The 115343-nt window shown below is 44.6% G+C and carries 96 protein-coding genes (2 of these 96 running past the window's edge); 56 read left to right on the top strand and 40 right to left on the bottom strand.

Annotation, left to right across the window (positions count from 1 at the left end; all coding sequences use genetic code 11):
- The 10 genes from QEP08_RS00925 to QEP08_RS00970 form a co-directional block, all read right to left on the bottom strand.
- Positions 1-472, bottom strand: partial view of a DinB family protein gene (locus QEP08_RS00925; protein WP_285054689.1) — the 5' portion only. It extends 5 nt beyond the left edge of the window; 472 of the gene's 477 nt are visible here — the first part of the coding sequence; the start codon lies at positions 470-472; its stop codon lies off the left edge, out of view.
- 52 nt (positions 473-524) lie between these two features.
- Positions 525-1013: an anthrone oxygenase family protein gene (locus tag QEP08_RS00930; RefSeq protein ID WP_285054692.1), complete on the bottom strand. Its 489-nt coding sequence runs from the start codon at positions 1011-1013 to the stop codon at positions 525-527.
- A gap of 84 nt (positions 1014-1097) precedes the next feature.
- A complete protein-coding gene (locus QEP08_RS00935) occupies positions 1098-1553 on the bottom strand; it encodes an RrF2 family transcriptional regulator (protein ID WP_285054694.1) in 456 nt (151 codons plus the stop codon).
- 11 nt (positions 1554-1564) lie between these two features.
- Positions 1565-1879, bottom strand: coding sequence for an iron-sulfur cluster assembly protein (locus tag QEP08_RS00940; RefSeq protein ID WP_285054697.1), 315 nt, complete (start codon positions 1877-1879; stop codon positions 1565-1567).
- Positions 1880-1890: 11 nt separating this feature from the next.
- The gene (locus QEP08_RS00945) at positions 1891-2340 is read right to left on the bottom strand and encodes a SufE family protein (RefSeq protein ID WP_285054699.1); all 450 of its coding nucleotides are present in this window, start codon (positions 2338-2340) and stop codon (positions 1891-1893) included.
- Positions 2340-3554, bottom strand: coding sequence for a cysteine desulfurase (locus tag QEP08_RS00950; RefSeq protein WP_285054700.1), 1215 nt, complete (start codon positions 3552-3554; stop codon positions 2340-2342). The genes QEP08_RS00945 and QEP08_RS00950 overlap by 1 nt, the downstream gene beginning before the upstream one ends.
- 1 nt (position 3555) lies before the next feature.
- On the bottom strand, positions 3556-4857 hold the full coding sequence (gene sufD / locus QEP08_RS00955; protein WP_285054702.1) for a Fe-S cluster assembly protein SufD: 1302 nt from the start codon (positions 4855-4857) through the stop codon (positions 3556-3558).
- Between the two features lie 23 nt (positions 4858-4880).
- Positions 4881-5645 carry a Fe-S cluster assembly ATPase SufC gene (gene sufC / locus QEP08_RS00960; RefSeq protein WP_285054705.1) on the bottom strand — a complete coding sequence of 255 codons (765 nt, stop codon included), beginning with the start codon at positions 5643-5645 and terminating at the stop codon, positions 4881-4883.
- A gap of 17 nt (positions 5646-5662) precedes the next feature.
- Positions 5663-7108 (bottom strand): Fe-S cluster assembly protein SufB, encoded by a 1446-nt coding sequence (gene sufB, locus QEP08_RS00965; RefSeq protein WP_285054707.1) that lies wholly within the window; start codon positions 7106-7108, stop codon positions 5663-5665.
- A 139-nt stretch (positions 7109-7247) separates the two neighbouring features.
- Positions 7248-7547: a CBS domain-containing protein gene (locus QEP08_RS00970; RefSeq protein WP_285054709.1), complete on the bottom strand. Its 300-nt coding sequence runs from the start codon at positions 7545-7547 to the stop codon at positions 7248-7250.
- Positions 7548-7835: 288 nt separating this feature from the next.
- Between QEP08_RS00970 and aqpZ the strand changes: the two genes are divergently transcribed.
- Positions 7836-8528, top strand: coding sequence for an aquaporin Z (aqpZ, locus tag QEP08_RS00975; protein WP_285054711.1), 693 nt, complete (start codon positions 7836-7838; stop codon positions 8526-8528).
- Between the two features lie 78 nt (positions 8529-8606).
- Here aqpZ and QEP08_RS00980 read toward each other — a convergent pair whose 3' ends face one another.
- Complete coding sequence (locus QEP08_RS00980) at positions 8607-11306, bottom strand: family 78 glycoside hydrolase catalytic domain (RefSeq protein WP_285054713.1); 2700 nt, start codon at positions 11304-11306, stop codon at positions 8607-8609.
- Between the two features lie 23 nt (positions 11307-11329).
- Entirely contained in the window at positions 11330-11680 is a 351-nt protein-coding gene (locus QEP08_RS00985; RefSeq protein ID WP_285054714.1) for a bleomycin resistance protein, read from the bottom strand.
- A 107-nt stretch (positions 11681-11787) separates the two neighbouring features.
- Here QEP08_RS00985 and QEP08_RS00990 point away from each other — a divergent pair, with 107 nt between their 5' ends.
- Positions 11788-13467 carry a S41 family peptidase gene (locus tag QEP08_RS00990; RefSeq protein WP_285054717.1) on the top strand — a complete coding sequence of 560 codons (1680 nt, stop codon included), beginning with the start codon at positions 11788-11790 and terminating at the stop codon, positions 13465-13467.
- Between the two features lie 25 nt (positions 13468-13492).
- On the opposite strand, the gene QEP08_RS00995 is transcribed toward QEP08_RS00990, so the two are convergent.
- Both QEP08_RS00995 and QEP08_RS01000 read right to left on the bottom strand, forming a co-directional pair.
- Positions 13493-14362 carry a YitT family protein gene (locus QEP08_RS00995; RefSeq protein WP_285054720.1) on the bottom strand — a complete coding sequence of 290 codons (870 nt, stop codon included), beginning with the start codon at positions 14360-14362 and terminating at the stop codon, positions 13493-13495.
- Positions 14359-14949, bottom strand: coding sequence for an HD domain-containing protein (locus QEP08_RS01000; RefSeq protein WP_285054721.1), 591 nt, complete (start codon positions 14947-14949; stop codon positions 14359-14361). The genes QEP08_RS00995 and QEP08_RS01000 overlap by 4 nt, the downstream gene beginning before the upstream one ends.
- A gap of 78 nt (positions 14950-15027) precedes the next feature.
- Between QEP08_RS01000 and QEP08_RS01005 the strand changes: the two genes are divergently transcribed.
- From QEP08_RS01005 to QEP08_RS01015, 3 genes are read left to right on the top strand one after another with little or no spacing between them, the layout of a single operon-like run.
- Complete coding sequence (locus tag QEP08_RS01005; RefSeq protein ID WP_285054723.1) at positions 15028-16338, top strand: sensor histidine kinase; 1311 nt, start codon at positions 15028-15030, stop codon at positions 16336-16338.
- Between the two features lie 19 nt (positions 16339-16357).
- Complete coding sequence (locus QEP08_RS01010) at positions 16358-16735, top strand: response regulator (protein WP_285054725.1); 378 nt, start codon at positions 16358-16360, stop codon at positions 16733-16735.
- Position 16736: 1 nt separating this feature from the next.
- Entirely contained in the window at positions 16737-17780 is a 1044-nt protein-coding gene (locus QEP08_RS01015; RefSeq protein ID WP_285054727.1) for an adenylate/guanylate cyclase domain-containing protein, read from the top strand.
- 30 nt (positions 17781-17810) lie between these two features.
- On the opposite strand, the gene QEP08_RS01020 is transcribed toward QEP08_RS01015, so the two are convergent.
- Positions 17811-20183 carry an ABC transporter permease gene (locus QEP08_RS01020; RefSeq protein ID WP_285054730.1) on the bottom strand — a complete coding sequence of 791 codons (2373 nt, stop codon included), beginning with the start codon at positions 20181-20183 and terminating at the stop codon, positions 17811-17813.
- Positions 20184-20349: 166 nt separating this feature from the next.
- Positions 20350-20733, bottom strand: a complete 384-nt coding sequence (locus QEP08_RS01025; RefSeq protein WP_285054733.1) for a hypothetical protein — start codon at positions 20731-20733, stop codon at positions 20350-20352.
- 169 nt (positions 20734-20902) lie between these two features.
- Between QEP08_RS01025 and QEP08_RS01030 the strand changes: the two genes are divergently transcribed.
- Both QEP08_RS01030 and QEP08_RS01035 read left to right on the top strand, forming a co-directional pair.
- Positions 20903-21931, top strand: a complete 1029-nt coding sequence (locus QEP08_RS01030) for an LLM class flavin-dependent oxidoreductase (RefSeq protein WP_285054735.1) — start codon at positions 20903-20905, stop codon at positions 21929-21931.
- A 97-nt stretch (positions 21932-22028) separates the two neighbouring features.
- Positions 22029-24680, top strand: a complete 2652-nt coding sequence (locus QEP08_RS01035) for a DUF7133 domain-containing protein (RefSeq protein WP_285054737.1) — start codon at positions 22029-22031, stop codon at positions 24678-24680.
- Positions 24681-24797: 117 nt separating this feature from the next.
- On the opposite strand, the gene QEP08_RS01040 is transcribed toward QEP08_RS01035, so the two are convergent.
- The 3 genes from QEP08_RS01040 to QEP08_RS01050 form a co-directional block, all read right to left on the bottom strand.
- Positions 24798-25526 (bottom strand): MIP/aquaporin family protein, encoded by a 729-nt coding sequence (locus QEP08_RS01040; protein ID WP_285054739.1) that lies wholly within the window; start codon positions 25524-25526, stop codon positions 24798-24800.
- A gap of 26 nt (positions 25527-25552) precedes the next feature.
- Entirely contained in the window at positions 25553-27043 is a 1491-nt protein-coding gene (gene glpK, locus QEP08_RS01045; protein ID WP_285054741.1) for a glycerol kinase GlpK, read from the bottom strand.
- A gap of 126 nt (positions 27044-27169) precedes the next feature.
- On the bottom strand, positions 27170-29011 hold the full coding sequence (locus tag QEP08_RS01050) for an ABC transporter ATP-binding protein (RefSeq protein ID WP_285054743.1): 1842 nt from the start codon (positions 29009-29011) through the stop codon (positions 27170-27172).
- A 233-nt stretch (positions 29012-29244) separates the two neighbouring features.
- Between QEP08_RS01050 and QEP08_RS01055 the strand changes: the two genes are divergently transcribed.
- The 3 genes from QEP08_RS01055 to QEP08_RS01065 all read left to right on the top strand — a co-directional run bounded on the left by QEP08_RS01055 (position 29245) and on the right by QEP08_RS01065 (position 31276).
- Positions 29245-29841 carry an RNA polymerase sigma factor gene (locus tag QEP08_RS01055; RefSeq protein WP_285054746.1) on the top strand — a complete coding sequence of 199 codons (597 nt, stop codon included), beginning with the start codon at positions 29245-29247 and terminating at the stop codon, positions 29839-29841.
- Between the two features lie 318 nt (positions 29842-30159).
- The gene (locus QEP08_RS01060; RefSeq protein ID WP_285054748.1) at positions 30160-30600 is read left to right on the top strand and encodes an SRPBCC family protein; all 441 of its coding nucleotides are present in this window, start codon (positions 30160-30162) and stop codon (positions 30598-30600) included.
- 37 nt (positions 30601-30637) lie between these two features.
- Positions 30638-31276, top strand: a complete 639-nt coding sequence (locus tag QEP08_RS01065) for a peptidylprolyl isomerase (protein ID WP_285054751.1) — start codon at positions 30638-30640, stop codon at positions 31274-31276.
- Between the two features lie 3 nt (positions 31277-31279).
- Here the strand turns inward: QEP08_RS01065 and QEP08_RS01070 are convergent, their stop codons facing one another.
- Positions 31280-32143, bottom strand: a complete 864-nt coding sequence (locus tag QEP08_RS01070) for an AraC family transcriptional regulator (RefSeq protein WP_285054753.1) — start codon at positions 32141-32143, stop codon at positions 31280-31282.
- Between the two features lie 147 nt (positions 32144-32290).
- Between QEP08_RS01070 and QEP08_RS01075 the strand changes: the two genes are divergently transcribed.
- The 3 genes from QEP08_RS01075 (at position 32291) to obgE (ending at position 34827) form a co-directional block, all read left to right on the top strand.
- Positions 32291-33106: a phytanoyl-CoA dioxygenase family protein gene (locus QEP08_RS01075; RefSeq protein ID WP_285054755.1), complete on the top strand. Its 816-nt coding sequence runs from the start codon at positions 32291-32293 to the stop codon at positions 33104-33106.
- 139 nt (positions 33107-33245) lie between these two features.
- Positions 33246-33815, top strand: coding sequence for an adenylate kinase (locus QEP08_RS01080; RefSeq protein ID WP_285054756.1), 570 nt, complete (start codon positions 33246-33248; stop codon positions 33813-33815).
- 7 nt (positions 33816-33822) lie between these two features.
- Positions 33823-34827: a GTPase ObgE gene (gene obgE / locus QEP08_RS01085; protein ID WP_285054759.1), complete on the top strand. Its 1005-nt coding sequence runs from the start codon at positions 33823-33825 to the stop codon at positions 34825-34827.
- 18 nt (positions 34828-34845) lie between these two features.
- On the opposite strand, the gene QEP08_RS01090 is transcribed toward obgE, so the two are convergent.
- The 10 genes from QEP08_RS01090 to QEP08_RS01135 all read right to left on the bottom strand — a co-directional run bounded on the left by QEP08_RS01090 (position 34846) and on the right by QEP08_RS01135 (position 46849).
- On the bottom strand, positions 34846-36069 hold the full coding sequence (locus QEP08_RS01090; RefSeq protein ID WP_285054761.1) for a TCR/Tet family MFS transporter: 1224 nt from the start codon (positions 36067-36069) through the stop codon (positions 34846-34848).
- Between the two features lie 59 nt (positions 36070-36128).
- Positions 36129-36674 carry a WcaF family extracellular polysaccharide biosynthesis acetyltransferase gene (locus tag QEP08_RS01095; protein ID WP_285054762.1) on the bottom strand — a complete coding sequence of 182 codons (546 nt, stop codon included), beginning with the start codon at positions 36672-36674 and terminating at the stop codon, positions 36129-36131.
- On the bottom strand, positions 36643-38043 hold the full coding sequence (gene xrtY, locus QEP08_RS01100; RefSeq protein ID WP_285054765.1) for an exosortase Y: 1401 nt from the start codon (positions 38041-38043) through the stop codon (positions 36643-36645). Before xrtY ends, QEP08_RS01095 begins: the two co-directional genes overlap by 32 nt.
- Positions 38040-39197, bottom strand: a complete 1158-nt coding sequence (locus QEP08_RS01105) for an XrtY-associated glycosyltransferase XYAG1 (RefSeq protein ID WP_285054768.1) — start codon at positions 39195-39197, stop codon at positions 38040-38042. Before QEP08_RS01105 ends, xrtY begins: the two co-directional genes overlap by 4 nt.
- On the bottom strand, positions 39197-40615 hold the full coding sequence (locus QEP08_RS01110; RefSeq protein ID WP_285054771.1) for an exosortase Y-associated Wzy-like protein: 1419 nt from the start codon (positions 40613-40615) through the stop codon (positions 39197-39199). The genes QEP08_RS01105 and QEP08_RS01110 overlap by 1 nt, the downstream gene beginning before the upstream one ends.
- The gene (locus QEP08_RS01115) at positions 40599-41729 is read right to left on the bottom strand and encodes a glycosyltransferase family 4 protein (RefSeq protein ID WP_285054773.1); all 1131 of its coding nucleotides are present in this window, start codon (positions 41727-41729) and stop codon (positions 40599-40601) included. The genes QEP08_RS01110 and QEP08_RS01115 overlap by 17 nt, the downstream gene beginning before the upstream one ends.
- Complete coding sequence (locus QEP08_RS01120; protein ID WP_285054776.1) at positions 41720-42472, bottom strand: ABC transporter ATP-binding protein; 753 nt, start codon at positions 42470-42472, stop codon at positions 41720-41722. The genes QEP08_RS01115 and QEP08_RS01120 overlap by 10 nt, the downstream gene beginning before the upstream one ends.
- Positions 42473-42476: 4 nt before the next feature.
- Positions 42477-43325 (bottom strand): ABC transporter permease, encoded by an 849-nt coding sequence (locus tag QEP08_RS01125; protein WP_285054779.1) that lies wholly within the window; start codon positions 43323-43325, stop codon positions 42477-42479.
- 63 nt (positions 43326-43388) lie between these two features.
- Positions 43389-44495 (bottom strand): glycosyltransferase family 4 protein, encoded by a 1107-nt coding sequence (locus tag QEP08_RS01130; RefSeq protein WP_285054781.1) that lies wholly within the window; start codon positions 44493-44495, stop codon positions 43389-43391.
- Positions 44492-46849, bottom strand: a complete 2358-nt coding sequence (locus QEP08_RS01135; RefSeq protein WP_285054783.1) for a GumC family protein — start codon at positions 46847-46849, stop codon at positions 44492-44494. Before QEP08_RS01135 ends, QEP08_RS01130 begins: the two co-directional genes overlap by 4 nt.
- A gap of 165 nt (positions 46850-47014) precedes the next feature.
- On the opposite strand from QEP08_RS01135, the gene QEP08_RS01140 reads away from it, so the two are divergent.
- From QEP08_RS01140 to QEP08_RS01225, 18 genes are all read left to right on the top strand, one after another.
- Positions 47015-47773: a glycosyltransferase family 2 protein gene (locus QEP08_RS01140; RefSeq protein ID WP_285054787.1), complete on the top strand. Its 759-nt coding sequence runs from the start codon at positions 47015-47017 to the stop codon at positions 47771-47773.
- A 311-nt stretch (positions 47774-48084) separates the two neighbouring features.
- Entirely contained in the window at positions 48085-49080 is a 996-nt protein-coding gene (gene gap, locus QEP08_RS01145) for a type I glyceraldehyde-3-phosphate dehydrogenase (RefSeq protein WP_285054788.1), read from the top strand.
- A gap of 116 nt (positions 49081-49196) precedes the next feature.
- The gene (locus QEP08_RS01150; protein WP_285054791.1) at positions 49197-50390 is read left to right on the top strand and encodes a phosphoglycerate kinase; all 1194 of its coding nucleotides are present in this window, start codon (positions 49197-49199) and stop codon (positions 50388-50390) included.
- Between the two features lie 213 nt (positions 50391-50603).
- Complete coding sequence (mraZ, locus tag QEP08_RS01155; protein ID WP_285054793.1) at positions 50604-51077, top strand: division/cell wall cluster transcriptional repressor MraZ; 474 nt, start codon at positions 50604-50606, stop codon at positions 51075-51077.
- Positions 51067-51972, top strand: coding sequence for a 16S rRNA (cytosine(1402)-N(4))-methyltransferase RsmH (rsmH, locus tag QEP08_RS01160; RefSeq protein WP_285054795.1), 906 nt, complete (start codon positions 51067-51069; stop codon positions 51970-51972). Before mraZ ends, rsmH begins: the two co-directional genes overlap by 11 nt.
- Entirely contained in the window at positions 51969-52376 is a 408-nt protein-coding gene (locus tag QEP08_RS01165; RefSeq protein ID WP_285054798.1) for an FtsL-like putative cell division protein, read from the top strand. The genes rsmH and QEP08_RS01165 overlap by 4 nt, the downstream gene beginning before the upstream one ends.
- The gene (locus QEP08_RS01170) at positions 52376-54469 is read left to right on the top strand and encodes a penicillin-binding protein (RefSeq protein ID WP_285054801.1); all 2094 of its coding nucleotides are present in this window, start codon (positions 52376-52378) and stop codon (positions 54467-54469) included. The genes QEP08_RS01165 and QEP08_RS01170 overlap by 1 nt, the downstream gene beginning before the upstream one ends.
- A gap of 1 nt (position 54470) precedes the next feature.
- Positions 54471-55928: a UDP-N-acetylmuramoyl-L-alanyl-D-glutamate--2,6-diaminopimelate ligase gene (locus tag QEP08_RS01175; RefSeq protein ID WP_285054803.1), complete on the top strand. Its 1458-nt coding sequence runs from the start codon at positions 54471-54473 to the stop codon at positions 55926-55928.
- Positions 55928-57175 carry a phospho-N-acetylmuramoyl-pentapeptide-transferase gene (gene mraY / locus QEP08_RS01180; protein ID WP_285054805.1) on the top strand — a complete coding sequence of 416 codons (1248 nt, stop codon included), beginning with the start codon at positions 55928-55930 and terminating at the stop codon, positions 57173-57175. Before QEP08_RS01175 ends, mraY begins: the two co-directional genes overlap by 1 nt.
- Positions 57175-58518, top strand: coding sequence for a UDP-N-acetylmuramoyl-L-alanine--D-glutamate ligase (gene murD / locus QEP08_RS01185; protein ID WP_285054808.1), 1344 nt, complete (start codon positions 57175-57177; stop codon positions 58516-58518). Before mraY ends, murD begins: the two co-directional genes overlap by 1 nt.
- A gap of 3 nt (positions 58519-58521) precedes the next feature.
- Positions 58522-59691, top strand: coding sequence for an FtsW/RodA/SpoVE family cell cycle protein (locus QEP08_RS01190; RefSeq protein WP_285054810.1), 1170 nt, complete (start codon positions 58522-58524; stop codon positions 59689-59691).
- An 11-nt stretch (positions 59692-59702) separates the two neighbouring features.
- On the top strand, positions 59703-60815 hold the full coding sequence (gene murG, locus QEP08_RS01195) for an undecaprenyldiphospho-muramoylpentapeptide beta-N-acetylglucosaminyltransferase (protein WP_285054813.1): 1113 nt from the start codon (positions 59703-59705) through the stop codon (positions 60813-60815).
- Between the two features lie 2 nt (positions 60816-60817).
- Entirely contained in the window at positions 60818-62170 is a 1353-nt protein-coding gene (gene murC / locus QEP08_RS01200) for a UDP-N-acetylmuramate--L-alanine ligase (protein ID WP_285054815.1), read from the top strand.
- Complete coding sequence (locus QEP08_RS01205; RefSeq protein ID WP_285054818.1) at positions 62163-63077, top strand: cell division protein FtsQ/DivIB; 915 nt, start codon at positions 62163-62165, stop codon at positions 63075-63077. The genes murC and QEP08_RS01205 overlap by 8 nt, the downstream gene beginning before the upstream one ends.
- Positions 63078-63079: 2 nt before the next feature.
- Positions 63080-64438 carry a cell division protein FtsA gene (gene ftsA / locus QEP08_RS01210; RefSeq protein WP_285054820.1) on the top strand — a complete coding sequence of 453 codons (1359 nt, stop codon included), beginning with the start codon at positions 63080-63082 and terminating at the stop codon, positions 64436-64438.
- A gap of 128 nt (positions 64439-64566) precedes the next feature.
- Positions 64567-66198 (top strand): cell division protein FtsZ, encoded by a 1632-nt coding sequence (gene ftsZ, locus QEP08_RS01215; protein ID WP_285054823.1) that lies wholly within the window; start codon positions 64567-64569, stop codon positions 66196-66198.
- Positions 66199-66362: 164 nt separating this feature from the next.
- A complete protein-coding gene (locus QEP08_RS01220) occupies positions 66363-67604 on the top strand; it encodes an aminotransferase class I/II-fold pyridoxal phosphate-dependent enzyme (protein ID WP_285054825.1) in 1242 nt (413 codons plus the stop codon).
- Positions 67605-67860: 256 nt separating this feature from the next.
- Positions 67861-68037, top strand: coding sequence for a histone H1 (locus QEP08_RS01225; RefSeq protein WP_285054827.1), 177 nt, complete (start codon positions 67861-67863; stop codon positions 68035-68037).
- Positions 68038-68094: 57 nt separating this feature from the next.
- On the opposite strand, the gene dapA is transcribed toward QEP08_RS01225, so the two are convergent.
- The 3 genes from dapA to QEP08_RS01240 are packed head-to-tail and all read right to left on the bottom strand — an operon-like array spanning position 68095 to position 71735.
- A complete protein-coding gene (gene dapA / locus QEP08_RS01230; RefSeq protein WP_285054831.1) occupies positions 68095-68976 on the bottom strand; it encodes a 4-hydroxy-tetrahydrodipicolinate synthase in 882 nt (293 codons plus the stop codon).
- 9 nt (positions 68977-68985) lie between these two features.
- Positions 68986-70998 (bottom strand): NAD-dependent DNA ligase LigA, encoded by a 2013-nt coding sequence (ligA, locus tag QEP08_RS01235; RefSeq protein ID WP_285054833.1) that lies wholly within the window; start codon positions 70996-70998, stop codon positions 68986-68988.
- A 20-nt stretch (positions 70999-71018) separates the two neighbouring features.
- Complete coding sequence (locus tag QEP08_RS01240) at positions 71019-71735, bottom strand: ACP phosphodiesterase (protein WP_285054835.1); 717 nt, start codon at positions 71733-71735, stop codon at positions 71019-71021.
- Positions 71736-71821: 86 nt separating this feature from the next.
- Here QEP08_RS01240 and tyrS point away from each other — a divergent pair, with 86 nt between their 5' ends.
- On the top strand, positions 71822-73108 hold the full coding sequence (tyrS, locus tag QEP08_RS01245; RefSeq protein WP_285054836.1) for a tyrosine--tRNA ligase: 1287 nt from the start codon (positions 71822-71824) through the stop codon (positions 73106-73108).
- A 48-nt stretch (positions 73109-73156) separates the two neighbouring features.
- On the opposite strand, the gene QEP08_RS01250 is transcribed toward tyrS, so the two are convergent.
- Genes QEP08_RS01250 through QEP08_RS01260 form a run of 3 tightly spaced genes read right to left on the bottom strand, consistent with a single transcriptional unit; the run spans position 73157 to position 76961 of the window.
- Positions 73157-74140 (bottom strand): long-chain-fatty-acid--protein ligase, encoded by a 984-nt coding sequence (locus tag QEP08_RS01250; protein WP_285054839.1) that lies wholly within the window; start codon positions 74138-74140, stop codon positions 73157-73159.
- 28 nt (positions 74141-74168) lie between these two features.
- Positions 74169-74519 (bottom strand): hypothetical protein, encoded by a 351-nt coding sequence (locus tag QEP08_RS01255; protein WP_285054841.1) that lies wholly within the window; start codon positions 74517-74519, stop codon positions 74169-74171.
- Between the two features lie 3 nt (positions 74520-74522).
- A complete protein-coding gene (locus tag QEP08_RS01260; protein WP_349019016.1) occupies positions 74523-76961 on the bottom strand; it encodes a penicillin acylase family protein in 2439 nt (812 codons plus the stop codon).
- 190 nt (positions 76962-77151) lie between these two features.
- On the opposite strand from QEP08_RS01260, the gene QEP08_RS01265 reads away from it, so the two are divergent.
- The 5 genes from QEP08_RS01265 (at position 77152) to QEP08_RS01285 (ending at position 86335) form a co-directional block, all read left to right on the top strand.
- On the top strand, positions 77152-80058 hold the full coding sequence (locus QEP08_RS01265) for a TonB-dependent receptor (protein ID WP_285054843.1): 2907 nt from the start codon (positions 77152-77154) through the stop codon (positions 80056-80058).
- 180 nt (positions 80059-80238) lie between these two features.
- On the top strand, positions 80239-82704 hold the full coding sequence (locus tag QEP08_RS01270; protein WP_285054844.1) for a glycoside hydrolase family 31 protein: 2466 nt from the start codon (positions 80239-80241) through the stop codon (positions 82702-82704).
- Complete coding sequence (glgB, locus tag QEP08_RS01275; protein WP_285054847.1) at positions 82704-84611, top strand: 1,4-alpha-glucan branching protein GlgB; 1908 nt, start codon at positions 82704-82706, stop codon at positions 84609-84611. The genes QEP08_RS01270 and glgB overlap by 1 nt, the downstream gene beginning before the upstream one ends.
- A 54-nt stretch (positions 84612-84665) precedes the next feature.
- Complete coding sequence (locus QEP08_RS01280) at positions 84666-85157, top strand: tetratricopeptide repeat protein (RefSeq protein ID WP_285054850.1); 492 nt, start codon at positions 84666-84668, stop codon at positions 85155-85157.
- A gap of 176 nt (positions 85158-85333) precedes the next feature.
- Positions 85334-86335, top strand: coding sequence for an LLM class flavin-dependent oxidoreductase (locus QEP08_RS01285; protein ID WP_285054852.1), 1002 nt, complete (start codon positions 85334-85336; stop codon positions 86333-86335).
- A 22-nt stretch (positions 86336-86357) separates the two neighbouring features.
- Here QEP08_RS01285 and QEP08_RS01290 read toward each other — a convergent pair whose 3' ends face one another.
- Positions 86358-87011 carry a DUF6266 family protein gene (locus QEP08_RS01290; RefSeq protein WP_285054854.1) on the bottom strand — a complete coding sequence of 218 codons (654 nt, stop codon included), beginning with the start codon at positions 87009-87011 and terminating at the stop codon, positions 86358-86360.
- A 373-nt stretch (positions 87012-87384) separates the two neighbouring features.
- On the opposite strand from QEP08_RS01290, the gene QEP08_RS01295 reads away from it, so the two are divergent.
- The 5 genes from QEP08_RS01295 (at position 87385) to QEP08_RS01315 (ending at position 91904) form a co-directional block, all read left to right on the top strand.
- Positions 87385-88587, top strand: coding sequence for an ATP-binding protein (locus QEP08_RS01295; RefSeq protein ID WP_285054856.1), 1203 nt, complete (start codon positions 87385-87387; stop codon positions 88585-88587).
- A 276-nt stretch (positions 88588-88863) separates the two neighbouring features.
- Positions 88864-89469, top strand: a complete 606-nt coding sequence (locus QEP08_RS01300; RefSeq protein WP_285054859.1) for a hypothetical protein — start codon at positions 88864-88866, stop codon at positions 89467-89469.
- Between the two features lie 100 nt (positions 89470-89569).
- Positions 89570-90196, top strand: coding sequence for a Crp/Fnr family transcriptional regulator (locus tag QEP08_RS01305; protein ID WP_285054861.1), 627 nt, complete (start codon positions 89570-89572; stop codon positions 90194-90196).
- Between the two features lie 46 nt (positions 90197-90242).
- The gene (locus tag QEP08_RS01310; RefSeq protein ID WP_285054864.1) at positions 90243-91118 is read left to right on the top strand and encodes a hypothetical protein; all 876 of its coding nucleotides are present in this window, start codon (positions 90243-90245) and stop codon (positions 91116-91118) included.
- 144 nt (positions 91119-91262) lie between these two features.
- Positions 91263-91904 (top strand): DUF6266 family protein, encoded by a 642-nt coding sequence (locus tag QEP08_RS01315; protein WP_285054867.1) that lies wholly within the window; start codon positions 91263-91265, stop codon positions 91902-91904.
- A 39-nt stretch (positions 91905-91943) separates the two neighbouring features.
- On the opposite strand, the gene QEP08_RS01320 is transcribed toward QEP08_RS01315, so the two are convergent.
- Together QEP08_RS01320 and QEP08_RS01325 are read right to left on the bottom strand one after the other, a co-directional pair.
- Positions 91944-93500, bottom strand: a complete 1557-nt coding sequence (locus QEP08_RS01320) for a sulfatase family protein (protein ID WP_285054870.1) — start codon at positions 93498-93500, stop codon at positions 91944-91946.
- Positions 93501-93608: 108 nt separating this feature from the next.
- Positions 93609-94217, bottom strand: a complete 609-nt coding sequence (locus tag QEP08_RS01325) for a YdeI/OmpD-associated family protein (protein WP_285054871.1) — start codon at positions 94215-94217, stop codon at positions 93609-93611.
- Between the two features lie 159 nt (positions 94218-94376).
- Here QEP08_RS01325 and QEP08_RS01330 point away from each other — a divergent pair, with 159 nt between their 5' ends.
- On the top strand, positions 94377-94586 hold the full coding sequence (locus QEP08_RS01330) for a hypothetical protein (protein ID WP_285054874.1): 210 nt from the start codon (positions 94377-94379) through the stop codon (positions 94584-94586).
- A 140-nt stretch (positions 94587-94726) separates the two neighbouring features.
- Here QEP08_RS01330 and QEP08_RS01335 read toward each other — a convergent pair whose 3' ends face one another.
- A complete protein-coding gene (locus tag QEP08_RS01335) occupies positions 94727-95656 on the bottom strand; it encodes a DMT family transporter (RefSeq protein ID WP_285054875.1) in 930 nt (309 codons plus the stop codon).
- Between the two features lie 95 nt (positions 95657-95751).
- Between QEP08_RS01335 and QEP08_RS01340 the strand changes: the two genes are divergently transcribed.
- From QEP08_RS01340 to QEP08_RS01400, 13 genes are all read left to right on the top strand, one after another.
- Positions 95752-97188 (top strand): aminotransferase-like domain-containing protein, encoded by a 1437-nt coding sequence (locus QEP08_RS01340; protein WP_285054876.1) that lies wholly within the window; start codon positions 95752-95754, stop codon positions 97186-97188.
- 105 nt (positions 97189-97293) lie between these two features.
- Positions 97294-97824 (top strand): hypothetical protein, encoded by a 531-nt coding sequence (locus tag QEP08_RS01345; protein ID WP_285054879.1) that lies wholly within the window; start codon positions 97294-97296, stop codon positions 97822-97824.
- Between the two features lie 76 nt (positions 97825-97900).
- Positions 97901-98530 (top strand): class I SAM-dependent methyltransferase, encoded by a 630-nt coding sequence (locus QEP08_RS01350; RefSeq protein WP_285054881.1) that lies wholly within the window; start codon positions 97901-97903, stop codon positions 98528-98530.
- Positions 98531-98567: 37 nt separating this feature from the next.
- Positions 98568-99065: a VOC family protein gene (locus QEP08_RS01355; RefSeq protein ID WP_285054883.1), complete on the top strand. Its 498-nt coding sequence runs from the start codon at positions 98568-98570 to the stop codon at positions 99063-99065.
- A gap of 29 nt (positions 99066-99094) precedes the next feature.
- On the top strand, positions 99095-99424 hold the full coding sequence (locus QEP08_RS01360; RefSeq protein ID WP_285054885.1) for a DUF6660 family protein: 330 nt from the start codon (positions 99095-99097) through the stop codon (positions 99422-99424).
- A 253-nt stretch (positions 99425-99677) separates the two neighbouring features.
- Positions 99678-104045, top strand: a complete 4368-nt coding sequence (locus tag QEP08_RS01365; protein WP_285054886.1) for a CusA/CzcA family heavy metal efflux RND transporter — start codon at positions 99678-99680, stop codon at positions 104043-104045.
- Between the two features lie 10 nt (positions 104046-104055).
- Entirely contained in the window at positions 104056-105231 is a 1176-nt protein-coding gene (locus tag QEP08_RS01370; protein WP_285054888.1) for an efflux RND transporter periplasmic adaptor subunit, read from the top strand.
- Positions 105232-105257: 26 nt separating this feature from the next.
- Positions 105258-107219: a heavy metal translocating P-type ATPase gene (locus QEP08_RS01375; protein ID WP_285054890.1), complete on the top strand. Its 1962-nt coding sequence runs from the start codon at positions 105258-105260 to the stop codon at positions 107217-107219.
- A gap of 205 nt (positions 107220-107424) precedes the next feature.
- Positions 107425-110160: a DUF1553 domain-containing protein gene (locus QEP08_RS01380; protein ID WP_285054891.1), complete on the top strand. Its 2736-nt coding sequence runs from the start codon at positions 107425-107427 to the stop codon at positions 110158-110160.
- 6 nt (positions 110161-110166) lie between these two features.
- Positions 110167-111675: a DUF1501 domain-containing protein gene (locus tag QEP08_RS01385; protein WP_285054893.1), complete on the top strand. Its 1509-nt coding sequence runs from the start codon at positions 110167-110169 to the stop codon at positions 111673-111675.
- Positions 111676-111711: 36 nt separating this feature from the next.
- On the top strand, positions 111712-112647 hold the full coding sequence (locus tag QEP08_RS01390) for a sugar phosphate isomerase/epimerase family protein (protein ID WP_285054896.1): 936 nt from the start codon (positions 111712-111714) through the stop codon (positions 112645-112647).
- Between the two features lie 3 nt (positions 112648-112650).
- Positions 112651-114060: a c-type cytochrome domain-containing protein gene (locus tag QEP08_RS01395; protein ID WP_285054898.1), complete on the top strand. Its 1410-nt coding sequence runs from the start codon at positions 112651-112653 to the stop codon at positions 114058-114060.
- Positions 114061-114067: 7 nt separating this feature from the next.
- Positions 114068-115343 carry the start of a sensor histidine kinase gene (locus QEP08_RS01400; protein ID WP_285054899.1) on the top strand. The gene runs 1712 nt beyond the window's last position, so 1276 of the gene's 2988 nt are visible here — the first part of the coding sequence; its start codon is at positions 114068-114070; its stop codon lies off the right edge, out of view.

Consider the following 115343-nt stretch of genomic DNA (forward strand, 5'->3'; position numbering starts at 1 on the left):
ACCGCATCACATCAGTATCCGGAGGTATGTGGCCGAGCAGCCTGGCCATGGTCATTGCCTGGCCCTTATGATGAAACTCGTGGGTAATAAGGTGAGTAAAAATGCTGTAAGCATCGGTTTCAATGTATTTTTCCGGCCATTTATAACCTTTGACAAGCTTCATTGGATCTGCTGCAAAATGAGCTATAAAACGACCCATGATCTCATCAATTTGGGCAAACAGGTTTTGGAGCTGTGTCAGATTCAGAGGCTCATCCTGGTCCAGGTAACCATCAGCACCTTTCAGGGCAAAATTGCCCGCCCAGGCGATATAAGTGTTGGCAATATGGACAAACATATAAGAAATGGTTTTATCGCTGAAGACAGAAACAGGCTTTGAAATATCGCCGGCGACCAGTGTTTCCAGAAACTGAAAAACTACCTGTCTGGTATCTCTAACCAATGCATATTGTGTGTAAAGCAGGTTTGACATACCGATCAATTTACAAAAATTAATAGATAATAGGTATACAGTCCATTTGAAACTATAGTGTTTTCTTACCCCGGCCTTCGCTATGAAAAATAATGGTTATTGCAAAAGATGCAAAACTCATCAGCGAGGTACCGGTTCGCAGACTGTGAAAAAGCTGCCATTTAGCACGAATTGCCTCCCAATCAGAAGGTGTCGTCGAGGCTGTCCATAATTTTATCTGGTTGTCAATCGGAACTTCTATCAATACAGTAATCAGCAAGGTAATGATGATCAGCAGGAGAGAGGCAAGTCCCCAATAAAACCCGGCCGAATTTCGGGAAGGATACCACCATACCGATAAAAGAACAGAGAGTATGCATAAGGGAAGGATGATCCGCATAGGAAAGGCTACATTTTTTATGATGATTTTGCCGATATGGATAAATTCGGCCGCTGAGAAATTCTCAATCGACCGGCTCAGGGAAAACCAGGTTCCCCAGAATAATCCTGTTACCAGCAACAATAACAGCAATGCGATGAATTGAATAAATTTTATTTTCATAATATGAATAGGGAAAAATCTCAACCTCCACATCAACAATTTAAAAAACAGAAAGTTTGTATGATCTTCAAGAGAACTTTCAAATCAAATTCCAATCATCTTGTTCAGCAACTGCCCTGTTGTTTCCTCAGAACTCATCAGGTCCTGCAAAGTAACTTTATCCAGTAACTGGTCAACCGTAAATTGAATCATTTGCCAAAGCGACCTAACGGAGCAGTCTACAGAATTGGTGCAAAGTTTTAAAGTACCCGGGTAATTCTCACAAAATTTTTTGCTGTAAAGAGAGCCGCCCAGTATCTTCATTACCTGGTTAATATTAATCTCTGCAGCAGGCCTGGCTAATATATATCCCCCTTTATTGCCTGGCGTACTTTTAAGGTATCCTGCAAGGCGAAGTGTCCGCGTAAGTTTTGCCACATACGCCGCAGAAAGACCCTCGGCCTCACTGATAATAGGGATAGTCGCATCCTCTTTATTTTCACGTCTGGCAATGTGCAGCAATATCCTTAAGCCGTATTCTTCCTGAGCAGTTATCTTCATCCTCTTCTATATTACATCATCCCTAATTCAAACCGTGCTGTTTCCGACATCATATCTCTGTTCCAGGCAGGCTCCCAGGTCACAATTACAGTAACCTCATTGACACCTTCGATCTGTTTTACTTTTTCCTCCACTTCCAATGGTATGGATTGCGCGGCAGGACACCCGGGAGCCGTAAGGGTCATTACAATCTGTATATTGTTTAAAGGAGGCAGTATTTCAGTTTCATAAATTAATCCCAGTTCATAAATACTAACCGGAATTTCCGGATCGTATATGGTCTGTAAACAATCTATAACTTTCTGTTTTAATTCTTCTTTATCCATGACCTTTTAATTTATTTATGATCAATTTGTTGATTGTCAATCGCCTGAAAGGCGATGGCATAATTCTTCATTTGCTTTATCATCGACAGCAAACCATTAGAACGTATCTGCGCCAAATGGGTCATCATTCCAATCTCTCCAATAAAATCCAGGCGGGCCTCAATAATCTCGGCGGGGGTATGGCCGGACAATACCCTGATCAGCATACTTATCAAGCCCTTCACAATAACGGCATCGCTGTCGGCCTTAAAAAATATGCGCCCATCTTCATAGGATGCCACCAGCCATACCGTACTCTGGCATCCCTTTATTTTGTTTTCATCAAGCTTATGTTCGTCTTCAAGAACAGCCAGCTTTTTACCCATGTCGATAATGTACTCGTATTTATCTTCCCAGGAATCAAACAGCCCGAAGTCTTCAATAATATCTTTTTCTATATCATTTATCGGCTTAATATCCATTACAAAAGCATTTTTATGGTTTTATGTAAGCTGGTAACCAATGCATCTATCTCTTCTTTTTGGTTATACAGGGCAAACGATGCTCTTATTGTACCCGGGATTCCAAAACGTGCCATTAAAGGTTGTGTACAATGATGCCCGGTTCTAACGGCAATACCCTGATTGTCGAGTAAAACACCAACATCCTGGGGATGTATGTCTTTAATGATGAAAGATACCAGGCTTACCTTTTCTTTGGCATTGCCGATAATGGTAAGGCCGGGGATGGCTTGCAATTGAGCTGTAGCATAAGCAAGCAATTCATTTTCGTGATCTCTGATCTGTTGTTTGCCAGTTTCGCTAATAAAATCGAGGGCTGCTTTTAAAGCTATAGTATCCGCTATGTTTGGTGTACCGGCTTCATATTTGTAAGGCAGGTCGTTATAAATTGTCTTTTCAAATGTAACTTCTTTGATCATCTCTCCGCCACCTTGAAATACCGGCATACTTTCCAGCAGTTCCTTTTTGCCATAGAGCACGCCTACACCTGTAGGGCCATATACTTTGTGGCCGGAAAAAGCGAAAAAATCACAATTTATGGCCTGTACATCTATGTCCATATGTACGGCCGATTGTGCCCCGTCAAGAAGTACTCTGGCACCGGCCCGGTGCGCGGCATCAATAATCTCTTTAACCGGATTTACTGTGCCTAATGAATTAGATACATGCACAACTGAGACCAGTTTGGTCTTATTGCTAAGCAGCGATCTGTAGACATCCATCGCCAGCTCACCATTATCATTAACGGGAATGACTTTTAAAATAGCGCCTTTTTCTTCGCAAAGTATTTGCCAGGGAACGATATTGGAATGATGTTCCATACCTGATATAATGATTTCATCACCAGCTCCGACGTTCTGCCTGCCCCAGGTATAAGCAACCAGGTTAATGCCCTCAGTAGTACCTCTTGTAAAAATGATCTCTTCTGGTGCAGCTGCACCAATGAATTCCTGTGCTGTATGTCTGGCGGCTTCATAAGCAGCAGTAGCTTCTTCTGCAAGCGTATGAATACCCCTATGGATATTGGCATTGTAATGTGTATAATAATGGGTGAGCGCATCAATAACCCGCTGTGGTTTTTGGGCCGTGGCAGCATTGTCAAAATACACCAGGGGTTTGCCCTTAACCATGCGGTTAAGAATAGGGAACTGTTGTCTGAGATCTAATGTGGCCATATTATTGAATTGCTAAATGTTCGTAAATCAGTTTAGCTACGTAAGAACGTAAAACCTCAGGTTTAATCTGCTCAACAATGTCCGCGGCAAAAGCCTCCAGCAATAGCACCTCGGCACTTTCTTTGGGAATGCCCCTTGCCCTTAAATAGAACAAAGCTTCCTCATCAAGTTGTCCTACGGTACACCCATGCGAACACTTAACATCATCTGCAAAGATCTCAAGCTGCGGTTTGGTGTTTATAGTGGCATTGTCTGACAATAAGATGTTCTTATTGCTCTGATAAGCATTGGTTTTTTGGGCATCTGGCTGAACCATGATGCGGCCATTGAATACCGCCGTCGAGGCATCATCTGCAATGCCTTTGTAAAGCTGATTACTAAAGCAATTTGGTTTTAAATTATCGATCAGCGTATGGTTATCAGCGTGGCTCTTTCCTTTTAACAGGTACAGACCGTAAAGATGAGTTTCGTTGCCATTCGCGTCAAGCACCAGATTCATATTGTTGCGTACTATGGCCCCGTTTAAAGTAAGTGTAACGGTGTGTACATAGCTTCGTCCGATCTGCCTGATATGTGTAGTATTTACCTGACTGGCGTTTGCGGTATCGTTCTGGATCTTGTAATATTCAACAAAAGCATTTTCTTTAACCACTATTTCCATCACCTGGTTGTTAAAACTGTCCGACGGACCAAGAGTTGCGTAGGTTTCTGTTAATTGCAGCCGGCTGCTTTCATCAACCAGGACCAGGCTCCTTGGCTGTGCAAGGGAAGGATGCTGTCTTGTGTCTAAGATATGGTAGAAATAAACCGGATGTTTAGGTTCCTTTCCTTTAAGTACATGGATAAAAACTCCGCCGCAGATGAAAGAAGTATTCAAAGCATGGATCCCATCACTCAGGTAATTGCTGCTGTGATCAAGCTGGGCCGCGACCAGGTCCTTATAAGCGCCAGTGGCGGCCACCTCAAGAGGCAATACTATAAGATCTGAAATGCCTGAACGAATATTGGAAAGCCCGGCTACGAAACGGCCATTTACAAAAACCAGCTCATTTGCCAGTTCGCTGCCTGGTAACCTTACGGCGTCAACATCTGCTAAAGTAACCCCGGACAGCCCTGCTATAGGGTATTCTTTGTCAAACAGACTGCTCACATTTGTATATTTCCAATCTTCGTCATGAAACGTGGGAACACCTGCTTTGGAAAAAGAATCAAAACCACTTTGTCTTAAGCCGGCAATAGTACCTTTGGGATCTGCTTCCTGCAGCTGCTCAAACTGATCCTTAAAATAAGCTATATCGTTCATTGTAAATTCTTTTAAATGCGCTGTTATTGATCAGCAGTTAAATCAACCTCATCAGTAATGAAGTCATATCCTTTTTCTTCCAGTTCAAGCGCCAGTTCTTTAGTGCCCGATTTAACAATTCGGCCGTTGTACAGGACATGAACATAATCTGGCTGAATATAATCGAGCAGACGCTGGTAGTGGGTTATAAGCAGTACTGCACGGTCAGGATTTCGTAGTTTATTGATGCCTTTGGCAACGATACGGAGCGCATCAATGTCCAGGCCTGAGTCGGTCTCGTCCATAATCGCAAGCTTGGGTTCAAGCATGGCCATTTGGAAAACCTCATTACGTTTTTTCTCTCCACCTGAAAAACCTTCATTGATAGAACGGCTCAATAAACGCTGGTCTATTTCAACCAGAGCCATCTTCTCCTTCATCATTTTTAAAAATGAGACGGCATCAAGGGGTTCCTGACCCAGATATTTGCGCTTTTCATTTACAGCAGCCTTAATAAAGTTGGTCGTGCTTACGCCGGGTATTTCTACCGGATACTGGAAGGCAAGGAACAAACCTTCACGGGCCCTGTCTTCTGTCGATAGTCCCAACAGGTCCTTTCCTAAAAAAGAAACATTGCCTTCGGTAACCTCATATTCATCTCTGCCGGCAAGTACAGATGCGAGTGTACTTTTACCAGAACCATTTGGCCCCATAATCGCATGAACTTCCCCTGGCTTTATATCGAGGTTAATGCCCTTTAAGATCTCTCTTCCGTCTATATTTGCGTGTATATTTTTTACTGATAACATATTCTTATAAATTTTATTTAACCTACACTGCCTTCCATGCTAACGGCAAGTAGTTTTTGTGCTTCTACGGCAAATTCCATGGGCAATTGGTTCATTACTTCTTTGGCAAAGCCATTTACAATAAGGGCTACCGCTGTTTCTGCATCAATGCCTCTTTGCCTGCAATAAAAGAGTTGATCTTCTCCGATTTTTGAAGTGGTTGCTTCGTGTTCTACAATTGCAGTTTTATTTTTAACTTCTATATAGGGAAAGGTATGCGCGCCACATTTATCGCCTAGCAATAAAGAGTCGCATTGTGAGTAATTACGCGCATTGGTTGCCTGTTTGCCGGCCCTGACTAAACCACGGTAACTGTTTTGGCTATGGCCGGCCGAGATTCCTTTTGAGACGATCCTGCTTCTTGTATTTTTACCAAGGTGGATCATTTTTGTACCTGTATCCGCCTGCTGATAATTATTGGTAAAAGCAACAGAGTAGAACTCGCCGATAGAATGATCACCTTTTAAAATCACACTGGGGTATTTCCAGGTAATTGCAGATCCTGTTTCTACCTGTGTCCAGGAGATTTTTGAATGATCACCTTTACACATACCTCGTTTGGTCACAAAGTTGTAGATACCACCGAGGCCATTTTTGTCACCCGGATACCAGTTTTGTACGGTTGAATATTTAATCTCAGCTTTAGTATGCGCAACAAGTTCTACTACGGCCGCGTGTAATTGATTTTCATCCCGCAGAGGTGCTGTACAACCTTCCAGATAACTTACATAACTTTCCTCTTCTGCAATGATCAGTGTACGCTCAAACTGGCCTGCATTCTCTGTATTGATGCGGAAGTAGGTAGAAAGTTCCATTGGGCAGCGTACTCCTTTGGGAATAAAGCAGAAAGAACCATCAGTAAATACAGCTGAATTTAATGCAGCAAAATAATTATCGGTCATTGGAACTACCGAGCCAAGGTATTTCTTTACCAATTCGGGATGTTCCTGTATTGCCTCGCTGATTGAACAAAAAATAACCCCGATTTCTGAAAGCTGCTTTTTAAAGGAAGTTGCGATAGATACACTGTCCATCACCACATCTACAGCTACTCCTGTAAGCCGCCTTTGTTCATTAAGTGAGATTCCCAATTTGTCAAAAGTGGCCAGCAATTCGGGATCAGCTTCGTCAAGGCTATTTAATTGTTTTTTGGGCTTAGGAGCGGCATAGTAAATAATATCCTGATAATTGATAGGCGGGTATTTTACATTAGGCCATTTTGGTTCTACAAGCTTTAGCCAATGGTTGTAAGCCTTAAGCCGCCAGTCCAGCATCCATTCCGGTTCGTTCTTTTTATTTGAAATAAGGCGGATGGTGTCTTCGCTAAGGCCTTTGGCAATTACATCTGTATCTATGTCTGTTACAAATCCGTATTTGTATTCATTTAATACGGCTTGTTCCAGTGTACCTGATTTTTCTTTCATGACTTCCAGTTTTTGTTAAGTGGAATCAGCAATAACATACTGTAAAGATAAGGCAGTAGCTTTTTTATACAAAAAAGTATAAACAATATGACAATGGTATAACCACAAGCCGGCGGAGTCAATCCCCGCATTCCGGTTCTTAATCCTGATCGGGATATAACTTTCTTTGAATAACGGCAACTGCACTCCGCAAATCAAAATTGAATTTATGAAACAGCAAGTTGTAGTTTTTATTGTCACAAGTTAGAAACCAGAGGAGTTCCTTTAAGTAAACAACCCCAACACAAACATCATTTTCATGGACAGTCAGGGCCTCCACATCATGTTCCAGCATGGTCTCAATAGCCTCAAGTACCAGTTGATCAGGGTGTAAACATAATGGGCCCTTCAGCTCTGTAGGATAGGGTTCACCATCGGTGATGAATGATATGGCTTTCATGAGAACGTATAAATTAAATACTGAAAGATATTAAATATTGAAAGATACGAAAAAATCGACGCTGGATTGTGCTATCCGGCATATTTTTAAGAGATGCGGTATATAACTGCGCGCTGTTAACGTGATTCTATGTTAAAATTTTTACACAATTCTTTATTTATCTGATCACGTTTATACACTGAATGGCTATTTCTGCGGGCTGTTCAATTTATTCTTATTAGGAATAATTCGATTATTCTGTTTAAATTTCTTTAACAAAAATATTAATCATCACTAAAACAAATTAAAATGAAAAAATTAGTAGCAGAGTTTATTGGTACCTTTTGGCTTGTGCTCGGCGGCTGCGGTAGTGCCGTCTTAGCGTGTAATTATCCTGATGCCGGCATTGGCTTTCTGGGCGTATCCCTGGCTTTCGGATTAACGGTAGTCACTATTGCTTATTCATTGGGCCACATCTCAGGAGCACATTTAAATCCCGCAGTGTCTGTTGGTTTGTGGATTGGCGGGCGCTTTAGCAGCAAAGAACTGATCCCTTACATCGTCTCCCAGGTGTTGGGCGGGATCGTAGCAGCCGGTTTACTTTGCGTGATTGTTACCGGAAACGGCAGTTCCATTGGCAGTTTTGCCAGTAACGGGTATGGAGAGCTATCACCTGGAAAATACAATATGACCGCCGCTCTCGTGACGGAAATCGTGATGACCTTTATTTTTCTGCTCGTAATTTTAGGCGCAACTGATGACCGTGCACCCAAAGGGTTTGCTGGACTGGCCATAGGTTTAAGTTTAACATTGATCCACCTGATCAGCATACCGGTGACCAATACTTCCGTTAATCCGGCAAGAAGTACCAGTCAGACCATTTTTGCCGGTGGTGAGGCTTTAGGTCAGCTTTGGCTATTTTGGGTGGCACCAATAGCAGGTGCAATTTTAGCAGGGTTGGTGTATAAGATGGTTTTTGCTGCAAAATCAGAAACCGAATAAGCGGGTTCCGGACTTGTTAAAATTCCTGACCCCAATACGGAAACGAGGGCTGGCAAAAAGCTATTCCCTCGTTTCTTTTTACTGATATAAGACTTCAAACCGATATACACCGGATTTAAATTCAATCTGATATTTATCATTAATTTTTCTTGCCAAAATATGACGGCCAGAATCATCCACTACTTTCATCTTATTATAGGGTAAGACAAACGTTGCTGAAGTATTTTCAGGGACTTCAATCAGTACCTCCAGATTTTTTTCTTTATCTTTTTTCCACTCTGAGCGTATTTTTCCAAATAAACTATTATAGGACGATTTGCAATAATTTAAATCCTCAAGAGGTTGCGGCTCAATGATAAAATGCTTCATGCCGGCACTTGCAGGATCAGCTTTTATACCGGCAATACCAGAATAGAACCATTCCACAACACTACCGAACATAGGATGGCAATGCGAGCCGTCTCCATTCCATGATTCCCATAGTGTACTGTTTTTGTCATCCAGTAAATAGCCGAAACCCGGAAAATCTTTTTGATTCATTATTTGATAGGCAATATCATCCCTGCCGTTTTGGGAGAGCACTTTTAATAACAGGGGAGTTCCCAGGATACCGGTGTCAAAATGGTAATTGATTTCTTTCAGATGGTCTAATAAGGAATTGAAAACCGGCAGATAGTTTTCCTTTTGCACAAGGCCAAAAGCCAAAGCAAATACATTAGCCCCCTGTCTTCCTTCCCAGTAAGTTTGCTTTGCAGTATTATAATAGGCTTTATTAAAATTTGTTTTTATCGCTTTAGCCAGATTTGTGAACCTTAAGCAATCATCATTTTTACCCAATGTCCTTGCAGCATTGGTCAATATGTCAGTAACATAGTAGAAATAGGCGGTATTTACCAAAGGCTCCGGAATTTGAACCTGCGTGGGGGTGCACCATTCTCCCAAACACCAGCCTTTAGGCTCTTCCCTGGACACTAATCCATTTTTATCGGTTCTGGTTTCCAGGTATTCAATCCATTGTTTCATGCCGGAATAATGCTGGGCTAATATTGCGGTGTCGCCATAATAAGAAAAGTAAGACCAAGGCATAATCACATATGCAGATCCCCAGGCCGGACCACCGCCTCCACCACCGAACGGTGCTGTATGCGTCACAAAACCGGTTTTTTTATTCCTGGCATCGTCCATATCATTAAACCATTTTCGATAAAACTGAAGCATATCATAGGAGTATATCGAACTTCCCACAATTGCCTGCCCGTCACCGGTATAACCCAGCCTTTCCCTGTGCGGGCAATCGCTGCTCACACTTCCATGAAAATTTGCGTTCTGTGTTTTCAGGTAGGCTGCATTTATTTTATTCAGAAATGGGTTTGAACATTCAAAACTCCCATTTGATGCCACATCCGTATGTACATCTTTTATCAGTAAACTTTCCGGGCCAAGGATGACATCTGAAGAAGTGACCTCGATTTTTCTGAATGCATGCCAGGTAAACTTTGGCTCCCAGTTTTCCACACCAGAACCCTTTAAAATATAACTGTCAATCTGACCATAATCTTCACCCTCCTCACTGATATACCTTATTTTAAGGCGGCTGCCTGCTTTCCCTTTAACACTTATGGACGCCCAGCCTGAGACGGTTTCCTCTAAATGATAAGAATAAACAGAATCCTTTATTTTGCCATCAAAATGTGGCTTTAAGGTCCGGGTAACTTTATCAAAAGGCGCAGTTTGCGGACGTAAGATACCGGCAGGCGGACGAACAAGTATTGCCCTAACCCATTTGTTATCATTGTACCCGGTTTTATCCCATGCACCTAATTCCAGTCGTGCATCATATTTTTCGCCTGTAAAAATGCCATCCTTTAACAATGGGCCGGTTGTTGTTTTCCAGGTACTGTCAGAGCCAGTGATGCTGCGGGTTCCATCAGTATATTCTATTTCAAGCTGGAAAATCAATTTTGGAATATCATACCACATGTCACCTTCAACCCTTCGGTCCCGTTGATTGTACCAGCCATTACCAAGCAGAATTCCAATCGCATTGCTTTCCCGGATGATACTACCGGTGACATCAAAAGTATTATAAAGCACTCTTTGGCTGGATTGATCATCATAAGGATAAAGCAGCTTTTTAAGCGGTCTTACATCATAATTGGTCACTGCCGGGGCCAGTACCTGGTCACCAATTTTTCTGCCATTTAGAAACAATTCATAAAAACCCAGGCCGCTGATATAAACGGTTGCTTTTTTTATGGGTTTTTTTATGGTAATTTCTTTACGAAAAAAAGGCGCAGGGTAAGTTATCGCCGAATCCGGATTTGGATTTTCGAAAGACCCGATCCATTTCGCCGCCCAATCGCCGGGCTGCAGCAGACCCATAGACCAGGAAGCGGTCTGGCTCCAATTAGAAGGATTATTTCTTTCATCCCAGATCATCACTTTCCAATACACCTTCTTTCTGGATGTTAATGCTTTACCCAGATAGATAATTTGGTTAGAATTAGCGGAATATATTTTGCCGCTATCCCAATAATCTCCATTATTTTGCGCTAATAAAGCGCTGCTGCTAGCGGCTATAATGCGATAAGCCGTTTGACTTTTGGCTTTTTGGGCAAATGCCAGCTGCCAGCTCAGCACAGGATGTTGATTTTCGATCGCTGCAGGATCTAAAAGGTGCTCGCATTTGAGAGATTCAATCGTGACCGCGGGTTGTTTACAAAAAACAATACCTGGGGTTAATAACAGTAAGACTATACAGGCAAAGCTTATTCTCATCTGGAAATATTTAATGCATAAGTTTAAAACAAACTCTGCCCGAAAGTAAGCAAATTGTTGTCAGGGTCAAGAACTGAAAATTCACTTTGCATCCAGGGTTTATGCTCCAATTTTGTACAGTTGACATTTTGGCTTTTGATAAAGTGAAACAATCCTTGTATATCATCTGTGCGGATGTATACCTGCCCATAATTTTCTTTTGGATCCAGTTCTTTAAATTCAAAAAAATGAATTTGAATGCGGTCTTTTTCTACCATAAGATAGCCATCGTAATCGGCAGTTCCAAATTCCTGAAAACCCAGTTTGTTTAGGTAAAAATCCCTGGTGAGTGCCTTGTCACGCATTGGTAATTTTGGATGAATAGCTGTGAGCATACGGATTGAATTTAACTTGCATTTATGAAATCAAATGCAAGTTAATAATTTAAGCGTCTTGCAGGCTTTAAAATTAAGCCGTATTTTCCCGTCATAAACATACTGGTATGAAACGCTTTTTCTACGCTCCTTTAACGCTGATGCTCCTGTTTTTATGCTTTCCCGGCCAGACCGGCGCTCAGACCCCTGTTCAAAAAATTGAGATTTTCATCAGACTCTGGGGTTTCCTGAAATACCACCATCCGGACGTAGCCGCCGGAAAGTCCGACTGGGATTCCGTTTTTATGGCCAACATAGAAGACATCCGTAAAACGAGCAGCAAAGAAAAGTTCGGCCAGCAGTTGCTTTCAATAATCGGAGCTGCTAAGTCCGATGATAAGCGGGTGGCCGCAATACCCGCAGACGAGCTGTTTAGCAAGAATTTTAATGCTGGATGGATGCAGTCTCCATTCCTCAACTCGGCACTAAAGGTCAGGCTGCAGGAAATTTATGACCATCGCAACCAGGGGCCAAACCGTTACATTAAACTGCAGAACATGACCGCAGATTATAGTGGCGAAAAGACATATGAAAACATTGGATTTCCTGATATACGGTACCGTTTGTTATTCCTTGCGCGTTTTTACAATGCGATCAACTACTTCGCACCTTATAAATACCTGATCGGAAAGGAATGGGACAGCATGCTAAGCAGGTTTATACCTGAAATGATCGCGGCAAATGATACAGCAGGTTATTATAAAACACTGCTAAAACTGGCGGTTACACTGAATGACGGACATTCCCAGGTATCTTCATCCAGGAATTATAGCATCATCAAAGACAACATCTTTGGAAGATATACTGCACCCTTCTATACAACGATCGCAGATGGAAATGTAGTCGTCACCAAACTGGCCAATGACAGCTTGTGCCGCAAAGCCAATATCAGAATAGGGGATATCGTAACAACCGTAGGTAAAGAACCGGTATCCGTACGCATAAAACGACTGAGACCTTATGTTTCAGCATCAAATGAAAACTCCAGAAACCATTATCTGAACTGGGTGCTTTTTGATACGCCAGACCAAAACCAGCAGCTGACACTCAAAAGAGCAGGGCAGCTGCTCAAAACCAATGCCGCCTGTATTTTATCAACAGAGAAGAAGTGGCAGGACATTACAGGTTATACAGGAAATGAGACAGGTTACAAAACCATTGGAAACTCCATTGCTTATGTCTACGCATCACAGATCTGGAAGGGTAACCTGGAACAAATCAAAACACTGGTTAAGAGCAAACAGGCGGTAATTTTTGATGTGAGAAATTATCCCAATAATGACGAATTCTACAATATTTTTGACATGTTCCTGCCTGACGGCCGGCCGATCAACTATTCGCTGGTCTTTGATCCGGAAAATCCAGGATATTTTAAATGGGAGTTATCGCCCAGGCTGGGCAATACCAATAAAAATATTTATCCGGGCAAAGTGCTGATCCTTGCGGATGAGCGCAGTCAGAGTCAGGGCGAATATTCTGTCATGGCCCTCCAAACTATACCCGGGGCTGTAACCATAGGCAGGCAAACCGCTGGTGCCGATGGTATAGTTACCCAGATCCCGATGGGAGCAAGCCTCAGCATTTCGTATTCCGGATACGGTATCTATTATCCGGACCGCTCCGGTACCCAGCAGACCGGTGTGAAAATCGATATACCGGTCAGACAAACGCTCGGAGCAGTCCTCCAAAATAAAGATGTCATCCTGGAAAAGGCATTACAATATTTAAGCAGCAAGGGCATCAACTGACACTTTAGAGGTCTTAAACATTGAACTAATGTCTCGCCCGCTTCTTTAGTACACCTCCGGCGGCTTCTTTGATCGTACTGGTGAAAATGAAAGCTTTAGGATCTATCTTATAGACCAGGTTGCGCAGGCGCCTGACTTCAAGCCGGGTGATTACCGTAAAGACAATATCTACCGGCTGGCTGACATCAAAGCTCTCGCGAAGAAAGCCGCGTTCGCCCTTATAGACCGTTATGCCACGGCCAAGTTCCATCACCAGGTGTTCTTTTATCTGCTGGCTCTCGCCGGATATAATCGTTACCCCGGTATACTCTTCCAGCCCTTCTATGACAAAACTTATGGTTTTCGACGCAGTATAATAAGTCATGATGGAATATAAGGCAGTAGGCAGTCCCAGATCAATTGCCGCGATCAGGAAAATGATGATGTTAATGCCCAGGATGATCTCGCTGATCGTAAAACTGATGCGCTTGCCGGTATAGAGTGCGAGCACCTCGATGCCATCGAGCGCGCAGCCGCCCCGCATGGCAAGTCCAACACCTATACCCATAAATACACCGCCAAATATAGAGACGAGCAATTTATCAGATGTGATTTGCGGATATGGAAGAAACTGCAGGCAAAGCCCGAGTACAACTACGGCCGCAAATGTTTTCACCGCGAACCTCTTATTCACATGATAAGCGCCCATGACAATGAAAGGGATATTCGCAAGTACGATGATATAGCTGATGTCCAAATGATAAAGCTCATGGATCAGCAGCGATATGCCCGTTACCCCACCGTCAAAGAATTTATTGGGTATCAGGAAGCTTTTTAAAGCAAATGCGCAAAATAAAATTCCCATCAGGGTGTAAGCAGTATCGGTTACCCACTGGGGGACGCTGGTGTTCTTCATTCAATATCCTTTTTTAAGGCGGCTTTAATTCGCTGCAGATTTTCTTCTTTATATGCCTGCCGCAAATTTATAGCAGTTGCGGTAAAATAACGATGGTTCTCGAAAAATTTTATCTGTACGCTGTTCCAATGGTTTTTATCTGTAATAAGGCCGAGGGCAACGAATTCTAAAAACAACTGGTCACTGATGGTGAAAAAATCTTCGCGTCCAAGGTAATCCAGGTCAGCATCGGCCAGTATCTCCTCTAACGGCGTCTGCGGGGACTGCGGCAAACGGGTCGCCCTGATCATTCCGCAGATCTCCGCTATATCCTCACTGCTGTATCCAAAGCCCGGCAAGAACTCCTCAGCGATGGTACAGGATCGTTCTTCGTGGCCGGTGGCAGTGGTCAGATAACCGCAGTCGTGATAGCAGGCCGCAGTCAATAGCAGCTTCATTTCGGCCGGAGTGATGTTTTCGAGTTTGCCAAAGCGTTTTGCGGCCCCGCATACATCCAGGGTATGGTAAATACTATGGTAAGTAAGATGCGTGGGCAGCTCGCCCCGCAACTTATCAAGAATAAATTCACAGGCCTCTTTAAACTGCATAGTAAACTGCCATTATCAGACTAATATATTAAAATTTAAATAATTACATTTATTGCCAAACTCAGCTATTTTTAAAGCATGCAAATATTTGTTTACCTGGCGGCTTTTTTACTGTTAAGGCGCTTAATTAAAACTATAAAATTCACTCCGCTTTATGAAAAGTGGGGCAAGATGTTAAGTGTTAGCAGTGTGCTGGTCTGGATCATTTGGCTCGGAACCGAAAGCATATTTGGTGACATTACTAATATTTTACTGAGCGGCATATTTTTGCTTGCACTTGTAGAATACATCAGGAGAATGCCGGAATTTAATCCGGTAAGGTCCTTTCTCGAGGCACATTATCCTTTGATTGCAATCGCGGTAATTACGGGTCTTGCTGAACTGCTCTTCAAAAACTTTTATCACGACTATGATTATTATTTCCAGTGTGCCATACTTCTTGGCTTCGCCTGGATATTTGCCCGCTGGGCCTCTTCAAAAAAACAACAGGATGAACTGCGGGCAGTCAGTTTACGCAATACCGAGCTGGACAGACTCGTTGAAGAGCGTACAGCTGAGCTCACCAAACAAAAAAACGAATTGCAGGAAGCAGTTAAATTGCTGCAGACCACACAACAGCAACTGATACAATCGGAAAAGCTGGCCTCCCTCGGCGAACTGACAGCAGGCATTGCACATGAGATACAGAATCCTCTGAACTTTGTCAACAACTTCTCGGAAGTCAGCATGGAACTGATTGATGAGATGGAGGAAGAGCTGGCAAATGGGAACAACGACGAGGTCATTGCCATAGCTACTGACATTAAACAGAACCTGGAAAAGATCCGCCATCACGGCAAAAGGGCCGATGGCATTGTAAAAGGAATGCTGCAGCACAGCCGGGCAAGCAGCAGCACCATGGAACCAACTGACATCAACAACCTGGCTGATGAATACCTGAGGCTGGCCTACCACGGCCTGCGTGCCAAGGACAAGAGCTTTAATGCAGAGCTGGTGACGCATTTTGAAGACGGTATCGCAGTAGTGAACATGGTGCCGCAGGACATAGGCCGGGTTTTACTCAATTTGTTCAACAATGCCTTTTATGCCGTACAGAGAAAGCAGAAACTCGGTATTGAAGGATATAGACCGACTATTGAAGTCAGTACGGCGAGGAAAAAAGATGAACTCGAGATTAAAGTTAAAGATAACGGCACCGGTATCCCGGATGAGATCAAAGACAAAATACTACAACCGTTCTTTACCACCAAACCAACCGGAGAAGGAACGGGCCTGGGCCTGTCACTGAGCCATGACATCGTGGTGAAGGCACATGGGGGTAAAATAGAGATCAACAGTACAGAAGGCGAATACACAGAATTTGTCATCTCTATTCCGGCTAAAAATTAAACAGTATATTTATGGGCATATGAAGATATTGGTAGTAGACGATGAAGCGGATGTACAGCCGCTTTTTTTACAGCGCTTTCGCAAAGAAATACGCAGCCATGAAATAGAATTTGATTTCGCCCTTTCCGGAGAAGAGGCCCTTGACTATCTGGAAAGCCGGCATTCGGAAGTAGTGCTGATCCTTTCCGATATCAATATGCCCGGCATGAGTGGCATTGAGCTGCTGTCGCATATCAGGGAAGAGTATGATGCCCCGCCGCCTACAGTATTCATGATCACTGCTTATGGCGATGAAGAGAATCACAGGCAGGCAATGGAAAAGGGTGCCAATGATTTTTTAACAAAACCACTCGATTTTAACCTCCTGAAAGAGAAACTTAAATTCTTTACTGAATAGAATGGCCAAGATACTAGTAGTTGACGATGAAGCGGATCTGGAGCTGCTTATAAAACAAAAGTTCCGCCGGAAAATACGTGAGAACGTTTATGAATTTGTGTTTGCGCAAAACGGGGAAGAAGCCCTGTTAAGGGTAAAAGAACACCCCGATCTTGATATTATACTAAGTGACATCAATATGCCCGTTATGGACGGGCTTACCCTGCTGAGCCATTTACCGGACGCCAACCCAATGTTAAAGGCGGTAGTGGTATCTGCTTATGGCGATATGCAGAACATCCGCACAGCGATGAACAGGGGAGCTTTTGATTTTGTAGTCAAGCCTGTGGATTTTGAAGATCTGGAACTGACCATGGAAAAGACCATTCTCTATGTAAAGCAGTTGCAGGATACCATCAGGGCGATAAAAGAAAATAATATCCTGAAGATGTACGTTGACGAAAATGTGCTGAGCTTTATGACCCATAAAGAATTTGAGAACAGTCTGCTAAAAAATGAAGTAGTTGATGCCACGGTGCTGTTTATAGATGTATGCGGATTTACCTCGATCACAGAAAACGTGCCCGCCAATACGGTAGTAAACTTGATCAACGGCCTGTTTGATAAAATAGTTACCGAGATCGTCGCACAGGGCGGCCATGTCGATAAATTTATGGGCGATGCCGTGATGGCCGTATTCAGAGGCGATTTTCACCTTGACCGCGCTATCGATGCTGCGCTCGCTGTAAATGAGCAACTTAATAACGTTGAGGAAATAACGACAGGTGATAAATCCTACAAACCGCAGATCGCTGTTGGTATAAATTCAGGCGAAATGGTATCGGGTAATATCGGTTCAGAATCCCTCAGACGACTGGATTATACAGTAATTGGCGATGCCGTTAACCTCGCCCAGCGTCTTCAATCTGCTGCAAAAGCAGGGCAGATCATCATTACCGAAGAAACGTATCACAAAGCCAAAGAATCGTTTCGCTGTGAACGGATCGGAGAGGTGACCCTGAAAAATAAAGCAAAACCGGTGACCATTTACCAGGTGCTGGAATAAGCCGTCCCGGCCGCATCTTAAATCACCAGCTTATTCATACTTCAAAGCTTCCACCGGGTTAGCTGTTGCAGCTTTATAAGCCTGAAAACTGACGGTAAGAAAAGCGACGATGACAGTCCCGGCAATGGAGATCAGTACAATAGACAACGAAATAGTGGTCCTGAATTCAAAACCGGTAAGCCACTTGTTCATTAGGTAATAAGCCAAAGGCACACCAATACAGGCCGCTACAAATACCATTTTAAGGAAGGAGAGTGAAAGAAGCCTCATGATGTTGGCTACGGAGGCACCCAATACACGGCGTACGCCAAACTCTTTTGTTCGCTGTTCTGCACTATAAGCCACCAGCCCGTAAAGTCCCAGGCACGAAATCAATATGGCTATGCCGCCAAACAAGTTGGCAAGGATACCCAGGATCTTTTCCGATTGCAGTTTTGCAGTATACAGGTCATCAACAAATTTAATTTCAACAGGGTATTGCGGATTGATGCCTTTGGCAACAGCAGAGATCAGCTCGATATTTTTGCTCAAACTATTGGCCGGATTTAAGCGCAGATTGATAATTCCGCCTTGATATTTATTAAAATTTATGACCATAGGTTTTCCGCTGTGATAGGGTGAGTCCCATAGAAAATCTTTAAACACGCCGATGATCTTTAGCTCGTTATCGAAGAGTGTCACCATTTTTCCGAGCGGATCTTTCAATTTCATCATCTTGACCGCAGTGCTGCTCAACAAAATAGCGGCTGTATCCGAGGCAAATTTCTTAGAGAAATCGCGTCCCGCCAATATTTGTATCCCACTCGTCTTTGCTAGATCATACTGTGTCTGCAGCCTGTTGAACACAATCTCCTCACCCTGCTTTTCCATATCCGGCCATTTTAGCCCATAGAACCAATTGCTCACCCGCGTCATACTTTGGGATGTCTGGTTGACTGCAAGAACTGCACCTGTCCTGAGCAACTGTTCTTTAAACAATTCAAATTTTCCATACAATTCTCCATTTTGAGGCATCTCTGCAAGCAAATTGATGTTGTAACCTACGGGTCTGTTCTTTATAAACTGTATCTGCTTATAGATAACGAGCGTAGCAATGATCAGCATAATGGCGAAACAGAATTGTCCCGCGACCAATACCTGTCTCAGGTTAACGGGGATAAGTCTGTCCCTTGATGTTTTCTTTTTTAAAGTCTGAATGGGATTGAATGAAGAGAGAAACAAGGCAGGGTAAATACCCGCCAACAAGCCCGTCAGTAATGCAACAGACAAAATGCTCAGCCAGTAGCCCGAACTTGCATAGTCGATCCCGATCTTTAAGTCCAGCAAGTTATTAAATAGTGGCAAGCTGACTTCAACGATAGTCAACGCAATCAATACCGCCACTATAGTGAGCACCATCGCTTCAGTAAGGAATTGCGTAACCAAGGAACCTCTCGTCGCACCGATCGTTTTTTTAATCCCGACTTCCTTTGCCCTGCGCTCAGATTTTGCTGTGGCCATATTCATAAAATTGATACAGGCGATCAGTAAAATACCAAGGGCCAGTGCTACCAACAGATAAACGCGTTCGATGTCACCGCCTACACTTTTGCCGTTTATAAATTCGCCGTACAAATGGATGTCTGAAAAGGGGAATAAGAAATTTTCATTTCTTTGTGCGGTGTAGGTTTCATTGAACAGTTTTTTTACCTTGGAGTTGATCAGGTCCAGTTTAGCCTTGTCCTTAACTTTTGCTATGGCCAGAAAGCTAAAATTTCCCCAGCCGGGATTTCTGGCTTCATCGTCCAGGGTCTGATAAAAAGACCAGGGCATGAGGTAATCAAACCCTAGCGAAGTATTGGCCGGGTGGTCTTTAATGACTCCTGTAACTTTGAGATCAATTTTGTTAGCATACCTTACCGTTTTGTCCAGTACATCTGTCGTACCGAACAACAGCTTCGCGGTTTCTTCGGTCAATATCACGGAATTCGGCGCATTTAACGCCGCATCTGGATTACCGGCAACGAATTCGTAGTCGAATATTTTCAGAATTTCCGGGTCAGCAAAAAGATCGACTTTTTTAAAACCATTCTCTTTATTGGCGATGAGCGACTCATCACCACCGGCAATACGTGTGATGGCATCAATCTCCGGGATTTTGCTCCTGATGGCCATCGCGATCCCGTTTCCAGGTGCAGGCCCGGTGCTGGTAATCTTTCCTGATGCATCCTGAAAGTTGGTCATCACCCTGTAGATCTTGTCCGCATCTTTATAGTGACGGTCAAAACTCAATTCGTATTTGACATAGAGCAACAGGAGCAGGCAGGCCGACAAACCAACCGCCAGTCCAACAATATTAATCACCGAAGAAGTCTTGTTTCTCCAGAGGTTACGCAAAGCGATTTTCAAATTGAGTTTGAACATGGCGATATTGGTCTATCAATTAAATACAACTGATCTGCAATTTACCAAGTTTGTGCCAAGAGCATATATGTGTTTCAATTTACTGTAAAACAACATTTTAATTATAGTTCAATAATAAAACCGTTCATTATCGAACGGTAGGCGTACATTGCCGGACAGCAGAGACCTACAGAATTGATCCCTTTAGTTCTTCGGCCATTTTTTTGAAGGTCTGCAAGGTCTGTACAGAATTCTTGTCTTTATCGAGCTTTATCTTTAGTTCCCCGGAACTGTGTTCGATATGGAAAACTGTTCTGTTTCGCAAGGTCATTTCGGCATCCAGCTCTGTATTTACGAATGAGGGATCGTTGCTTTCCCTGAGGTATTTGTCCAGTACCAGCTCAACTTTTTTCCTATTTGCCGGATCATAACCGGCAAAGATGCAGAAACGTTCTTCGCTTTCTTCCATGGTAAAGGAAATGTTTGCAGATCCGGTGCGTTTTCCGGTTTTGCAATGTATGTTCATACCGCAGCAGCATAAGACCAGGACGAACAGAAGATATGTTTTCATTTTCATTTTAAAAATTTGATCAGACAATTATATCAGGTCAGGACATCATAAAATTAAAAAAGTGACAGAACCCCTGAAAAAAGTGATGAACAGATGAATTCTTATCCTACATCAAGGCATGGTAGTATAGGGTTCGGTAATTTTGAACATATAAAAAAGGAGAACCATCATGGAATTAGGAATAGGAATGTTTGGCGATTTGTCATTTGATCCAAAAACGGGAAAACCACGTGAAGCAGGAGTGAAACTCCGCGAAATTCTGGAACAGATAAAATTAGCTGATGAAGTTGGACTTGACGTTTTTGGCCTGGGCGAGCACCACAGGCCGGATTATGCAGTGTCTGCTCCTGAGATTGTACTGGCGGCAGCAGCGACCATCACAAAAAAAATTAAGCTGATGAGTACGGTTACTGTTCTGAGCTCGGCGGAACCAGTAAAAGTATACCAGGATTTTTCGACGATTGACCTGATTTCTAACGGCCGTGCTGAAATAGGAGTGGGACGTGGAAGTTTTATAGAGTCATTTCCGTTATTTGGTTACAATTTGAGTGATTATGACCGTTTGTTTGAAGAAAAGCTGGATCTTCTTTTAAACATCAACAACAATGAAGTCGTGAACTGGGAAGGCAAATTGCGTGCACCCCTTAGAGACCAGGTAGTACTGCCGAGGGCTACCAATAACGGAAAGCTGCCGATATGGATTGCCGTAGGTGGAACGCCACAGTCAGTGTTGCGTGCAGCGGTGCTGGGGTTGCCGCTGGTGGTCGCCATTATAGGTGGTATGCCCAAACAGTTCCAGCCTTTAATTGATTTCTATAAACAGGAATATATAAAGAATGGCCATGATGTGAGTAAGATGCAGATCGGAATCCATTCTCATAGCTTTGTAAGCGATAATGAAGCCAATATAGACCAGTATTACCACAATTACGCCGCGCAAATGGACAGGGTCGGTGCATCGCGGGGCTGGGCACCATATGGTAAGGAGCAGTATGACGGCGGGCGCTCAAAAGAAGGGGCCTTGTTTATGGGGGAAGCAGAGCAGGTGACGGATAAGATTTTGTACATGCATGAATTGTTTGGCATTACCCGGTTTATCGGTCATATGGATGTAGGCGACCCCTCGCACAAAGAGATGATGAAAGCCATTGAATTATTTGGCACCAAAGTCGCTCCTGAAGTCAGAAGAGCATTGTGATTTTATACAGTTACACCGTAATTAAGTCTTTACATTATTTCCGGTATCCTTATTTTTAGCACAATTTTCTCTAAGTTTGGGTAAGTAACACACAATTATGTTTAAAATCCAGTTAATTCTAATTTATGCTTTCCTGATCCTTTTTGGATATAAATTCAATGAGAAGCATTCAGGGGTTTCAGATGTCCCTAAAAACAAACAACTCCAGGATACGCTTCGCAATGCGTCGAAATGGCCTGCAGAGCTAACCCTGACCAATTTCGCAAGTGCAGATCTGACACCCAGTCCCGCCTGTCTGGCAGTAGCCGCTACAGGCGAAGTATTTGTAGGTGTCGATAAGATCGGCTCGCTTGGCAAAGATCCCGGCAAGGGAAGTATTGTCAAGCTCATTGACAGCGACAACGATGGGAAAATAGATAAACACACAGAATTTGCAGCAGTAGACAATCCCCGCGGCATCATCGTTCAGGGCGATAAACTGTTTGTGCTCCACACGACCTTTTCAAAAGAAAGCAAAATAGCCACGGGTATGGCCCTGGTTGTATTTGAAGACAAAAATCAGGACGGTGTTGCCGATGGCCCTTCACAACCATTGATCGAAAACATCAGTTCTCCTAAATTTGTTCAGAGCCGTGGTACCGACCATGCCACCAATGGGCTGCGTATGGGCATCGATGGATGGATCTATATTGCAGTGGGTGATTTCGGGTTTTACAATGCTGTGGACCGTGACGGGACCAAAATGACCCTTCACGGAGGAGGGATCGTAAGGGTAAGACCTGACGGAAGGGAAATGGAACTTTACACACATGGTACACGTAACATCTATGATGTAGCCATAGATCCCTATATGAACATCTTTACCCGTGACAATACCAACGATGGCGGTGGCTGGAACATCCGCTTTAGCCACCACATTCAATCCGGTGAGTATGGCTACCCATTACTTTTCAAACACTTTACAGAAGAGATCATTCCCGGCCTTGTCGATGTAGGCGGAGGATCAGGAACAGGATCCCTTTTTATGGATGAACCTACCTGGCCTGAAAAATATAACCATGTGCCGATGATGGCTGACTGGGGCAACAGCCAGTTGTACATCCACCGGGTTACTCCGGATGGAGCGAGTTTTAAACAGAAAGATGAAGAGTTCATTAAACTCAACCAGATCACTGACCTTGATGTCGATGGCTCCGGCCGTCTTTATCTTGCGGCGTGGGATGGTGCGGGATATTCGGGAAGCCCGGACAAAGGTTTTATTGTGAGGGCAATTCCCAAAGACTGGAAGTACAAAGCTTTTCCTAACCTAAAAAAAGAATCGGTAAAAGGGCTGACGAATTTGCTAAAGTCGAACAGTGCGGTAGCGCGTCTGGAAGCCCAGCAGGAACTGCTGCGCCGTTCTGCAAAGGACGCTGCAAAGGCCTCATGGGGCATTGCAGCGGATGAAAGCTTGCCGCTTTACGCACGCGCAGCGGGAATCTTCACTTATGCCCAGGCAGCAGGAGAAGAAGGCATCGCCAACCTGGTCAAACTCACATCAGATCAGAAAGTAAAAGAGTTTGCTCTGCGTGCACTTGCCGACCGCAAAACAGCGGTTAAAACAGTGCCGCTCGACCCATTTCTTAAAGGAATCAATGATGCAGACCAGCGGGTGCAGGCTGCAGCGATTATCGGCCTGGGCCGTTTAGGTCGTGCCGAAGCCATCCCTGCTTTATTAAAAATAAAAGTGCCGGCTTCCTTTGTCGCTCCGGCCAAAGATACTGAAGGGCCTCACGCAACTCCTAATTCGGAGATCATACCGGCACACCTGGCAGTGCATTCATTGGTGAATCTTAATGCTTCGGATGCTTGCGTAAAAGCCATCGGAACCGAAAGTTCTGCCATTGCACTCTGGGCGTTGCGCTATATGCACGACGAGAACACCGTAGGAGGATTAATCGCAGCCTATAAAAAAGCAGTTGACCCGGCTTTAAAGAACCAGATCATGACCACCATATCACGTCTTTATAAAAAAGAAGATGAATATAAAGGACTGACCTGGTGGACAACAAGACCAGACGGACATGGCCCGTATTATGTCGCAGTAGACTGGGCAGGATCACCGGCCATCAAAAGCTTCCTGAAGGAAGAATGGAACAAGGCAAATACTGCCGGAAAACAGTTTATTACTGACCTGAATGAGAAGAATCAAATGGGTATCATTGAATTTGGCGGACAAGAAAACCAGACAGCCAAAGAAGAAGTAAAAGTTGATCTGGAAAAGATCAGGAACAAGAAAGGACAGATCGGCGAATCTTCTATAGAGGACGTAATGCTGGCTATGGCCAAAATTAAGGGAAATCCAACTTTAGGCAAAGGGATCTTTGTAAAGCAGGGATGTGTCGCCTGCCACAGTCTCAATAAAGGTGAGCCTTTGAAAGGGCCGTTTATGGGGCAGATCGGTTCGATCATGAACCGCGAGCACATTGCTGAATCGATTTTAAAACCTAATGCTTCGATCTCACAAGGCTTTTCTACCGTAATGATCACCGCAAAAGGTGACAAAACTTATATGGGATTTGTTACTGCGGAAACCGCAGACAAGATCACAATGAGGGACATTGCCGGACAGGTGACCACAGTAAAAACTGCTGATGTACTGAGCAGAAAAGAGCTGGAAACATCGATGATGCCGAGTGGCCTTGCCAACTCATTGTCCTATGAAGAATTTGCTTCACTGATTACTTTCCTGTCAGAACAGAAAAAATAATCCGGCAGGAGTAACTAATAGCCGTCAGGACAGCAGGCTGACAACAAAAAAAAGCAGGCGTATAGATCGCCTGCTTTTTTTGTGATATGATATTCATGGTCTTCTACATTCCGGAAATCATTTCATCAAATGAAAAAAGAATGCAGCAATAGCACAGCCGATAAGTGGCCCTGCCACCGGTATCCAGGCATATCCCCAGTTGCTACCGCCTTTGCCGGCAACAGGCAGGATCGCATGCATGATCCGCGGGCCGAGGTCTCTTGCCGGATTGATGGCATAACCGGTCGTGCCGCCCAGAGACAGACCAATGACCCAAACCAGGATTGCTACCGGAAGTGCGCCGATAGAGCCTAAGCCAATCGGGGTGTTATCAGCGCCCATTTTTGCATCGGTAAAATAATAGATCACAAAGATCAGCACAAACGTCCCGATGATCTCGCTGATCAGGTTAGAAACGGTATTTGGAATAGCCGGAGCAGTACAAAACGTTGCCTGTTTAGCCCCCTGGTCTGGTGTTCCGGCGTAGAAGTCTTTGTAAAACAGCCACACCAGGAAAGCACCGGCCATGGCGCCAATAAACTGGCCGGCGATATAAGTAGGGACCAGCGCCCAGTTGAATTTGTCTGCAAGAGCCAGACCTACGGTTACCGCCGGATTGAGGTGAGCCCCGCTGTACGGCCCTGCGATGACCACACCAACAAAAACAGCGAAAGCCCAGGCGGTGGTAATGACCATCCATCCGCTGTTGTTGCCCTTGGTGCCGTTTAATACTACGTTGGCCACAACACCGTTGCCCAACAGGATCATAAACATGGTGCCGATGATTTCGGCTGAAAATGGTGACATATCTTAAAGATTTAAATGTTTATAAATTATTTCCCTGTGCAGGCTTTGGCCGCCCCTACAGCCCTGTTCCAGCCATTGATCCGTTCTGCGATGTCGTCCGTGTGGCCTGCATTAAAGTTCTTGTCAATTTGCCACTGGCCGCTGATGTCGTCCATGCTGCTCCAGTAACCTACAGCGAGGCCAGCAAGGTAAGCTGCGCCCAAAGCAGTTACTTCGGTCACTTTCGGGCGAATAACGGTCGTGTCAAGCAGGTCGGCCTGAAACTGCATCAGCATATCGTTTGCCGTGGCCCCGCCATCTACTCTTAATTCTTTAATACGGTGCCCCGAGTCTGCTTCCATTGCTTTTAATACTTCCATGGTCTGAAATGCAATGCTTTCAACAGCTGCTCTTGCGATGTGTGCGGCATTGGTGCCTCTTGTGATTCCGGTAATGGTTCCCCTGGCATCCTGGTCCCAGTGAGGAGCACCCAGCCCCGCAAAAGCAGGCACTAAATAAACACCTCCCGTATCCGGTACTTTCTGAGCAAGCGCCTCTACTTCGGCAGAAGAACTGATGATACCCAGACCATCCCTAAGCCATTGGACAACGGCCCCGCCTATGAAAATACTGCCCTCCAGTGCATACTGCACTTTACCGTTAATTTTCCAGGCAATAGTCGTAACCAGGTTGTTTTGTGAAACGATAGGTTTATCGCCGATGTTCATCAGCATGAAACAACCCGTTCCATAAGTGTTTTTAACCATTCCCACTTCGGTGCACATCTGTCCGAAAAGTGCGGCCTGCTGATCACCGGCTATACCTGCAATTGCTATTTTAGCGGCAAAGACATTTCCCGTAGTTTCCCCGTATACTTCACTCGAAGATTTTACTTCTGGGAGAATGGCGGCAGGAATGTCAAACAAGTCCATCAAGTCCTGATCCCATTCCAGGCTGTGAATGTTGTAGATCATAGTCCTTGAGGCATTGCTTACATCAGTTACATGGACTCTTCCGTCTGTGAGTTTCCAGATCAGCCAGGAGTCTACCGTGCCAAAGGCTATTTCTCCTGCCAGGGCTTTTTCTCTCGCCCACGGTACGTTATCCAGCATCCACTTGATCTTGGTGGCAGAGAAATAAGCATCGACGATCAGTCCTGTTTTTTCCTGTATATTTTTGGCCAGTCCTTTCGCTTTGAGTTCATCGCAATAAGCAGAAGTCCTTCTGTCCTGCCAGACAATGGCATTGTGCAGTGGCTCCCCGGTTTTTCTGTCCCACAATATGGTAGTTTCCCGCTGGTTAGTGATGCCGATTGCGGCGATGTCAGTTGGAGTGATCCCGGCTTTAATAATGGCTTCAGCAGCTACACTAACCTGTGTTGACCAGATTTCGGCGGCATTGTGCTCTACCCATCCCGGCTGCGGGTAGATCTGCTCAAATTCTTTTTGAGCGATGGATATAATGGTTCCTTCTCTGTTAAATACAATTGCCCTCGAACTTGTGGTCCCCTGGTCAAAGGATAAAATATACTTACTCATAGTTTATATTTGGAGTGATGTGTAATAAAACGTAAGTATAAGGAATCGTTTTCGAAAGTAAAAGGAAACAATATGAAATTATTACATATTATGATGTTAAATATCCGTGTTTATCAAAAAATAGAATTACTGGTATCCTTTTGCCTGCAGTTTAAACAGTTCTGCGTATCTGCCTTCACTTTTCAGCAGTTCACTGTGCGTGCCCGATTCCAGTATCATTCCGTTATCGAGTACAAGAATCCTGTCAGCCAGTCTTGCTGTGGAAAAACGGTGGGAGATCAGTACCGCAGATTTTCCTTTGGTCAGCTCGGCAAAACGCTGAAATACCTCGTATTCTGCTCTTGCGTCTAAAGCGGCGGTAGGTTCGTCCAGGATCAGCACCTGGGCGTCTTTCATGTAGGCCCGTGCGAGTGCTACCTTTTGCCATTCCCCGCCCGACAGTTCCACACCGTCATTAAACCTCTTACCCAGCCACTGGTCATATCCTCCGGGGAGCTTTTTGGCCAGTGAATCAGCCAGGCTTTCCCGGGCTGCTTCTTTGATGAGCTCAATGTTATCTGCCTCACTGATTTTCCCGACTGCAATGTTTTGGGAAAAGGTCATCTGGTATTTGAGATAGTCCTGAAAAATGATGCCCATGTTCAAACGCACATCTTCCAGGTTATACAATTTCAGGTCCGTGCCATCCAGTAAGATCCTGCCTTCTGTAGGGTCGTAAAGCCTTGCCAGAAGTTTGACCAGTGTCGTTTTTCCGGCCCCGTTTTCACCGACCAAGGCCAGTTTTTCGTGCGGTTTCAGCGTAAAGTTCAAATGCCGGTTGGCCCACCTTTCTGAATTGTGGTATTGAAAGCCCACATTTTCAAAAGTAAATCCAAGTTTGACCGGGTTGGGAAAAGGCAGTGCATTGGTTTCAACTTTTATTTTGGGTTTGATCTCAAAGAATTCCAGGAAGTCATTTAAATAAATCGCTCCCTGTGAAACTGAGGTAAACCGACTCAGCATGTTTTCCATAAGGTTGCTCAGCTGCCTGAAGGAACCGGCCAGAAAAGTCAGGCTGCCTACCGAGGCCTTGCCACTTATGGTCTGATAGATGATGACCGCGTAAGCTGCGTAATATCCGACAGTACCCAAAACAGACAAGAGCGTGCCCCATGCTGACCTGCGAACTGCCAGTTTACTGTTGTCTTTATAAAATTTGCCGGACAGGGTCCTGAACCTGTTGATGATGAAATCTGACAACCCGAATATTTTTACCTCTTTTGCCGTAGCATCGCTTGCCCCCAGGTACCTCAAATAGTCCAGTTCACGTCTTTCCGGTGTCTGGCTTCGTGTTAAAGCATAATTTTTACTGTTAAAATAAGATTCTCCTAAAAAAGAAGGGATAATTGCAGCCAGTAAAAGCAGGATCAGCCAAGGATTAAAAGCGAGAAGTCCGGTGATCAGAAAGCCCATGGAAATGAAGTCCTGTACCTGGCTCATGACCTGGGACAATAAAATGCTCCGTCCGACGGTCTGCTGTCTTGCCCGCTCCAGTTTGTCGTAAAAGACAGAATCTTCAAACTGTTCCAGATCAAGCGTGGCGGCATGGCGCATGATCTGCATGGAAGTATGGTTTGAAAAAAGATCGCCCAGCAGGCTATCCAGCAAATTGATGAGCCGGTTAAGTCCGTCGGTAACCACAGCAAGGCCAAATTCCAGCGCCACGAGTTCCCATAACAATTGCTGGTCGCCACCGGCACCCTGATGGGTGAGGTGCACGACTTCGTCAATGATCAGTTTGCCTACATAGAGCAGGGCAACAGGCATGGCAGAACGCAGGATACGCAGCAGAAAACTAAAAGTTGTTTTCTGCGGGCTGCTTTGCCATACCAGCTTAAAAAGTACCGGAAGATTTCTTAAGGCCGAGATGCGCGCTCTAAATGAAATGTCATCATCAGGAATCGTATTGATGTTCCTTTGTTTAGCCATGTTCGTAAAGTTAAAAAACTTTGGTATTTGTGTTCCCATGCGCCCGCTATTTAGCAAAATGATTACAAAAGCCTGAAGACAAGCAGGTCTCCTGTATTTGACCGGATTTTGTCCGGAAACTCAACTGTCATCGGATAAATTAAATACAAGACGCAACCTCCACACAAAAACGAACGTAGAGTGTTATTAGAGCAGGGAGAAAAACCAGAATTCCTGCTTATGATTTATCTGACATGAAGGCTACAGCGTTTCCTTTCTGTACATCCGCTTTTTCAAACGATAAAGCGGCAAATCCTGTCCTCTGGCCGGAACAGCGGAACAATAGCCGCGCCAGCCTGCTGCCTGCTGTTGCCATTTTGTATAAAGATTATGCGCCGGCGCTGATGCGACTTATTTTAAAAATTGTTAAGCGTGATGAAATAGCCCAGGATGTATTACAGGAAACTTTTATCAAAATCTGGAAATCTTCCTTTAAATATGAGGAAATTAAAGGAAGACCCTACACCTGGATGGCAAGACTTGCCACAAATACCGCAATAGACCACCTCAGGCTTAAGGCTGAAATCAGAAGCACTCAAAACAAAGATCTGGCAATCGTTTTTGAAGAAACGGAAACTAAATTGATGTATCATTTTAATCCGGATACAATCGGCCTCAGGGAATTGACCGAATCCCTTACTGAATCACAAAAACTGGTCCTCGACAGGGTTTATTTTAAGGGCTATACCCATGTGGAAGCGGCAGATGAATTGGGTATGTCACTTGGAACTGTTAAATCCAGGGTTAAATCAGCATTGCATGCACTTAGGAAAATGTTTGCTGCTGCTTAATTTAAGGCAAACCTATGCTTATCTGTTTTGTTCTGGTACCTTTTTGCTCCTTTATCTTCACAACCTTTCCTCAACCACTGGATAGGGGTTGCATGATCCTTAATAGGTCCAAATGACCGTTCAGGCATTATTTTCCCATTTTAAAACGATCCGCATATTAACTTAAGAAGAGCGTACCAATAAGGCGTCAGTATCCCCAGACAGGCAGCCCATGACGTTTATGGCCCCTTAATTTGTCGTAGTGCCCCCTGCGGAATCTTATTTATGGTTTCCATATTTGTATAGACGAATATTTATTGATCATTAAATCCTAAAACTATGAAAAAGAAAGAATTCAGGATCACCATCGACGCTCCCCGCGAAAAAGTCTGGAATGTAATTATAGGTAAAGACACTTATCCGGTCTGGACTGCTGTTTTTGCAGAAGGCTCAACGGTTGAAACCGACTGGAAGAAAGGCAGCAAGGCATTGTTCCTTGACGGAAAAGGTTCCGGTATGGTTTCTGAGATCGCCGAAAATATTCCCTTTGAATATTTGTCGATCAGGCATCTCGGAGAAATCATAAATGATAAAGAGGATACCGACAGCGAAAAGGTGAAAGAATGGGCCGGAGCCTTCGAGAACTATACCCTGACCGAAAAAGACGGGAAGACCGAATGGTTGACGGAGATGGATGTCACTGAAGAATTTGAAGATTATTTTGATAAGACCTGGCCACAGGCAATGGAAAAAGCAAGGGAACTTGCGGAGAAAAAGTAAGACTGTTTTTCTATCTTAGTACAGTTAAAAGTCTTTGATGAAAAAACTGCTGCTGTTACTGTCCATATTGCTGTGTACGCTCGTGCTCAGCGCCCAATCCGTGCATGTCCTTTTTGGAACCAGTAAAGGCAGCATCAGGGTAATGCTGTATGACGAAACGCCCGGACACAGGGATATGTTCCTGAAAGCAGTTGAGAAAGGTGTTTATAAAAATGCCGCATTCAACAGGGTCATTAAAGATTTTGTAAGCCAGGGTGGTGAACTTGATGATACCATTCTGAACAGGGAAAAAAGGCATCCTCAGTTGGGTGCAAAACGCTTTCCTGCGGAGTTGAAACCAACACTTTTCCATAAAAAAGGAGCTCTGGGTGCCGGAAGGGATGACAATCCGGACAAGAGCTCTTATTTTACCCAGATCTATCTGGTGAGTGGCAAAGTACAGACAGATGCACAGTTGGATGCTATCGAAAAGAAAAAGAACAGGAAGATCCCGGCTGAGCAGCGAGAAGTATATAAGACAGCAGGCGGCATCCCTTATCTGGATCAGGACTACACTATATTTGGCGAGATCGTAGAGGGCATCGAGGTTGCCGATGCCATCAATGCTGTAGCCACCAATAAGGATGATGTGCCGTTAACTCCGGTAATATTCAACATCCGGGTAATCAGAAAATAATACTCAGAGGTCTTTTCTGAATTCCTTCCTGTATTTTAACGGGCTTAACTTCATTTTCCTTTTGAATAGTTTATAGAAATGGGAGAGATCGCCAAAGCCGTTATCAAAACAAATGTCGGAGATGGACCTGTCTGAATAGATGAGCTGCTGTATGGCATAGTTGATCCGGTAATCAGTGACTGTTTCTATGAAGGTCTTTTTGGTCGTCTTTTTATAATATTTGCAAAAAGCATTTGGGGTCATGCTGACCAGTGCCGCGGCTTCATCCAGTAAGATCTCGTTCTTGTAATTGTCTATAATATAGCCAAGCACGGTATTGATCCGTTCCGATCTGGCACCGGAGGCATGGGAACTCAGGCCTTGCTGGTCGAGCAGTATATAGTCTTTTGACGTGGCAAGCGCGTAAAGTATATCCAGAAGCCCCAATAATCTCTTAAACGAATTTTCTTCAAGTGTCAGGACCAGTATTAGTTCATTGATGACCCTTGCCGTTTGTCCGGTGAACTGAATGCCATGCATGCTTTTTTGAAGGAGGTGGGCAATCAGTGAAAGTTCAGGTTTGCCCAGGAAATCATTGCCCAGGAAATCGGGTGCAAACTGGATCACCACAGCTGATACGTTATCGTCCTCAGCTGTTAATGGCTCATTTTTCCAGCAATGCGGCAAATTGGAACCGAGCAGTACCAGGTCGCCATCCCCGTATGCTGCCATATGATTGCCGACATAACGATTACCTTTGCCCTTTACAATCAGGGTAAGTTCATATTCCGGATGAAAGTGGTACGGTGCTGTAAATTCGCTAAACTGGCGCAGCAAAAAAGAATGAGTGGTGTAGGGATTTAGGGCTTCGAATGACGCTTTTGCCATACAGATTAGTTCATATTTTCATAAAGTTAGTGTTTGGATTTTGTAAATGGATAAAAAAAACCATTAAAAGACCAATTTCCTCCTTTTGCAAATTCCGGTTTAACCTTTATTTAGCGGTAACCAAATATAAACACTGAACGCATTGCTATGTCAACAATAAAACTACCTGAACTCAGCACCCGCTATCCGATCACGTCTGCACAGGCTGCGGCATTCCGTGAAAACGGACACATCCTGACCCCTGGTATTCTGGATGTAGAAGAAATGGTGGTCTACCGCGATGTGATCAACCAGGCGGCCCTGCAATACAATACAGAAAAACGGGATATAGAAGAACGTGATACCTATGGAAAGGCTTTTCTGCAGATCATGAACTTGTGGGAAGTCGATGAGGCCGTAAAGCAGTATACCCTGGCTAAACGAATGGGTGGCATCGCAGCTGACCTGCTGGGCGTGGACAATGTGCGGATCTATCACGACCAGGCTTTGTTTAAAGAACCGGCGGGTGGCCCGACACCCTGGCATCAGGACCAGTATTACTGGCCGCTTGATACGTCCGACACTGTAACGATGTGGATGCCCCTGGTAGACATCAATGTAGACATGGGGATGCTTACGTTTGCCACAGGCTCCCATAAGAAAGGGGTAGTATTTGACTATGAAATTTCTGATGAATCTGAACAGGAATATGAAAAATACGTAAAGGAAAACGGTTTTCCGATAGCCCGTTCTGCTACCATGAAGGCCGGCGACGCCACCTGGCATTATGGAAATACCATCCATAGCGCGCCGGGCAACAAGTCGGGAACCATGCGTGAAGTGATGACCATCATTTATATGGCCGACGGTGCAAGGGTGGCCGAACCTAAAAACAGCTGGCAGGTCAATGACCGCGAACGCTGGCTGATGAACACGCCTGTAGGTCAGCTTGCTGCTTCGGAGATCAACCCGAAGGTATTATAAACGGCTTTTTAACTGCCTGGGGGATATTTCATGAAGTTGTAGGAACTGAAACTCAATTAAAATCCTATATTTGCAGCCTGAAATAGATTTGGATCCTGGTCTGATGACACAGGATCTTTTACACTTAAAGACAACCCGAATGCTGAATTTTGTTCTCTTTGGCCCACCGGGTGCAGGCAAAGGCACCCAATCAGAGAAATTGATTGATAAATATCAATTGGTTCACATTTCAACCGGCGACCTTTTCAGGGCCCACATCAAAAACCAATCTCCATTAGGACAAAGAGTAAGTGCTTTAATTGCTGAGGGACAGCTGGTTCCGGATGCGATCACTATTGAGATGCTGGAAGAGGAAGTGGACAAAAACCCGCAGGCCAAAGGTTTTATCTTTGACGGATTTCCGAGAACTGTGCCCCAGGCAGAGGCGCTTGATGAATTTTTAGAGGGTAAAGGCAGTTCCATCGCGGGTGTGATCGCACTGGATGTAGATCAGGATGAACTGACCAAACGGATCGCCCAGCGTCAGCTGGAAACAGGACGTGTGGACGATCAGGCAGACAAGCTGCAAAAAAGAATTGAAGAATATTTTAGCAAAACTATACATGTTTTGCCATACTATGAAGGTCAGGGCAAGTTGAGTAAGGTAAACGGTATCGGCAAGATCGACGATATTTTTACTGAGCTCTGTGCGGTTGTAGACCAGTACTAATCAGGTTATGTCCCAGGGTTCTAATTTTGTTGATTATGTAAAAATATGCTGCCGCTCCGGTAAAGGAGGAGCGGGATCGGCGCATTTGCACCGTGATGTGAGGACCGCTACCGGCGGACCCGATGGGGGTGACGGTGGCAGGGGCGGACACATTATCCTTCGCGGTAATGCACAGTTCTGGACTTTGCTGCACCTGAAATACCGCAAGCACATCATTGCGCAGGATGGTGCTCCGGGTTCCAGTGCAACCTCTACCGGTAAGTCCGGTAAAGATGAGATCCTCGATGTACCTTTGGGTACCATCGCAAAAGATGCGGAAACCGGCCATGTCCTGTTTGAAATCACAAAAGACGGAGAAACCAAAATATTGACCCCCGGCGGAAGGGGCGGGCTGGGCAACTGGCACTTTAAAACGCCGACCCAGCAGACACCAAGGTTTGCGCAGCCCGGCGAACCAGGTAAGGAAGAATGGATGGTGCTGGAATTAAAAGTGCTTGCAGACGTCGGACTGGTAGGTTTTCCAAATGCAGGTAAATCTACATTGCTGTCTGTACTTTCGGCAGCAAAACCTGAAATTGCCGATTATCCCTTTACCACTTTAGTCCCTAACCTGGGCATTGTTTCCTATCGCGACAGCAAGTCATTTGTAATGGCCGATATTCCTGGAATTATTGAAGGTGCTTCTAACGGTAAAGGATTAGGATTCAGATTTTTGAGGCATATTGAAAGGAACTCAGTGCTGTTGTTTATGGTGCCTGCGGATACTCATAGGTCCATTACTGAAGAATACGAAATCTTAAAGTCAGAGCTGAAAGATTACAATTCTGAACTGATGCAGAAACCACATTTACTGGCCATCACCAAATCTGATCTGCTGGATGAGGAACTGGTGGCTGAAATGAAAAAAGAGCTTCCTGCAAATATACCTGCCATCTTTATTTCGTCCGTTGCCCAAAAGGGCATGGTAGAATTGAAAGATATGCTTTGGTCAGCGATTAACGCGCCGGTTTAAGCGGGTGCGTTTTCAACATTACAATGTCTTTTTTTCCTGGCTCAGTACTCTGTAGGTAATAAAAATGCTCATCAGCATGCATGCTGCGCCAATCAGAAAATGTATGCCCGGAAGATAAAACGGTGCCTTATCAGAGGTGAAGTAAGCAAATGTGCTGTTCATGATCAGAGGGCCTATGATTGTGGTGAGGCTCATCAAACTCGTAAGTGCACCCTGCAGCTCGCCCTGTTGGTTTGAAGGGACATGTCCGGATATGATAGATTGCAGTGACGGACCGCATATACCACCCAGGCAATAGGGGATTAAAAATGCAAACATCATCCAGCCTTCGGTGGCAAATGCAAACAGGACCAGGCCCAGTGCATATAGAGACAGGCCCAAATAAATACTTTTTTCATTTCCGATTTTCGGGTTGATGACCCTGGTCAGTCCTGCCTGTACAGCACCTACAAGTACGCCCACGACTGCCAGGGAAATGCCAACCATTTTCTCACTCCAGTTGAAACGGTAGATCGTAAAGAAATTCCAGTTGCCCTGTACGGCCTGTGCTCCAAGGTAGATCAGGAAAAAACCAAGGGCAAGCCCGCCGATTTCCGGGTGACGGGTCAGGAATTTCAGGGAACCAAAAGGATTTGCACGTTTCCATTCAAAGGGTCTGCGGTTTTCCCTGCTTAAAGATTCAGGCAAAAAGAAATATCCGAAAATACAGTTGAGCAGACATAGTGTAGCAGCAGCATAAAAAGGTGCCCTGATGCCCCAGGTAGCCAGTAATGCGCCCAGCGCAGGGCCGAGTACGAAACCGAGTCCGAAAGCTGCGCCGATCAATCCAAAATTCTTGGCCCTGGTGGTTTCGTCCGTGCTCACATCAGCAATGTAAGCTGTCGCTGTCGTAAAACTGGCACCGGTGATGCCAGCAATAATTCTGCCTATAAACAGCCAGCCGTAAGTTGGCGCCAGTGCCAGGATGATGTAGTCAATCCCAAAACCCAGCAGTGAGGACAGCAATACCGGTCTGCGGCCAAATTTATCACTCAGATTTCCGATTACCGGTGAGAACAGGAACTGGGTGATCGCAAAAACAGAAAGCAACAGGGCACCGTAGGTGCTGGCCTCATTAACAGGTATGCCCTTTAGCTGGGCGATGAGGTCTGCCATTACAGGGATGATCAGGCCCCAGCCCATTACATCAATCAGTAAAGTGATAAAAATGAAGCCTAACGCGGCTTTACGGGGAGCTGCCATATGGAAATAAAATGTTTAAGGGCTTGCAAGGTAAGGCTTTTGCTTTATCTTCTGAAATTTTAATGTCGCCTGCGTTTCGCCCTGGCCGGATTGCCCTGGTAAATGGTATTCGGCGCAAGGTCATTTGTTGCTACCGATCCGGCGATCAAAACGGATCCGGCCCCCATCCATACACCGGGCCCTACCGTTGTGTTGGCGCAGATCCAGGCTCCGGTTTCAATAAGAATAGGCTTTGTGATGAGATCGAATTCCGGCGATCGGTAATCATGGTTGCCCGTTAAGAGCATTGCGCGCTGAGAGACGCAGACATGAGTTCCTATATGGACCTGATCGAGGTTCTCAATGTAACAATCGGCCAGCCAGGAATGATCTCCAATGCTTAGTTTCCAGGGATATTTTATATAGATATGTGGTTTGATCCTGACATTTTTTCCTATCTGCGCTCCAAAGCACCTCAATAGGATGACCAGTAAACTGCTAAAAGGAATTACACCGCTGCGGAATAACAATAAACTGGTCAAATACCAGAATGCCTGTTTAAATACAGAGGCCCCTGTTTGAAATTCTTTCTTATCAAAGTTCTTTTTTAGCCGGGTAGTGTGCATAGTAGTTTGTCCAGGTATAAACAGAGATGGCAAGGGTGAGGTATAATGAATAATTAAAAAGATCATGATGATCTATGGCAGTTCTTTTATGGGTATAAAAAATAGCCAGGAGCACAAATCTTAAGGTGTTCAGCACCTGAATTCCGGCAAGTCCGAACAGCAGGAATTTGATCCGGGATGTTAAATCCGACGGGAAAGAAATTACAAACGCGGCAAAACAGCTCATCACACCATATCCAAGGCAGGAATAGACGATTTTGAAACCTGAATGGTCTTTGACCGTAAGTCCGTAAGAAGTAGTGTGGACTAAATATCCGAGGGATTTTAAAATTCCGGCGGTTGAGCTGATGCTGAATTTTCTCCAGGAAGAGATGTAATTTAAATGCAGGTCTGCGAACTCAGAATAGTACCCTCCTGGTGTGATAATGGCAATATGAACAATATTAAATATATAAAAAATGAGGAAGAGGCTGAGAAAGGTAATTAGGAATTTAAGAGGACCCGGTTTGTAGATTTTATTGATGGAATTTTTCTCTTCTATTTTGATATCGACTATCAGCCTAAACCAGAAAGCCTGCAAAAAATGAAATATAATTCCTGTCTTGCCGTCGAGAATTCCCAATTGAAAAGTCATCCGATAGCTGAAATATAAAAAAGGCCTGAGGTAAACTGGCAGTTGAAACCATATCTTTTTTAACCAGGCGTTGTGTTCATTTGGCGAACCCCACAATCTAGGTCTTACAAGGTTGTTTATCTGTCCGCCCCTTCTCGCAAGATCTTCGTCTGCCAGCAGGTCACTATACCGGTTGTGCTTGTCTATCCAGAAACTGATCTGGTTTTCCTTTAAGTTTTCTTCAATGAGATAAGCCTCTTTCCAAAGTATTGTTTTTCCCGGAACCTGGAAACGATGATCCATATTTTCCGTCAGATCGGAGTATCCGGCATCATATCTGAACATTTTCAGAAGAAACTTGGGGTAATAGCCACCATACCTGATCCATTTGCCTTTGAAGTAGTTTTTCCGGTTGAAATAAATGCCGTCAAGATCAGCATAGTGTTCATCTTTAAATTGCCGCAGTCGCATGAGCAGTTGGGGAGAAACGATCTGGTCAGCATCCAGGCAGACTACCCAGGGTGTGCTGATCTCAAATGAGGTTAGAGCCGCATTCCATTGCCTGGGATGATTGATAAACGGGTGATGCTTTGTGTTTACTCCATATTCCTGACAAATGTCCAGTGTTTTGTCTTGACTTCCTGAGTCCAGCACGCAGGTTTGGGCGTTTAACGGAGCTATGGAATCCAGCAGACGCCTGATGTTGAGTTCCTCGTTGAATGTCAGTATGATAAATGATAAATGGGGATTGGTCATAATGCATGCTTGTATAAACTTAAGTATTGCTCAATTATTCCTTTTGAAGAGAAGTGCGCCCTGATTAGTGCAGGGGCAACCCGGTTTATTTTTTTTCTTTTTTCAGTGTCGTTAAAGGCCTGGTTTAGTGTTTCTGCGATTGCTTCGGCGTTCAATTCCGAGACCCAGCCTAAATCGTGTTTAAGAATAAATGGTGCAAGTCCTACTTCTCTGGAAATGGCGACGGGTGTGCCCATTATCAGGCTTTCTGCTATGACATTTGCAAAGTTCTCGTTGTAGGAGAAAAGTACTAAAAGATCATTTTCAGCAATCACCTGATATTTATCACAATCGTTGATATGACCCTTCCAGATTATCGAATCAAAGATTTTTAATTCCAGGGCAAGGAGCTTCATCTTTTTTAGGTATCCTTCCCGTCCGGTGCCCGCTATAGTGAGCTGCCACGGGAAGTCTGCTTTATGGAGTGCTTTGAACAGGAGTTCGAGCCCTTTTTTTTCTTCAATTCTGGAAAGAAACAGCAGGTTGAATTGATCCTTGCTGCGCGCATAATTACCTGCTGAAACACTTTTGGCTACGGTGGAAGGGAAATGTACCAAATTGGGTATTACTGTAATATTCGTCTGATTTTGAAGCTTTAAAAGGTCTTTGTGCTCTTTTTCGCTGGTCGCATGAATCTTGCAGTAGTTGACCAGTGTTTTTCCAATAAGAAGATGTATAAGCGCTTTAAACAGCTTATTTCTGTTGCCGAGCGTGTATGGGCTGAGCATACCCCGGGGCGAAAGTACTACTGGTATGTTTTTATATTTTGCAATCAGGCAGGAGAATAAGGAGGTAAGGTTCCACCATGAGTGAATATGTATGATCAGTTCTTTTTGGTTTTTTGTTGTTGTATTGAGCATATGCCATAACAATGATGGTGAAAAGTGCGTGTGGTCTTTGGTATACCTGTTAAAATGTGTGATGCTGACACCGCCAATGGTGTGCGCTTTTGCAGTCTGGAAAGAAAGCTCCTCTTTCCCGTTGGCAGTTGTGGTGATTACTTCCACGTCCTGATTTGATTTGGTTAAGGCCTCGCACAATTGAGCAATAGCAGAAATGGTACCTCCATAGATAAACGCAGGTTTGTAGGAAGGGGTAATGTGTATTATTTTCATTAGTATATAGGTGTTAATGTCTTTGTCCTTCTTAAAATCCAGTGAATGATCATCATCAGTATATAACTATAGAGGATATTGTTTAATAAGAATTCAAATGTATTTCCACGCCACAATGACTGGAACAGACTGTTGAAAATGACGACGCAGCCCAGGTCATATCCGCCAAATAATTTCTCCGCCCTGTTGCAAATGGATTGTGCCAGAATTCCATAAATGAGCATTGCAATGAAAACACCAGAGGGACCGGCTATGAGATAGGCATCAACTACTGGCCTTGTTTTGGCTGAAACGGATGAGGCTCTGCTGGCAACGCCGGCTTCATATACCCTTTCCATGGCAAGACGTTCTGTATTTGGTTTTTCATGCCATAATGCCCTTGGGACAAGGGCGGTAATTGAATTTTCAATGATCTGCAATCCATAATACGGATGTTGTGATGGCACCTGCTTTACGTATACTGTAAACATCCCGATTTCACTGAAACGATTGGTCAGAAATTCCCAGTTGTTGCTGATGATCTCATTCTCATTGTGTTCGTCAAAAAAAGTCTGGTAAGCTTTTGCACCGGCCTGCTGCCTTGTCTTTTTTTGTATCCACGATTGATTACGGATCACGGTAGTAAACGTGGGTAAAACATACAACAAAATATAAATGCCGGGAACTGCAAGTACAAGAACGGTTCTTTTAAAATATGGATAAGCGAGGAAAGCGATCAGGATTACATTAAGGATGACAGCCTCTTTAAAACCGCTGAGTGTAGCAGGGATGATATTTAAACCAAATGTAGTGATTCCGAAAAGGATGCAAAATCGGTGTTTGTCTGCGATTCCAAGTATAAAAAGATATGCGCTGCAGCTGAGTGCAATATTTAACAGCGGCTGTTTAAACTGAAGGAGTTCAGGGGTTAGGGTCAGAAAGGATGCGGTGAGGTGTGTCAGAATGCAGATTTTTATGAGCAGCAGAATCTGCGCAGCGGAGACTCCATATTTCACCGGCGGAGCGTATTTGGTCATTGACAGAATCCCGGTCGAAAGGGCAATGTGACCAAGCAATGCCAAACGCTGACATTTGGCAATTCTCGCTGTTTGCTCGCCGGCCTGAAAGGCTTGCCCGTTTATATCTGTCAGGTATTCGTATCCGAGGTGGTCAAAAAAGTAAAAAATAGAGGTGCAGCACATGAAGCCGGCAAAAATGAGCTGGATCAGTACAATTGGCCTCATGGCCTGCTGCCTTTTAGGACGATCCGCGCTAAATTGACTAAACGGAGAGGCAATGGTTAAATAGAAGATAAGAAATGAACCCAGCCAGGCAACAAAATAGGACAGCACAGGGTGATAGCTGACCAGCTCTGAGATGATCCAGGGAATGTATAAAAGAACAATTACATTTTTGGTTAAATTATATCGATAGCGCACGTAATATACCTTTTACTTGTGTTTCAAAATTCCAATTCTGTATGATGACTTTGGATGATTGTCCTTTTTGTGTGAGTTTGGCTTTGCTGTGCGTTAATTTGACCAGTTTTTGTTTAAGGTCCGCGATGTTGTTGCTTTGGAAGATCATTCCGTTAGCAGGTTTTATAAGGTCTGCCGCTGAACCGACCATGTCTGAAGCCAGTATGGCTTTGCCTGCTGCCATTGCCTCATTAATGGCCAGACCCCATGATTCACTTTTGGAAGGCATACAAAACAGATCACAGGATTGATAAACTGCGGGCATATCTGACTGGTTTTGAAAAGGGAGAAAATGAATTTTCTCATGCTGGTACGCACTTCTGAGATTGGCGGCTAATGGCCCATCTCCCACTAGCAAGAGATGCGTGTTGGTGAGTTGAAGCGCTGAAAAAGCTTTGATGAGCATTTCAGGATTTTTAGTTGCTGTAAATTTTCCGGAAAATAAGATGAGTATCTCGCTCTCTTTGATCTGAAATATTTCCCTGATGAGAAGTGTGGCCCTAGTGCAGGCAAACCGTTTATTGTCCACTGCATGGGGCGCAAAAATGAGCTGGTTGTTTTTGAACCCGTAGTTTTTGAAGTAGCGCTTATTGTTGATCCCGGTATAAAGGGCGTGATTTACACGGCTGTATATGTATTTCAATATTACTTTCTTCGTCAGCGATTTCAGCAGATGGTGTTGCCGGAGTGCTGTGGAGTCCCCGCGAAATAATATTCTGACTTTTCCGCTAAAATAATTTAAGATCTTAAAATGACTGTAATGTGCCCATCCGAAGATAAGGATGTGACTGGGTTCAAACTGCTGGACATTCCTAATCGCATCAGGATTTATTGTTCCAAAAAAATGGCTTGTGCTGTGTTTTCTTGCATTGTTAATTAGAAATTGAAAATCGTAGCCGTCCAGCAATGGAATATCCCATTGAATATTTAGTCCAAAACCTTTGTCGAAACTGATTTTTTCTCCTGCAGTGTAAAATACTTTTAATTCAATTACCTCTGCCAGCTGTTTAAAAACCGGGACGTAATATTGGATCGGGTGGGTGCAAATTATTGCGAGTCTGGGTTTTATTGACATGACAGTTGTCCGTTAGTGAGTTTGATCTCTTTATGGCATAGAGACTTGATGTTTTCCGAGTTGTGGCTCACCAGGATAATCGTTTTACCCTCATCGCGGCTTAGTGATTTTAGTTTTTTTATACATTTTAACTGAAATGCATGGTCACCAACGGCGAGTACTTCATCAATAATGAGGACATCAGAATAGAGGTGGCTTGCTATCGAGAAGGCCAGCCTGGTATACATCCCCGATGAATACCGCTTTACAGGAACATCTATGTATTTCTCCACTTCTGCGAAAAAAAGTATGGCATCTATTTCCCTTTTAATTTCTGATTTACGCATGCCCAGCATTGCTCCGTTTAAGTGTATGTTTTCTCTCCCGGTCAGTTCCGGGTGAAAGCCGGAACCGGTTTCTAACAGGCTGATGATATGTCCTGTTCCGGTGATTTTACCAGACGTAGGTGTGGTGATCCTGCTAAGTATCTTCAGTAATGTGCTTTTTCCGGCACCGTTATGCCCGACCAGGCCGACAACCTCAGCCTGGTTAATCTCAAAACTAATGTCCTTTAGTGCCCAGAAAACTTTTTGGGAGGCATTGAAGTTATTTTCAGAATTGGGTTCTGCCGGCAAATAGGGGTCGGCTTTTCCCCGGATCCCGGCAAGCCAGCGCTCAAAATCACGGGTAACCGTTCCTGTGCCGATTTTATCCGTAAAATAAGCTTTGGAGATTTTTTCTGCTTTTATGGCAATTTTCGTCATGGTATTAAAGCGTGTCTATAAAGTTTTTTTCGGCCTTATGAAAGGCGAGGAGTCCGGCAAAGAGCAGTGCAATTGTGGTCGCAGCTGACCCGAGCAGGTTTATCCAGCTGAAGCTGCCGCTGCCAAAAAAAGAAAACCGGAAGGTTTCTACGATGGCTGTCATCGGGTTCGCCAGTATGAGCCATCTCAGGTTGACAGGGACAGCAGACAGCGGATAGATTACCGGCGTTGCATACATGAGCAGTTGTATGGAAAAGGCCAGCAGAAAAGTGAGATCGCGGTACTTTGCAGTTAATGCGGCCATTAAAATTCCGATTCCCAGGCCCTGAAAGGCCATTAAGAGGGTAATCAGCGGAAGTAAAGCAATTGTCCACCTGTATTGAAAGTCGGTGCCATGTTCATGGAAAATGAAAATGCCTGTACATAGCAGTAATAATTGGATCGAAAATCTGAAAAGAAGGGAAAGTGCAATGCTTATCGGGATGATCAGCCGTGGAAAATATACTTTTTCAAAAAGTACCCTGTTGTCTTTAAAGACAGTTGATGTCCTGTTCAGACACTCGGCGAAATAGTTCCATGTGATGATGCCGGACAGGTAGAATAACGGCCGGAAAATGCCGTCTGCGGGTATTTTTGACAGCGTCCCAAAAATGAGGGTAAATACGCCCGTTGTGAGCAAAGGCTGGATTAAAAGCCATAGCGGACCAAGTATGGTCTGTTTGTATAATGCTGTTATATCCCTGTGCACCAGGCAGTAGATCAGGTATCTGTAATTCAATATTTGTTTTAGTTTAAAGTCAGTAACTGATCTTGTTGACTGAATAGTCCAGGATTGACTATTGTTGTTCTTCATCTGTTTATATTTTTCATTGGTGGAAAGCTATCCTAATCGTGATGGTTTCATTAGTCTGACGGACTAGCGGAACAGCATATGTTTAATTTTTCTTCTGTATCGGGGATAGCCAAAATGCTTTAGCGTCAGCGTTTGCATTGTTTTTCTAGTTTGTGCATCGTTTTGAAAGGTTAGATTTTGCCGTATGGCCAGATACAGCTCATTTTGAGCTGCTGGGTTAACCATTGTCCCGAGTTTCCCTTTGAGCATTGCATCGGAACTGCCATCGGCATTTCCGGAAATGATGCGGCAGCCGCATAATGCAGCCTCTATAAGTACCAGCCCAAATCCTTCCTTTTGACTGGGAAGGATAAAAATGTCGGCCAGTAGATAGTGGTCCAAAAGCTCTTCTTCAGGGATAAAACCGGGAAGGGAGACACTTTGACCAAGGCTATTCTTTAGAATGAGGTGGTTCAGCCGGTCAAATTCCTGTTGGTCCGATTCGCCGCAAAGCAGGTACCTGACGTCAGGAAAATCAACTGATAAACTTTTCATCAGAAGGATCACCTGATCGTATCCCTTGAAATGTTCGTGTTGACTAAGCCTGCATATGGTCAGCAATACAGGCTGGTCTTCAGACAAGGCATACCGCTCAATAAGATACGCAGGCTTATCAAAATTGGCTGGGGGCTGAAGAAAAGGATCCAGGCAATTGTTGATCACGCAGCTGGATTTTCGAATGCGGTGCCGTTTGTCAAGCATTTGTTTGGTATAATTGCTCACAGACCAGATGTGTACATGTCTCTTAATAAACCATTTTTTCCATATTGGTAAATTTCTCCAGACTTCGGTGCCATGAGCAAGCATGACAATTTTAGATCTTTTGTTGAAAACCCTGATGAGTAATGCGATTGAAATCAAATTGATATGGCTGATGATGATTGCCGGACTGGTTACCCCGGTGATCAGAGAATTGAATGTAAATGCGATTTTACTGCCCTTAAAAGCTTTGAACTGCAAACTGTTAATATATTTTGGGTCGGATTTTTCTCCGTGAAGACAGAATGCATTGAAATTGCGGCCAAGGATATCCTTAAAACAGTAACATAATGTTCTGCAGACTTTTTGGACACCGCCAGTACTGTCAAATGTATTTAATGCCAGAAATAAAACTTTTGCTGTCTCATTCATGACCGAAGATATTCTTTATGATATGCGCCATATGTTTGATTTGGATAGTAATAGGAGCCTGTCGTTTGTTTTTCCTTATAGAAACTACCGCGATAACCATCTTCTTTATAGTCATTTAAAATGATGGCGAAATTGGAGACGCCAAATTCTTTTTCCAGGGTTTTGGGACTCAGCGCAAAATAATGCCGGGAAACACCATAACGTAAAATAAAGAGGTTGATGTCAGCCATTTTAATCAGCGGTTTTCCATCTGTTACCAAACCAACAGGGGCAGAATCAAGGATGATAAAATCGTATCTGGCCTCCATTTTTTTTAACAGCTGTTCCATTTTCAGGCTGTGCAGCAGTTCTGCAGGATTTGGAGGGATTGGGCCAGATGGTATAAAGTCAAGGTCGGGCAGGGAGGTTCGTTTAATGATGCTTTCTAAATCACTTTGGTCAGAGAGGTATTGGCTTAACCCCATATTGTTACTGAGATCGAATGCGTGATGGAGTTTTGACTTTCTCATATCTGTTGCGATTAACAGTACGCTCTTTTTAACCAGCGTGAGTGATGCTGCAATATTTAACGATACAAATGACTTGCCTTCACCGGAGACCTCGGAAGTAATGCATATGATCTTGTTTTTTTTCCCTGATGCCAGGAAACTTAAATTACTTCTGACTGATCTTACTGATTCCGTAAAAATTGATCTCAAATCGTTTAGTATGGGAATTTTTTCCCCGCTTTCTCCGGATGAATATTTTCTAATGATCCCGATTACAGGGACGTCAGTATATTCTTCAATCCCCTGCCTTGTATAGATGCAGGAATCAGATATCCGCAGGAAAAAGATCAGGCTTACTCCAAGAACAAGGCTGATGAGTACAGATGAAGTATAAACTTTTAGAGGAATTGGTGATATCGCTTCTGCAGGGAGGACTGCATTGTCGATAATAACAGCGCCTGAGGTTACTGCGGCTCTGGAAATCTGCGCCTCCAGCTGTTTTTCAGAGAGATAATTGTATATTTTTTGGTTAACATCAAATCTGGATTGTAAATTTATGAGTTCCCGCTCTGTCTTTGGCAGGCCAATAAGATTATTGCGGATGCTGTCAATTTGTATATTTAGTAAGGCATGTGTCTTAATATTGTTCTTAAGTTTTGAGGATATGTTATTGCCAATGGCTTGCGTAAATGTGTTGATCTCTTCACTGGTCCTTTTTACTTCGGGTGAACTTACAGTATAAAAATTGAGCAGTTGTTGTTTCTTAATAATCAGATCATTGCATTTGGATATTAAAATGTTCAGTTGTGGATCTGAAATGTCTTGCGGGCCGTAGTTCAGGTTATCCGGCCCCCCGGGTTTATGCAGGCTTTTTTCAAATTCGGTTACCATTATGGTCTGAATACCCAGGGCATGTTTCTGGGTTTCAAGCGTAGTTAAAAGGTTGGAAGTCGTGTTTAAAGCCGAAGAAATAGTTAATAAGCCGTTATTTTTTTTAAATTTCTGGATCGCCTGTCCGGATGCCGTTACTGCTTCAGACATTGTATCCAATAAAGAACCGATGAAAGTTTCAGTTTGAATCACAGAAGCTGCCCGTTGTAATTTGTCAAATTTGAGGTACTGACAGAGGATTGCGTTCAATATGTCCCTTGCGAAATAAGGATTTGCTGCGGTAATCTTTAGATTTATAATATTGGTATTTTCTGTGTCTTCGATACTCAGCTCATTTACAAGCTTTCGTAATGACTTTTCAGCAGCGTTAATCCTGAAGATGTATATTTTTTCTTTTAAAATACTTGCGGGCCTTTCAATTTTGAATTCGAAATTACCTGCACAAACTGTTTTGCCATATTCGAAATATTTTGATTGTTTTTGACCCCCGTTTAAAAAGGTCAATTGATACCCGTCCTTATTGATGTGTTCAAATTCAAAATCGGAATTTGCATTTTGTCCTTCATTGCTCTTAATAATGTGTATGCGCAGGGGCTTTTCCGGATAGACATCTATAATGCGGAATCTCTCCTTTTTGAAATAGGCGATATCGTAATGAATCGAGGCCAGGGCCTGCTGCAGGACATTTCTCGATTTAAGTATAAATCGTTCTGACTCTGCTTTATTCGTCCGGTCATAGATGTTCCTGACATTTATGAGTTCGGATAGTTCCGAACGTTTTTCCTCAACTTTTACAGATGCGGAAGCTGAATATAATGGTTGCTGATAATGGATATATATGGTTCCTGCAAGCAGGCCAAGAAGCAACGACCCAACTAACCAATACCATCTGCTAAGGACGATCATCCCTACTTTCCTGTAGCTAATGTTTCCTGGCATCTGAAAATGGGTAACCCTGGCGATTTCTTTTTGCATTCAGTTTCTATTATTGAATAAGCAATTCTGTGCAGTCTATCAAAATTTGATGTGGAAAATCAAAATCTTTATTTTTCCTTTAAAATATTGATAATTACTTCAAAATATTTGTAATTGTTATTTATGGTTGATTTTACTATCATTGTGGCAAATATATATATTAATATGAAAGTCACAATAATAACTGCTGTTTTAAATTGTGTGGGATATATAGAGGATTGTATGATCTCCGTCCAGAGTCAGGGTTATAGAAATTTGGAGCATATTATTATTGACGGAGGGTCGGTAGACGGGACTCTCGATGTTATAGAAAAACATAAAGATTGTAGAACTTTTGTCTTAAGTGAGGCTGATCTCGGAATGTACGACGCTTTAAATAAAGGAATAGCAATCGCGGAGGGAGATATATTGGGAATATTAAGCGCTGATGATAAGCTTGCGGATGATAATGTTTTATCGGCCATTGCTGATCGTATCAAGATTGGCGATTGCGACGCTGTTTACGGACATCTTAATTATGTCTCCAGAGATGGGCGGGGAGTCATAAGAAGAAAATGGAAATCAAAGCCTTATTTTCGCAGCTGTCTTGAAAATGGCTGGATGCCGCCGCATCCCACTTTTTATGTCAAAAAAAGCGCACTTGAGGGCAATACTTTTTATGCGCTGAATTACGGTACCTGCGGAGACTACGATTTCATATTAAATTTGCTATACAGGAAGCAGATCGAGGCAGTATGTATTGACAAAACACTGGTATACATGAGGAAGGGCGGCATGAGTAACGGACCGCTCCTGAATGTTTTGATGTCGTGGGTGCATGACTACAGAATCCTTTCAGATCATCAAATTCCCAGACCGTTGCGTGCAGTTTTTCTAAAAAAGATCCGGAAGTTAAAGCAATTCAGAATATCAGCTTTCAACTAGCCGACTAAGCAGGGATACCCGCCGGCGTTTGTGATTTGTTGCTAATGCACCTGCATTAACACTAGGTAGTATCTGCCTTAACCTCATAAACGCAGCACACCCATATCCGATACACATCACACCCGGGGTTGATAGGGTCTCGAACTTGTCAACCCCGGCTAAGTTCCGTGTCAGGTATGGGTGCGCTGCAGGTTTTGGGGTAAGGGCACAGCTGTTCCGGACAATACTTTAAGAAATGTCATTTCCCAAGGTAAAATTAACGTTGCTACTCAGAATATCGGTACTTTTGCAGCCAGAGCAAAACAAGGAAAATGAACATCGCAATTAATGGTTTTGGAAGGATAGGACGCATATTTTTGCGTACTGCTATTGAAAAAAACATCAATATTATAGCCATAAACGATCTGGGTGATCCGGCCGCTTTGGCCCACCTTTTTAAGTATGATACGGTGCACAGAGGTTTCAAAGGTACGGTCAGTGCCGAAAAAGACGGTCTGGTCATTAATGGCAAAAAGATTCTTGTTTATGCTGAACCTAATCCTGAAAACCTGCCCTGGAAGGAATTGAAAGTTGACCTGGTACTGGAGTCGACGGGTAAATTTGCAAGCAGGGCAGGAGCAGAGCTCCACTTGCAAGCCGGTGCAAAACAGGTACTGCTGTCTGCGCCGTGCGGAGATAAGGATGTACAAATGGTAGTACTTGGGGTAAATGATGAGCAGGTCGACCTGAAAGCGCAAGTGCTGTCCAATGCATCCTGTACTACAAACAATGTGGCGCCGATGGTAAAAATACTGGATGACAATTGGGGCATCCTGGACGGATATATCACTACGGTACATTCAATGACGGGAGACCAGAACCTTCACGATGCCCCCCATAAGGATTTGCGCAGAGCAAGGGCGGCTTCTGCCTCCATTATTCCAACCAGTACAGGAGCGGCAAAAGCCATTACCAATATATTTCCTCATTTGGATGGTAAATTGGGCGGGGCTGGGATCAGGGTTCCGGTTCTGAACGGATCCTTAACGGATTTTACCTGTATTCTTAAAACCGAAACTACCATAGAAAAAATCAATCAGGCTTTCAAAAGAGCGTCAGAGCTGGAAATGAACCAAATTCTGGAGTATACTGAGGATCCGATAGTATCGGTTGATATTTTGGATAATCCCCATTCCTGCATCTTTGACAGTCAGCTTACTTCTATAGTGGGCGACCTGGTAAAAGTGGTGGGCTGGTATGACAATGAATCCGGATATTCGGCCCGTCTGGTTGATGTCGTTGAGAAGATCATCAAAAGCAATGGTTAGATAAATTTTGCTTTTCCGCATGGACATCCGCTAATGGTTCTTATATTTGGCACGATACCAAACAAGGGTTGGAGCCCGTAATTTTAAACCAATCGATACAAAACAAAAATTAAAGAATGAGAACAATAGATCAATGCAATTTTGCCAATAAAAAGGCTTTAGTCAGAGTAGACTTTAATGTCCCTTTGGATAAAGAGTTTAATATTACTGATGACAAAAGAATGCGTGCAGCACTGCCGACAATTAATAAGATTCTTAATGATGGCGGAAGCGTGATATTGATGTCTCATTTGGGAAGGCCGAAAGGCGGTCCTGAAGATAAATACTCTTTGAGGCACATTCTTGGTGATTTGTCAAGGATGCTTGACCTGGAAGTGAAGTTTGCCGATGACTGCATTGGGGCTGAGGCGGTTGAAAAGTCAAAAAATCTAAGCCCGGGACAGGTCCTTCTGCTTGAAAACCTGCGCTTTTACAAAGAAGAAGAAAAAGGGGACAGGGATTTTGCTGAGAAACTGGCTGCCCTTGGAAATGTTTATGTAAACGATGCTTTTGGTACTGCGCACAGGGCGCATGCTTCCACCGCGATTGTGGCTGAATTTTTTCCTAAGGACAAATATTTTGGCTATCTGATGGCTGAGGAATTGAAAAATGCGGAGAAAGTCAATCATGGGGCTGATAAACCATTTACTGCAATTATGGGCGGCGCCAAGGTGTCAGATAAAATTTTGCTGATTGAAAGTCTGCTGGATAAAGTGGATAACCTGATCATTGGTGGTGGTATGGCCTATACTTTTGCCAAGGCTCAGGGAGGAGAAATCGGAACTTCATTGCTGGAAGCTGACAGGATGGAATTGTGTTTGGAGCTGATGGAAAAAGCTAAAGCGAAAGGTGTAAATTTAATTTTGCCTGTGGATACGGTCATCGCTGACAAGTTTGATAATGACGCACAAAAAGGAAATGTTGATGCTGGTCAGATCCCGGCGGACTGGATGGGTCTTGATATCGGCCCGAAAACGGTAGAATTGTTTTCTAAAGTGGTCGCAGAATCTAAAACTTTGTTGTGGAACGGACCGATGGGCGTGTTTGAGATGGCTAATTTTGAGCAGGGAACACGTGCTATAGCTGATGCTGTAGTGGCTGCTACTCAAAACAATGGGGCATTTTCCCTGATCGGCGGTGGTGATTCTGCTGCGGCAATCGCTAAGTTCAATTTAGAAGATCAGGTGAGTTATGTATCAACAGGTGGCGGTGCGTTACTGGAGTACATGGAGGGTAAAGAATTGCCTGGTGTCAAAGCAATAAATGATTAATCAATTTGATTAGTTTTAAGGACAGGCGTTTCGTTTTTTACGAAACGCCTGTTTTTTTTACCACCTTCTCCCACTGCGGTTTAGTGGGTTTTTGAATCAAAAATGGGGTAAAGTGGTAGCATTTTAATATGTGGAAAACTTTTTGTGGTAGGATGTGGTAAAAAGTGGTAGAAGTACCTATTTTTACACTACATAAAAAGTGCACATATTATTATGGTTCAATTGTTAGGAGAGTTTGATTGTAAATTGGATGCGAAGGGACGCCTGATGGTGCCTTCGAGTCTGAAAAGACAATTGCCTAATGTTGAGCAAGAGGGACTTGTGATTAACCGCGGTTTTGAGAAACACCTGGTGATCTACCCTAAAAAAGTATGGGAAAAGATAGTGGAGGATTTGAGTAAGCTGAATCCGTACGAACCGAAGACAAGAGAATTTATCCGTTTATTTACCAGGGGTGCTACAGAATTGGTCCTGGATGCCACTGGCAGGGTGAATTTACCTAAAACTTTAATGGAGTCTGCCGGTATCGAAATAAATGCCGAACTGGTATTGGCTTGTCAGATCGATAAAATAGAGGTTTGGTCCAAAAAAGCATACGATTCTTTATTTGATAAAGATCCTGCTGATTTTGCGCTGCTGGCGGCTGAAGTTATGGGTGGTAAGAACAGGAGGGAAGATGGAGAATAGCTATCATGTTCCTGTTTTGTTAAAGGAGTGCATCGATGGGCTAAACCTGAAGCCTGACGGTGTTTATGTTGATGTTACTTTCGGTGGCGGGGGACATTCGAGAGAGATTCTTAAAAATTTAGGCAAAGATGGTGTGCTGATTGCTTTTGATCAGGATCCCGATGCCCAGAGGAATAAGATAGACGATCCGCGTTTCCATTTTGTAGATCAGAATTTCGCCTTTCTTAAGAATAATCTTCGTCTGCTGGGTTATAGGTCTGTTGATGGCATTTTGGCTGATCTGGGTGTTTCTTCGCATCAGTTTAATGAGCCTGAAAGGGGATTTTCAACAAGATTCGAATCTGCTCTGGATATGCGTATGGACAAGCAGGGTTCATTAACTGCAGCTGATGTACTGAATACCTATTCGGAGGATCAGCTTCACAGGATCTTTGGGATATACGGGGAGGTAAAAAATGCTAAATCGCTGGCCAGGTCCATTGTCTCTGGTCGCGTTGATCAGCCTATCCTGACACTTTCCGATTTCAAAAAGGTTGCGGCTGCGCACATTCCAAAAGGTAAAGAGCATAAATATATGGCACAGGTGTTTCAGGCATTAAGGATCGAAGTGAACGCCGAGATTAAAATGCTGGAAGATTTTTTAGTGCAAACTGCGGATGTATTGAAAAGCGGCGGCCGTTTGGTGGTCATGTCTTATCATTCTTTAGAGGACAGGCCTGTAAAGAATTTTTTGGCTAAAGGCAAATTCAGAGGGGAAGTGGAAAAGGATTTTTTTGGAAATGAGCAAAAGCCATTTAAAGTCATCACCAGAAAAGCGGTGACGGCAGATGCTGCCGAACTGGAACGCAACAGCAGGGCAAGAAGTGCAAAATTAAGAATTGGGGAAAAGATATGAATAACCGGTTCAGAGAACATATTGATGATGAGCCTGAAATGGAAGAGGAAATTGAACTGAAGGTGAAGAAAAGTACACCGGAAAGTGAAAATTTATTCTTTAAGAAGCTGTTTACTGAAGGGGTCGTAAGCAAGGAGTATGCTACTCAGATGCTTCCCTACATCATATTTTTATCCATGTTGTGTATGCTGTATATCGCCAACAGTCACATGGCCATTAAAAATATCAGAAAGATCGATCAGTTAAATAAGGAAGTTAAGGAATTGAGCTGGGAATATAAGTCGCTTAAGGCTGATCTGATGTTTAAAAGCAAGCTTACTGAGGTTGCTAAAAAAGTAGACACCCTGGGAATTAAAGAATTGACTGAGCCGCCAAAAAAAATACTAGTTAACAACAACCAATAATGAGTATCAGAGCAAACATATTATTGCGTGTTTATTTGTCTTTTGGGCTGATCGTGCTGTTTGCCGTGGCAGTACTGGTCAGGCTTTGTGACGTACAATTTGTAGAGGGACAGAAATGGCGTGCCATGGCCGATAGTCTCTCTACAAAGTATGTCTCTGTGGAAGCTGCCAGGGGGAATATCTATTCTGTGGACGGAAGTTTGCTCGCTACTTCGATACCTGAGTATGAACTGCGGATGGATACCTACGCTGGGGGTATAAGTGATAAGGAGTTGTTTGACAGTAAGGTTGATTCTTTGGCATTTAGTCTTTCCAGGTTTTTTAAGGATAAGTCTGCAAAAGAATATTCCCGATATCTGAGGGCTGCGAGGAGGGACAGTGCCCGTTATTTATTAATTAGAAGAAAGGTTGGTTATCAGGAGTTAAAGACGATCCGGACATTCCCGCTTTTTAACGTGGGAAAATATACGGGCGGTTTGATCGCTGTTCAGCAGAATAAGCGGATTTTGCCGTTTAAATACCTTGCGGCAAGAACAATAGGATATAAAAATGAAAATGTAAGCAATGGTGTAGGCCTGGAGGGTGCATTTGGTGAGTATATTAACGGAGAAAGCGGAAAAAGGCTTGTGCAAAGGATATCCGGAGGCGTCTGGATGCCGGTTAATGACGAAGCCGAAATTGCCCCGAAAGAAGGGGCAGATATCATTTCTACGATAGATATTAACATGCAGGACCTGGCGCAGAATGCGCTGGAAAAACAGTTAAAACTTAGTGATGCACATCATGGTGCCGTTATTCTGATGGAAGTGGCGACCGGCGAAATCAGGGCAATTGCAAATTATACCAGGGTAGCTAAGGGAGAGTACAAGGAAACTTTTAACTATGCGATTGCCGGAAATCAGGATCCGGGATCGACCTTTAAACTGGCATCCTATATGGCTTTGCTCGAAGATGAAAAGGTGGATACAAACTCGATGATCGGAACCGGTAACTATCAGGTTCCTGGCAAGCTGATCAAGGATTCGCATGGAAGTATCGGTGTAGTCACGGTAAAGAAGGCATTTACCGAATCTTCCAATGCGGCCATAGCGCAAATGGTCAACACACATTATAGAAATGATCAATCCGCCTTTACAGACCATTTATATAGATGGCATTTGAACGAAAAACTAGGTCTGCAAATTCCTGGTGAGGCCCAGCCGGTTGTGAAAAATCCAAACAACAAAAGCTGGAATAAGAATATGACGCTAGCTCAAATGGCTTATGGCTACGAAATGCAACTGACTCCGTTGAAAATGCTTTCGTTTTACAACGCAGTCGCCAACAATGGAAAATATGTCGCACCCATCTTCGTAAAAGAGATCAGAAAACTCGGGAACCCTATTGAACAGTTTAAGGCCCGGGTCATTAACGAGAAGATCTGTTCAGATGCAACTTTAGGAAAGTTAAGAGCAATGCTGGAGGGTGTATTCACTGAAGGAACAGGCAAAAGTCTGGCATCAAAGTTTTATAAGATTGCCGGTAAGACTGGTACTGCCCAAGTTGCTGATGACAACAAAGGCTATGCTAAAAAGCAATACCAGAGTTCTTTTTGTGGTTATTTTCCGGCCGATAATCCAAAGTATTCACTGATTGTGGTGATCAATGAACCGAAGGGTGCATATTACGCAGCTGCAGTTGCAGGCCCGCCTTTTAGAGAGATTGCAGACCGCATTTACGCGAGAGATGCTCAAATGTACAATGCTGTTGAAGAACATCTGGTTGGGAACACCCAAAATCCGGAGGCGAAGGCCGGACAAAGTAAGGCTGTGAAAAAAGTGTATAATGCGTTTGGGATTAAAACACTTTATGCTGCCAAATCAGATTATTTTAATGCTGTTGATACCAATAACGGAGTAGTATACGAAGACCTGAGCATGTTGAAAGGTGTCATGCCTAATGTTAAGGGAATGGGACTTAAAGATGCACTATATCTTCTTGGAAATGCCGGTTTAAAGACAAGGGTAAAAGGAAGCGGAAAAGTGATGGGGCAGTCTATACTGGCCGGCAGTAAAATTGGAAGGGGATTGTTAGTGCAAATAGAATTACAATAAGATGCAGCTGCAGGAATTATTATATGGAATAGCAATAACCAACCTCATTGGTACAACCAACAGGGAAGTCAGTGAATTGGTTTTCGATTCCCGCCAGGTACGGGAAGGCGATGTTTTCTTTGCCATCAGGGGAACTTTGTCTGATGGGCATGATTACATTTCTTCAACCATTGAAAAAGGAGCATCTGTCGTAATTTGTGAGCAAGTCCCTCGGGAGCTCAAGGCATCAGTTACTTATATTGCTGTTGCAGACAGCGCTGTCGCCCTGGGGATCATGGCTGCTAATTTTTGTGAAAATCCGGCTTCGAAATTAAAGTTAATTGGAATTACCGGGACAAACGGTAAGACTACTATTGCTACTTTATTGTTTAAGCTTTTTCGTGGATTAGGGTTTAAGAGCGGGTTAATATCTACGGTGCAGAATCACATTAATGAGCAGGTTATTCCGGCTACACACACTACGCCCAATCCGATAGCTTTGAATAAGCTTTTGAAAGACATGGTGGATGCCGGCTGCAGTTATTGCTTTATGGAGGTCAGCTCCCACGCAATAGTTCAGCACAGGATTGCGGGCCTGACTTTTTCAGGAGGCGTGTTTTCCAATATAACCCACGACCATTTAGATTTTCATTTAACTTTTGACAATTACCTTAAGGCTAAGAAGCAATTTTTTGATTCGTTGCCGAAATCAGCGTTTGCGCTAACGAATACCGACGATAAAAATGGCATGGTGATGCTGCAAAATACCAGGGCATCAAAGAAAACCTATGCCTTGAAGCAACTGGCTGATTTCAAGGCCAGGATTATCGAAAATAGTTTTAGAGGATTGCATCTGGATGTTAACGGTGCTGATGTTTTCTTTAAGCTGGTCGGTTCTTTTAACGCTTATAATTTGCTTGCTGTTTATGGTACGGCAATGCTGCTCGAACAGGATCCGCTTGATGTGTTGACCATATTAAGTAACCTTGACGGTGCGGAGGGAAGATTTGACTATATCCTGTCGCCTCAGAAAATCATAGGGATAGTGGATTACGCACATACCCCTGATGCTGTACAGAATGTCCTGAGCACCATTCAAAATATAAGAAAGGGAAATGAGCAGGTGATTACTGTAATTGGCTGCGGGGGTGACAGGGATAAAAGTAAAAGACCGGTCATGGCGCAGGTGGCCTGTGACTGGAGTGATAAAGTTATCCTGACATCTGACAATCCAAGAACAGAAGATCCGCAGGTAATTGTGAATGATATGGAAGCTGGCGTTTCACCTACAAACAGGCGTAAGACCTTAGTCATACTGGACAGAAAAGAGGCCATTAAAACTGCTTGTCTTCTGGCCAAACCGGGAGACATTATTCTCCTTGCGGGAAAAGGTCATGAAAAATACCAGGAAATCAATGGAGTTAGAAACCATTTTGACGATAAAGAGATATTAACCGAACAATTTAACCTAATCAGCTAATGTTGTATTATTTATTTGAATATCTGAATCGCCATTACGATTTTCCGGGACTGGGAGTATTTCAATACATCACTTTCCGTACCTCTTTAGCTGTTATCATCTCTTTGATCATCACGACGGTTTACGGACGAAGAATTATCAATTACCTGCAGAAAATGCAGGTTGGGGAAACGGTAAGGAATCTTGGCCTTGAAGGGCAAATGCAGAAGCAGGGTACTCCAACTATGGGTGGGATCATGATTTTGCTCGGAATTTTAGTCCCGACCTTATTATTGGCCAATCTTTCAAATATTTATGTCATACTCATGATCGTGACAACGATATGGATGGGTGTAATTGGTTTTGTAGACGATTACATTAAGGTATTCAGAAAAAATAAAGAAGGTCTGGCCGGCAGGTTCAAGATTGTTGGCCAGGTTGGGCTTGCTGTAATTATCGGCTGGACCATGTATTTCAATCCAAATATCGTAGTCCGGCAAACTGTCGACGATGCTGGCATTTTAACAGCTAAGGCGCCTATGGTGTTGAGGCAGAAGGGAGAACATTTTTATTATACCCAGGATGTAAAATCCACGTTGACCAATGTGCCTTTTTATAAAAATAATGAGTTTGACTACGCTAAGGTTCTTAAGTTTTTAGGTCCCGGATATGAGAAGTATGCGGTTTTTGTTTTCTTACTGGTTGTGATCATCATTGTGACCGCTGTTTCTAATGGGGCTAATATTACCGATGGAATAGATGGTCTGGCGACGGGTACTTCTGCCATAATTGGGGTTACACTGGGTTTACTGGCTTATGTATCCGGTAATACTGTCATCGCTGATTACCTGAATATCATGTATATACCCAATTCGGGGGAGCTGATGATATTTGCGGGGGCATTTGTAGGTGCATGTGTTGGATTTCTATGGTACAACTCTTACCCTGCACAGGTGTTTATGGGCGATACCGGAAGTCTTGCAATAGGTGGGGTTATAGCCGCTTTTGCGATCATGATCCGCAAAGAGCTGCTGATCCCGGTACTCTGCGGGGTATTTCTGATCGAGAACATCTCCGTTATGCTGCAGGTAGGATGGTTTAAATATACCAAAAGGAAATACGGGGAGGGACGCAGGGTTTTCCTGATGGCACCGCTACATCACCACTATCAGAAAAAAGGGTATCACGAGGCTAAGATCGTAACACGGTTTTGGATCATAGGGATATTGCTGGCTATTATCACTATCGTCACTTTAAAACTAAGATAATGGAGCGGCAAAAAATAGTGGTTTTAGGTGCCGGTGAAAGCGGTGTAGGAGCAGCGATTTTAGCTCAGAAGAAGGGGTTTGATGTCTTTGTGTCGGACTTCGGAACTATAGGCAATCAGTATAAAGAAAGTTTAAAGGAATTGAAGATCCTGTTTGAAGAGAACCAACATACACAGGACCGGATTTTAGACGCGGCGGAAGTGATTAAAAGTCCGGGTATCCCTGATACGGCAGGAATAGTTAAAGAAATAAAGAGAAAAGGCATTCCTGTTATATCGGAAATCGAGTTTGCTAAGAGGTATACAAATGCTAAAACCATCTGCATAACGGGGTCAAACGGCAAGACGACAACTACAATGCTGACTTATCATATTTTGAATCGCGCGGGATTAAAGGTAGGGCTTGCCGGTAATATTGGAAATAGCTTCGCGGCTTTAGTGGCGGCTGAAGAATTTGATTGGTTTGTGCTGGAACTGTCGAGTTTTATGCTGGATGATATGTTTGATTTCAGAGCAAATATTGCTGTTCTGCTAAACATCACACCTGATCACTTAGACAGGTATGACTATAAAATTGACAATTATGCTGCATCAAAAATGCGGGTAACCAGGAATCAAACTGCGGAAGATACTTTCATTTTCTGCGCAGACGATGAGGAAACATTGAAAGTTCTGAATCATGATCAGATAAAGTCGAAGAAATATCCATTCTCCATCAGAAGAAAGATTGAAAATGGAGCATATCTGGAGAACAACAACATACATATAAATATAAACCTTAACGATCAATTGACCATGTCCATAACAGAGTTAGCCCTACAGGGTAAGCATAATATTTACAACTCTATGGCTTCTGGCATAGTAGCTAAAGTATTAGACATCCGCAATACTACCATCCGGGAGAGTATGGGCGATTTCAAAAATATTGAACACCGGCTGGAACATGTTGCCAAAATTTCTGGTGTAGACTATATCAATGATTCGAAGGCTACAAATGTAAATTCTACATGGTATGCTCTGGAAAGTGTCGGGACCGATGTGATCCTGATTATGGGCGGCGTTGATAAAGGTAATGATTATAGTATGTTGAAAGATATGGTTCATCAGAAGGTCAAGGCCATTATATGCCTGGGAAAAGACAATAAGCGAATTCATGAAGCATTTGAAGACGATGTAGAAATTATTGTCAATACATTTTCAGCACATGAAGCTGTACAGGTGGCCTATCACCTTGCAAAAAAAGGGGACACAGTACTGTTGTCGCCTGCCTGTGCAAGTTTTGATTTATTTAAGAATTACGAAGACAGGGGCAACCAGTTTAAGGCGGCTGTTAAAGAATTATAATTTATGATTGCAATTAATACACTTCTGGATAAGACAAAAGGTGATCGCTGGATCTGGCTGATCATTATTTTGTTGTCTATAATTTCTATTATGGTCGTGTATAGTTCCACCAGTACACTGGCCTTCAAAAGAGGTGTGGGCGTGGAAAAGTTATTGCTCACTAAACATGTTATTTTTGTGCTGATCGGTATTGCAATGATATACATTGCGCACCTGCTGGACTACCGGTATTATGCCGGGATCTCTAAAATATTAATGCTCATTACCATTCCCTTGCTGGTGTATACGCTCATTTTTGGGGCTAACGTAAATGAAGCTTCCCGCTGGGTAAAAATACCGGTGATAGGTTTGACGTTCCAAACCTCAGATTTGGCTAAACTGGCTTTGATTACTTTTCTGGCTAGAATGCTCACGAAGAAACAGGAAAATATAAAGAATGTAAAGGAAGCATTTGTCCCGATAATGGGCTCGGTTTGTGTTGTGTTTGTTTTGATAGCATGGGCCAATCTATCTACGGCACTAATGCTGTTCGGAGTAAGTATTCTGCTGCTGATCATCGGAAGGATCAGTATCAAGCAGATTTTGCTGGTATGTGCCGGCGGATTTATATTGTTAGTGTTTGTGGCTTTTTTAGGCCCGAGAAGAGAAGTGTACAAGTCCCGTATCAATACATACCTGCATCCTGAACTGCAGAATTCTGACAAAACATTTCAGTCTGACCACTCAAAAATTGCTTTGGCTTCCGGTGGGTTTTTCGGTAAAGGACCCGGCAACAGCATAGAGAAGAATTTTCTGCCGCATCCATATTCAGATTTTGTTTTTGCAATGATCATCGAAGAGTATGGTACTATCGGGGGCATTACTGTAATGGTGCTGTACCTGATATTGCTTTACCGGTGTATAAAAATTGTAACTAAAGCTCCTAAAGCTTTTGGGGCTTTGCTGGCTGCGGGTTTAAGCTTTAGTCTCACTATACAGGCTTTTGCTAACATGGCAGTTGCGGTCGGGTTGGGCCCTGTTACAGGTGTTCCACTGCCCCTGGTAAGTATGGGAGGGACATCGTTGTTATTCACGAGTATAGCATTTGGAATCATATTGAGCGTGAGCAGAGATGTGGAAGAACATGACAGCAATAAAAAAATAATTATCGGTGAGATACCGGCAATGGCATAATTAAGAAAATAATGGAACCAACAAGGATTATAATTTCAGGTGGAGGGACAGGCGGACATATATTTCCGGCTATATCCATTGCTAATGCGCTTAGACGCATTGAGCCTGGATGTGATATTTTATTTGTTGGGGCAACCGGCAGAATGGAAATGGAAAAAGTTCCGGCTGCAGGCTATAAAATTGTCGGTTTAAACATCAGCGGAATCCAGAGGGGGTCTATCGCCAAAAACCTGACTCTGCCGTTTAAAATGCTGGGAAGCCTTAGAAAGGCGATGCAGCTTATTGATGATTTCAGACCTGACGTGGTTGTCGGCGTGGGTGGATATGCTTCTGCCCCGGTGTTGTTTGCAGCATCGTTAAAGGGCGTTCCTTATTTGATACAGGAACAAAATTCTTATGCCGGTATCACTAATAAATGGTTGGGCAAAAAAGCAGCGAAGGTTTGCGTTGCTTTTGATGGAATGGATCAGTTTTTTCCATCGGCTACTTTGCTGAAAACGGGAAACCCTGTAAGAAAGGATGTTGTTGACATCTTTAATAAGCATCATGCCGGAGCGGAGCTGCTTAAGCTTGATCCGCTTAAAAAAACAATCTTGGTTACTGGCGGAAGTCTGGGTGCGGGGACATTAAATAAAAGCGTCGAAAAACATATTTCCAAATTGATCAGAGAGGATGTGCAGCTGGTATGGCAGACAGGGAAATATTATTATAAAGGAATTATCGAAAGACTGGGCCCGAATTTTCATCCAAATGTTCGTATTCTGGAATTTTTGAATAAAATGGACATGGCATATGCTGCTGCGGACGTGATCATTTCAAGGGCAGGTGCCGGGACAATCGCTGAACTTTGTATCATTAAAAAGCCGGTTATTTTGGTTCCTTCTCCAAATGTAGCGGAAGATCATCAAACCAAGAATGCGCTGGCTTTAGTTAAAAACAACGCGGCAGTTTTAATTTCGGACCGTTCTGCGGAAGATGCGCTTATTGTAGAGGCTCTGAATCTGTTAAAAGACGAGAATAGGAGCAAAATGCTTTCTGAGAATATTGGCAAAATGGCCCTTCCGGATGCAGACAACATTATTGCAAAACAGGTTTTGAATTTAACCAGGAAGGAGGGCAGGTAATAATGGAACTGAAAAACATTCAAAGGGTTTATTTTATTGGAATAGGTGGGATTGGTATGAGTGCGGTCGCCCGTTATTTCATGAGCAGGGGGTGCAAAGTTTTCGGCTATGATAAAACACGTACGCATCTGACAATGGCTCTGGAAGAGGAGGGGGTTTCAGTTACTTATGACGATGACAAGGGGGCAATACCCGCTGATTTTCTGATTGACAGTAACAAGAATCTGATTGTTTATACTCCTGCTATTCCTAAAAATTCTGAAATTATAAGGTATTTTAGAGAAAATGGACTGAAAATGCGGAAGCGGTCTGAAGTTCTGGGTATTATCAGTAAAGGACAGTTCTGTATCGCAGTAGCCGGAACACATGGGAAAACTACAACTTCAAGTATTATTGCGCATATCCTGACGGACACCGGATATGGATGTACCGCGTTTTTAGGCGGAATAGCCACTAATTATAATACTAATTTTTTGATTGGTAATAATGATGTGGTTGTAGTTGAAGCTGATGAATACGATCGTTCTTTTTTGACTTTGCACCCGGATATCACTGTGATTACGTCAATGGATGCGGATCATTTGGATATTTATGGTGATGCTGCCCAGCTCAGTGAATCGTTCTGTTTGTTTGCGTCGCAATTAAAGGCCGGTGGTGCATTGTTCGTTAAAAATGGCTTGCCTATTGATGGTATAAGTTATAGCGCAGGAGGTAATTCGCCGGTTAGGGGTGATAATATAAGAATTGAAGGGTCAAATTTCTTATTTGATTATACTGATCATAAAGTCAATATTGAGGGCATACAGTTGATGTTGCCGGGAAGACATAACGTGGAAAATACAGTGGCAGCTATTGCTGTCGCCCTTGAAATAGGGATAGCCAGTGATAAAATAAAACGAGCTATCTCTAATTTTAAAGGAGTTAAAAGAAGATTTGAATATATTGTAAAAACTGATCAGCATATATATATTGATGATTATGCGCATCACCCTAAAGAACTGGAAGCATGTTTTCATGCGGTGAGGCAGCTGTATCCGAACAGGAAGCTAACCGTGATTTTTCAACCACATTTATTCTCGAGAACAAAGGATTTTGCAGATGAATTTGCCGCAGTATTGGGTACAGTGGATGAACTGATGCTATTGGAAGTTTACCCCGCCCGGGAATTGCCACTTCCTGGTATCGATGCTCAATTCCTGCTGGATAAGATCAGATTGAAAGAGAAGCAGATTTTTGAAAAAGAGGCAGCGCTTAAAAAGATACAGATGAACAAACCCGCTTTACTTTTAACCGTGGGCGCGGGAGATATTGATACATTGATACAACCACTTAAAACTTTGTTGACAGATGCTTAAAAGGATTAATTGGAAACTGGTATTTAAATGTTTTGGCTGGGTAGTCTGCCTGGCTGGTCTTGTTGCGCTCATGAGTTTCATAGGTATCAAAAAGAAAGATATTTTGTGTAATGACATTAAAGTACTCATTCCAGGGGCTGATAATTTTATAGAAAGAGAAGAAATTGATGCCATTTTAAAGCAGGGACAGGGATCACTGATAGGCCGGCGTTTAAATGACATCAACTTTGAGAAAATAGAAAGAACGATTAAAAGCAATCCTTTTATTGCTTTTGCCAAGGTTTATGCGGATATGGACGGAACGGTTCATATTGAAATTCAACAGCGACAACCAGTTTTAAGGGTCGTCAATGCAAATGATCAGGATTTCTATATCGATATGAACGGTTTGAAAATGCCTGTATCGTCCAATTTTACTGCAAATGTCCTGGCGGCTAATGGTAAGATACTGGAACATTTTAGTGGCAAAGTAGATACATTGATAACTGCAACTGCGAAAGACCTGTATAAGGCTGCACTTTATATCAAACAGGACACATTGTGGGAAGCGCAGATAGAACAGATTTTTGTAAATGACAAGAATGATATAGAACTGATCCCCAGGGTAGGGAATCAGCGGATCATATTAGGTACTGCTGACTCGCTTGATGTTAAGATGAGGAATCTGCTGGCTTTTTATAAACAAACTATGCCTAAGGTTGGATGGAACACTTACAAAACAATAAATATCAAGTATACCAATCAAATTGTCTGCGAGAAAGCCAGGACAGATACGCTGTCTTCAGGCGTTGACAAAGAGATCCCTGTAAAGGACAACGATGATGAGGCAAGGGAAATAGGACAGGATTCTGTGGCTAACCACATATCTGGAAAAACAAATAGTAATAAACTCAACAAATCAATATAATCATGGGCAAAGAAAAATTAACCACTCAGTCTCCAATAGTTGTAGGATTGGACATTGGTACCACCAAAATTTGTGTGATTGTGGGCCGCAGAACACAGCATGGGAAAATAGAAGTATTGGGCATTGGTAAGGCTGAATCTGCTGGTGTAACAAGAGGCGTAGTATCCAACATTCAAAAAACAGTTCAGGGAATCTCACAGGCAGTAGAACTTGCAAGCGGGCAATCCAACGTTGAAATCCGCGTTGTTAATGTAGGGATTGCCGGACAGCATATCAAAAGCTTGCAGCATAGAGGCATTCTGACCAGAAGAGAATTAAATAATGAGATTGGCAAGAAAGATATTGACAAATTAATAGATGATATGTTTAAACTGGTTATGCCCCCCGGTGAAGAGATCATCCATGTTTTGCCGCAGGAGTTTACAATTGACAATGAGCCGGGGATTAAAGATCCTATAGGCATGGCGGGCGTCCGTTTAGAAGCCAATTTCCATATCATTTCAGGTCAGGTGACAGCTGTTAAAAATATCATGAGATGTGTAACCAATGCCGGGTTGCAAACTCAGGAACTGATACTTGAACCTTTAGCTTCTTCTGAATCGGTGTTGAGTGACGAAGAAAAAGAAGCTGGGGTAGCTTTGGTTGACATAGGGGGTGGTACAACAGATATTGCAATATTTCATGAGGGAATCATTCGCCATACTGCGGTAATTCCTTTTGGTGGAAATAGTGTTACCGAGGACATCAGGGAAGGCTGTTCGGTAATGAGAAATCAGGCGGAGCTGCTGAAGACCCGGTTTGGATCTGCGCTTGCTGAAGAGAACAAAGAAAATGAAATCATTTGTGTGCCTGGTTTAAGAGGTCGTGAACCTAAGGAGATCTCGGTAAAAAACCTTGCTTATGTGATCCAGGCCCGTATGGAAGAAATCATTGAGCACGTATATTATGAGATCAAATCCTCAGGATATGAGAAGAAATTGATTGGCGGTGTAGTGATCACCGGAGGTGGTGCGCTGTTAAAACACCTCTCTCAATTGGTAGAATATGTAACAGGGCTGGACTGCCGGGTAGGATATCCGAATGAGCATTTATCTAAATATGATGAAATGCCTAAAACAGTTTACGACGACCTGAAAAGTCCGATGTATGCAACAAGTGTCGGCCTGCTGATCAAGGGAATCCAGAAAGCGGAGGAATTGCTTGAAGAGATGAAACAGCCAGGCGTTTTTGTAGAACGGCCTAAAGATAAAGAAAAATCGAAACGGTCAGGCGGGGGGCTGTTTGATAAGCTCCTGGCTAAAACCAAGGATTTTATCAAGGATGACATGAATGTAAGTGATGAGGATTATATAAAACCTTAATATTTTTCAACAAACTATGATTTTTCCACATTATTAACATTTGTGGAAAACGCCTGTTAAAAATCCTTAATATTACATAGAGAGATGAACAGGTAAAACGAATTTTTAAATAACTGATTCATAAAGATATGCAGTTCGAAATGTTAAAAGATAAGTCATCAATCATCAAGGTAATTGGTGTTGGTGGCGGTGGCGGTAATGCGGTGAACCATATGTACCGTCAGGGGATTACAGGTGTTGATTTTATCATTTGTAATACGGATGCTCAGGCACTGGAATCAAGTCCAATACCTAATAAGGTGCAGCTTGGAGCCAGTTTGACTGAAGGAATGGGTGCGGGATCAATTCCAGAAGTGGGCAAGAATTCGGCGATCGAGAATATTGACGATATTAAACAGATGCTGGGCAGCACTACTAAGATGTTGTTCATCACGGCCGGAATGGGCGGTGGTACCGGAACAGGTGCGAGCCCGATTATTGCTAAAGCTGCTAAAGAACTTGATATACTTACTGTTGCTATAATCACAACGCCTTTTGCCTTTGAGGGTAAAAGACGTAAGATGCAGGCAAATGATGGTCTGGAGGAGCTAAAAAAATATGTAGATTCCTATCTTGTCATTTCTAATGACAGGTTGCGTGAGATCTTTGGTAACCTGACTTTGGGCTCGGCATTTGCGCAGGCAGATGATATATTGACCACTGCTGCTAAAGGAATAGCAGAAATCATAACTGTACCTGGCTACATCAATGTTGATTTTAAAGATGTGCGTACAGTGATGAAAGAAAGCGGAGTTTCCATCATGGGCAGCTTTGCATGTGAGGGTGAAAGCAGAGCTTTAAATGCTGTTGAAGGGGCCTTGGCCTCACCTTTGTTAAAAGACAATGAAATTGAAGGCGCACGATACATCCTGTTGAATATCAGCTCCGGACTGCGGGAAGTTACGATGGACGAGGTCACCATTATCACTGATTATATCCAGGACAAAGCTGGATTATCTGCTGATTTGATCTGGGGTAACTGTATTGATGAAAATCTTGGTGATAAATTGTCTGTTACCATTATTGCTACCGGATTTCAAACTAAGGAGCAACGTGAAGAGGATAAGAAAAATGTAAAGAAAATATCCCTGCTTACGCCTGAAGAAGCCCCTTTAATAAGACCTGTTGAGGCTGTTAATTCATTTATTGAACAAAAGCCCGAAGTAGCTCTTGAGCCTGTTTTAAAAGCTAAAGAGGAAACCAAACAATCAGACCTTTTTGGTGATCTTTTTAATGGAAATAGGAATAAATCCGGCCAGGAACCCGAAAATTCTGTGATCAGACATACGCTGATAGAAGAGGAAGCTCCTGTTCAGGAAAATAAACAGGAAACTGGATTTGAATTTGAAATTAAGGTTGCTGAAACTGATTTTGTATTTGAAACACCAGCGGAGGTTTTTAATAATGATGCAGAACCCCTGGCAGAAGAGACCATCGAACCTGGTGCAGATGACGATAAAAGTGACGATTCGATAGAAGATCAGCTTAAAAAGTCGAAGGAAAGAATTTTAAGGTTAAAGGACCTTAGCATGAAATTAAGAACAAGTAATGGCCTGCAGGAACTGGAAAATGAACCGGCCTACAAACGTAAGCAAATGCAATTGCAGCAGGTTCAGCATTCTTCCGAGTCCCAGGTATCAAGGTTTACTTTGAGCAACGATGAAGACGGATCTACAGAGATCAAACCGAATAATTCTTTTTTGCATGATAATGTCGACTAATCTCAAATCAGAATAAAACTAAGGCCTTAGCAATTTTTTGCTAAGGCCTTAGTTTTATTTATCTTATTGAACTTTCTGTAGAAGAGACAATTGACAAGAATTGTTTATCCGTTCTATAAAACCTAAATTTGCAAAAAAAATAAAAGAACTAAATACATATAACATTGGATATTTTTGAAAAGATAGCGAAGCATATGGGCCCAATCGGGCAACATCAGAAATGGTCTCACGGATATTTTTCATTTCCTAAATTAGAAGGTGATATTGCGCCTCATATGAATTTTCGGGGTAAAGAACATTTGGTATGGAGTTTAAACAATTACCTTGGATTGGCAAATCATCCTGAAGTTAGAAAAGCGGACGAACAAGGTGCAGCAGATTTTGGAATGGCTTATCCTATGGGCGCCAGGATGATGTCCGGAAATTCTAAATATCATGAGCAACTGGAACAGCAGCTGGCAGCTTTTGTGGGTAAGCCCGATGCGTTTCTGTTAAATTATGGATATCAGGGCATGGTCTCCATTATAGATAGCCTGGTCGACAGGAATGATGTGATTGTTTATGATGGTGAGTCGCATGCATGTATAATTGATGGCCTGCGTTTACACATGGGTAAACGTTTTGTCTACAAACACAATGATATTGAAAGTGCAAAAAAGCAATTAGAGAGGGCTACTAAACTGGTTGAACAAAGTGGCGGGGGAATTCTGGTTATTACTGAAGGTGTGTTTGGCATGTCCGGTGCGCAGGGTAAATTAAAAGAATTAGTTGATTTAAAAAAGGAATTCAACTTCCGGCTACTAATTGATGACGCGCATGGATTTGGCACAATGGGGCCGACAGGTGCCGGTACCCATGAAGCGCAAAACTGTATAGACGGAGTTGATGTGTATTTTGGTACGTTTGCAAAATCAATGGCCGGCATAGGGGCTTTTGTAGCGTCTTCGGAGGAGATTACCAATTTTTTCAGGTATAATATGCGCTCACAAACATTTGCCAAAGCTTTGCCTATGCCTATGGTTATTGGATTATTAAAACGCCTTGATCTGCTAAAAAATAATCCGGAGCTCAGAGAAAGATTGTGGAAGATTGCCACTACCCTTCAGAATGGACTGAGAGAACGGGGATTTGATCTGGGGGTTACAGATACTATGGTAACTCCGGTGTTTTTAAAAGGTGAGTTGCTGGAGGCTACAGCTTTAACTATGGACCTCCGTGAGAACTATAGCATATTTTGCTCAATAGTTGTCTATCCTGTCATCCCTAAAGGATTAATTGAGCTGAGGCTGATACCAACTGCTGCTCATTCCCTGGACGATGTACAGCGCACGCTGGATGCCTTTAGTGAAGTTTCTGATAAGTTGCAAAATGGATATTATAGAGATAATCAGTTTGTAGCTGATTAAAGATAAAATGGTAAAAGCCCCTCAACGCGTAATTGAGGGGCTTTTTATATGCCTTATTTTTTGTAATGGTTTAATTATCAGCGGCATGCGCGTTAAAGCCTCAAATAAATTGTTTATAAACCGCCATTATGTGGAAAAAAACAGGATTTAGGGCATCTATTTCTTATTCTAAAAGTTTCATTATTAAAATAAACATCTTACTTTAGTAATGGAGTATTAATCAAAACCTTAAAAACCTAAAAGGAGTAAATTAACGATGAAAAAATTTAATGAAGTAAAAGAACTTGTTGCATCTTTAGAAGCTGACGCTGATAAATTTTACAACAAAGCCAACAGCGCTGCAGGAACACGTGTACGTAAAGGCATGCAAGACCTTAAAAATTTAGCTCAAGCAATTCGTCTGGAGGTTCAGGAAACAAAAAATAAAGGTTAAAATAATTTTTATTTTTTGTTTTGATAAAAAAGGCGCCCCGATTATGGGACGCCTTTTTTATGACGCTATTTTTTTAGATTGAATTATTATCGCTTTTCGAAGATCTGATGAAACTGGCACCAAAGGTAATCTCACATTGTCATCGCAGACTCCAAAGTGTTTTAATGCAGCTTTTACACCTGCAGGATTGCCCTCATTAAACATTAACCGTGTAAATTCAACAAGGCTTAAATGTAATGGCAAAGCGGCTTTGAAATCGCCGTTCAAACACAACCTTATCATGTCAGAAAGTTGTCCAGGTAAGGCATTTCCAATAACAGAGATTACACCAACTGCACCGAGTGAAATCATCGGTAAAGCAACGGGGTCGTCCCCGGAGATTAAAAGGAAACCCTCTGGCTTATCTCTCATGATTTGATTAAACTGATCAAAATTACCGGAAGCCTCCTTAGTGCCAATTATATTTTTAAAATCAACAGCCAGTCTGCAGGTAGTTTCAGGACTTACATTGCTTGCTGTACGTCCTGGTACATTATACAAAAAAACCGGCAGCGCACTGCTTTCGCTTATTGCTTTATAATGTTGATATATACCTTCCTGAGTAGGCTTGTTATAGTAGGGGCTGGCAGATAAAATCGCATCATAACCATTTGTTTCAAACGTTTTAATACTGTTTGCGGTCTCCCTGGTGTCATTGCCGCCAATGCCGGCAATCAGAGGTAGACGGCCGTTGTTGATTTCCGCAGTAAATTCCCAGATCTTTTTCTTTTCGTCCTTATTGAGTGTTGAAGCTTCACCAGTGGTGCCGAGAGACACCAAATATTCTACCTTGCCGTCTATCAGGTAATTAATCAGGTTTTTTAGCCCTTCATAATCTACTGATCCATCTGCGTTAAAAGGCGTAACTAACGCCACGCCCGTTCCATGAAATTTTTTCATCTTTAATTATTATTTCAACATCTCTAATAAATCACCCTCTGAAATTAGTGGTACATTTAGTTTTTTAGCTTTATCAAGTTTAGAAGGTCCCATATTATCTCCGGCCAGAAGATAATTAAGTTTAGCAGAAATACCGCTTAATATTTTACCTCCATTGCTTTCGATCAGTTCTCTGAGTTCCTCTCTGCTGTAATTTTCAAAAACGCCCGAAATTACAAATGTTTTTCCAGTTAATTTATCACTTTGCAATGCAATTTCAATTTCCGATACTTCGAACTGCAGTCCATACGATTTTAAGCGATCAATTTGGTCCAGATGTTCAGGTTTCCCGAAGTACTCGATAATGCTCTCTGCGATCCGCTGTCCTATTTCGTCAATAGCTGTGAGCTCCTCAAGGCTTGATTTCATCAGGTTGTCAATGTTTTTTGTGCCGATCGCCAGCTTCCGGGCCACTGTTTCCCCCACGTACCTTATTCCAAGTCCAAAGAGGACTTTCTCAAAAGGCATTTGTTTAGACAGTTCAATGCCTGCCAGCATATTTTCGATAGAGCGTTCGCCAAAACGCTCTAAGGTTTTGAGCTGGTCCGCTTTTTTATGAAGGATATACAGGTCACTGATATGCCGGACCAGGCCCTTCTGATAAAATGTCTCGATGGTCTCATCACCGAGCCCGTCGATGTTCATCGCCTTTCTGCTGATGAAGTGCTGAATTTTCCCTACGATTTGCGGTGGGCAACCTTCATCATTTGGACAGTAAAATGCGACTTCTCCCTCTTTTCTGATGAGCTTGCTGCCGCATTCCGGGCAGAGGGACGGGTAGATGACCCGGGATGCACCCTCATCTCTTTTATCCAGGTTTACATTGATAATTTTAGGGATGATCTCTCCACCTTTCTCCACAAATACGCTGTCACCTATATGCAGATCCAGACGCTCTATTTCGTTGGCGTTGTGGAGTGTCGCCCTTTTTACAGTCGTACCTGCCAATTGAACGGGTTTTAAATTGGCAACAGGCGTTACTGCTCCTGTGCGTCCAACCTGGTAGGTTACCCTTTCGAGAATGGTTTCCACTTCCTGGGCTTTGTATTTATAAGAAATCGCCCAGCGCGGGGATTTAGCAGTAAAGCCCAGTTCCTGTTGTTGCGCATAACTGTTGACCTTGATCACTATCCCGTCTATGTCATACGACAATTTGAACCTGGCGTTTTCCCAGTGTTTAATGAAAGACAGCACATCATCTATGCCATCGCTTACCTGTGTGTGTTCGCAGACATTAAATCCCCATTGTTTTAAATTTTGAAGACTTTCCCAGTGGTTTTTAAAATAATTTTTGTCTGTATTCAATGAGTACAAAAAGCAATCAAGCGGCCGTTTGGCTACTTCTTTTGAATCCTGCATTTTAACCGTTCCGGCGGCGAAATTTCTTGGATTGGCATAGGGCACTTCTCCAAGTTCTTCGCGTTCTTTATTCAGACGTTCGAAAGCAGCCCTGTGCATAAATATTTCGCCCCTGATCTCAAAAATCCCCGGAACCCCGGCGTGGTCCAGCTTGTGTGGAATGTTGTTGATCGTTTTAACATTTGTGGTTACGTCATCGCCTTTTGATCCGTCGCCGCGTGTAACCGCCCTTATAAGCCTGGCATCTTCATAGGTAAGGCTTATAGACAGGCCGTCAAATTTGAGTTCACAGACATATTCGAAATTGTCGCCAATTGCCTTTCTTACCCGCTCATCAAAATCTCTGAGGTCCTGTTCATTATAAGTGTTTCCCAAAGAAAGCATGGGCCATCTGTGCTTTACCGTAGTAAAGGTTTTTGTGATATCGCCGCCAACTTTCTGGGTAGGGGAATTTGGATCTGCGAACTGAGGGTTTTCCAGCTCGAGTTTATGGAGTTCCTCCAGTTTTTTATCAAATTCATAATCGGCAATGGTCGGCATTGCCAGAACATAATAGTTATAAGTATGCTGGTTAAGCTCCTTAACCAGGGCATCCATTTTGTCTTTTACATCAAATTGTGACATTTAGCGAAGATACAAATTAGCTATTGCAGCTTATGGAGATTTAGTTGATTTATTTGTAATTCAATTTCATCAAATATTGTAGGATAGCTCCCGGCAATAGAATCTTTAAAAACATTTAATCCATCAGTCAGTAAAACCAGTTGCCGGTTGGTAAAAGGATTGTCCCACAACCGCATGCAAATGCGGTTCAGCGCATACGATATGTTCTCAATCTTTTGATAACTAAGTAAGTATTTACCGGAAATAAAACTGTTCAGAAAATGGAAAAAGACCGCAGTATCCGCAACCTCACAATTTTGCAGAAAAGCATCGAGCGATCCCTGATCAGCTTTGGCCAGATGTTCGTAAAATGCATGGATGCTGACAATCCCATCAGTAATCAGAAGGTGGTCCAAAAGCAGTTCCAGACCTATGTGTGCCAGGAAAAAAGGCTTTACAGGACTATTCTCAAATACAGGAAGCAGGATCTGCTTTAACGTATTTGTCTGCAGTTTAAAAAAACCGGAAGAATGAAAAATGGCATCAACCTGTATATGCCTTTCCCAGCCTTTAAGTATGGAAAGCTGTTTTGGATCTTCCTCAAAGCGTTGCCTATCCTTGAGAGGATAGAGGTTGCCATCTTTTTGGGCATTTTTTACTAAATCAGGCAAAACAACACCCATTACCATGTTTTCATCATGGCTGTCCTTCTCAAAATAAAAATGCGACAAAAAGTTCATTGCTTTAAAAGTAACCATTTTAGTTCAGTTCATCAGTTTTTCAATGCCATTCAATTTAACGGATACCGTACCTTTTCCTATATTTGCGCCAAAAGGATATTAGAATGACCAATTTCGTTGAAGAATTACGCTGGAGAGGTATGCTGCAAGACATCATGCCAGGTACTGAAGAAAAGCTGAATGAAGGAATGACCTCAGGATATATCGGATTCGACCCGACCGCAGATTCTTTACACGTTGGCCATTTGACCCAGATCATGACCCTTATCCACTTTCAGCGTGCGGGCCACAAGCCTTATGCCCTCGTTGGAGGTGCCACAGGCATGGTCGGAGATCCGTCCGGCAAATCTGCCGAGCGAAATCTTCAGACGGAAGAGATGGTAGAACACAACCTCAATGAACTCAGGAAACAACTGACGAGATTCCTGGTGTTTGATGACAAGGGGAATGGTGCTGTAATGATAAACAATGCGGACTGGTTTAAAGATATGAGCCTTTTTACCTTTATCAGGGACATCGGCAAGCACATTACGGTCAACTACATGATGGCTAAAGATAGTGTCAAAAGACGCCTTGAAGGAGATTCCGGTCTTTCCTTCACAGAGTTTTGTTATCAGCTGATACAGGGTTACGATTTCTATTACTTATGGAAACACCACAACTGTCTTGTGCAGATGGGCGGTTCAGATCAATGGGGAAACATTGTTACCGGGACGGAACTGATCAGGAGAAAAGACGCAGGTACAGCATTTGCAATCACCACGCAGCTCATCAAAAAAAGCGACGGCACTAAATTCGGTAAAACGGAAAGCGGAGCAGTTTGGCTTGATGCAGCCAAGACATCACCCTATAAATTCTACCAGTTCTGGCTGAACGCATCCGATGATGATACCAAAAAATGGATTCGGATCTTTACCCTGAAAACCCGGGAGGAAATAGAAGAACTGGAACGCCGGCACGATGAAGCCCCGCATTTGCGCGTGCTGCAGAAAGCCCTGGCCGAAGACATCACCATAAGGACACACTCAGCCGAAGCGCTGGAAACGGCGATAAAGACCTCAGAATTCCTGTTTGGTAATGGATCACTGGAGTTCTTTAAAACTTTAACAGAGGAGCAGGTACTGGAAATATTTGAAGGTATTCCTCAGTTTACCATTTCCGGAACAGAACTCGGACAAGGTATAGATGCCGCAACACTGCTTGCAGAAAAATCAGCGGTGTTCGGATCTAAAGGAGAGGCAAAGAAACTGATTCAGGGCGGTGGAGTATCTGTAAATAAAGAAAAGTTAAATGATCCCGCACAGCAGATTACCGGCGCTGATCTTTTAAATGACCAGTTTATTATTGTCCAAAAGGGTAAGAAGAACTATTTTCTGCTCATCGCAAAGTAAAAGTAATTGCTATAACCTATCCTGCAAATCAATCAGGCAGTTACCGGTTTAATTCACAAGCAGGTTGCAGCCCCTGATGTCTGCATTGTCAAAACGTCCAAGGACTTCAAAAGAACCGCCGGGAAACACACGCCCAAGATCCTGGGTAGCTATAAATGAACAGGAATTGATGTTGGCCAGGTCAATCACATTGATTCCACCGGTTTTATTTGCAGCCAATAGACTTAAAGGGTCGTTCGTGTCCCTCAGGGTTATCCTCATCCAGGGCGGACAATTGAAGGTCCCGTTACCTTTAGAATAGGCCTGAGATAACAATTCAGTCATTCCATATTCGCTGTGAATCACATTTACACCAAATCCCTTCTGCAGTTCCGAATGCAGTTCTTCCCTGACCATCTCCTTCCTTTTGCCCTTCATCCCGCCTGTTTCCATCACGATGAGCTCAGGGAACTCCATCCTGTATTTTTCAATAAAATCCAGTAAAGCATAAGTAACCCCTATCAGAATTGTTTTCTGACCGGTTAGCTGAAGCGCTTTTAGTCTAAGATAAAGTTCATCATGATTGTGCAGGAAATATCCGCTGTCCGGATGCCTGCTCTGCCGGATCAGCGCATCTACCATATAGATCAAAGATGAACCCTCCCTTTCCAGGTAAGAGGGAAGTAAAGCCAGAAAACAAGTATCTTCAACGCTGCCGTAAAACAGCTCAAACGCCTGGTTGAAACTTTGATCGTAAATGCCGGTATCAGTTACCAAATGTCTGCTCTGTGCCATTCCGGTAGTTCCCGAGCTGCTAAACACAATCTCAATAGGATCTGAAGAAGTCAGTACATCATGTGTCTTGAAAAAGGCAATTGGCAGGTAGGGTATTTGCTCTAAATGTTTTACATCATACGGATTGATGCCCAAATGACCGATAAACTGTTTGTAGACCAGGCAATTTTCAGCCTGATGACCGAATACCTGCAAGGCCAGCTGCTCAAAAGATCCTGAATTGTTTATAGAGAAAATCTGCCTGATTAAATGCTTCACAGGCACAAAAATACATACAAATCTTTAATTAGACCTGAGCTTTCTTAGAAAGCAATGCTTTTCTGAAGTGATAGCCGCAGTATCCGCTCAGTCCGGCAGCAGCAGCACCAAGCAAAGCACTCAACACCAGGATCACCCACCACAGCTTTACCCCAAACATCTCTGCGACACGCATCGCCAGAACATTATCGTTGGGGATGCTTTTAAACAATGCCACTCCAGTCCACAAGACCAGTATTGCCAAAAATGGCGACCAAAAAGCGATCTTCCCGGTTTTACCCACCAGTCCGCAGGCGGCAAATGAAATGACCACAACTACCCACCAGGGTAAAACCATTTGCAATAAGAAAGACGCGATTAAAACTATCAGGAATACCATAAGTTATTTTTTGGAGATTTTTAGCCTGGAGATTATTTTAGCCGACGGGTCATCCGCAGATTGCATAAAGAAAAGATCATAAAGCTGCCCGTTGGCCCAGGTATCGATCATGTTGTCGTAAAATTTACTGCCCGGATTGCCGGATTGTCCGCCGGGGAATACACCGTGTCCCTTAGGGGATTTCCCCAGCTCCACCACCATCCTCCAGGACGGGCCATTACTTTCGCTCAAAGCATTGATGGTCATTTTTCCACCGCCGATCATCAAAGGTTTAGAACCAAAACCAGGCACCTTGGCCAGGTGCGGCACATTGGTGTGCTTCACATTTGCCCATTCCCAATCTTTCCCAATGGGCCCAAACCGCCTTTCCAGCGTATCACAGGCAAACTTAAAGGACTCCAGGACAAGATCATTTAACGTTTCCTTAGCAGGCGTATTGATGTTATCAATCCACTTGGAATTTGGCTCATTTAGGATCAGCTGGACCGTTCTGTCTCTTGACGGATACTTCATGGGGACGTTCGCTATTGTAAACTCATCATTCCATATGTCGTCCTGAAGTCTTTTGGTCCAAAAGTCAAATATACTGGCGCCAACCGAATTTGCGTTGTAATATTTATCCCATTTTCTGACCATCGTCAACCCTTCCTTTTGCGTCGCATTGAGTTTGCTTTCATCCACCATATGAAGTACCGCAGGCAGGATGTTCTGCGCATGAATGCTGTAGTTGTCCGTTTGCATCCTTCTAATGCTGTCTGCTGTAGCCCGGGTCATCACTGTGAGCCGGTCATTTATCCTTTTTCCACGTTCATACGGACTAAACTCCCAGTTGATGTAATACGGGTAAGACTGATCTGTTGAAGACTGGTTGGCCGAGCTTACAAAGCCCCGTGCAGGGTTTTTAACTGTGGGGTTCTGTGCTGCCGGGATCCAGCCATGCCAGTCGTTTTTAGGGTCAGACCCATCCAGGATGAACTTGCCCTGATCTTTCCATTTTAAAGGAAACTTACCATTGGCTGTAATGGCAATATCATTATCAGCAGACGCGAATATAAAATTCTGGGCAGGCGCAGTATAATAGGTCAGCGCTTTGCGGTAATCATTATAATTGCTGCCACGGTTCAGCAGGTAGAATGTCTTTAATTCGTTTGACTTCTCGTGGGCGATCCAGCGAAGTGCATTTCCGACAGGAATATTTTTGGACCTGGAGAAGTCTTTCGGTTTTTGCAGGTAAACCACCGGCCCCTGATGCGTATAGAACACCGTATCAACCTCCGTAGCACCACCTCTTATTTTAATTTTCTCAATCCGGGAAGTTGTTTTCTTCCACTGGTTGTCATACCAGTAACTGGCATGTGTATTGTCTTTAAACCTGATCTGATAAAAATCAAGCACATCAGCCGCAACATTTGTTACACCCCAGGCAATTTTTTGGTTGAACCCGATGATGATCCCCGGTGCCCCGGGAAGTGAAACACCATACGCATTCAGTCCCGGCGCATGCAGCTGGATCTGGTACCATATTGAAGGAAGAGATAAATCAAGATGAGGGTCATTGGCCAGGATAGGAAACCCCGAAGCCGTCTTGCTGCCGCTCAGCGCCCAGTTGTTACTTCCTATCCCTTCTTCTTTCTCTTTAGTTCTGATATTCCCGGTACCTATTGAAGAATCCGGGGCTGGGGCCGGTGGCACAGGCAAAGCATTAAAATCCCATTTAGTGCCTGCCGGAATGATCGGGTCTTCCTTAAACGGATAATCCGGGAACAGGTCTTTGACCACCTCTGTCCCAAATTTGTTCCTGATGTTGGTCATGTAAAACTCATCAGAGCCCATCGCCAGCACAGCAGACATCTGTTTCAGCAACAATGCACACTTTATGGGCGTCCAGTTTTCCGGTTTAAAATCCAGCAGTTTATACTCAAGCGGGATCTTTGCCGCAGATAAAGAACGGATATAATCATTGATACCCTGAGTATAAGCAAGGATCATTACTTTCGACTGAGGATCTGCCATCATTCCCTCCAGCGACTTTTCCGCACCATACACCATACCCATTCTGCGCTGGTACCTGTCCAGCTCCAATGCCTTCTTACCAACTACCTCAGACAATCTTCCCGCGGCAAACCGGGTTTGAAAGTCCATTTGCCACAACCGGTGCATCGCAGTAACATAACCCTGTGCATAATAAGCATCATGGTCATTCTGCGCGAAAATATGAGGGATCATGCGGTCGTCAAAAGCGATGTCAACATTTTGACCAGCGCCTTTCAGCATTATTTTTTTGTTCGGCTTCACCGCAGTCGCTTCAGCATTCTGCCAAAAACCTGTAAAGGGGTTCAGGAACTTCAAAAGCGGGGGCGTGTCTCCAAACTTTGTATTCAGTGCATAGGCTAATAATATAGGGACAATAACACAAATAAGGGCCTTTGTTTTATTCATCATAACTCATTTAATCAGCGGACCCATCAAATTTTGGCGGGCTTTTTTTTGCATTTGCAATTTAACATAAAACTTAAACCAATTGCAATGAAAATTAGATTTTGGCAATTAATTATTACCCGGAATTCAGTTTGGATAAAGGAAAATTTGTATTAGATTTATGTAGGCATTAACAGATATAAATCTTTTTCGTATGAGCAGAACTTTTACCAAAACAATCGTCACGCTAATTATTTTATGCACTACCTGCATATCATTATATGCGCAAAGTGTAGTTATAAGCGGCACGGTCGTCGACAAGACAACAAGAGAACCGATACCCGGTGCAGGCATTACGGTCAAAGGTACCGCCTCTGCGACAGCTACCGATGCAAATGGCAAGTATCGGTTAAACACTACACAAAAACCGCCATTTACACTGGTGATCTCCTATATCGGTTTTAATACGGTAGAAAAAGAAGTCACCGGCAATACCGCCAATCTTGATTTTGAACTGGAGTCCGGAGTTATATTAGGGCAGGAAGTAGTAATCTCCGCCTCAAGAACACCGGAACGTATCCTGGAATCTCCGGTTTCAGTCGAGAGAATGGGCGCCGCTGCATTAAAAGAAATATCAGCACCTTCTTTTTATGACGCACTGAGCAATTTGAAAGGCGTGGAAACCAGTACACAGAGTTTAACCTTTAAATCGATCAATACCAGGGGCTTCAACTCCAATGGCAATACCCGTTTCAACCAGTTTGTGGATGGAATGGACAACCAGGCCCCGGGCCTGAACTTCTCGGTCGGAAATATCATAGGTATCAATGACCTCGATCTGGACAACGTAGAGCTGCTGCCTGGAGCGTCCTCGGCCCTGTACGGAGCAGGAGGTATCAGTGGTACCATGCTGATGACCTCAAAAAACCCATTTGATTATCAGGGCGCCAGCTTCCAGCTGAAAACCGGTATCAACCACATTGACGACAACAACACCGGCAACCAGGAATACAAACAGCTGGATGTGCGTGTCGCCAAAGCATGGAACAATAAATTTGCCTTTAAAGCCACGTTTTCATTCCTCCAGGCAAAAGACTGGCAGGCAGACAACTACTCCAACTTTGACCGCAATGCCCGCGCCTTTAAAACAGGCGACAGAGCATCCGATCCGGGGTATGACGGCATAAACGTATATGGTGACGAAAGCGCCCAGAACATGAGGAGCGTGGTCCAGCAAAGCATAGAACCTACCATTCGCGCAGGCATTCTGGCGGCTACAGGCAATGCGTTTGATCCCAGGGCCGCACTCGATCAGCTACCTGCAGGAACAAGTTACGCCACCTATTTAGGAGCCATCGCCGGCCTCCCGGGCTTGCCGCAGCAATTGAAGACCGCATTGAGCAGTCAGTACCTGCCATTCTATTTCGGCTTAAAGAATCAGGCGATTCTCCCAAATCAGAACGTTACCAGAACCGGATATAACGAAAACACAGTTGTAGACTACAACACACAATCTCTGAAGACTTCCGGATCACTGCACTACAAGTTCAGCCCGACCATAGAGGCCATTGCACAGATCAACTGGGGAACAGGAACCTCGGTTTATACCGGGTCAGACCGCTATTCACTGCGTAATTTTAGCATAGGCCAGTACAAACTGGAATTAAAAGGACAGGACTTCTTTTTAAGAGGCTATACCACCCAGGAGCGGTCAGGTGACTCCTATATCTCTTCAATTTTAGGCGCATTTATAAATGAAGCAGGTAAGAAATCACAGGACTGGTATCCGCAGTACATCGGCACGTACATCGGCGCAAAACTTTCCAATCCCGGAGTCACCGATGCGCAGGCACATGCCGCTGCGCGGGGTGTGGCAGACCAGGGGCGCCTTGTACCCGGTACGCCGCAATTTGAAGCAGCGAAAAACAGCATCACCAAAAACACCATCGCTTCCGGAACAGGAGCAAAATTTGACGACAAGACCAACCTGTACCACTATGAAGGCATGTATAATTTCTCCAATGCACTCAACAACGCAGTAGAGCTGCAAGTTGGCGGATCATACCGCATCTACCAGCTCCGTTCAGGAGGAACGATCTTTGACGACCTTACCGACGACATCCACATCAATGAGTACGGCGCATTCGCACAGCTCGGCAAAAAGCTGTTCGACGACAAATTTAAACTGTCCTTATCCGGAAGGTACGACAAGAGCACCAACTTCGACGGCCGTTTCACCCCAAGGATCTCCGGAGTATACACAGTAGCCAAAGACAACAACATCAGGTTATCCTACCAGACCGGTTACCGCAACCCTACGACTCAAAACCAATACATCGATCTGTCGGTTGCAGGTGGTTTACAGCGCCTGATCGGCGGAATCCCGAGCATGCTGAACAAATACAATATGCTGACCACCAACAAACCCTATACTGACGTAAGCTACCGCGCATTTCTGGCATCAGTCGCTGGCGGAGCGCCGAACCCCACACTGCTGCAGCAATATGAGTTCGATCCGAAAGGAGTAGTTCCGGAAAGCGTCAAAGCTTATGAAATCGGTTATAAAGGCTTGCTTGGGCCTAAATTCCTGATCGACGCTTACGCCTATTACAACACCTATAAAAACTTTATTACAGCCGTGGACGTATTCCAGCAACAAGCAAACGGCTCTTTCTCCAAATTTGGTGTACCTGTAAACGCCAAAGGCAAGGTGACCACCTACGGCGGCGCCCTGGGAATAGACTACTTAATTGCCAGCTTTAACCTGAGCGGCAACGTATCCTATAATAAACTGAAAGACCTTCCAGTCGATTATGTCAATGATTTCAATACCCCGGATATCCGTTATAACCTGGGATTAGGAAACAGAGAGATCATCAAAAACGTAGGCTTCAATGTCAATTACCGCTGGCAGGACGCCTTCTACTGGAACTCATCATTTGCTTCAGGAGACGTTGCAGCATTCGGTACAGTTGACGCACAGGTGAACCTGAAAATCCCTTCGGTAAAATCCATGATCAAAGTCGGGGGCAGCAATATCCTGAATAAATACTATTATACATCATACGGTAATCCATCCATTGGCGCGTTATACTATATAGGCTTTACCTACAACCCTTAACACCTACCGGTAAATAATACCCGCATCTAAATTAACAGGTCCTGGCGATACCGTCAGGACTTTTTTTGTGTCCTCAGGTTTATCTCATAATAATCCTTTGCATTTAATAGAAATTTTAACACTTTAGTGTATAAATTACACAGGGGCGTTGAGCAGCTAAAATATATAAACAGATTTTTCATGGAAGAGATAAATGAACCAGATAAAGGGATCATAGCCAATATAGATAAAGAAGAGACCGAAGAACTCATACAGCATTTAAATAACCCTGTTACTGATCTAAAGCCCATAGTAAAGAAATACCTCAGCGGAGTGCAGAAGGTGACAGCGCAGGGCAACAAGTTCTTTTTCGCCGACGGAAGTGCAAGGGTAGAGGTGCGGGTAGTGAGCGATGAGATCATCCGGGTGCGCCTGGCACCACACGGAGTCTTTCTCGACGAATTTTCATATGCAGTACCCGTCGTAGACCAGAAGGTGACCACCTTCAAAATGGAAGAACACGACGAGGATTATACCATATCGACAAACACCATTACCTGCAAAATAAGAAAGAGCGACTTCTTCATTTCATTCGTCGAAAATCAAAGCCAGATGGTGATGAGTGAAGATGCCACACCAATGCACTGGGAAGAGAACAGTGAATACGGCGGTTACTACGTCTACGCGACCAAGAACTGCCTGCCGGAAGAGAACTTTTTCGGCCTTGGCGATAAATCCGGCAACATGAACCTCAGAGGGCGCAAGTTCCAGAACTGGAACACCGACGCCTACTCATTCGGATGGGACCAGGACCCGCTTTACCGCACCATCCCATTCTATATCGGCGTGCACCAGGAGGCAGCCTACGGAATATTCTTTGACAATACCTTCCGGTCGTATTTTGATTTCGGCAGGGAAGACAACACCAAGACCAGCTTCTGGGCCGATGGCGGAGAGCTTCAATACTACTACATCCACGGGCCGCATCTGATGGACGTAGTTAAAAGATATCAAACCCTTACCGGTACACATCCGATGCCGCCGAAATGGGCATTGGGCTACCACCAGTGCAGATGGAGCTATTATCCTGAAAAGAAAGTAAAAGAGATCGCCGATGGGTTCAGGTCAAGGAACATCCCTTGCGATGCCATCTACCTCGACATCGATTATATGGACGGCTACCGTTGCTTTACCTGGAACAAAAGCCACTTTCCTGACCCTAAACGGATGATCAAGGAACTGTCCAACGACGGCTTCAAAACCGTGGTCATGATAGACCCGGGGATCAAAGTAGACGACAACTACTGGGTATTTAAAGAAGGAAAAGAAAACAACTTCTTCTGCCGCCGCAGCGACGACTACTTTATGGAAGGGCACGTATGGCCGGGCCGCTGCCAGTTTCCCGATTTCACCAATCCCGCAGTAAGAGAATGGTGGGGCGGGCTGTACAAAGAACTGGTAGACATAGGCGTGGCCGGAGTCTGGAACGATATGAATGAACCCGCGGTTTTTGGTTCAGGCACCATGCCAAACGACGTCAGACACAATTATGACGGCTACAGAGGGTCGCACCGAAAAGCACACAACATTTACGGCATGCAAATGGTGCGCTCTACCTACGACGGCCTGAAGAAACTGATGCGCAACAAGCGGCCGTTCACCATCACCCGTGCCGGCTATTCAGGCATGCAACGCTACGGCTGCGTCTGGACCGGCGATAACGTAGCCACATGGGAACACCTCAAAATCGGCAACATCCAGTGTCAGCGCATGTCCATATCCGGAGTCCCTTTCTGCGGAACCGACATCGGCGGCTTTAGCGGAGAGCCCGATCCGGAATTGTTTACCCGCTGGATCCAGCTGGGCACATTTTCACCATTCATGCGTGCACACTCTGCCGGCGACACCGCAGAAAGAGAACCATGGAGCTTTGGCGAACCCTATACGAGCATCAACCGCACCTATATCGAACTCAGGTACCGCCTGCTCCCGTACCTGTATTCCGTATTCTGGGAACACCACCGTTACGGTTTCCCTATATTAAGACCACTGGTCATGCTGGAGCAGGAAAACCCAAGCACCAGCTTCCGCCAGGACGAATTCACCTTTGGCGACAAAATCCTGGTCTGCCCCGTCCTGGAACAAGGAGCCGCCTCCCGTATGGTTTACCTGCCTAAAGGCAAATGGTATAACTTCTGGACACTCGAAGTGCTGACCGGCGAAAGCGAGCACAGCATCCTGACGCCATTAGACCACATGCCGCTCTTTGTCAGGGCCGGATCAGTGATACCAGAATACCCCGTCATGCAATATGTAGGCGAGAAAGAAGTAGAAGAAGTACTGCTGAACGTATACTTTGCAGACTATGAGGTAAATTCCTTCCTGTACGAAGATCATGGCGATACCTTTGCCTATGAGCAGGACATTTATTCGGAGAAGAAATTTAGTGTGAAAGGAACAGCTGCAAGCCTGGTTATCGAACAAAGCAGAACAGGCCTGTATACGCCAAATTACGAATGGTACAGATACAACGTAGTAGGTCTGCCTTTCAAAGTGAGCAAGATTACGGTAGACGACAAAGAGGTTACCGACTTCAGTTTAGACGAGCGCAACTGCCTTCATTTCAAATCAAATAAGAATTTCACCACCATAAAAATATACAGCTAATGGAAGTGCTTGCCCACAGTTTATTCAGCGATTTTGATATATCATTGTTCATTTCCGGCAAGCACTTTCGGTTGTATGAAAAATTTGGTGCACACCTGTTAACACTGGATGGCACAGCAGGCACCTATTTCGCAGTCTGGGCACCCAATGCCCAGGCCGTTGGCGTCATGGGCGATTTTAACCAGTGGAACCGTACCGCCCATCCCCTAAACCCAAGATGGGATTCCTCGGGTATCTGGGAAGGTTTTATTCCCAATATAGGCAAAGGTGAAGTCTATAAATATGCCATCAAAGGCGCAGACGGAGCAGACATTGAAAAAGGCGATCCCTATGCCATCAGGTGGGAACGCCCGCCCAGAACCGCTTCCATCATCTGGGACATGGACTACAAATGGACAGATAAATCCTGGATCAGCAAACGCCCCAAAGTAAACGCGCTGAACAAACCCATGTCGGTCTATGAACTGCACCTGGGCTCCTGGCAGCGCGACCCCTCAGAACCCAAACGGATCCTGACCTACAAAGAAATAGCAGCCAGCCTGGTCCCCTATATTCTGGATATGGGCTTCACCCATGTAGAGCTCATGCCGATCATGGAATACCCCTATTATCCTTCATGGGGATACCAGATCACAGGATATTTTGCCGCCAGCTCCAGGCATGGCACACCGCAGGAGCTCATGTACCTGATCGAAGAACTGCACAAGAACGACATCGCCGTCATCCTGGACTGGGTACCTTCCCATTTCCCCGGAGATGCACACGGCCTTTATCATTTTGACGGCACCCATCTTTATGAACATGCCGACATGCGCAAGGGCTTCCATCCCGACTGGAAGTCTTACATCTTCAATTACGACAGGAATGAGGTCAGGTCATTCCTGATCAGCAATGCCATGTATTGGATCGACAAGTTTCACGCAGACGGCCTGAGGGTAGATGCCGTAGCCTCCATGCTTTATTTCGATTTCTCGAGGAAAGCAGAAGAAGCAGCGACCAATGAGTACGGGGGCAGTGAAAATCTGGGTGCCATACAGTTTCTCAAAGACATGAACGAAGCCATTTACGGCAGCTTTGAGGGCGTGCATACCATAGCTGAAGAAAGCAGCACCTATCCCGGAGTTACCCATCCTGTCTTCGCCGGCGGCCTTGGTTTTGGAATGAAGTGGATGATGGGCTGGATGAACGATACACTGAAATACTTCAAGAACGATCCCATCAACCGGAAATTTCACCACCATCAGCTGACCTTTAGCGTGACTTACGCATTCAGTGAAAACTTTATGCTGCCCTTCTCGCACGATGAAGTGGTGCATGGCAAGTCCTCCATGATCTATAAAATGCCCGGAGACGAATGGCAGAAGTTTGCCAACCTGCGCGTGCTGTACGCGTACATGTTTACCCAGCCCGGCACCAAACTGCTGTTTATGGGCAATGAGTTTGCGCAGACCCATGAATGGGATTTTAAGAACTCCCTGGACTGGCACCTGCTCAAGCATCCGCCGCACCTTGGCATGCAGAAAACGGTAAGGGTCATCAACAAGCTGTACAAGTCAGAACCTGCGCTATACGAGCACAGTTTCTCAGCTGAAGGATTTGAATGGCTCAACGCAGACGACGCCCAAAACTCCATCTACATCTATATCAGAAAAGGGACAAAGGCCAAAGACACCTTGATCGTGATCCTGAACCTTACACCCGTATACAGAGAGGGTTACCGCATTGGCCTGCCATTTAAGGCCAAATGGAAAGAGCTCTTCAACACCGATGCGGAGGAGTTTTTTGGCAGCGGCAAATCAAATGCCGGCCTGCTGCTTCCGGAAGCGGAGGGATGCCATGGCCGGGAATTCTCTGTTGTGCTCAACATTCCGCCGTTGGCTGCCTTAGTTTTAAAGCAAGGAAAGTAGCGCCGGGAATGTACTTAATTTTTTATGAAACGTATTCCATACTAAAGTAAAAGGATGACGAAGAACAAGAAGATATTGGCCGGTATTGTCGCCGCAGCTGTTGTTATTGGTACGATCATTTGGTCTCCATGGTCATCGGGCCGCTATGAAAAATATAGCTTTAGCAAGCAGATGCCGGCCATAGCGCAGGGCGCTGATAACCGCGCAGAGCTCCTCAAAGCAGCCGAGCTGTACAATAAGGGCGACTATGCAGAAGCCAGAAAAATACTGGGAAAAGAGTACATGTTCAACCCCCAGAATCCTGTGCTGACCTATTACTTTGCGGTCACGCTGATTGAGACCAAACAGACCTATGAGGCCAGAACACTATTGAAACACCTGTTTGAAGGGCAGTCTGTATTTAAGTACGACGCCGCTTTTTACGCAGGGCTCAGCTTTGTAAAAGAAGACAACGGGAAGGAGGCGATCATGTGGCTGCAAAAGATCCCCCGGGAAAATGCCCGTTATGCAAAGGCGCAGGAGTTGATAAGCGAGCTTAAGAAGTAGCGCTTGCAGGTCTTGGAAGTAGTGGTTGGCGGTCTTAAAAAGCAACATCAGCAGATCTTAAAAACAGTTCCTGGAGCCCTTAAAAAGCAGCGCTTGTAGAATTAAAGTCATATCGTTTGCTGCGAGTTCAGTTTAATGTGCACAGGCAGTAATTTTGCAGCTCTTTGTACATGACTATGAAAAAACTGCTTGCAGACCTCCCGTATTCCATATTAGACCTTGCCACGGTAATAGAAGACAAAACGCCGGCCGATACCTTCAAAAACAGTGTTGACCTTGCTCAGCATGTTGAACAATGGGGTTTCAAACGCTACTGGCTGGCCGAACACCACAACATGATCAGCGTAGCCAGCTCAGCGACATCCGTCGTGATCGGGCACATCGCCAATCACACCAAAACCATCAGGGTAGGTTCAGGCGGCATCATGCTGCCCAACCATTCTCCGCTGGTCATCGCCGAGCAATTCGGTACCCTCGAATCACTGTTTCCCGGCCGGATAGACCTGGGTCTGGGCAGGGCACCCGGTACAGATCAGGTGACCGCCATGGCCATCAGGGGCGAAAGGTTTAGTGGCGTCAATGATTTTCCTAAAGACATTTTAAGACTGCAAAGGTATTTTTCTGCCGAAAACAGCGGGAGCGCCGTAAGGGCCATTCCCGGTGAAGGTCTGGACATCCCCATCTGGATATTGGGCTCGAGTACAGACAGCGCGCACCTGGCTGCGGCTATGGGGCTGCCTTATGCTTTTGCCAGTCATTTTGCCCCGGCGCAGCTTTTGACCGCCATCAGAATCTACAGGGAAGAGTTCAAACCATCGCAATACCTGGACAAACCCTATGTTCTGGCCTGTGTCAATGTGGTGGCGGCCGATACTGACGCAGAAGCAGAAAAACTGGTCACATCGCTATATCAGTTGTTCAAAGGCATCGTCACCGGGAAAAGGAGGCTGTTGCAGCCCCCTGTCGATAGCATGGAAGGCGTATGGGACGATTATGAAGAAGCACAGGCCAGCCAGATGCTCGCCTGCACTTTTGTGGGGAGCAAAGAAACAGTTAAAACCGACCTGCAAAGCTTTGTCGATCAGACCGGAGCAGACGAGATCATGGCCAGCTCGCACATTTACGACCATCAGGCCAGGCTGCGGTCTTATGAGCTGATGGCAGAAGTGTTTAAATAATTCCAGCCGGATTTCTGAAAGATTAAATGGGTTCTGCAAGCACACTATTGCTGATGCTGTTCCCGTCTTCTGCCGCAAAAGCGATATAGCAGTGCATAGGAGCCGTTAAATAAGCAGCCGGCAGCTCAATCACATCCTTCAGTGCCTTCCGTTGCGCCCCGACAAGTACACAGATCATGTGCTCATTCGACGCAGGTAAATGTTCGTCATCCGGATAATAAATGAGTAGCATTGCCCTGTCATTCAGGATGTTTGCATGAACTTCCGGGTCCAGGGCCCAGCTAAATTCCAGCGCGCCCGGCACAATGCTGACCTTTGCCTCAAATGCAGGCGGCAGCGAACCCTGACTGACCAGAAGCTTGCTGTAATCAATACTGATTTCCGGATAACCCCCCTGGCAGGCATGCTTAAAATTGTAAGAGACGGCTTCATTGAAGGGGTTTTTGTCTGTTCCCTTCACCGTCAGTTTAAAACCCACATTGATCACCGTGAGCATTGCCCCCAGTGTGGTGTTTAACAAAGAAATCTTTTGTCTTACTGCCAATTGCTTTATGCTGGCAGGTTTGGTGCTTTTGCCCCTGGTGCGTACCAGATCTTTCCCATTGCGGGTGTAGCCAACGAGGTCGCCGAGTTTGCCCGAGAAACCCCCAAATAGTCCTTTTGGTAATCTTGCCATTTTTATTTCAGGTTTAAAACACGTTTATTTCAGGTTTAGGATTCTTTTATTTCAGGTTTAAGATTCATTCCTGACGAGAGTCAAACTTACACATCAAACCGGCCGCCACCAATCTGCGCAGACAGATTGCACAAGCATACAGAAGCGCTAACTTAGCCTTCGGAAAGGCCGGGGGACAAAGCAAGGACTACGATAAGACTATGAAGAGGCTGTTGAAAGACTACGGAAATAAAAATGGATGCGGCATAGGTCTATATCAACTGATTTAATTAGCTTTTGCCGGGAACGATTATGTTTTGCACAATATGATGTGCAGAATATATAAATTATTGCACATCTCATTGTGCAAAATAAAAATAAAAAGTATCTTTGTATGGAAAACATGGAAGCCCTGTTGCAAAAATCGCAGTCTTTAGTTAGCCAGTCCAGGTTGGACTTTAAGCGCTATCTGTATCACCAGATCAAATGGAACAACCGGCTGATTGGTATTAAAGGTGCACGGGGTACTGGTAAAACAACTATTCTGCTGCAATATCTCAAAGCGCTAAATCTGAAAGCTACAGAGGCAGCTTATTTTACGCTCGATGATCTTTATTTTACAACCAACTCACTGGTTGAAACAGCAGAAGCATTTTACAGGGGCGGAGGTAAATACCTGTTTCTGGACGAAGTACATAAATATCCTTCATGGTCCAGACACATCAAAAATCTATACGACTTCTATCCGGATCTAAAAATAGTATTTACAGGTTCTTCTATTATCGACATCGCCAAAGAAGAGGCGGATCTGAGCAGAAGGGCATTGATGTATGATCTCCATGGACTTTCTTACAGAGAATACCTGTCGCTCAGGGGAATACTGGAAATTGGGCCATTTGGTATCGATGAATTGCTTGAACCAGAAAGAGGCTGGCAAAAAATGTTTCCAGGCGATTTCAGACCTCTGCAATATTTTTCAGATTATCTGAAGCATGGTTATTATCCTTTTTTTGCAGAAGATATGGACAGTCTGCCAGACAGAATCCAGCAGCTGATCAGAACCATTGTGGAATATGATATGGCAGAGCTCCACGATTTTGATATCAGAAATGCCCGCAAAATGCTTCAACTTTTTTATGTGCTAGCTTCCAACGTACCCTATAAACCAAACATTACAGAACTCGCAAAAAAAAGCTCCGTCCATCGCAATACCATAACCAATTATTTGTCCTTTTTGGAGGAGGCGAGGCTCATCAGACAGTTATACTATAGCGGGATCAGTATTGTTGCCCTGCAAAAACCAGAGAAGATTTACCTCAATAACACCAATCTTTCTTACGCCCTGACAAATATCGAACCCAATGAAGGCAACCTGAGGGAAACTTTTTTTGCAAGTCAGGTTGCCGCCAGATATAATCTGAACTATACCAACACCGGAGATTTTATGGTTAATGGAAAATGGACGTTTGAGATTGGGGGTAAAAATAAAAGCCTGAAACAGGTTAACGGAGTTGAAAACGGGCACCGCGTCATCGACGATGTTGCGTTTCCTGTTACCGATGCCCTTCCGCTATGGGTATTCGGGTTTTTATATTAACACAAGCTTAATACACTGGCTTTATGTTTTACACCTGGTTATTATTCACATTTGCTTTAAATATTGGAGGTTTCGGCAATAGTATTGCCGAAACCTCCAGACAGGAAAATTTATTGAAAAGGGGGTAAAAATCAGGTAATAAACCCGTTGAAAAATAATGTCCTGATGAACTGAATGCGTACTTTTAAAATATAGAAAAATTATTTAAATATACATCAGGATCACATGATGTGTACCCAAAATTAGGATCATGACAAGGACTGCAGATAAACTATTATGGAATATACTAAAGGCGCCCCTATAGCGAATCTGAAAAGTTACCTGCACAGTAAAATTGAACTGTCGGCTGCTTTTGATTCGGGAATAGACCCAATGCTGGCAGCAGATACATTGACGGCCAGATATACCAGCCCTAAAAATGAGGATGGGATAAATGACATTGCCTATTGGGTAGATGAGGGCTATGGCTATTTTACAATGCCGGGAAAGGATAAAGAGGGGCTGGATGTGGTCCACATTGATGAGATATTTCCTCCCAAAATGATTGCGCTGGATGCGGATGGTTTCTTTAATAAGGTGCCATCTTATCGTACCCTGCATTTTACCAAAGGCTCGGTCATTATACCATTTCCCAATCCGGCGTTCGTGACCTTGAAAGTGGTAGCGCCGGAGGTAGACGCGCTGGCCATTTGTATCTTGGCAGAGCTCAAAAAGCACGCGGTAGAAATTGCGAATATGAACAAACTGGTCATGGAAGAACAGCTGGAGATTTTTGAAAAGATGTGCGGTAAGGAGATCTGGCAGCATTTTTCGCAAAAGCAGCTCGCAGATTATTTTCGGATTTCGGAAAATTACATGAGCGATCTGAGGGGCGGAAGGTGATGTTTTCTTTCTTTTCTTAAGATAGTTGGATTGTGGCGTTGCAGGATTGGTCGTAAATTTAGCTCAGCTAACTAAATAAATTAACTCAATCAAGTTCCTGATGAACACAAAAATTAGCGCTGTCGACGAGCTGTATCCTATTACAGACTTGTTTGGTCACCTGCATGACATTGAGCCTATCGGCGATCATTTTAAAAATTTACTGCCGGATTGTTTGCTGCCTGTTGAAGGGCCTTTTGTACAAAATGTCATTGTACACAGCATTGGCGAGATTTGTAAAACCGCCTCCTGGATGCCAGTTGGCTATGCCCGTGCTTTTACCGAGATTCCCGGCAAGGAGCCCTGGGAAACAAGACAGCAGACAATAGGGTTCTGGAAGGCCGGCGAGATCGTTTCTCTGAAGGACAGTTTTTTCAGACAGGTGCCTTCGTCCTGCTTTCTGGAATATGCTGAGGATACGGTGCTGTACAGTATTTCTTATGATGCGCTGCAGGTCATGAAGCGCAAGACCATCGAAACGCATGAGCTCATTGTCAAGATCCTTGCTGATGAGAATAGTGAGGTTACTGAACGCAGGCAGTTTTTTAAAATGAGCGCAAAGGAAAGGTATTCTGCATTTCTGGATCATTTTGATCCGAAGATTGAGCAGTATTTTGAACTGAAGGCCATAGCGAGTTATCTGCTGATGGACCCGACTACGCTGAGCAATCTGAGGGGGAACCGGTGATGATTGAGCTTGTTTATTACATTTAACGCAACTAACATAAATCATAATGAAATATTATTTTGACTGTCGCTTTAGTGTGGTCACTAAAGGCCGTTTTGTTAAATTCATAAAGTATCTGTTTGAACACTATGACCAGTTTTGTAAAGAGGTAATCGGGGACGATTTTGAAAATTCCGTCTATAGGAGGTCTCTTTATCCGACAGCTGAATACGAGTATTATGTTTTTAGAAGGCACCGTGCCTTTGACTATCAGCAGGCCAGAAGGAGAGGAAGTGCTTATGTTGTGAAACCGCTTCCGTCATTTTCTGCTTTTGAGCTTAGTTTTAAAAAGCCTGTCATTGATGCGGAACTTTCTTCAATGAGGCTTTTTATTATGGGAATGGATAATATCCTGATGTCTTCGAGTATCGTACATGATCATAAGGGAATGTGTTTTAAGGAGCACGGAAACAACAGGGAACTCTTTGATGATGCGGTCATGGAGGCCATTTCAGAGCGGTATCCTTTATTATTGCGGTGCCGGAAGCTAGATGATTTCCTGGATTTTAGAACGTATAATAAGTTGCGTGAGCCGGTGGAGTTAAGGCCGGTTTATGTTTTTATATTCAGGCTTATTCGTGAAATGAAACTGGATTTTAAGTATGGTGAGATTTCCCGGAAAGTTTTTGGCAATATCATGTCTGAGCTGAACAGGATTTGGCTTGAGCACCAGGTCAAGGAAATTCTGAAGAGCAATTCAGAGGAAAAATTTGCTGAGGAAATGGATGAGGAGGATTATGAAATCTTATTGAATGAGCAGGAAAGGACTGCAAAGCGAATGGATGAAAAGCGGATGCTGGATTCAATGAAGATTCCTCAGGTGGTCGAGGCTTATGTGAGTGTTTATGAAAAGCTCCCTGCTAATTTTCCGGTTGAGGAATAACGACTTAATAACCAATAATTTACATTAAAGGCAATCTGCGCACACAGATTGCCTTTTGTTTTTTGGCCCTGTACGTTTGTATGGCCGGTCCGCTAAAACCGGCGATAATTAACAGAATAATAAACCATAAAAAAAACGAAGATTATGGGACAACTGAAAAACGGGCCCTTTTCCGGGTTTACGGGACGCACCGGGTCACTGGTGGGCTACCGCAAGTTTGGGAAATGGGTGATGGCGGCTGTAAGGGCTACAGCCAGCCGCGAACCTTCACTATTGCAAAGTTATACGATCATGAGGTTTACGATGATGGTCGAGTGGCTGGGCTGGGCGTCTGATTTTATTGACATCGGCTACCAAAATTACGCGAGTGAGATGTCGCCGATGAATGCGGCGGTGAAATATAACCTTGAACATGCGGTGGCCGGTGTTGCTCCGGCTTATTCGATTGACTATCCTAATGTATTGCTGAGCCGGGGCAGGCTTGCACTCGCCAATCAACTGGTCATGGCTACTACGGTGGATGCGCAGCTGGATTTTACCTGGACGGCAAATATCGGGACCTGGAAAGGTGCTGTTACTGATGATGCGGCATTTATTGTCTACAATCCGTCAAAACAGCTGTTTGTCATGTCGATAGGCGTGGTGACCAGGGCGGCGCTTTCCTTTGATATGGTACTGCCATCTCAGTTTTCAGGCGATAACGTACATGTGTATATGGCCTTTGTAAGTGCGGACGGGAAAAGCGTGAGTACCTCTGAATATGTGGGAGCCACCGTGGTCATGTGACAAATTATGGGGTTGGTGTAGCGGCACCGGCCCCACTTTTTATTTCTTTTCCGTCCCGGTACCGCCTCTTTTCAGGTAGGAAGGAAATTCTGCCGCACCGGAACCATATTCATAACGCAGGTCGTTCTTGCCGCCAGCGTCAGGAAATAAGGGGATGTACATCCCGCCGGTATTGCCCATGATGTCAAACAGTTGTTTGTTCATCTTTTTGACTATCCCAAGGTGCTCAGTGCTGCGGATCAGGTTGTTGAGTTCGAGCGGATCTTCCTGCAGGTCATACAGCTCGTCTGTATCCCAAATGCCGTTGTAATGGATGTATTTATACCGGTCGCCCCTGAGTGCGTGCATGGTAGGCGTTTGCGGAAAATTGCGTTCCCAGTAATATTCATACAGCAGGCCTGTGCGCCAGTTTTCCGGTTTCCTGCCTTCCAGCAGGGGTAAAAAACTCATGCCGTCTATATACGCAGGTGCTTTCAGGCCAGCTGCTTCCAGGAAAGTAGGGGCGATGTCTATATTCGCGACTACCTCTTTGATGACTGTGCCGGGTTTAATCAGTTCCGGGCAATAAGCCAGCATTGGCACACGCATGGAGGCCTCATATGCCACCCGTTTGTCGATCAGGCCGTGCTCGCCAAATTGAAAGCCATTGTCGCCCATGTAAACGATCAGTGTCGATTCCAGCAGGCCTTGTTCCTGCAAATAGGCCATTACCTTGCCTATGGATTCATCAACGCTGTGCAGCGTTTCGGCGTAGCGCTTATAATATTCGCCAATGTCCAGGCTGCTGTGGTACGGGAATTCTACGCCATGCCAGGAATTGCGCTGGTTTTTTAACCACATGGGCGCGTTTTTATGTAAACTGGCCTCCATGTTTGCAGGCGGCACGAACTTGTATTTGTCGGCCATGCCTTTGTCGCGATTTGCGGGCATAAACTCGGCATGTACGCCTTTGTGTGAGAGGTAAAGCATAAATGGCTTCTCCTTTTTACGGGATTTTAGAAAGTCGAGGGCATAGTCTGCCAGTTCATCGGTGATGTAACCTTTTTGAGGTACATGCCTGCCGTTGACATTTAAGCCGTTTGGATTTGGCAGGTAGGTGCCCTGACCTTTGAACGAGACCCAGTAGTCAAAACCGCGCTGCGGGTCATCGTGTTCCCCGCCCATGTGCCATTTGCCGACCATCGCTGTCTGGTAGCCGGCTTGCTGCAGATACTGCGGATAAAATACGATCTCTTTGGAAACCGGGTTGTTGTTGTCCACCACTTTATGCTTATGTGCGTACAGGCCGGTCAGTATAGATGCCCTTGATGGGGAGCAGAGTGAGGTCGTCACAAATGCATTCTGCAGGTAAGCTCCTTCATTTGCCAGGCGGTTCATGTTGGGTGTCTTGATGAATTCCTGGGCTTTTAAAAAGCCCAGGGCATCAAAACGGTGGTCATCGGCCAGAATGAAGACAATGTTTCTTGGTTTGCCTTTGCCGGTTTTTATGAGTTTTAGAGAACCTTGTTGTTGGCTCACTTTTGCGTATTGCGCATTCGCGGATGTGATAGCGCAGAAGTAAAGAAGCAGGAGTATGGGGATGTGCTGACGTACCATGATTTAAAGCTACTAAATAAACTGATGTCTCTGCGAATCAGGTTTGCTTTTGCTGCGGATGGCTGTTATTCAGGTGATTACACCCTTGCTTATTGGGCGACCGGACGCTTACTTATATTTCCAGTGTCTTGACTTCCCCTCGCTGATCCACTCCATGGCAGTTTCCAGACGTTTGTTTCTTGTCGTCTCTGTTTTAGCTTCTTCCAGCCAGGTTACATACTCTTTTCTCTGTGACGGGCTGAATTTGTCAAAATGTACTGAAGCTTCCACATTCCTGGCAAGGGCCTCAATGAAATAATCAGGAACAGCCAGTTCTGTCTTTTCGTTTAAGGTTTTAGCACGTGAGGGGGCTTTAATACCTGCTTTGTTTAAGGAAAGGGCCTGTCTGATGTATTTGATCAGGATCTCATCTGCCGGCAAATCCTCGAGGCTGGTAATCCTGCCGATACTGCCTGCATTTTTCTCCTCTCTTTTTAAAATGTTGTCCGGGTCATCCATTATTGCAGCTTGCCAGAAACCAAAAGCGCAATGTTCTTTAAATGCCGCCATTTGGCAAACAGGCCCGTTGTGTTCAAAAAATGGGCAGCTCCATTTGATCGCTTCTGTAAATTCCGGCGAGGCCTGGTGTACCAATTTACGGAGGTGCAGTAGAATCGGCTTAGCGAAATCTTTGCACTCCGCAATATATGCATCGACCCGTTTATTGTATTGTTCCATATCCGGATGGTTAGTTCAATTTCCTTTGTTCCTGTATTGTGCCTATAAATATAAGAGATCGGCCCAGTATTTATACGTGATTTTACGAATTAGAAAACCAGCCGGGCCTGATGCATGTTTTAGCGGTAAATCACTTATTGTTTAATATAATCTTATACTATGAAAAAGTTAATGATGATGCTGGCCCTGGGCGCTTTTTGCCTGACTGCTTCCGCGAATGTTGGTTTCTGGCAGGATACCACTAAAACTAAGCAGGACACCACAAAAAAACACAAGGACAAAAAGGACCATGACAAAAAGAAAGATAAAGATAAGTCTAAACAGGATACGCTTAAACGCGATACAACGACCAGGCCACCGCAAAAGTAGTGTCTGGTCTGCTTAAACTGGTCGTTTAAAGAACATCACAAAGCCCGGGTGCCTTTTGGTTCCCGGGCTTTGTTCAATCCTAACTCCTTCAGCCTTGCGATGGTCCCTGTCATGTCCCGGCAGGATCCGGCTGGGCTGGGTTATGTGTCTGTCCGGGCTTTGATAAATGCCGGCGATCTGGCAAACCTCCTTGACCCGGCAACACATATTATGACACCGGCAGTAACTCCCAGCATATCTGGGCCTACCGGCTCATGAAGCAGGAATGCGGCCAGTGCCAGCCCAAAAAACGGTTGCAGCAGCTGCAGCTGCCCCACCGCTGCGATGCCTCCCAATGCCAGGCCGCGGTACCAGAATATAAAACCGACAAGCATACTGAATACCGAAATATAAGCCAGGCTGGTCCAGGAAGCCAGACGGATTCCCGAAAATGAAGGGGGCGTTGTAAATCCTGCGATCACAGTCATAAAAGGCAGTGACAGCACCAGCGCCCAGCAGATCACCTGCCAGCCGCCCAGTACCCTGGATAGTTTTGCGCCTTCGGCGTAGCCAAGCCCGCAAACGATGATGGCCAGCAGCATGAGTATATTGCCCGTGGCTGATCCTGAGGCTCCTCTGGTAAGAGCATATCCGATAACGAGCAGACTTCCCAGGATGGAAAACAGCCAGAATGCAGGATGCGGACGCTCGGTGCCACGCAACACGCCAAATATCGCTGTACTGAGCGGCAGCATGCCGACAAAAACCATGGAATGCGCCGAGCTCACATGCTGCAGGGCGAGCGCCGACAACAACGGGTAACCAAGTACGACTCCCAGTGAAACAATAATTAATGGATAGATGTGCTGTTTTCCGGGGCGTTTTTCTTTATAGATCAGCAGGATGGCAAGCCCGAGGATTCCGGCTATACCTGCACGTGCGGCCGTCAGGAATACGGGATTGAAATCCAGGATGGCAACTTTTGTGGCGGGGAGTGATCCGCTAAAGATCAGTACGCCAATAATCCCGTTTATCCAGCCGCTGCGGCTGTTTTCTTTCGCTTTGCTGCGTGTTAGTGTATGCTCATTCATCTGGTGATCGTTTATGGATACAAAGCTAAAACGGTACAGTCAATGAATACAGTTACAGTTTTGTATATTTCGATGGGTACAGTTATATTTGTGCTATGGGTGCAGATTTTAGGTACAACGAGATCGCCAAAGGTATTGCGGGACAGATCAAAAGCGGGATTTTAAAACCAGGGGAGCGTTTGCCTTCTCTGCGGGCTTTGTGCAGTGATTACGGTGTCAGTATGAATACTGCAAAAAGGGTGATGCTGGAACTTTCTGCACTGTCGCTGGTCGATTCAAAGCCGATGTCCGGTTATTTTGTGAACCGTCTGACTGAACAGCGGCTGCCATTGCCCGGGGTCAGCAGGCCCTCGCCGGTGGCCGGCGAAAAGGAACCCGGTGAGCTGATCAGTAAGGTTTACGCCAATATGGGGAATGAAAAGCTGACCCTTTTTTCCATTGGGATCCCTTCTGGTAATCTGCTGCCTCTTTCCAAATTAAAGAAGGAAGTGTTATTGGCTACGCGGGTGCTGAGTGCGGGCGGTGCAGCTTATGAATCCCTGCAGGGAAATATTAAGCTGCGGAGAATGATTGCTTCCCGGTCGCTGGCCTGGGGCGGGAGCCTGCATGAGGATGACCTGATCACGACCAGCGGCGGCATGAATGCCTTGTCTTTTTGTATGATGGCCCTCGGGAAACCCGGTGATACGATTGCTCTGGAGAGCCCCTGCTATCCTGGTATTCTGCAGCTCGCGCTCAGCCTGGGGTTTAAGGTGCTCGAACTGCCTGTTCACCCGGAAACGGGGATAGCTGTAGATGCCCTGAAAAGCGTGATCGGTAAGGTGAGCATGTGCCTGCTCGTGCCCAATTTCAATACACCGATGGGCAGCTGTATGCCCGATGAAAATAAAAAGGAAGTGGTGGAGTTGCTTGCCCGTCACCACGTCCCCCTGATCGAAGATGACATTTACGGTGATCTCTACTTTGGTACGCAGCGGCCAAAGTGCTGCAAGGCATTTGACACGACTGGTAATGTCTTGTGGTGTAGTTCTGTTTCCAAAAACCTGGCTCCGGGATATCGTGTGGGCTGGGTGGCACCGGGCAGGTATAAGGACAAGCTGCTGAAACTGAAACTGGTCCATTCTATTTCTTCACCTGCTATCCAGCAGGAGGCTGTCGGTAATTTTCTGCGGACCGGCCGGTATGAAAATCACCTGCGTCAGCTTCGCCGGACTTTGCAGCACAATTATGAACTTTATGTACAGGCGATAGCCCGGTATTTTCCGGAGGGAACAAAGACCAGCAGGCCTCAGGGCGGGCTGGCGCTCTGGGTAGAATTCCCTCCTGAAATTGATGTCAGTGAACTGTATGACCTGGCCATTAAACAAGGGATCAGTATTGCCCCCGGCAGGATGTTTACTTTGCAGGACCAGTTTGAAAACTGTATGCGGCTTTGTTTTGGCCTGCCCTGGTCTGAGGAAATTGAGTTTAAACTTAAGGTGCTTGGGAACCTGGCAAAGATGGTTCGAAGGAAAAATTTTCACGATAATTGATAATCAATTAAATAGGAGTTTGAATTGTAAGCTATTCTTGTTAGATTTAATCTAACGAAAAATACTTTAACGACTTTTAATAACGACTCATCCTAACCAAACAACATGAAAAAATACCTGATTATCCCGATTGTGTTTGTTTTTCTCACAGGCTGCTCAAAAAAAGACGCAGTGCCAACATCTGATCCGGAACCCGATCCGAAAACCTTAGACAGCATTGCAATAGATAAGGGAGATACAAGTGAGCCTTACATTGGTGTGACGGATGTTTATGCTGACCTGGATACCAATAGTTACAAAGACCAGCCGAGGTTTAGCGGAACTTACAAAGGCAAGTTACATTACCGGTACGGAAATTATTACGTGGAGGCTGTTTCGTGGGTGACTTTCCAGGATAATAAATATAACAGCAGCATAGGAAAGGGAACTTTTGAATTAAAGCCCGGAAACGTGATCTCCTTTACAGACCACGGAGTCTATAAGACAGATTTTGATTGGGGGCTGATCCTTGCCCGAAAATACAGGTATTTTGGAAAGGGAGATAGTCTTATTATGACAAAAGATCTCTCCTACCAGGGCTCAGGCGGGCTGCCGTCCTTTTATCAATACAGATTAAAGCTTGTCAGTACTGAATAATTTATTGTAACTGGGCGCGTTCCCAGGTTGTTAAAGCCTTTATAAAAGCCACGGCATTTTTTATTATTTTTGCGGTATGAATACTAAACAGGCTTACAACATCTGGGCTGCGCAATACGATACCAACGACAATAAAACACGTGACCTGGAGGGGCTGGCACTGAGGATTTCCCTCGCCAGTATTCCTTTCAATAAAGTATTGGAGATTGGCTGCGGGACTGGGAAGAATACGGAGTGGCTGATCGGGCGGGCAGCGCTGATCACGGCGGTCGATCTTTCCGACCAGATGCTGGCAAGGGCGAAAGACAAGATCACTTCCAACAGGGTACAGTTTAAGCAGGCAGACATTACCTCCCGCTGGAATTTTAGGGACGGTTTATACGATCTGGTGACTTTTAGCCTGGTGCTGGAACATATTGATAACCTGGATTATGTGTTCAATGAAGTTGCCAAATCACTAAATCCGGGTGGGTATGTGTACATCGGCGAATTGCATCCGTTTAAACAGTACAGCGGTACTAAGGCCAGGTTTGATACTGCGGAAGGAAACCAGCAGGTGGTAGACTGTTTTAACCACAATGTATCTGACTTTATTCATGCAGGCAGGAAGCACGGATTGTCCCTGGTGGAGCTTGACGAGTATTTTGATGACAACAACAGAAGTGATATTCCAAGAATTTTGACCATCTTGCTAAAGAAAAAATAAACATAATGTAATGATGTGCTGTAATCCCTCAACCAGAATGAATAACAAGGAACAAAAACATTTGTCAATAAAAATGCTGGCTTTGGTTGTGTTGCTGGGAATGACTTTAAGCCCGTTTCAAAAAGCTATGGCCCAAACTGAAAAAAAGAATTCTGCTGCTGTATTGAATCATATCGCTGTTTATGTGGCGGACCTGAAAGTGGCTACTGATTTTTATAAGCATGTATTTGACCTGGAGATCATCCCTGAGCCTTTTCATGATGGCAGGCATACCTGGTTTTCCATCGGGCCTGCTGGTCACCTCCACATTATATCGGGTGCTAAGGCTGCTGCTGTACATGATAAAAATGAACACCTTTGCTTTAGTGTGGCTTCGATAGATGAGTTTATTGCCAAACTAAAGGCAATGAAAATCGATTTTGAGAATTGGGCCGGTGAAAAACAAGCGGTTACCAATAGAGCGGATCGCGTTAAGCAGATATATTTCAAAGATCCTGACGGCCACTGGCTCGAGGTGAATGATGATCATAAATAAGAGTGAATGATGATCATAAATAAATAGAGATGAGGTTTCTTTCTTTCCTATGTGTGATGATGGTGCTGGTACTGAATTTTGTGCCTTGTGCTGATGCACATGAAACGGAGGAAGCTCAGACGGTAATGGCTGCTTCGCATGGACAGCAGGAATCGTCGTCACACACGGATGACTGTACCCCTTTTTGTCACTGTTCCTGCTGTGCGAGTACGGTTGTGGTTAAACTAACAGCATCGCCTGCGGTTCCGTTTAAAATATATAACTCTGCTTATATCCCTCATTTTGAGGGTAATTCTATGGATGTGAGCCTTCCAATCTTTCAGCCGCCAAAAGGATCTAATACTTTTCTTCGTCATTGAGGGGTGCTTTTAACCGTCGTGAGAGGTACTTTTAACCGTCATTGAGAGACATTTTTAACCGTCATTGCGAGGTACGAAGCAATCTCATTAAGTTGGGATTGCTTCGTACCTCGCAATGACGGAGTATATCAACGGTATCAGACAGAGTGTATCAAAGGGTATCAGACGGCGTGTGCCAACGGTATCAGACAGAGTGCATCAACGATATTAGACGGAGTGTATCAACGGTATTATTTCATTTGTAACACATAATATGTTAGATAAAATCATTGGGTTTTCCATAAAGAATAAACTCATTATTGGTATTATGGTGCTGGCGCTGATCATTTGGGGTGCCTATTCTGTTCAGCAGCTGCCAATAGATGCGGTTCCCGATATTACCAATAACCAGGTTCAGATCATTACGGTTTCTCCGAGCAACAGTGCTGAGGATATTGAACGGTTCGTGACCTTTCCGGTGGAGCAGACCATGGCTACCATTCCGGATATTGTTGAGGTGAGGTCTTTCAGCCGCTTCGGCTTATCGGTTGTAACGGTGGTATTCAAAGAGGATGTGAAGATCTACTGGGCGAGGCAGCAGGTTGCTGAACGGCTTACTGAAGCAAGCAAAGCGCTCCCTGATGGTATGGGTACGCCTGAAATGGCTCCGCTTACCACTGGCCTGGGAGAGATTTACCAGTATGTGATCCATACCAAAAAGGGGTATGAAAAAAAATATAACGCTACTGATTTGCGGACCATCCAGGACTGGATCGTGCGCAGACAGTTGCTTGGTGTTGCCGGCGTTGCCGATGTGAGCAGTTTTGGAGGTTTGCTGAAGCAATATGAAATTGCTTTGAACCCTGACCGGCTGAAGAGCATGAGCATCAGCATCGCGGATGTATTCAATGCGCTAAAAAAGAACAACCAAAACACCGGAGGTGCCTATATTGACAAGAAGCCCAACGCCTACTTTATCCGGACTGATGGTTTGATCAGGGATGTAAAGGACATTGAGAATATTGTCGTACGGACCAATCAGAACAGCACTCCGGTATTGATCCGTAATGTTGCTGAGGTAAGGATCGGCGCTGCTACCAGGTACGGAGCCATGACCAGAAATAATGAGGGTGAAGTTGTGGGGGCGATTGTGCTGATGCTTAAGGGGGCCAATTCCTCCGAGGTCATTGCCAAAGTGAAGGAACGGATGGCCCAGATTGAAAAGACATTGCCTGAAGGCGTGGTCATTGAGGCTTTCCTGGACAGGACTAAACTGGTAGACAATGCCATCAGTACCGTAACGAGAAATCTGGCGGAGGGCGCGCTGATCGTCATCTTTGTTCTGGTCCTGCTGCTGGGCAATTTAAGGGCTGGCCTTATTGTGGCGTCGGTAATTCCGCTTGCCATGCTGTTTGCCGTTTGCCTGATGAATGTATTTGGGGTAAGCGGCAATCTGATGAGCTTGGGTGCAATTGATTTTGGCCTCATTGTGGACGGGGCGGTAATTATTGTAGAGGCCACACTGCACCATTTGGGCCTGAGAAAAAACAGGAATGTTTTATCACAGCAGGAAATGGATACGGAGGTCTATCAGGCTTCATCGGCCATCAGGAACAGCGCCGCTTTTGGCGAACTGATCATTCTGATCGTTTATCTGCCGATCCTGGCGTTGGTTGGTATAGAAGGTAAGATGTTCAGACCCATGGCACAGACGGTGACATTTGCGATTATCGGTGCATTTATCCTCTCGCTTACTTATGTGCCCATGATGAGTGCATTGTTCCTGAGCAGGAAGAATATACAGAAAGTGACGGTATCCGAGCGGATCATCGGTTTTTTTCAGCGATTGTACGATCCGGCACTCCGGTTTGCACTAAGGGCTAAAGGCTTTGTGGTCGCTCTTGCTGTCGGCCTTTTCATCACCTGCCTGCTGATCTTTAACCGGATGGGCGCTGAATTTATTCCTACACTGGAGGAAGGCGATTTTGCTGTCGAAACCAGGGTGCTTACGGGAAGCAGCTTATCCCAGACCATTGAAGCGGCCTCCCGTTCAGCTAAAGTACTAAAGGAAAATTTCCCGGAAGTGCTGGAGGTGGTCGGTAAGATCGGCTCCGCTGAAATTCCTACAGATCCTATGTCTGTTGAAGCTTGTGACCTCATCATCATCCTGAAAGATAAACAGGACTGGACCAGTGCCCGGGACCGTGAAGAACTGGCTGGTAAAATGCAGGAGAAGCTGGAACAATCTGTCCCCGGTGTGACCTATGGTTTTCAGCAGCCGATACAGATGCGTTTTAATGAGCTGATGACGGGAGCAAGGCAGGATGTGGTGATCAAGATCTATGGTGAGGATCTGGGCAAACTGAGCGGATATGCTGCACGGATTGGAGCCATCGCACGCAAAATTTCCGGGGCTGAAGATGTATATGTTGAACAGGTTTCCGGTTTGCCGCAGGTGGTGGTCAGGTTTAACCGCGATAAGATTGCCCAGTTTGGCCTCAATATCGAAGACATCAACACGGCAATCCGCACTGGTTTTGCTGGTGAGGTGGCGGGTTTGGTATTTGAAGGGGAAAAGCGGTTTGATCTGGTGGTGAGGCTCGAGCAAGGTGAAAGGGAATCGCTTGAAGACATCAAAAAGGTATATGTGTCTACGCCTTCTGGTCAGCAGATCCCGCTGGAACAGCTGGCCGATGTGGCGTTTAAAGAGGGGCCTAACCAGATCCAGCGTGACGACGCCAAGCGCCGGATCATTGTTGGTTTTAATGTGCGCGGCCGTGATGTGGAGGGGATTGTAAAGGAAGCCAGGCAGGCCATCGACCAGCAGATCAAATTTGAACCGGGGTATTACCCGACTTATGGCGGCACTTTTGAAAACCTGCAGGCTGCCAATCTGCGGCTTAGTATTGCTGTGCCTGTGGCTTTATTGCTGATCTTTTTCCTGTTGTACCTCACGTTTTCTTCGGTAAAACAGGCTTTACTCATTTTTACAGCGATTCCGCTTTCCGCCGTCGGCGGCATCATTGCACTTTGGCTAAGGGGAATGCCGTTTAGCATTTCTGCCGGAGTCGGTTTTATTGCCTTATTTGGCGTAGCCGTTCTCAATGGAATTGTACTGATTGCTGAATTCAATAAATTAAAAAAAGAAGGATTAACAGATATGACTGCTATTGTTAAAAAAGGAACAGCTGTTCGGCTGAGACCTGTGATCATGACTGCTTTAGTTGCCTCCCTTGGATTTTTGCCCATGGCGCTGTCCGGAGGAAGCGGGGCAGAAGTGCAAAAGCCATTGGCTACGGTGGTTATCGGTGGCCTGCTTACTGCAACATTGCTGACTTTACTTGTACTTCCTGTGCTTTACATCTGGTCTGAAAAGCTCAAGCCTGCATCTAAACCAACAGTCCTGCTCTTGATTTTTACTTCAATGATCTGGTCTGGCAGCGCCGGGGCGCAGGCAAAACCGCTTTCTCTGAAGACGGCCGTCGAACTGGGATTAAAGAATAATCCGGGTATTGCGGTTTCCGAACTGGAGATCAGCATGCTGAAACAACAGAAACGGGCTGCGGTGGAAGTTTCAAAAACAGAATTGGGGCTGTTGTACGGGCAATACAACAGCGTGATAAAGAATGACAACAACTTCACAGTTTCACAGACCATTCCTTTTCCCTCTGTATTTGGTGCCTATGCTGCCCTCGGCAATGCACAGGTTAAAGGTGGTGAACTGAAATCTGACGTCACTAAAAATGAATTGATCTATCAGATCAGACAATCTTATCTGAACCTCCAGTATCTGTATCAGCTGAGGCAGTTACTGCTGAAGCAGGACAGCATCAGTAAGGGCTTTCTCAAGGTTGCCGCCTTGCGGTATAAGACCGGGGAAGGAACTATGCTCGAGCAGACCTCTGCGGCAACGCAGCAAAATGAACTGACCAACCAGCTTACATTGAATGCGTCCAATATTAAGATCTATTCCGCTAAACTGTCTGCATTACTCGGGTTGAAGGAGGAAGTCATTATTGCAGATCAGGAACTGAAAGAGGAGATATTGACTCCTGCGGACCTGACCAGTGCCCTGCAGCACAACCCTTCACTGGCACTGGCCAGACAACAAATTGAAATTTCTGAAAAACAGCGCAAGCTGGAAGCGGGGAAAGCGCTGCCTGACATTACCATCGGTTATTTTAACCAGTCTCTGACGGGAACTCAGGAGGTAAACGGACAACCGGTATTTTTTGACCGTTCCAAACGGTTTCAGGGCTTTAACGTCGGTCTTTCACTGCCTTTGTTCTTTGGAAACCATACCGCTAAAATCAAGGCGGCGGCAGTCAGCAAGCAGATCGCGGCAGGTAATTTAGAGGCCCAGCAGCAAAAATTTCAGGGCGAGTACCAGCAATGGCTGCAGGAATACCTTAAGAATAAGGCCAGCATAGCTTATTATAAATCTTCTGCCCTGCCAAACGCGGTATTGATATTGAAAACCAGCAGGATCGCTTATGATAAAGGGGAGATGAGTTACCATGATTTTTTGCTAAGCATGAAACAGGCCGGCGCTATTGAAGAAAATTACCTGATGGCTATACTGCAAAATAACCAAAGTGTCTATATGCTGGAATACCTGAATGGTGAAAATAACTCTTATTAACAATAAATAGATGAAATCAATATATAAAGTAATAAGCCTCATTTGTTTGGGAACCGTATTGGTCTCCTGCGGTCAGGATACACAAAAGAAAGTGACTGAGGAAGAAAAGAAGGAAGAGGCGCATGAACAGCATGATGATGGTGTAGAACTGACCGAAAAGCAATTTCAGGTGGCTAATATAGAACTGGGTATGGTGCAAATGAAATCCCTGAGCGGCACCGTGAAGGTAAACGGTGTACTGGATCTTCCCCCGCAAAGCCTGGTGTCTATTTCTGCACCTTTTGAAGGGACCGTGAAAAGTACGGAAATGCTGCAGGGCATGAAAGTTAAAAAAGGACAGCCCGTGGTCGTACTCCAGCATCCTGATTACATCCAGGTACAGCAGGATTACCTGGATTACAAAAGCCAGCTCGAATTTTTGCGGCTGGAGTATGAGCGTCAGCAGGAATTGGCTGCAGATCTTGTAAATGCTAAAAAAACTCTGCAGCGGGCCAAAAGTGAGTACGTTAGTATGCAAGCCAGGGTAGCAGGTTTACGGTCCAGGCTTGGATTGATGAACATTGACATGGCGGCGCTGGAAAAGGGGAAACTGCAAAGTACCCTTACACTTTATTCACCGATATCGGGATATGTGACCCAGGTCAATACCAATATCGGAGCTTACGCAAACCCTTCTGATGTACTGTTTAAAATAGCCAATACAGATCATTTGCATGCCGAGCTTACGGTGTATGAAAGGGATGTTCCTAAACTTAAGATTGGTCAGAAGGTAAGGTTTACCCTGGCCAATGAAACCAGGGAGCGCATGGCCACTATTTATCTGGTAGGACGGGAGATCAGTAATGAACGGACGGTTCAGGTCCATTGCCATCTTGACCAGGAAGACGGACAGCTGCTGCCGGGAATGTACCTTCAGGCCTTGGTCGAGGGTGGCAGCAAGCTGGTGGCGGCACTTCCCGAGAAAGCAATCGTCGAGTTTGAAGGGCAGAAATACATTTTTGTACAAGAGGGGCAATTGCATTTTGAGATGCTGAAAGTGGGCACAGGTGTTGCCGAACTTGGGTTTGTTGCTGTTGAACTGCCGGAAAATTTTGACAGGGAAAATAAAAAGGTAGTGGTAAACGGGGCCTATGATTTACTGAGTAAAGCAAAAAACAGCGAGGAAGGGGAAGGACATGGCCATTAATATAAATATATTGCTGAAATTGTAATATGAAACCAGAAAATCGACATCAGCATTGCTGTTCCGATGGTCACAATGCGCCTGGGCAGAAGGAGCATGTTCATGAGGATGATGGGCACAGTCATGTAGCCGCAGGGCCACAGAACTGGCTGGGCCATTGGCCCTTACTGACTGCGCTCGTCATCATTATGGTCATGATGCTGCTCGAATATGCGTTCCATTTTTGTTTCAGTACCTTATTGCAGCTGGGCATTTATATACCTGCTTATTTGCTGTCGGGATACAACGTGCTGGGACTTGCATTCAGAAAAGCCCTGCGCCTTGATTTCTTCAATGAATTTTTTCTGATGAGCGTTGCCACGCTGGGCGCTTTTGCAATAGGCGCTTACAGCGAGGCAGTAGCGGTTATGGTTTTTTATTCGATAGGGGAATGGTTTCAGGATGCGGCGGTGAGCAATGCAAAGAGAAGTATAAAAGCGCTGCTGGACATCAGACCGGACAGTGTCAACGTACTGAGAGGCGGGCAGATCACCAATGTCAATCCTTCACAGGTACAAATAGGAGACGTGATCCAGGTCAAACCCGGTGAGAAAGTGGGGCTGGACGGTGAGCTGATCTCGGATAAGGCCATGTTCAATACGGCGGCTTTAACGGGTGAAAGCAGGCCGGATAATAAGACAAAGGGTGAAACCGTTCTCGCCGGCATGATCAACCTGAACCAGCTTGCCGAGATTCGGGTGAAGGCTTTGTTCAAAGACAGCAAGCTGAGCAGGATCCTGGAAATGGTACAGGATGCTACAACCAGAAAATCCCGGACGCAGCTGTTCATTTCACGCTTTGCGAAAGTTTATACACCAATTGTTTTTCTGCTGGCGGTATTGGTTGTGGGCCTGCCTTATCTGTTGGTCACTGACTATGTATTCAGTGACTGGCTGTACAGGGGGCTGGTATTTTTGGTGATCAGTTGCCCCTGTGCCCTGGTGGTATCGATTCCCCTGGGCTATTTTGGCGGGATTGGGCTGGCATCCAAAAACGGTATCCTGTTTAAAGGTGCTAATTTCCTTGATGTGATGACCAAAGTCGACATGGTGGTGATGGACAAAACAGGCACGCTGACCAAAGGGGTATTTAACGTTCAGAAAGTGGTGGGGTATAACTTTGATGAAAGAGAGCTCCTGACGCTCGCAGCCACTTTGGAAAGTAAATCTACACATCCGGTTGCGCTGGCCATAGTCCGCTATGCAGCGGATTTAAAACTCATGAATGCCGCTGATGTGGAAGAAATAGCGGGGCATGGTCTGAAGGGAATGGTGGATGACAGAATGGTTCTGGCTGGCAATACCAGGCTGCTGAAGAAATTTAACATCGGTTATGATCCGGATCTTGACAGCGACGCTGGTACCATAGTAGCGCTGGTTGTGGACAACAGGTATGCGGGATACATCAGCATCGCAGATGAGCTCAAAGCCGATGCGAAACAGGCAATCACTGATCTGCATGCGCTGAATATTCAAACGGTGATGCTGAGCGGTGATAAGCAAAGTGTAGTAGATAACATAGCCGGGCTGCTGGGCATGGATAAGGCATTTGGCGACCTTCTTCCGGAAGATAAGGTGGCAAAGGTAGAGGCACTGAAGCAGGAAGGAAGACGCCTGGCTTTTGTCGGAGACGGTGTAAATGACGCTCCGGTCGTGGCATTGGCCGACGCGGGAATTGCCATGGGCGGGCTGGGTAGCGATGCCACTATTGAAACTGCCGATATTGTGATCCAAAATGATCAGCCTTCAAAAATTGTAACGGCCATCAGGATTGGTAAGATCACCAGGAATGTGGTATGGCAGAACATCATCCTTGCGATGACCATAAAAGTTATTGTACTGGTTTTGGGTGCCGGAGGGGTGGCAACTCTTTGGGAAGCCGTCATCGCTGACGTGGGCGTTGCGTTGCTCGCCATTCTGAATGCGGTCCGGATCCAAAGAATCAGATTGTGATTTTCTAATCTGGCTTTTCTGGTTTCTTTGAATGCAGCCGGTTTTGTGATTAAAAATTACGCAAAGGTTTGCTTTGTCTCTTAAAGGGGCTTTTTTGCTATTTTGAGTGGTTGATGTTAAAAATTTTAAGCTGATCCTTAGGTTTTTATATAAAAAATTTAGTAAGTTACATCAACACATTGAAGCCAGATATAGTAATGTCCTTATGAAATTCTTTCGCAACAAGAAGCTAATTGTTTTGCTCGTCCTTTTTTTTGTGGTCATCCTGTGCTCGCTGCTGATGTCCTATGATAAAGCTGTAGACTTTAATACTGAGGTCAAACCGATCATCAATAAGAAATGTATTTCCTGCCATGGTGGTGTCAAGAAACAGGCAGGGTTTAGTCTGCTTTTTCATGAAGAAGCGCTTGCGGCTACCAAAAGCGGCAAGCCTGCAATCATTCCTGGCGACCCCGATGGGAGTGAATTTATCAAAAGACTGGAAAGCAAAGATCCGGAAGAGCGCATGCCGTATAAGCACGATGCGCTGAGCAGCGGGGAAATCGATATTTTTAAACGCTGGATAAAACAGGGTGCCAAATGGGGCGATCACTGGGCTTATCTTCCAGTTAAGGAAGTCGGGGTGCCAAACGACGGTGATGGCTGGGCTAAAAATAACATAGACAGGTTTATCTTTGAGAAACTGGAGGAAAATGACCTTAAACCTTCAGAGATGGCAGATAAGGCCACCTTGTTGCGAAGGGCGAGCCTGGACCTGATTGGGATGACAGCACCGGAAAAATTATCAAAACAATACCTGACTGCCAAAGACAATGACAAAGCTTATGAGGTTTTGGTGGATTCTTTGCTGGCCTCTCCGCGTTTTGGGGAAAAATGGGCGTCGATGTGGCTGGACATTGCACGTTACGCAGATACGAAAGGGTATGAATCTGATGGTGGCAGAAACATATGGCAGTACAGGGACTGGGTGATCAGGGCATTTAACGCGGATATGCCTTACAACCGTTTCATTACTGAACAGATAGCAGGAGATTTTTTGCCTGATGCTACAGATGAGCAATACATTGCGACCGCCTTCCACCGCAATGCGATGAGCAATGATGAAGGCGGAACAAATAACGAAGAATTTAGGGTGGCCGCAGTGCTGGACCGGGTAAATACGACATGGGAGGGATTGCTGAGTACTACATTTGCCTGTGTACAGTGTCATAGCCATCCCTATGACCCATTTAAGCATGATGAATTCTATAAGTTCATGGCTTATTTCAACAATACCAGGGATGAAGATATTCAGTCGGAATACCCTTTGCTGAGGCAGTACGATGAGGCTTCTGCTAAGAAACTCGACTCCCTGACCACCTGGCTGAAGGAAAATGTTTCCCTGCAGCAATCCAAAGAGATCTATAAATTCCTGAAGACCGGACAGCCTGTTATCAATTCGACCACTGCTGATAGCCTGAAGAACGCCGTCATTGGAAATAACAATATTGCCTTATTTTTCAAGAACAATGCGGTCGCAAGGATTTCCGGGGTCGATCTCAATAACGTGAATCAGCTGATTTACAGGTACGCTAGCGGCAAAGCCGGAGGGACCATGCAATTGCACATGGACAGGCCTGACGGACCTTTGCTGGCCAGCTGGAAAGTCCCGGAGGGACCTGGATACCGGAATCTGCCGGTCGGGCTGAAAGTGCAGCAAGGTATTCACGATGTATACCTGAGGTACCAGAATCCAACTGCAGCAAACAAAGATGAGGTAGTGGTTTATTTTGACTGGTTCAGGTTTGGAACACAGTTTCCCGGAACCGGAAAAACCGGTTATGAGGAAAACAAGGAACGGTTCTGGACTTTGCTGAACAGCAACCCGCAAGCATTGCCGGTCATGGTAGAAAATCCGGCAAACAGGTCCCGGAAAACGTTTGTATTTAAGCGCGGCGCATGGACAACCCCTGGCGCAGAGGTGGGAGCAGGGGTGCCTAAGTCACTGGCATATGCCATGCCCGCAGGTGCACCTAAAAACCGCGTAGGCCTGGCCATGTGGCTCACTGATAAACGCAATCCGCTTTTGTCAAGAACCATAGTGAACCGTCTTTGGGAGCAGCTTTTTGGAACAGGGATAGTAGAGACCCTCGAAGATATGGGTACACAGGGCATGAACCCTACACACCAGCAATTGCTCGACCATCTGTCATGGCAATTGATGAATGATTATAAATGGAGCCTCAAAAGACTGGTCAAGGAGATGGTCATGAGTGCGACCTACCGGCAGGATTCCAAAGTTTCGGAGGAAATGAAAAAGAAAGACCTGTTTAATAAGTTCTATGCGCGGGCACCAAGGATCAGGCTAAGCGCCGAGCAACTGCGTGACCAGCATCTTTCTGTATGCGGTATGCTCAGTGCGAAAATGTATGGTGCGGGTGTAATGCCCTGGCAGCCTGAGGGAATCTGGAATTCTCCGTACAACGGTGCCAGATGGAATACTTCTGCCGGCGAAGACCAATACCGCAGGGCTGTTTATACGTATTGGAAAAGGACTGCTCCTTATCCTTCTATGGTTGCTTTTGATGGTGCGCAGCGGGTAGTTTGCAGTGCCAGGCGAATCCGGACGAATACCCCGCTGCAGGCACTGGTCACCCTAAATGACGAAGCTTATATCGACATGGCCCGGCATTTTGCCAGGCGGATGCAAAAAGAAGGAGGTAAACAGGTGGACGCGCAGATCGCCAAGGGTTACGAACTGATGATGTATAAGCCTATTGCCGGACCAAAACTGAAGATCCTGAACAAACTGTACCTGACGGCATTGAAAGACTATAAGGCCAATCCGGCCAAAATCACTGAAATCCTACCGGGAGATGGTGTAAAGGATGCCGGGGCCGCTGCAATGGTGGTCGTGGCCAATGCCATGATGAACCTGGATGAAGTAATCACGAAAAACTAAATTGAGATGACCAGAGACGAATTAAATGCACACCGGTTGATAAAAGAAGCTCAGGAAACGCAATTGAGGTCATTTACACGCAGGCATTTTTTAAAAGAGAGCGCCATGGGACTCGGCGCACTGGCAATGGGTTCATTGCTTGGCGGCTGTAATTTCGGTTCCAAAAGCAGTAACCCGGTACTTTATGATCCTGCCCACCCGCTATTGCCAAAGTCACCTCCTTTTTTAGGAAAGGCTAAAAGTGTGATTTACCTGCATATGGCTGGCGCACCCTCTCAACTGGAGCTGTTTGATTACAAACCTGAACTGATGAAAATGGACGGGCAGGATTGTCCGCAGTCCTTGCTTGCCGGGAAGAAATTTGCCTTCATTACCGGTGTGCCTAAAATGCTTGGGCCACAGGCCAGTTTTGCACAACATGGACAGAGCAGGGCCTGGGTCAGTGAAAATTTGCCGCACTTTTCGACTATGGTCGATGATGTAAGTTTTCTGAAGGCCGTATCAACGGACCAGTTTAACCATGCACCGGCGCAATTGCTGATCCATACGGGCAGCCCTCGTCTGGGACGGCCGAGCATGGGCAGCTGGGCAACTTATGGCCTGGGTACTGAAAACCAGAACCTGCCGGGATTTGTGGTGCTGACCAGCGGCGGCAGTTTTCCGGATGCAGGCAAGAGCATTTGGGGAAGCGGATTTCTGCCCTCTGTGTACCAGGGCGTACAATGCAGAAGTGAAGGAGATCCTGTCTTGTTCATCAAAGACCCGAACGGCATGAGCCGTGACCTGCGTAAAGCCTCTATCGATGCCATCAATGCTTCCAATGAACAGGAATATGCCAACTATAACGATCCTGAGATCTTGTCGCGTGTCGCACAATATGAAATGGCCTACCGCATGCAGATCTCTGCGCCGGAGGTCATGAATATCAATGATGAACCTCAGTATATCCATGAAATGTATGGAACGCAACCTGGCAAAGCTTGCTTTGCCAACAACGTTTTGCTTGCCCGTAAACTGGTCGAAAAAGGAGTGCGGTACGTGCAGCTATTTGACTGGGGATGGGATGCCCATGGTGACGGGCCGAACAATTCCCTGAATATCGGCCTGAAAAATAAATGCAGGAGTATTGATAAACCGATAACTGCTTTATTGCTGGATCTCAAACAGCGCGGTTTACTGGAGGAGACATTGGTCGTCTGGGGCGGTGAATTTGGCCGAACCCCGATGATGGAAAACAGGAATGGTGTGCAAAATCCTTATAACGGAAGGGATCACCATACCGACGCCTTTACCATCTGGATGGCCGGAGGCGGTATCAAAAAAGGATATACGCACGGTGAGACCGATGAGATCGGCTATTCAGGTATCAGCGGTAAAGTTGATGCTTTTGATATTCAGGCCACGATATTAAACCAGCTTGGTTTTGATCATGAACAATTTACTTATCCTTTCCAGGGCAGGCCATTCCGGCTCACTGATGTGGCAGGGAAAGTGATCCATGATATTGTCGCCTAATTAATTTGAACCCGGGGAATTTTACTGCAATTATAAATGCACCAAAACAGAAGACATTTTTTAAAAACTACAGCCGGCGCAACTGCGGCCGGGCTATTGGCACCTTTAGGCGAAATGGCCGCACGTGAAATTAAACCGGTAAGCGCAAAAGCGGGTTATGAATTGTTATTCATGGCGACCGACTGGGGCTTTAAAGGTACACAAGACGACTTTTGTGCTGCGGCAAAAAAAGAGGGATATGAAGGTATCGAGGTCTGGTGGCCTGATAATGCCAAAGCACAGGAGAATTTGTTTGCCGCTTTAAAGAAGTATGGCCTGCAGGTGGGTTTCCTCTGCGCGGGCAGCCAAACTGATGCAACAGCACACCTGGTTGCTTTTAAGAAAAACCTGGACGCCGCCACTGGCAATGCCTTTCAGAAACCGCTTTACATCAACTGCCATTCAGGTAAAGACTACTTTAGCTACGAGGAGAATAAACTTTTTATAGACTATACGACAAAGAAAAGCCTGGAAACAGGCATCCCCGTTTATCATGAGACCCATCGCGGGCGGATGCTTTATTCGGCGGCAGTAGCAAGACAGTTCCTAGAGAAGAATCCCGCTTTGCGGCTCACACTGGATATCTCTCACTGGTGTGTGGTCCATGAAAGCCTGCTGACTGATCAACAGGAAACGGTTGATCTTGCGCTGGAAAGGGTTGGTCATATCCACTCCAGAATAGGCCATCAGCAAGGCGCCCAGGTCAATGACCCACGGGCTCCCGAATGGGAGCCTGCTGTAAAAGCACACCTTGCCTGGTGGGATAAAATAATTGAGCGGAAAAAAATGAAAGGCGAGCGCATCACCATTCTGACAGAATTTGGTCCGCCGGACTACCTGCAAACTCTGCCTTATACACGTCAGCCGGTAGCAGACCAGTGGGCAATAAATGTTTATATGATGAACCTGCTGCGTAAGCGCTATCAACTGTAAGGAATGACATTGTTATCAATACCCGATCTTATCGGCCGGTTCCATCCTGTCTTGGTGCATCTGCCTATTGGCATTTTGTTACTGGCCTGCCTTTTTCAACTCCTGACCATAAATAGCAGGTACGCAGCATTGCGGGCCTCAGTACCTTTTGTTTATCTTCTGGGCGGGCTTGGTGCTGTTTTTTCTTCAATAACCGGCTATCTGTTGTCCCAAAGTGGAGATTACGATGGTGATATGGTTGGGTTACACCAGTGGCTGGGCATTAGTGTGTCCATTATTTCACTGGGGGTATACCTCATGTACCGAAAAAAAGTAAGAGAAGCTTTACTCAATTTGACCGCAGTGGTTTTAATTGTTCTGATCACGCTGACAGGGCACTACGGCGGTTCGCTGACCCATGGTTCAGATTACATCACATCGGCATTAAATGATGAGGGGAAGGGAAAAGCCGCTGTTCCGCCTGTACCAAATGTACAGCAGGCCGTTGCTTATACGCACATGATCCAGCCGCTGCTGAAAAACCGCTGCTACAGCTGCCACGGAGCAGATAAACAGAAAGGAAAACTCCGCCTTGACACCAGGGAGTTTATTTTAAAAGGAGGAGAGGACGGTAAAGCGATACTGCCGGGCAGTGCTGAAGAAAGCGAGCTGATCAAAAGACTGCTGCTGCCTTCGTCCAACGAGGACCACATGCCACCTAAAGAAAAACCACAGCTTACACAGGAGGAAATACAACTGTTGACCTGGTGGATAACGGAAGGGGCAGATTTTAATAAAAAAGTAGCGGAACTGAAGCAATCAGAGAAGATAAAGCCAGTATTGCTGAGCTTTCAGACCGGTGGGGCCAAAACCGCCGAAGCGCCGGGCGATGTCCCTGCTGAAGAAGTAACAAAAGCCGATGCAGCCCTGATCGCACAATTGAAACAAGCCGGTGTGGTGGTGATCCCTGTAAAAGGTAACAGCAATTACCTGTCTGCCAGTTTTGTTACTGCAAAGGCGACACCTGAAATTTTGAAACTTCTGAGCGGATTAAAAAAGCAACTGGTATGGCTGAACATTTCTGGTGCCGGGCTTGATGACAAAGGGCTGAAAATGCTGTCAGGCTTAAATGCTGTGGTCCGCATCAACCTGAGCAATAATGCGGTAGCCGATCAGGGGATGGCATCCCTGAAAGAGTTGAAACATTTGCAATATGTTAATCTTGTTGCGACAAAAGTAACCGTTGCCGGCGTTGAACAGCTTAAGGATCTTGAGCGGCTGAATAGCCTTTACCTGTATCAATCGGCTGTGAATAAAAATGATGTGGGGCGGTTAAAAAAAATGTTCCCTAAAGTGAATCTGGATTTTGGTGGTTATATTGTGCCTACATTAGCTAAAGATACTACCGAAGTGAAACCTCCGGTTTCAAAATAAACAGATCATGATTAAATATTTGCTGAGTTTGGTTGTCTGTCTTCATCTGCTTGCTACAGAGACAAATGCTCAGCTAAAGGATGAAATCATCAGGTTCAGTGATGGCCTGCCATCGGATTTTGTAAAGGAGCTGGCCCTTAATGACAGAGGATACCTGATCCTGGCTACAAGGCGTGGCTTGTCTCAATATGATGGTTACAGGTTTTTAGACCATGCCAATGCTTCGGCCAATATCAGCAGTCTGGCCATTAAAGATGAAGCCATTTATTACCATGATGTATACAACGGTCTGTGTATGCTCAGAAATTTCTATAGTGTTCCCAAAGTTATCGCGGCCAACAAGTACCATGATGCTGATCCTAATAACGATCATTATGACAATATCTTTGTAGACTCTGGTGGGCGGATATGGTGCAGTGATATGAATAATGTGAAGTATTTTACAACTAAGGGAGGTAGAAATAAAACCTTTGTAATTGATAAAAATACAGACGGCGGCGGTCGCTATACTGCTTTTATGGAGCCGGTAAAAGGGAAAATCCTGATCTTCACACAAAAAGGCATATTTACCTGGTCTGTGAAAACCAACAGGCTTAGCAAGCATCAGGATGCGGGACTGGACTATAATTTTTCGGCCGTTGCCCTGCTTAATAAAGATGAGGTGCTTCTTGGAACAAAGCAGGGGCGGATTTTAAAATACAATATCTCTAATTCGGAGACAGAGACCTTACCGCCATTGCCGGGCAATGAAATGGTAATAGGTTTTGAAAAGATGAACTTAGGCGGACAGTCAGGCCTTTTGTTGTATTCCAGCGGGAATATCTACCTGAGGAATGACGGCAGTAAACATACCACGCTCTTTTATCAGACAAAGGAACAGTCCATCAATAAAGTGATCGTCAATCACCAGACAAATATTACCTGGGTCGCCACGAATAAAGGACTGATCAAACTATTTTATCCCTATTCATCGGTACGCAATTTAATGCTCCCTGCCAAAGACAGAAAGCCGGGAAACATGATCACAGATATTGTGGAGCATTCAAACGAAAATATTTACTGCTGCATCAACAATAATCTGGTCTGGATCTATAATAAATCTGCCGGCTGGCAAAAACTCGCAATCGGAGATCAGGGTGTGCGAACCGAAAGCCTGCATGCGGCAGGTGCCGACATATTGATCTCAACAAACAGGGGCGTTTATATATTAAAAGACAACAAGATCAGCAAGCTTTCCCTGGTAGGAGATGCTGATAATCAGTCCGTTAAAAAATGCATTGTTG

This window comes from Pedobacter ginsengisoli (assembly GCF_030244015.1).
In the GTDB taxonomy this organism is placed as follows: domain Bacteria; phylum Bacteroidota; class Bacteroidia; order Sphingobacteriales; family Sphingobacteriaceae; genus Pedobacter; species Pedobacter ginsengisoli.

What these genes read in the sequence shown, in the direction of transcription:
- QEP08_RS01295 (WP_285054856.1), top strand. Translation starts at nt 87,385, where the DNA reads ATGGAAAACATGGAAGCCCTGTTGCAAAAATCGCAGTCTTTAGTTAGC.
- QEP08_RS01255 (WP_285054841.1), bottom strand. Translation starts at nt 74,519, where the DNA reads ATGGTATTCCTGATAGTTTTAATCGCGTCTTTCTTATTGCAAATGGTT.
- QEP08_RS01005 (WP_285054723.1), top strand. Translation starts at nt 15,028, where the DNA reads ATGCAAATATTTGTTTACCTGGCGGCTTTTTTACTGTTAAGGCGCTTA.
- QEP08_RS01025 (WP_285054733.1), bottom strand. Translation starts at nt 20,733, where the DNA reads ATGAAAACATATCTTCTGTTCGTCCTGGTCTTATGCTGCTGCGGTATG.
- QEP08_RS01390 (WP_285054896.1), top strand. Translation starts at nt 111,712, where the DNA reads ATGCACCAAAACAGAAGACATTTTTTAAAAACTACAGCCGGCGCAACT.
- QEP08_RS01125 (WP_285054779.1), bottom strand. Translation starts at nt 43,325, where the DNA reads ATGAAGAACAACAATAGTCAATCCTGGACTATTCAGTCAACAAGATCA.
- QEP08_RS01115 (WP_285054773.1), bottom strand. Translation starts at nt 41,729, where the DNA reads ATGTCAATAAAACCCAGACTCGCAATAATTTGCACCCACCCGATCCAA.
- QEP08_RS01140 (WP_285054787.1), top strand. Translation starts at nt 47,015, where the DNA reads ATGAAAGTCACAATAATAACTGCTGTTTTAAATTGTGTGGGATATATA.
- QEP08_RS01395 (WP_285054898.1), top strand. Translation starts at nt 112,651, where the DNA reads ATGACATTGTTATCAATACCCGATCTTATCGGCCGGTTCCATCCTGTC.
- QEP08_RS01020 (WP_285054730.1), bottom strand. Translation starts at nt 20,183, where the DNA reads ATGTTCAAACTCAATTTGAAAATCGCTTTGCGTAACCTCTGGAGAAAC.
- QEP08_RS01090 (WP_285054761.1), bottom strand. Translation starts at nt 36,069, where the DNA reads ATGGCAGCTCCCCGTAAAGCCGCGTTAGGCTTCATTTTTATCACTTTA.
- QEP08_RS00985 (WP_285054714.1), bottom strand. Translation starts at nt 11,680, where the DNA reads ATGCTCACAGCTATTCATCCAAAATTACCAATGCGTGACAAGGCACTC.
- QEP08_RS01050 (WP_285054743.1), bottom strand. Translation starts at nt 29,011, where the DNA reads ATGGCTAAACAAAGGAACATCAATACGATTCCTGATGATGACATTTCA.
- QEP08_RS00940 (WP_285054697.1), bottom strand. Translation starts at nt 1,879, where the DNA reads ATGGATAAAGAAGAATTAAAACAGAAAGTTATAGATTGTTTACAGACC.
- murG (WP_285054813.1), top strand. Translation starts at nt 59,703, where the DNA reads ATGGAACCAACAAGGATTATAATTTCAGGTGGAGGGACAGGCGGACAT.
- mraY (WP_285054805.1), top strand. Translation starts at nt 55,928, where the DNA reads ATGTTGTATTATTTATTTGAATATCTGAATCGCCATTACGATTTTCCG.
- glgB (WP_285054847.1), top strand. Translation starts at nt 82,704, where the DNA reads ATGGAAGTGCTTGCCCACAGTTTATTCAGCGATTTTGATATATCATTG.
- QEP08_RS01040 (WP_285054739.1), bottom strand. Translation starts at nt 25,526, where the DNA reads ATGTCACCATTTTCAGCCGAAATCATCGGCACCATGTTTATGATCCTG.
- QEP08_RS01280 (WP_285054850.1), top strand. Translation starts at nt 84,666, where the DNA reads ATGACGAAGAACAAGAAGATATTGGCCGGTATTGTCGCCGCAGCTGTT.
- QEP08_RS01380 (WP_285054891.1), top strand. Translation starts at nt 107,425, where the DNA reads ATGAAATTCTTTCGCAACAAGAAGCTAATTGTTTTGCTCGTCCTTTTT.
- QEP08_RS01290 (WP_285054854.1), bottom strand. Translation starts at nt 87,011, where the DNA reads ATGGCAAGATTACCAAAAGGACTATTTGGGGGTTTCTCGGGCAAACTC.
- QEP08_RS01190 (WP_285054810.1), top strand. Translation starts at nt 58,522, where the DNA reads ATGATTGCAATTAATACACTTCTGGATAAGACAAAAGGTGATCGCTGG.
- QEP08_RS01205 (WP_285054818.1), top strand. Translation starts at nt 62,163, where the DNA reads ATGCTTAAAAGGATTAATTGGAAACTGGTATTTAAATGTTTTGGCTGG.
- QEP08_RS01075 (WP_285054755.1), top strand. Translation starts at nt 32,291, where the DNA reads ATGTCAACAATAAAACTACCTGAACTCAGCACCCGCTATCCGATCACG.
- QEP08_RS01165 (WP_285054798.1), top strand. Translation starts at nt 51,969, where the DNA reads ATGAATAACCGGTTCAGAGAACATATTGATGATGAGCCTGAAATGGAA.
- tyrS (WP_285054836.1), top strand. Translation starts at nt 71,822, where the DNA reads ATGACCAATTTCGTTGAAGAATTACGCTGGAGAGGTATGCTGCAAGAC.
- QEP08_RS01375 (WP_285054890.1), top strand. Translation starts at nt 105,258, where the DNA reads ATGAAACCAGAAAATCGACATCAGCATTGCTGTTCCGATGGTCACAAT.
- QEP08_RS01105 (WP_285054768.1), bottom strand. Translation starts at nt 39,197, where the DNA reads ATGAAAATAATACACATTACCCCTTCCTACAAACCTGCGTTTATCTAT.
- QEP08_RS01370 (WP_285054888.1), top strand. Translation starts at nt 104,056, where the DNA reads ATGAAATCAATATATAAAGTAATAAGCCTCATTTGTTTGGGAACCGTA.
- QEP08_RS00995 (WP_285054720.1), bottom strand. Translation starts at nt 14,362, where the DNA reads ATGAAGAACACCAGCGTCCCCCAGTGGGTAACCGATACTGCTTACACC.
- QEP08_RS01120 (WP_285054776.1), bottom strand. Translation starts at nt 42,472, where the DNA reads ATGACGAAAATTGCCATAAAAGCAGAAAAAATCTCCAAAGCTTATTTT.
- QEP08_RS01350 (WP_285054881.1), top strand. Translation starts at nt 97,901, where the DNA reads ATGAATACTAAACAGGCTTACAACATCTGGGCTGCGCAATACGATACC.
- QEP08_RS01265 (WP_285054843.1), top strand. Translation starts at nt 77,152, where the DNA reads ATGAGCAGAACTTTTACCAAAACAATCGTCACGCTAATTATTTTATGC.
- QEP08_RS00950 (WP_285054700.1), bottom strand. Translation starts at nt 3,554, where the DNA reads ATGGCCACATTAGATCTCAGACAACAGTTCCCTATTCTTAACCGCATG.
- QEP08_RS01070 (WP_285054753.1), bottom strand. Translation starts at nt 32,143, where the DNA reads ATGGCAAAAGCGTCATTCGAAGCCCTAAATCCCTACACCACTCATTCT.
- QEP08_RS01365 (WP_285054886.1), top strand. Translation starts at nt 99,678, where the DNA reads ATGTTAGATAAAATCATTGGGTTTTCCATAAAGAATAAACTCATTATT.
- ftsZ (WP_285054823.1), top strand. Translation starts at nt 64,567, where the DNA reads ATGCAGTTCGAAATGTTAAAAGATAAGTCATCAATCATCAAGGTAATT.
- QEP08_RS01065 (WP_285054751.1), top strand. Translation starts at nt 30,638, where the DNA reads ATGAAAAAACTGCTGCTGTTACTGTCCATATTGCTGTGTACGCTCGTG.
- QEP08_RS01330 (WP_285054874.1), top strand. Translation starts at nt 94,377, where the DNA reads ATGAAAAAGTTAATGATGATGCTGGCCCTGGGCGCTTTTTGCCTGACT.
- QEP08_RS01285 (WP_285054852.1), top strand. Translation starts at nt 85,334, where the DNA reads ATGAAAAAACTGCTTGCAGACCTCCCGTATTCCATATTAGACCTTGCC.
- QEP08_RS01320 (WP_285054870.1), bottom strand. Translation starts at nt 93,500, where the DNA reads ATGGTACGTCAGCACATCCCCATACTCCTGCTTCTTTACTTCTGCGCT.
- glpK (WP_285054741.1), bottom strand. Translation starts at nt 27,043, where the DNA reads ATGAGTAAGTATATTTTATCCTTTGACCAGGGGACCACAAGTTCGAGG.
- dapA (WP_285054831.1), bottom strand. Translation starts at nt 68,976, where the DNA reads ATGAAAAAATTTCATGGAACGGGCGTGGCGTTAGTTACGCCTTTTAAC.
- QEP08_RS01335 (WP_285054875.1), bottom strand. Translation starts at nt 95,656, where the DNA reads ATGAATGAGCATACACTAACACGCAGCAAAGCGAAAGAAAACAGCCGC.
- aqpZ (WP_285054711.1), top strand. Translation starts at nt 7,836, where the DNA reads ATGAAAAAATTAGTAGCAGAGTTTATTGGTACCTTTTGGCTTGTGCTC.
- QEP08_RS01225 (WP_285054827.1), top strand. Translation starts at nt 67,861, where the DNA reads ATGAAAAAATTTAATGAAGTAAAAGAACTTGTTGCATCTTTAGAAGCT.
- QEP08_RS01135 (WP_285054783.1), bottom strand. Translation starts at nt 46,849, where the DNA reads ATGCAAAAAGAAATCGCCAGGGTTACCCATTTTCAGATGCCAGGAAAC.
- QEP08_RS01175 (WP_285054803.1), top strand. Translation starts at nt 54,471, where the DNA reads ATGCAGCTGCAGGAATTATTATATGGAATAGCAATAACCAACCTCATT.
- QEP08_RS01355 (WP_285054883.1), top strand. Translation starts at nt 98,568, where the DNA reads ATGAATAACAAGGAACAAAAACATTTGTCAATAAAAATGCTGGCTTTG.
- obgE (WP_285054759.1), top strand. Translation starts at nt 33,823, where the DNA reads ATGTCCCAGGGTTCTAATTTTGTTGATTATGTAAAAATATGCTGCCGC.
- QEP08_RS01170 (WP_285054801.1), top strand. Translation starts at nt 52,376, where the DNA reads ATGAGTATCAGAGCAAACATATTATTGCGTGTTTATTTGTCTTTTGGG.
- QEP08_RS01305 (WP_285054861.1), top strand. Translation starts at nt 89,570, where the DNA reads ATGAACACAAAAATTAGCGCTGTCGACGAGCTGTATCCTATTACAGAC.
- QEP08_RS01000 (WP_285054721.1), bottom strand. Translation starts at nt 14,949, where the DNA reads ATGCAGTTTAAAGAGGCCTGTGAATTTATTCTTGATAAGTTGCGGGGC.
- QEP08_RS01095 (WP_285054762.1), bottom strand. Translation starts at nt 36,674, where the DNA reads ATGCACACTACCCGGCTAAAAAAGAACTTTGATAAGAAAGAATTTCAA.
- QEP08_RS01325 (WP_285054871.1), bottom strand. Translation starts at nt 94,217, where the DNA reads ATGGAACAATACAATAAACGGGTCGATGCATATATTGCGGAGTGCAAA.
- QEP08_RS01385 (WP_285054893.1), top strand. Translation starts at nt 110,167, where the DNA reads ATGACCAGAGACGAATTAAATGCACACCGGTTGATAAAAGAAGCTCAG.
- QEP08_RS01240 (WP_285054835.1), bottom strand. Translation starts at nt 71,735, where the DNA reads ATGGTTACTTTTAAAGCAATGAACTTTTTGTCGCATTTTTATTTTGAG.
- QEP08_RS01270 (WP_285054844.1), top strand. Translation starts at nt 80,239, where the DNA reads ATGGAAGAGATAAATGAACCAGATAAAGGGATCATAGCCAATATAGAT.
- QEP08_RS00945 (WP_285054699.1), bottom strand. Translation starts at nt 2,340, where the DNA reads ATGGATATTAAGCCGATAAATGATATAGAAAAAGATATTATTGAAGAC.
- QEP08_RS01360 (WP_285054885.1), top strand. Translation starts at nt 99,095, where the DNA reads ATGAGGTTTCTTTCTTTCCTATGTGTGATGATGGTGCTGGTACTGAAT.
- murC (WP_285054815.1), top strand. Translation starts at nt 60,818, where the DNA reads ATGGAACTGAAAAACATTCAAAGGGTTTATTTTATTGGAATAGGTGGG.
- QEP08_RS00935 (WP_285054694.1), bottom strand. Translation starts at nt 1,553, where the DNA reads ATGAAGATAACTGCTCAGGAAGAATACGGCTTAAGGATATTGCTGCAC.
- QEP08_RS00980 (WP_285054713.1), bottom strand. Translation starts at nt 11,306, where the DNA reads ATGAGAATAAGCTTTGCCTGTATAGTCTTACTGTTATTAACCCCAGGT.
- QEP08_RS00970 (WP_285054709.1), bottom strand. Translation starts at nt 7,547, where the DNA reads ATGAAAGCCATATCATTCATCACCGATGGTGAACCCTATCCTACAGAG.
- QEP08_RS00990 (WP_285054717.1), top strand. Translation starts at nt 11,788, where the DNA reads ATGAAACGCTTTTTCTACGCTCCTTTAACGCTGATGCTCCTGTTTTTA.
- QEP08_RS01345 (WP_285054879.1), top strand. Translation starts at nt 97,294, where the DNA reads ATGAAAAAATACCTGATTATCCCGATTGTGTTTGTTTTTCTCACAGGC.
- murD (WP_285054808.1), top strand. Translation starts at nt 57,175, where the DNA reads ATGGAGCGGCAAAAAATAGTGGTTTTAGGTGCCGGTGAAAGCGGTGTA.
- QEP08_RS01150 (WP_285054791.1), top strand. Translation starts at nt 49,197, where the DNA reads ATGAGAACAATAGATCAATGCAATTTTGCCAATAAAAAGGCTTTAGTC.
- QEP08_RS01310 (WP_285054864.1), top strand. Translation starts at nt 90,243, where the DNA reads ATGAAATATTATTTTGACTGTCGCTTTAGTGTGGTCACTAAAGGCCGT.
- sufC (WP_285054705.1), bottom strand. Translation starts at nt 5,645, where the DNA reads ATGTTATCAGTAAAAAATATACACGCAAATATAGACGGAAGAGAGATC.
- QEP08_RS01060 (WP_285054748.1), top strand. Translation starts at nt 30,160, where the DNA reads ATGAAAAAGAAAGAATTCAGGATCACCATCGACGCTCCCCGCGAAAAA.
- gap (WP_285054788.1), top strand. Translation starts at nt 48,085, where the DNA reads ATGAACATCGCAATTAATGGTTTTGGAAGGATAGGACGCATATTTTTG.
- QEP08_RS01080 (WP_285054756.1), top strand. Translation starts at nt 33,246, where the DNA reads ATGCTGAATTTTGTTCTCTTTGGCCCACCGGGTGCAGGCAAAGGCACC.
- xrtY (WP_285054765.1), bottom strand. Translation starts at nt 38,043, where the DNA reads ATGACCAATCCCCATTTATCATTTATCATACTGACATTCAACGAGGAA.
- rsmH (WP_285054795.1), top strand. Translation starts at nt 51,067, where the DNA reads ATGGAGAATAGCTATCATGTTCCTGTTTTGTTAAAGGAGTGCATCGAT.
- ftsA (WP_285054820.1), top strand. Translation starts at nt 63,080, where the DNA reads ATGGGCAAAGAAAAATTAACCACTCAGTCTCCAATAGTTGTAGGATTG.
- QEP08_RS01340 (WP_285054876.1), top strand. Translation starts at nt 95,752, where the DNA reads ATGGGTGCAGATTTTAGGTACAACGAGATCGCCAAAGGTATTGCGGGA.
- QEP08_RS01260 (WP_349019016.1), bottom strand. Translation starts at nt 76,961, where the DNA reads ATGATGAATAAAACAAAGGCCCTTATTTGTGTTATTGTCCCTATATTA.
- QEP08_RS01035 (WP_285054737.1), top strand. Translation starts at nt 22,029, where the DNA reads ATGTTTAAAATCCAGTTAATTCTAATTTATGCTTTCCTGATCCTTTTT.
- QEP08_RS01030 (WP_285054735.1), top strand. Translation starts at nt 20,903, where the DNA reads ATGGAATTAGGAATAGGAATGTTTGGCGATTTGTCATTTGATCCAAAA.
- QEP08_RS01300 (WP_285054859.1), top strand. Translation starts at nt 88,864, where the DNA reads ATGGAATATACTAAAGGCGCCCCTATAGCGAATCTGAAAAGTTACCTG.
- QEP08_RS01315 (WP_285054867.1), top strand. Translation starts at nt 91,263, where the DNA reads ATGGGACAACTGAAAAACGGGCCCTTTTCCGGGTTTACGGGACGCACC.
- ligA (WP_285054833.1), bottom strand. Translation starts at nt 70,998, where the DNA reads ATGTCACAATTTGATGTAAAAGACAAAATGGATGCCCTGGTTAAGGAG.
- QEP08_RS00930 (WP_285054692.1), bottom strand. Translation starts at nt 1,013, where the DNA reads ATGAAAATAAAATTTATTCAATTCATCGCATTGCTGTTATTGTTGCTG.
- sufD (WP_285054702.1), bottom strand. Translation starts at nt 4,857, where the DNA reads ATGAACGATATAGCTTATTTTAAGGATCAGTTTGAGCAGCTGCAGGAA.
- mraZ (WP_285054793.1), top strand. Translation starts at nt 50,604, where the DNA reads ATGGTTCAATTGTTAGGAGAGTTTGATTGTAAATTGGATGCGAAGGGA.
- QEP08_RS01010 (WP_285054725.1), top strand. Translation starts at nt 16,358, where the DNA reads ATGAAGATATTGGTAGTAGACGATGAAGCGGATGTACAGCCGCTTTTT.
- QEP08_RS01055 (WP_285054746.1), top strand. Translation starts at nt 29,245, where the DNA reads ATGAAGGCTACAGCGTTTCCTTTCTGTACATCCGCTTTTTCAAACGAT.
- QEP08_RS01015 (WP_285054727.1), top strand. Translation starts at nt 16,737, where the DNA reads ATGGCCAAGATACTAGTAGTTGACGATGAAGCGGATCTGGAGCTGCTT.
- QEP08_RS01130 (WP_285054781.1), bottom strand. Translation starts at nt 44,495, where the DNA reads ATGAATGAGACAGCAAAAGTTTTATTTCTGGCATTAAATACATTTGAC.
- sufB (WP_285054707.1), bottom strand. Translation starts at nt 7,108, where the DNA reads ATGAAAGAAAAATCAGGTACACTGGAACAAGCCGTATTAAATGAATAC.